Here is a 115,343-nt window from a genome sequence, read left to right on the forward strand (position 1 = left end):
CGGCTCGCAGGCTCACGAAGCGGCTCGATACGCCGATGCACAAATCGTCCCCGCAGGTGCACAGGATGAAGTTCAGCCCGGCCGGCGAGGTCATGGCGCTGATGCCCTCCACGTAGGGCGCCACGGCCGCATCCAGCGCGACGCGCCCCAGGCTGGATACCGTGCAGGTGACCTCGCGGGTGGCGCGCCAAGCGGCGAAGTCGAGGGCTGCGTCCTTCAGAAACAGCGGCACGGCGCGCACGATCGGGTTCTTCTCCAGCTTCACCATGCGCATCATGCGCCGTTTCAGGGAAGCGGGCTCAGTGCCGGTGGCAAGCTGCTCTTGCACCTGGGCGGCGATAGCGGAAAGCGGCTCGTCGGTATCGCCCGGCACGTAGGTGACGTAGGCCAGGCCGAAGAAGTTGCGCAGCGTGGTGGAGCCGAAGAGCGACCGTAGGTCCACGGGCACGTCCATGTGAATGGCGCGTCCGCGCTCGGCGGGCGGCATCTCGCGGCGCAGGGCGCAGATGACCGCGGCGATAAGGTAGCCGGTCACCGTGGCGCCGCAGGTTTTGGCGGCGGCGTGCACGGCGTCGGCCGAGTAGTGCAGCTCCAGGTAGGCCGGGTCCACGTCGGTCTTCCATCCGGCGAGGTGGAAGACCTTCGGCGCCCCGTCGCGCCCGGCCGCCGCGCGGTCGTAGTGCTCCGAGAAGCTGTCCTCGGTCTTCGACGCCTCGTCTCCGGCGTAGGGCGCCGGCGCTGCATCGGCTCCGTAGCGCTCGGCCACGTACAGCGCCAGCAGCGCCTTCAAAAACTCCAGCGTGCCCCGACCGTCGGAGATGATATGGGACACCTCCACGTTAATGCGCCGCTGGTAGTAGGTGATGCGGAAGAGCACGCTTTTGGGGCCCGTGTGCAGATTGAAGCAGACGGGCAGCGTCTCGGGCTCGACGCGGGGCGGCTCCGGCGCGGGCACGAGGTAGTGCCAGAAAAGCCCGCTGCGCAGGCACACGTTGAAGCCGGGGAACAGCGCCACGGCCCCGTCGAGCGCTCGCTGAAGGGAGGCAGGGTCCACCTCGTCGGCCATGGTGGCGGCGATGCGGAAGATGGTCTGCCGGGTTCCGCCGGCTTGGGCGGCGTAGAACTTGCCGACGTTGTCTAGTCGGTACCAAGCAGCGTCAGCCATGGGCGTTCACCGGGTTTCGGGAGCGGGTCGCCGTCGAGGAAGTGCGCGATGAGGCGGTAGGTGTCGCGCACGAGCGAGAGCACGGAGGGGTACAAAAAGTAACCGTGCACGCCGTCGTTCATGCGGAAGCAGGCCACTTCGTTGCCTTCCGCATCTAGGCGAGCAGCGAACGTTTCGCCCTCGTCGCGCAGCGGATCGTACTCGGCGGTGATGACGAGCGTGCGGGGCATATCGGCCAGCGACGTCGCGATGAGCGGTGCGAAGCGGGAGTCGTGGAAATCCGCGGGCGTGCGCAGGTACAGCTCGATGTAGTCGACGATGGCCTGGCGCGTGAGGATGTAGTCCTCGCCGTTGTGGCGCACGGAATCGAACAACGTCGTCTCGGAGTGGTCGTTGTAGACGAGCGGGTACAGAAGAATCTGGGTGCGCGGGCGGAAGTCGCCGCGCTCGCGGGCGAGAAGGCTCACGGCCGCTGTGAGGTTGCCGCCGGCCGAGTCGCCCATGAGCACGATGCGCTCGGGATCGGCATCGCGGATAAGCGTGCCAGCGAACAGCTGCCGCGCCACGGCATAGCAGTCCTCAAGCGCGGTGGGGAAGCGGTGCTCGGGGCTGCGCCGGTAGTCGACGGCGATGACGCGGCGCTCGAGCTTCAGCGCCGTGCGCATGCAGGCGTCGCTGTAGAATTCCACGTCGCCGTTGGCCCAGCCGCCGCCGTGTAAGTACAGGATGGTGCCGCGGTGATCCTCGTTCACGTGCAGGCCCCGCTTCAGGGAGAAGTCGATGTCGAGGGGCGTGAACACGCGCAAGGGAATCTCGTAGCCGTCGTCGGCTGTGGCGGTGATCTCGTCGATGCGGCAGCGCGGGTCGGCAATGGTGAGTTTGCCGGCGGCGTCCTCCACCTTGCGCTGGGAGTTCCAGGAATTGGCCACGTCGGGCTGCAGGCGCGTGATGGCCTTGATGACCGCTTGGACGGCGGGGTTCATGGGCATGAGCGCTCCTTGTCTCGGGGTCGGCGGCGTAGGGTGTCGTGGTCGGCGACGTCGAGCGCCGCAGTCGGCGACGCTTTTGACGCCACGTAAACGCTGAGTTCCATGCTAAGGGAAGTTGTCCCTGCTGGCGTCTGGCTGCTGCCCCTTGGCATCAAACGGTAAACGACTCGCTACAGCCATACCGTCTTAGCATGGGAAGCGAAGTTGCGCGAATTTTGTGGAGGTCGGTGCGGTGGTGACTGGTGCTCAGGCACGGGGCCGCTAGCATAACGTTTCCCCTTGACGTCGGCGCATCTCACGGCTTCGACCTCTCAGGTTTCCCGGACGGGGCCCAGCGAGGGCCGAGCCGTCCGCGTTTCGTGAAACTTGGATGAGGAAGGAGAAGGCCGTGGATGCGGAACACGACGAGTCCCTGCTTTGCTCTGCAGGTGCAGATGCGGGCGCCGCACGGGAACGCTCGCGCTCAAGCGTCAGATCTCCGCCGAGGAAGGGCGCCTGCGCCCGAGGCGGTGGCGGCCCATTATCCGGGCGCGCGGGTGGTGCGGCTCATGACGAGTTACCGTTCGACCTGCGAGATCACCGAGCTGGCTGCCCGGGTGATGCCCGTTGCGGGCCTCGTCGCCGTCCAGCGCCACGGCGAGGCGGTGCGCTTTGCGCGCTGCGGCGACACGGTGGGAGTGCTCGCGGCGGTGGACGAGGCCATCGCGCGGTGGCGTGCCTCGGGGCGGCGCACCTTGGGGATCATTGCGAAATCGGACTTCCTCGCCGCCCGTTACGCCGAGCTCATCGCGCGCGATCACGAGCTTGTGCTGCTCACCGACGAGACGGACGCCTATCCGGGCGGCATTGTCGTCAGCTCCGTGCGCCTGGCCAAGGGCCTCGAGTTCGACGAGGCGGTGTTGCTGGACGTCGATGGCCGCCAGTACGCGACTGAGGCCGATCGCAACCTGCTCTACGTGGCCGTCACCCGTGCCATGCACGCTCTGACCGTCCTCTACCGCGACGAGCCGAGCCCCCTTCTGGGGGAGGAACGGCCGCGTTAGGCCAAGCGCAGGCGACTGGGTGGATCGACTCTATTGCCCCAGCCCCATATCCGCAAGCGTCACGAGGCGGCAGCCGCACGATGCTGCCTCGGCGTGACATGCGTCGGTGAAGCCGCTTTTCGAGAAGAGGAACAGCCGCTGATCGTCGGCGCTCCCGATGAGGGAGACGCGGTGCTGCAAGGTGCGGAGGACTTCAGTATCGGTCTGCTTGGCTTGCCACTTGCATTCGCCGCATAGCATCGAGCCGTCGTCGCAAAGGGCCACGATGTCGATCTCCGCCTGCTCCCTGCGCGCGTTGTCGGTGCCCCACCACCGACCGACATCAAGGACAAGGGGAATCTCGCCGTGCCCCGAGAACGCGACGAGCCACTGGCGGCACACCTCTTCGAACACCGGGCCCGTGAACGTGGAGAGGTGATCTGCGGCAATCAGATGCGCCACTTCCTCGGCGCGTCCTGCTTGAATAGGCGTGAGGTAGCGGGGGACGAAGCGGTACCAAAAACGGAACAGATTGTCGTTCAGAACGTAGCGGGTCTTCTTGCGGTTCGCGTCGACGACCGGCTTCTCCAGGCGCACGATGCCCAGCTCCTCGAGTCCCTTCAGGTAGCCCGCCGCCGCCGTGCGCTCGATGCCGGCTGCGTCGGCGATGTCCGTGAGGCGCCCCTCGCCGTTGGCAATGGCCCGGATGACGGCGTTGTAGCGCGCCGGCTCGCGCACTTCCTGCTGCAGGAAGGAGTCGGGCTCGCCAAAGAGGAAGCAGGCGGGCTGCAGCACGTTGGTCGCCAGGTTCTCAGCGAGAGACAAGGCTGCGTCGAATTGCTCGAGGTACAAGGGGATGCCGCCCGCGATGCCGTACCAGGTGACGATATCTTCCGAGCTGCTGCCTCGCAGCAACAGCGATGCCTGCATGATATCGAAGGGCTGCACCTTGATCTGGGCCGTGCGCCTTCCGTAGAGGGGGCTTTTGTAGCCCAGCACCTGGTGTTCCATGAAGCTCATGGACGAGCCGCACAGGATGAGGAAAAGACGACTATTCTCCTTGTGATGATCGATGAGGTGTTGCAAAACCGAGCTGACCGAGCGGTCGCTTTGGGCGAGATAGGGGAACTCGTCGATGACGAGGACGATGCGCTGCTGTTGCGCTAGCGTGAACACATGGGTAAAAGCCTCTTCGAAGCTTGCGAACACGGGAGCGGCTGTATCGCTGGCGACGGACGTGCCGTCAAGCCGCAAGTCCTCAATAGCTTGGCTGAGCGCAACGAGGTTCTCCTTCGCCGTCGATTCGCGAGCGGAAAAGAATATCACGGGTTTGCCTTTGACGAATTCGGCAATGAGCGACGTCTTCCCTACGCGCCGCCGCCCGTATACGACGGGCATTTGGAATGCGTCGCTTCGGTAGAGCCGCTCCAACGTTGTCAGCTCCTGCTTTCGTCCTACGAACATTGGGCGCCCTTTCTCATTTTGTATAGTTACGATTATAATAAACGCATCTATACAAAACAAGCACCGAGGCAGTCTCTTCTGGTTCGTGCGCAGCTATCCCTTGCGGCCTTCGCGGTAGCGGGCGAGAGCGGCGTCGAAGCTGCCGGCGGTGCGACGGTAGTAGATAGTGTAGCCGGCGGTGATGGCGGCCAGGGTGACCAGGTAGATGGCAACGAAGCTGACCCAGGCGCCGATGTTGTCCAGGGGGAACCAACCGCCGAGCGCGGCGCACAGGACGAGCGCCGGAAGGCCCGTCAGGCCGAACCCGGCGATGCGTGCGGGGTAGCTCAATCGCCCGATGACCGCCTCGGTAAACCAGAATGCCTGCAGGGCGCACAGGGCCAAGGCGGCGGCGAGCAGCGAGAGCGTGATGACGATGCCCTCGACGGGCCCGGCGAAGATGAGGCCGGCTGTGCACCAGAGGGCCATGGCGACGGTGAAGGTGATGCAGGCGCGGACAAAGGCGCTCTTGACGATGTTTCTCATGGCGAATCCTTTCTACAGCCCGATCTTCTGCTTGATGGCCGGGGCGTACTGGCGCGAGGCGATGACGGATTCGCCGTTATCGAGTACCAGCTCCAGCCGGGCGTTCAGGTAGGGGCGAAGCGCCCGCACGTGGTCGAAGTTCACGATGAGAGATTTCGAGGCCCGCACGAACTCGGTGCCGGCGAGGGCCTCTTCCAGCTCGTAGAGGCGCAGCGGGCTCTCCAGCACGCGGTCGCGGCCGTAGAGGAAGGTGCGGCCGTCGACGGTTTCCGCGTACAGCACTTCCGACGGTTCCACGATGAACGTGCCTGTGCCGTCGGTGCCGAGAAGCCGGCAATCCACTGCGTTCGCGGTCGCCATGATGGCCCGCACCCGCCGGTCGATGGCCGGGCAGCGGATGGTGACCTCCGCCTCTTCTAAGTCGGGCCGCTCTTCCACGGTCAGCTTCACGGGCGCTCCTTTCCGTCTCCTGTCCGTAGCGCTAGTGTGCCTCGACGAGGCAGCGACGGCAAGGGGGCGCCGCTTCACTTGCACGAGAAGAGCCCTGTGTTGCAGGGAGAGGGGAGCGAGTGGGGCGTGAATGCGAAAAGGGTCGTGAATGCGAAAGAACCGTGAATGCGAAAAGGCCGGCCTCGGCGTCGCCAGCGAATGGCGAGGCGCCGGGGCCGGCCCCAATCAGGCATTGGCGTTGCGCTCGGGGGCGCAACGGCGCGCTCTCAGTGGTCGTTCATGTTGAAGGCGTTCTTCATCGTGACCGTGCGTTGGTCGAGCACGGTGCCGAGCAGAGCGCGGGTCTGCGTTTGCACGCTATCGACGAGCGCCTGATTCGCGCGCTCGAGCTCGGCGATCACCGTCGGGTCGTCCATATCGTCCAGGTTCGCCTTGCCCTCGGCGGCGAGCTTCTCAAGCGCGGCGTCGGTCTCGTGCAGCGACTGGTAGCCCTGGGCCATGGTGTTCAGCCGATAGCCCTGGATGGCCTCGTAGCTCTCGAAGAATTGCGGATCGGAAAGACCGGCCACCAGGCGGTTGTTCCAGTAGAGGCTGTCGGTGGTCACTTCCGTGGGGGTGTCCAGGTAGGCGGGGAGCTCCTTCACGTTCGCGTACAGGGCCACGGCGGTGTTGAAGGGGCCCGACGCCGGGGCGAACCAGTGCACGCCGCGCAGCGCCTTGGGTGCGTTCGGGCGAATGCACAGGATGGAGCACTCGGAGGTGCGGTCGATGCCGATGTAGCGGTACTGGTGGCGCGTCTCTGGCGTGCCCTTGGTGCCGTAGGGGTCGTACTCGGTGCCGTCGTAGGTGGTGGCGAGCAGATCCTTCACATCCGACGCCGACAGCTTCTTATCGGGCCGCATGGCCCAGGGGATGTCGAGGCTCTCGGGGCCGAAGGCGGGCGCCGGGCCGGCGAAGCGGGCATCGGAGGGCGTCAGGCGACGGCACAGGTACCACTTGCGCGGGGCATTGTACAGCTGGTCGAGCCAGGTGTAGGTGGAAAACGCGATGCGGGCGTTGAAGTAGCGCGGCAGCCCCTCGACGGTCTCGCCGGCATCCTCCTCGTGGGCGGGCATATCCATGAGCAGGTCGTTCTCGCGGATCCACTGGGCCAGATCGGCGCTGCACATGTAGTCGTGCTGATCGCCCAGCGCGTCGGCCAGGTCGAAGTGGTCGATGCCCTGGCGGTTGGGCTGCACCACGTAGCAGTCGTCGGGCACGCGCCGCGCGATCCAGTGGTGGCCGCCGATGTTCTCCCAGTACCAGACCTCGTCCGCGTCGCTGAAGGCCACGCCGTTGGTCTCGTAGGTGCCGTACTTCTCCACGAGCATGCCGAGGCGACGAACGCCCTCGCGGGCGCTTTTGATGTAGGGCAGCGTGATGGTGGGCAGGTTCTCCTCGCCGATGCCGCCCGGCACCTCGGGCTTGTAGTTGGCGTCGCCGGGCTTTCCAACGGCGGGCTGGTAGGTGACGAGCGGGTCGGCGCCGAGCACGCGGGCGTTGGCCGAGATGGTCTCGGTGGCCGACATGGACACGTTCGCCGCATTGATGCCGGTTTCGGCCCACACGCCGTTGGTCGGGTCGGCGTTGGGCGTGCAGGTGTAGCGCAGGGGGTTGTCGGGCAGCTCGATGGTCAGGTGGCTGGCCACGCCGGTATAGGAGCGCGGCTGGTCTTCCGGCATGACCACGATCATCTTCTTCGGGTCGAACGAGAAGTCCTCGCCGTCCTCGTTGCGGGCGACGATGGTGGAGCCGTCGTTGGTGGCGCGGCGGCCCACGAGAAGCGTTGTGCAAGCCATGGTGTCTCCTTGGTTGGGGAATGATTCCGGCTCCATGGTGTGCCTGCGGGGCGCCCGCCTTCCGGCTCGCGGGCAACTTGTTCGAAGACCGTTGCCAGATGGCTGCGCCGCTGAAAGCCAGATAGTCGTACTGCTGGCTTTCGGACGTCGCGCGGTGCTAGACGCGCTCGGCATTGGGAACGAAGGGAATGGGGTCGGGATGGCTCTCCTTGTCGTCCAGGTACTTCAGGCTGTGGGTGTTGAGGGCCCACACGGTGATGAGCATCCAGCAGCCAGCGAGGGCCAGGGCGGCCACGGACACCCCGGCGCCCTCCACGACGAGCGAGGTGGCGAAGACGGCCACGGGCGCGGCGGCCAGGGTGAGCGAATTCTGCGTCCCCAGGGCGCTCCCGCGGTTTTCGGCGGGAATGCGGTCGAAGATGAAGAAGCCGAGCAGGGCTGAGATGGGGCCGGCCGAAAGGCCCAGCATGAGCGCGCTCGCGATGAGCAGCGGGAACGGGGGCAAAAGGCCCAAGCCCAGAATGCCCAAGGCCATGCCGGTGAGCGACAGGATGTACCAGGTGCGGCGGCGCAGCTTGTGGGCGAGCGCCGCATAGCCGAGCGAGCTTGCGAGCATGCCGGCGGACATGGCCGACAGCACGTAGCCGAGCAGCTCCGGGCTGTTCGCGGCCGTGAAATGCACCGGCAGCACGAGGCCCTGGAGCGAGCCCATCACCATGACGATGCCGAAGCTGATGAGCATGGACGAGCGCAAGAGCGTATCGCTCGCGAACAGCACATGCGCGCCGTCGCGCAGGGCCTGCCACGCGTCGGGCAGAAGGCCGCGTCGGGATTCGTCTTTGGTGGAGCTGACAGCTCTGGCAGCCGGGACGCCGGTCGGGCTGGCGGCGGGGGTTGTCGCGCCGCAGACGGCGCCGAGGGAGCGGGGCAGCGTGAGAGTGAGAAGAGCTGCGGAAAGCGACATGGCGGCCGTGAACCACAGGGCGTTCACGCTTCCTGCTGCGCCCATGAGGAAGGCGGCCAGCGCGGGACCTGCGATGACCACGAGGGAGTCCAGCGATTGCGTGAGGCCCATGAACTTTTGCAGGCTGCGCCCGTCGCGCTCGCAGACGGTGGGCACGAGGGAGTCGCGGGCCGTCATGCCGGGGATGTCGCCGACGGCGCCGAGGAGTCCCAGTGCCACGAACCAGCCGAAGGAGAGTCCCCAGATCATATCAACGATGGGCAGCAAAGCCACGCTGGCCGCCGACAGGATGTCGGAGACGACAGAGACGTTGCGTCGGTTGAAGCGGTCGGTGAGCGCCCCGCCGACAAGGCCGATGACGAACTGGGGTGCGGCACAGATGAGCGCGAGGGTGCCAGCGGCCAGGGCGTCGCCGGTGGTGGCGAGGAGCACAAGCGGTAAGACGACGCTGGCCACGGAATTGCCCAGCAGCGAGCAGGCGCAGGAGAGCAGGTAGCGGGGAGCGGTCTTGCGCGGCCGGTACGGCTTGCGCGGTCGGCGGAATTTCGGGGACGCGAGGGTCATGGCGGGGCCTTTCTCGAACGGCGGGTCAGGGGTTCGAGGGGCCAGTAAAAACTATGACGTTGCGTCGGAGTCAAACGGCTCGTGGACGACTTGTGGAGAGGCCGCAGTCGCATTCTCCCGTTGCGCCCGCTCGGTCATGATCTCCTCGATGCCGCGCTCGATGCGGTCGTACACGTCCTGCTGGGCCTCGTTGTAGCCCGCGAAGGCTATTTCGTCCAGGAATCGCTCGCGGTCGGTGGCGGGGCGCAGCCAGTTGGCGGCATCGAAGCAGGCGATGACGGGGACAAGCGTCTCGAGGGACTCGGCGGCGAGTGTGGCGCGCTCTTGCTCGGGGGCATCGGGCGCGAGGGCGCAGAGCGTCTCGTCGAGCCGTTCCATGGCCTCCACGAGCCTCTCGCTTGCGATGGTATCCACGACGCGCTCCAGCTCGCCGAGCTCCTTCTCGTCGTAGAGGTGCGCGGCGACGATGAGGGCGGTGCGGTCGTCGGGGGAGGTTTCGGCGAGGCTGTCCACGCCGGCGAGCTTGCGCAGGATGCGGGCGAAGCGCACGGGAAGGTCGGGATCGAGGTGCTCGGCGCGCAGTTCGGCGATGGTGCGTCGCTGTTCCTGCAGCCTTGCGATCTCGAGGGCCAGCTCGCGGTCGAGCTCGTCTAAGGCGCTCGCGGATGTCGCGTGCCCCTCGGCATCCATCTCTTCCAGAACGTCCCCGATGCGCGAGAGGGGAAAGCCCAGGGCGGCCAGGCGCTTGATGCGCAGCACGCGGGCCACGTCGGCAGGGGAGTAGTCGCGGTACCCGTTGGCGCGCCGCGGCGGTTCGGACAGAAGCCCCAGCTGGTGATAGTGCCGCAGCGTGCGCACGGTCACGCCGGCCAATTTTGCCACCTCGTTGCTGCGCACGATTTCCCTCCCTTGCGGTTGCTCGCGTCCCGTCAGCTGCCTCCATTGTAATGGCTTTTCGAGCGTTTGACCCCGGAAAGGAAAAGCGGCGCCCTGGGAGAGGGCGCCATCAAAAAGGGAGGGCTCGGAGATTCTCTTGCCGCAAAACGCCCGAGGGGACGGAAGGTGCCCCTACAAGTTCGCCACCTGGCGGCCGCAGAGCATGCCGAAGGTGACGCAGCGACCCGCGTTCAGGCCGGCGGCCAGGTTCGGGTAGGTGCCGTTGTAGTAATTGCCCGAGTCGTTGCCGATGACGTAGAGTCCCTCGATGGGGGCGTTGTTCTCGTCGAGCGCCTGGAACTTCGTGTTGATCTTGATGCCGTCCAGGGTGGCGAGCGCCATGCCCGACAGCTTGCAGGCATAGAAGGGCGCCGTGCGAATCTCCGACAGGCGGAAGGGCTCCTTGCCGTACTGGGTGTCGTTCTGCGCATCGTAGAAGCCGTTGTACTGCTCCACGGTGGCCAGGAAGGTCTCCTTGTTGATGCCGAAGGCGTCGGCGATCTCTTCCAAGGTGTCGGCCTTCACGATCTTGCCCTCTTCCACCAAAGCGTCGATGATGGCGGCCGTGCCCTCAACGCCCTCGGGGTCCATCTGGTTGGTGCCCTCGCCCTTGATGAGGCCCGAGCAGCCGATGGTATGGAAGCGCTCGATATCGGTGGGCCAGTTGGAATCCCAGATGTCGAACCAGGCGCGCTGGCTGGACTTGCGCGCCAGGGCATGGATGAGGAAGTCGTAGGGCGACGACTCGTTGGTGATGCGCTCGCCTTCGATATCCACCTTCAGGAAGGGCTGCGTGGCCATGTGGAAGTAGCCGAAGTCCATATCGAAGGGGGCGCCGGGCAGCTGGTCGGGACGCATGATGCCGCGGTCGAACACCATGGAGGTGGGGTTCTCGTCCTTCACCGCGCCGGCCCACAGACAGGCCTTGATGCCCTGGCCCTGGGCGTTGAAGTTGCCGAAGGGCACCACGCCGCACAGTCCCTTGGCGTTCTCGGCCTGCAGCGCCATGTACATGTCGGGGTTGTTCGCGTAGCCGCCGGTGGCCACGATGACGCCCTTCGCGGCATTGATGCGCAGGAACGTGGCGCCCTCGTCGGTGGAGGCGTAGGCGCCCACCACCTTATCGCCTTCCTTGATGAGGCATTCCAGGCTCGTCAGGTAGCGCAGCTCGGCGTTGGGCTGGGCCAGGAAATTGGCCTCCACCTGGGCGTAGGTGACGCCCTCTCCGCTGGCCTCGTCCTTGCCGGCCTTGCCGTTGTCCAGCATGGCGCCATGACCCGTGGGCCAGCACTTGTAGCGCGTCTCTTCGGCGGGCATGCTCCACTCCAGGTCGATCTTGCACTGATCCACGCCGTCGGTCAGATCGCAGTACCAGTTCACAGCCTCGGCGGAGTGCGCGGCCCACAGCTGGTACAGATCCATGCTGGCGTTGTTCAGGGAATAGTGCACCAGATCGTTGCAGATCTCCTGCGGGTCGATGTTGACGCCGGCTTCCTGCTGCTTGCGCGAGCCCACGGCGCCGATGGCCGAGCCGCGCAGGCCCGTTCCCTTGTCGAACTTCTCGATGAGCAGGGTCTTGGCTCCCTCCATGGCGGCGAAGTTCGCAGCCACGAGGCCCGAGCAGCCGGCGCCGATGACGAGCACCTCGCAGTCGACGGTCTCGGCGCAGTCGGCGTCGGTGATGGCGGGCGCTTCTCCCAGCCAGGCGGGAACGTCGGAGGCGGGGGTGCTTTCGGCAGGGGCATTGCCCGCGGCGGCGCCTGCCGCCGGCTCGTCGCCGCCCGTTGCGGCCGTGGGCGTTCCCTGCGGCGCGCAGCCGGCAAGCCCCAGGGCCGCGGCGGCGCTCGCGGCGAGCGTGCCGGTGATGAAGTGACGGCGACTGAACGATGTCTCGATGGTCATGATAGGTCCCTTCCTTCTCTTTTTCGCGTTGCTCGGCGCATCCGATTCGGGGGTCGAGCGCGAGTCCAGTGTGCGCCTTACCGGCGTCCTCTGCCATCGTGCTACTCCGTGATTTTTTGTTTTTCCTGTTCAGAAGCATCACCCCTTTCACGTGAGTTGCCATATCGGGCGCGGCAGGTACAATGAATTGTTGGAAGCTCAAGGGGAGGAGAGCCGTGTTCGCGTGGGTGCAATCGCTCGATTCGTTTTTTCGTCAGGCGCGGCTGCGCTACTTGGGCCTGGGCCTTTTAATCGCCTGGGTGTACGGGTCGTGGTTCTCGAACGGCATCTTCGCGCCCGATAGCGCGCGCGGCGTCGATACATTGCGCATCTCGCTCGCGGCGTCGGCGGTCGGGCTTCTCGTGCTCGCCTTTCGTCCCCGGCGGCGAGCACCTTTGGCCCCGGGATTTGTTTTGGCCGCATCGGCGGTGGTGTCCGCGACGACCTTGCTGTTCTTCGTGATGCCCGACGGCCTTCTGCTGCTTTTCACCAGCGCCGTGGGAGGGCTGGCCTCGGCAGTGCTCTGGATAGCATGGGGCGAGTTGTTCTGCCAGGTGGATCTCGAGGTCACCGAGGCGAGCATTCCCTCGTCGCTGGCGGTGTTCGTAGCGGCCGTGCTGCTGATCTATCTGATTCCGGCGCCCGTCTCGGGCATCGTGGCGGCGCTGCTTCCTTTGGCATCGAGCCTCATGCTGCTGCTCTGCAAGAACGACCAACCGGAGGGCTTCGCCTTCCCTGAGCCCATCGAGCCGTTTTCCGGCGTGCTTCCCTCCCTCGTCAAATTGGCATTCTGCTCCATGGTGTGCAGTATTGCCACAGGGTGCGTGGTGACGAGCGCTTCCCCCGAGAGTTTGGTCGCGCTCGGCATGGACGATCGCGGCATCCTCTTCTATATCGCTGGTGGCGTGGTGGCGGGGCTCATCGCCGTGTTCGCCATTGCCCATACCAGCCGTATGAGCTTCTCGTTTCTGTACGAGTGGGCCATTCCGCTCATCGTGTTCTCGCTTTCGCTGCGGGCGTTGGACGACCCGGCGTGCAATGTGCTCGCCTCGGTGCTCGCCTGTGCGGCGGCTCTGTACGTGGAGGTGCTGTTCTTCGCGATCTTCGCGCGCATCACGGCGAAGGGATTCTGTCTTCCCAGCGAGACGTTCGGCATCTTCCGTGCCATGGTTCAGCTGGGATTTCTCGCGGGCGCGATACTGGGGGCATCGGTATCGCCGCGCTTTGGCCTGCCGCTGTACTTGGCGCTCGTGTGCCTGTGCGTGGTGATGCTGCCGCTGTTTCTGCACCTGCAGAAACGCTTTGAGTCGCCGGGGATGCTGGGAGTTGCCGGGGCTTTGGGCCCGGTTGCAGCGGAAATCGGCGCTGGGGTGCGGTTGGGGTCGGAGGTGACGTCGAGAGAGGGGCTTGCCGGAAGTGTCGTGGCGCAAGAGGCTGGGAAGGGAACCTGCGCGGCGCCGATCGCCGAGCCCGTCGACTACGTGGCGGCCATGGCTGAGGCCTTCAAGCTCTCGCCGCGCGAGACCGAGGTGCTGCGCTATCTGGGCCGCGGCCGATCGGTGCCCTACATGCGCGAGGTCATGACCCTTTCCAAGAGCACCATCGAGACGCACATCAAGCACATATACGCCAAGACCGACGTGCATTCCAAGCAAGAGCTCATCGATCTCATCGAGTCCTACCAGGAGGGAACGGGGGAGGCGGCGCCCGTCTCGGTTTCATAGGCAAGTTGGCGAAACTTACTCTTGACAAGAACATCTGTTCCCTTATAATGAACGAAAACAAATGTTCTAAAGGCTGGGTATATCCCTAACTTCTGTGCTCGAAGGACAGCCGTCCGATGTAAAGGAGGCTGTCATGGGCCGTTTTCCCTCACATTTTCTCAGACGGTTTCAGCGAGGCAACGCTTGTTGATGGTTGTTGCCGAGCCGCTCGCCCTGCAGTATAATTTCGTTTAACGAAAGTAGGTAGCTGTACTGCTGATATACCATGCTTTCACGCCGCCTACAAAAAGTGTTCTCCGGGAACTCGGACTTGCAAGGAGGCAGTAATGTCCAAAAAGGATTTTGAGAACATGTCCCCAAAGGAAATCGAAGACTATTTTGGTGTTACCCAGGAACAGATCGAGGAATGGGACGACATGCTTGTGCGGGGGGAGATCCCGGGTGTGTCGGTCGGCGAAGTCGTTGTCGGGCGCCCCCTCAAGTTTGGGGAGCATTTGAGGCTCGTGGGCTTTAAGGAGACCGAGCAGAAGATCGAGCGCATGGATAAGCGGGCGGATAGCTTAGGCATGAAGCGCTCCGACTATTTGCGATGGCTTGTCGACAAAGACCTTGCATCAGTGGACGTGGCTTAAGAGCAGTAGTTGATAGGGGAACTTACCTATGGATGATGCTGAGGCCATGGCCTCGTTCTCGGAACCGGTGCGCCACTGGTTCGCCGATGCCTTCGGGGCGCCCACGGCGGTGCAGGGCGAGGCGTGGAAGGCCATCGCGCGGGGCGAGAACGCGTTCGTGATAGCGCCGACGGGCTCGGGCAAGACGCTGGCGGCGTTCCTGTGGGCGATCGACGCGCTCATGGGCGAGAAGGCTCGGGTCGCTGAAACAGGCGAGAAGTGGGTTCGCGGCGTGCGCGTGCTGTACGTATCGCCCCTGAAGGCTCTCGGCGCCGATGTGGACCGCAACTTGCAGGGGCCGCTTTCGGCCATCTCCGAGCTGGCGGCCGTCGAGAGCGCGCGCCGTGGCGCGAAAGCCCCCGAAATCCGCACGGCCATGCGCACCGGCGACACCCCCGCTGACGAGCGCCGCAAGATCGCCCGCAATCCGCCCGACATTCTCATCACGACGCCCGAGTCGCTGTACCTCATGCTCACCTCGGCGGCCCGAGAGGCGCTGCGCACGGTTGAGACGGTCATCGTGGACGAGGTGCACGCCCTGGCCGGCGACAAGCGCGGGGCGCACCTGTCGCTGTCTTTGGAGCGGCTGGACGATTTGCTGGAGGCTCCGGCCCAGCGCATCGGGCTGTCGGCCACGGTGCGCCCGCGCGAGGAAGTGGCCCGGTTCCTCGGCGGCGTGCGGCCCGTGACGGTGGTAGCCACGGAGGCGCTTCCGAGCCTCGATCTTTCGGTGCGCGTGCCCGTGCGCGACATGACGGCCGTCCCCGCCTTCGGGGGATTTGCCGGTGCCGGGGACGGCACGCGGCAGCGGGGCGCCGGTCCGCGCCGGGCACCCGTCGAGGATGCATGGAAATCCGATCGGGCGCTGCGGGCTGTCATGGCCGAGGGCGCGTCGCCCGCGCCGCATCCTGACAGCCGCCTGGGCAGCTCCTCCATCTGGCCCCATATCGAGGCGGCCATTCTGGACGAGGTGCTGGCCCACAAATCCACGATTGTCTTCGTGAACTCGCGCGGTTTGTGCGAAAAGCTGACGGCACGCTTGAACGAGCTGTACGCGAAGCGCCTCGGCTTGGACGCGCCCCATTCCGAGGTGGCCGGCTTCTGGGCAGCTGCGGGTAGCGGCGATGCGACGGCTTTCGGCGACGATGCGGTGCGCGGCGTGCCCACGGGCGCCGATGCCATGCGGGGTGCGCCGGGGACGGCCTTCCGCTCCGACATCGGCTCCACCACCAAATTGGTGACCGAGCCCGCGGTGGTCATCGCGAAGGCCCATCACGGATCGGTCTCCAAGGAGAAGCGGCTGCAGGTGGAACGGGAGCTGAAGGCGGGGGAGCTGCCCTGCGTGGTGGCCACTTCCAGCTTGGAATTGGGCATCGATATGGGTTCCATCGATTTGGTGCTGCAGGTGGCCGCGCCGCCCTCGGTGGCCAGCGGGCTGCAGCGCGTGGGGCGGGCGAACCACCAGGTGGGCGGCCGCTCCCAGGGCATCATCTTCCCGCGTACCCGGGTGGAGGTCATCGATGCCGCCGTCATGGCCGAGGGCATGGAGGCCGGCGCCATCGAGAGCACGCGGCTCGTGCGCAATGCGCTCGATGTGCTGGCCCAGCAGACCGTGGCCGCTGTGGCCATGGCGCCGGACGGCCTTCCAGCCGACGAGTGGCTCGCCTGCGTGCGGCGGTCGGCCTGCTATGCCGATTTGGGCCGACGCTCCTTCGAGGGAGTGCTCGACATGCTCGCCGGGCGCTACGGCTCGGGCGAGGTGGCCGAGTTCGCGCCGCGCATCCTGTGGGATCGCGAGACGGGGCTGCTCACGCCGCGCCCCGGTTCCCAGCGCCTGGCCGTAACGGCGGCGGGTACCATTCCCGATCGCGGCATGTTCTCGGTGGTGCTGCCCGAGGGCGACGCCCGTCAGGGGCGCCGGCGTGTGGGCGAGCTGGACGAGGAGATGGTGATGGAGTCGCGTGTGGGCGACATCATCGCCCTGGGTACGAGCACCTGGCGCATCAAGGAGATCGGTGCCGACCGGGTTATCGTGGAAGCGGCCCCGGGACGCGCCGCGCGATTGCCTTTCTGGCACGGCGAGGCCATTGGTCGCCCCTACGAGACGGGCCGCGCCCGGGGGGCTCTTGTGCGGGCGCTCGACGGCGGTATTGCGCGCGCTGCCGAACGGGACGAAGCGCCGGAGGCTCGTTCGGGGAAGAATGCCATGACTCCGGCGCTGCGCGATCGCCTGATGGCCGACGGGCTGGACGAGGACGCCCGGCGCAACTTGGCGGCTCTCATAGAGGCGCAGCGCGCCTGTACCGGGGCGGTGCCCACGGATCGGCGGCTCGTGGTGGAGGCATGCCCCGATGAAACGGGCGATATGCGCGTCATTCTGCATTCTCCCTTCGGGCGCCGCGTGCACGAGCCCTGGGCGCTGGCCGTGGCCCATCGCATTACCTCCACGCTGGGCTTCGACCCGCAGGCGGTGGCCTCCGACGACGGCATCGTGCTGCGCGTGCCCGCCACCGAGGACGCCCTACCGGGAAGCGATCTGTTCCGCTTCAATCCCGACGAGTTGGAATCCATCGTGCGCGAGCGCGTGGGGTTCACGGCCCTGTTCGCCGCCCGTTTCCGCGAATGCGCGGCCCGGGCTCTGCTCATGGCGCCGACGGCCCCGGGCAAGCGGGCGCCTTTATGGCAGCAGCGTCTCAAGGGCGGACAGCTTTTGGAGGCGGCCCGGCGCGAGGAGGATTTCCCCATCGTTCTGGAAGCTCTGCGCGAGTGTCTGCAGGACGTGTTCGACCTGCCAGCCCTGCGCGAGGTGATGGACGGTCTTGACTCGGGCTCCATCAAGATGAGCGAAGTTCGCACGGCCGCGCCGTCGCCCTTCGCGGCGCCGCTCGTGTTCGGGTATCTGGGCGAGCACCTCTACGAGGGCGATCTACCCCATGCCGAGCGCCAGGCGTCGCTCCTGTCTGTGGATCCGGCGCTTCTGGGCGAGCTTCTGGGCACCGGTGCTGTGGAAGATATGCTGGATGCGGAGGTGGTGGCGCGCACCGTGGCCGAGCTGCAGCGGACGGTCGCGGGCTGGAAGGCGCGGGGCGCGGAAGGCGTGGCCGACCTTCTGCGGGAGTTGGGGCCGCTCACGGTGGAGGAGGTCGCTGCGCGCACTGAGAACGGCGAGGCGGGCGCTCTTTCCGCGGGCGCTGATGCGGCTGCTCTTCTTGCTAATTTGGAAGCGGACCGGCGGGCTTTCCCCGCCGTCATCGGCGGAGCGGAAAGATGGGTCGCCGCCGATGACGGCCCGCGTTTGAGCGCGGTGCTCGGCATTGCGGTTCCCTCCTGGGCTCAGAGGGAGGGAAAGCTGTCCCGTCCCCTGGATGGCCTCGCGGCCCGCTTCGCCCGCACCCACGGGCCTTTCGACAGCGAAGAGGCCGCTTTTAGCCTGGGGGTCGGCGTGGCGCTTGCGGCGGAGTCATTGGAGCGGTTGGCCGCCGAGGGGAGGCTCGTGCGCCTCGGGCCCGACCGCTGGGCGGACGGCACCGTGCTCGCCCGCTTGCGCAGCCGGTCCCTCGCCCGGGCCCGCGAGGCGGTGCGCCCCGTTCCCGCCGACGCCTATGTGCGCTTCCTGCTGGATCGCCAGGACGTCGCGCGCACCGGTGAGCCGACGCTTGCGGGCATTGACGGCGTAGCCCAGGTCATCGCGCAGTTCGAGGGCGCGGCCCTCCCCATGGAGCAGTGGGAGAGAGACGTGATGCCGGTCCGCGTGCCCGACTATCGGCCTGCCATGCTGGACGAGCTCATCGCCGCAGGCGAAGTGCTGTGGACGGCGTCGATAGCGGGGGAGGCGCACCTCGTCTCGTTCTTCCCGACGGACTCGCCCCTGGCGCCAGTGTCCCAGGACACCCAGGCGGGCGTGGCGGAAGTCGCTGTAGCCGAGCCGGGCCAAGATGACGCAGGCGCCCTGGAAGACCCTCCGCTGGATGTCATCGTGCGCCACGTGCTGGCAGCCCAAGGGCCGCTTCCATTTCGCGCCTTGGCGGATGGCGCCGCGCGGCTCACCGAGCCCGTGGCGCCGACGGATCGCGAGGTGGCCGAGGCGCTGCAGCGGCTCGTGTGGCAGGGGAAGGCGACCGGCGACGGTCTGGGCTTTCCCCGCGCCGGAGGGCTGGCCGCAGCGGCATCGGCGTCCGCGGCCAGCGGCCAGACGCCCTCGCCCTCGCGGCGGCGGGCGAGCAGCCGGCGGGGCCGGTCTCTTCGCAGCGAGGCCCGCATGGCGGCCCGTGCGGCCGTGGTGGGCCGCCAGGTTGCGGCGACCGCCTTCGACGCCGCCCTCGCCGGGCGCTGGTCGGCCCTGGCGCCGAGCGGCCAGAGTTCCACGGCGCAAGCGGTGTCTCTGGTGGAATCGCTGCTCGACCGCTACGGGGTTGTGACGCGCGACATCGCGCTGGCGGCAGGTGTGCCCGGCGGGCTTACGACGCTGTACCCGGTGCTCAAGGCCATGGAGGACGCGGGCGATCTGGCGCGCGGCATGTTCGTGGAGGACATGGGGCCGGCCCAGTTTGCCCAGCGCGAGACCGTGGAGACCCTGCGCGCCTTCGCCCAGCCTGCGGATGCGTCAGCGCCCGTCTCCCTCGTCGCGCTTCCCGCCGACGACCCCGCGTGCCTCTTCGGCGCCGGCATTTCCTGGCCCGACGTGGCGTGGGGTGTGGCGGGCGACGCCCCTGCGGTCGATTCCGCCGTCGTGGCCGCGCGGCCGTCCCGCCGCGAGGGGGCGATGGTGGTCATCGCCGACGGTGTGCCGGTGCTCTGGGCCGCGCCGCGTCTGAAATCGCTGCTGGCGTTTTCAGACGACGAAAAACTGCTGGAGGCGGCCGTCGCCGCCCTGGTCGCCTCGGTGCGCGCCGCCCTCAAGCGCGAGGGCGCCTCTGCCGCGCGACGCAAGATCGTCGTCGAGCACTTCAACGGCCGCGATGTTCTGGCCACTCCGGCCGCTTCGTGGCTCCAGGATGCCGGTCTCGTGCGCCTCCCCGACGGCCTGCGCCTCTATACGAGCCCGTTCTAGAGCGGCCTCGCCGAAAAAAGAAGGGCCGCTGCGTCTCTCTCCGACGCGACGGCCCTGCGATTCCGGCCGCGGTCCCCCTGATGATACGCGGCCGTTCCGAGTTAGCACAAGGTAAAGAAAGCGGGCGGCGGCCAGAAAGGAGAACCGCCGCCCCTCGAGTTCCCGGCGCGCTGCGCCAGGTTCCCGCATAGCCCTTGGTGAAGGCGGAGCGGCCTGGCCTCAATGGCCCCAGAAGACCAAGCCGTGGGAGTCCGCCTCCAAGAGGAACGACGTCCACTATAGGGAGCGCGGCCGTCGGGCGCCATCGCCGCTTATGGGTAAGGGCATCGCACTTTTTGGGTATTGTGGAAAACGCAGTCGGAAACAGATGCGTCCGGCTGCATTATCACAGGTCGGCCACGAGTTCCCGGATCGACGGGCGCTATCCCGCGGCGATGCTAGAATCGGCGTTTGGAAGGGAGCGCGCCGGCTCGGTGCGCTGTGTCGCGCGATCGCCCGGCGATGTGCGGACATCTCGTCTAGGTACCGGAGCGAAGAAAGGAGGCGGAAAGGCCATGGAGGGTTTCGCGTTGCGCGATGCCGGCGACGATGGACACGCCGCGCTCGCCCTGCGCCCTATTCATCTCGCTCTCGTTGCTTTTGTGGCCACGCTGCTCGCCCATGCACCGACTATCGGGGCGTTCGCCGAGGCCCCTCAGTTCGAGGCAATCGCCGACACGTTTCTGTTCGCGCTGCTTCTCGCCGCCGTCACCTCGTCGGTCGTGGTGCTCCTGCGCGGCTTGCAGCGCCCGCGCAAAGTGTTCGCACGCGCCCGGGTCACTGCCATCGCGGCCGCAGCCTACCTGCTCGGCACGATGGGCGCCGTGGGCCTTCTGTTCGCCCCGATGCCGCTGCCGGCGGCGGCCGTAGGCGCGGGGCTTTTGGCGGGGGCTGCGCTGCCCCCGCTGGTGGCGGAATGGGCCCGAGCCGTGGCCGTCCCCATCGACCAGGCCCTCGTCCTGTGCGCTTTCGTCGTGCTGACGGCCTCCTTTGTCGGCTGGATTCTCGCGCTGCTGCCGCCCTCGGCGCTCGTCCCCGTGTTCTGCCTGCTGCTCGTGGCGGGAGTCGTCGTGCCGCCGGTGGCCGCCCGCATGGGCGACCCTGCGCTTCCTCTCGCCCGTCCCGCCGACACGATGCGCCGCCTCGTGTCGGTGACCTGGCTGCCCCTTCTGGGGTTCGCCGTGTACGCGTTCATGACCGACGTGATGGCCCATAGCGCTTTCGGCGTCGTGCAGGCGTCGTTTCTCGGGGGAGCGGTTGCGGCGCTCGTGATGTTCGGCGTCTGCTTTTTGTGGGGGCGCACGCCCCTGCTGCCCTGGTCCTACCGCATCCTCGTGCCCCTTATGGCGGCGGCGTTCGTAGTGCTGGGCGCGTTTCCCGCAGGCACGTTCCCGCGGGATGCCTCGGTGGTGGCCCTCTACGTGTTCTACATCGTCCTCGCCCTGCTGGGGTGCGCGGTGCTGCTCGCCGTGGTGCGCAACCGCGAATTGCCGGCGAACGTGGCGTCGGGCTTCGCCTGCGGCGTGGCCGCAGCTGCGGCGCTTTTGGGGCAGATCCTCTCCCAGGTGCTTACGGTGACCGACGACTTCGCCCCGTGGCTCGCGGTGCTCACCGGCGCGTTCGTGGCGGTGCTCCTGGTGTTTCTCGGCCGCACGTCGTGGAACGAGCTGGTGGCGCCCCACGAGTCGGCCGCCGCGGAGGAGCCGGCCCTGGCCGCAAGATCGGGCACCGGCGACGCCCCTGGCGGGGGTGCCGTCGGCGCGGCGCACGGAGAAGAGTTCGAAGGCGCAGGCGCCCCCGACGGTTCCGAGCCCCCCGTCCGTCCGAACGCGTCCGGCGATGCTTTCGAGCTGGCCGAGCCGAGCATGCAGAACACCCTGGAGGCCCGCTGCGCCGAGGTGGCCGCGGCCCGCGGCCTCTCTCCCCGCGAGGCCGAGGTGCTCGTGTTTCTGGCCCGCGGCTTCACGCCGGCCTATATCGCGAAGTCCCTGGTGCTCTCCATCTCAACGGTGCGCACCCACGTCCGCAACATCTACCGCAAGCTCGGCGTGAACAAGCGCGAGGAGCTCATCCACCTCATCGACGGCGAATAGCCCAGCGAAGAACTCCTCCGTGGGCACCGTCCGTCCGCGCGCCGCCGTGGGTGCCGTCCGACTTGATGCCGCCGCGGGTTCTGCCTGATCTTGCGTCGGCGCCCGCTCCCCATTGCCTCGCTGCGCCCGCCTTCGCATCTGCCTGCGTTACTCCGGTTCGCTTCCGCATGGGCAGGTTCGCCACGACCATGGCGGATATGATGAGGCCGAGGCCGACGAAGGTGGCGGGGCCGGCCGGCTCGCCGAGGAGCGTGATGCCGAGCAGGCTGGCCACGAGCGGCGTGGTGGCGCAGAACAGGCTCGCGCGCTCGGCGGACAGGTGGCGCTGGGCCACCGGCTGCAGGGTGAAGCCGAACCCGGTGCACACCACGACGAGCACGGCCAGCGCCTCCCATTGCAACGGGCCGGCGGGCAGCGTCGGCTGCTCGAACAGGAAGGCGGCCGCCAGTCCGAGCGCCCCCATGACGCCGATCTGGACGATGCCGAGGGCCAGCGCGTCCCCTTCGCGGGAGAACCGCGCCGTGACGAGGATGGCGGCGCTGTAGCAGAGGGCGGCCAGCAGCGCGAGTCCCTCGCCGGGCCCGAAGGGCGCCGTGCCTGCGAGGTTGTTCCCCACAGTGAGGCAGGCCACGCCTCCCACGGCGAGGGTGGCGGCCACGGCCACGGTCGACCGGGGCGCGCGACGCAGCAGCAGCGCCTCGGCGAGGGGCACGATGACGATAGCCAGGTTCTCCAGCAGCGACACGGTGGAGGAGGGCGCGCGGGTGAGGGCGTGCAGCTCGAAGGCCATGGTGGCGAAGAAGGCCGCGCCCATGAGGCAGCCGTGAAGCACGGCGCGGCGCGATAGGCCGCGCAGGTGCCACCAGAACAGCAGCACCAGCACGGCGAAGGCGAGGGTGAAGCGCACGCCCAGCAGGGTAAGCGGCCCCATATCCGCCAAGAGGATCGTGCTGAACAGAAACGAGGTGGCCCGGGCGGCGATCACCGCCGCGAGGAGCCATGCCGCATGTCGTGCCGTCATCGCCGGTTCCCTTCTCTGCCGGGTAGTGCCCTGTTGCGGTCATCTTAGCGATGGCGTATCATTGCGAAAAGCGACACTGTGGCATATCATCATTGTGAAATTCGCAAAGAAGGGGGGGCTTGCCATGGATACCGCGAAGTGCGCCGCCGTGCTGAAGACCGTGGAGCTCGGCAATCTGACCGCTGCCGCCGAGGCGCTGGGCTACACCGCGTCGGGTATGAGCCGCGCCGTGGCCTCTCTGGAGGCCGAGCTGGGATTCCCCCTATTCACGCGCAGTAAGGCCGGGGTGACGCTCACGCCCGACGGCCGGGCGATGCTGCCGGCGCTCAGCGAGCTCGTCGCCGCCCAGCGGGCCTGCGATGAGCAGGCGGCGGCCATCCGGGGCGCGGTGTGCGGCAGCATCACCGTGGGCAGCGCCTACCGCCAGTTCTACCGCCAGCTGGCCGGCATCATCGCCGCCTTCCACGACGAGCACCCCGGCATCGCGGTGAACCTCGTGGAGGCGAACAGCTCCATTCTCCTCGCCAGCCTCGAGCGCCGCGAGCTGGATTTCGCCATCATGAGCCGCCGCGAGGGCGATCACCGTTGGACGCCGCTTCTGCGCGATCCCATGGTGGCCGTGCTGCCGGCCGACCATCCCTGGGCCGGCCGCAAGACGTTCCCCATCGAGCGCTACGCCGAGGAGCCCTTCATCGAGGTGTACCCCGGCGAGGACTGCGACAACGCGCGCACCCTGGCGGCCTGCGGCGTGAAGCCCCGCCCGCGCTACACGGTGCGCGACACCCACGCCGCCTTCGCCCTGGTGGAAGCCGGCCTCGGCATCACGCTCATGAACGACATCTACGCCCGCGACACCCGCTCGGCCATCGCGTTCATGCCCCTGGCCCCCCGCACCGACATCGAAATCGGCGTCGCCACGCCGGCCAGCGCCCTCTCCCCGGCCCTGGCCGCCTTCGAAGACTTCGCCCTCCCGCGCCTCTCCGCCCAAAGCCAGGCTCTGGCAGGGAAGTGAGGGTGTGGAACACTGACGGGAAGCGGCGGCCATTCCCGATATGCCGCGTATTGGTTGTCGTCCGTGTTGGATCGTTGCGCTATCATGTCGGCCATGGAAAAGTCAGCTTCCCATAGCTTTGAGATCGGGTTCGTGGCCGCGCTTGTCGTGGGACTCGCCTGCATGGACATGTGGCCCGATATGCTCGGGCACGCCGCGGGGCTGGTGGGTGTGAACGACTTGTTCGCGGCGCTCGGTCTCAACGGACGGTTCTTCTGGTCGCTCGGATTGGCGGTCGGCGCCTTCCTCATCGCGGCCTTCCCCGCCTTCACGCGAAAGTTGGATCGGCCGTTGGCCGTGGTGGTTCCCGTGACAGGCCTGCTCGCCACGATTCTGTACGTGAACAGCGAGGCTTCGGGGCTCGGCTTTGCCGGCGCGGCCCTGTGCGCGGTGCTTACGGCCGCCGGCTACGGCTGGCTCGAAGTGCGGCTCATTGCCATGGTCGGTCGCATCCCTCAGTTCTCCACTATCGTGCTCGTGCTGGCGGCGAGCCGCATACTGAAGATGGTTTTCGTGACGGTGACCGGTGTGCTTCCCGAGAGCTTCCAGGTGGTGGGCACCTGTCTTTCGCCCGTGCTGACGGGCGCATCGGTGATCGTCGCCTCGGCCCTGGCTGACCGGGCAGCCCGGGTCACGTTGCTGCGCGGCATGGCCGGGCTTCCCTTCGCGCGTTGGTCGGCGCTTTCCGACACGCGAACTGCCTACGTGTTCCTCGTTGCCGCGGCGGTGCTCTCGGCCGTGGCCCGCTCGGTGAGCGACCTGGGGTTCTGGGGCCGCGAGAACGTGATTGGGGCCCAGTACGTGACGCTGGTACTACCCGTGGGTATAGCCTTGGCCATCGCCGTGTACGTGGCGTTCTTCCGGTTGCGCGAATCGGCGATGCTGTCGCAGTTGGTGGTGCTGTTCCTCATTGTGCTGGGAGGTTTGTTCCTGCAGGACGGCGCCTTGGTGAACGCCCTCGGCCTGCCGTCGGTGGTGGCCGCCCAGGCCTCCATCGCCACCGAGTTGTTCTCCCAGTTCTTGTTCTGGGTGGCCATGATAGCCGCCATGCGCCTGGGCGGTGTGAGTCCCTACCGGGCCGTCGGCGTGGCTGAGGGCTGCATGAGCGCGGCGGCGCTCCTTCTGGGTGTGGCGCTGTTCGGGCGCGGGCCCCAGCAGGGGGTGGTGGCTGCTGCGGCTACCTACGGGACGCTCTTCGTCGTGTGGTACCTGCTGCGGCGCACGCAGTCCATCAGTGAGGCCTGCGCCCCGGCGTTGCCGGGGGAGGATCCCCTTAAGGGCACCTGCGAAGTCGTGGCCGCCCAGCGCGGCCTGTCCCCGCGCGAGACGGAGGTGCTGTACCTTCTGGCCCAGGGCCGCTCGCGCACGTTCATCCAAAGCGAACTGTACCTTTCCGACGGCACCGTGAAGACCCATATTCGCCATATCTACCAGAAGCTCGACGTGCATTCCAAGCAGGAGCTCATCTCGCTTATTCAGAATTCGTAAGTCTCTCATCAGGTAAAACTTCGAAATAATGTCTTTTGGGCGATGGCTTTCATCCCCTTTGGAAGATGGCGGCAGGCCCGTGGCGCCGTAGAGTCCCCCTCGTCTGGCGCCGCCGCGGCGCCGGGCGCAATGTCATCATCTCTGGAAGGGGAACGATCATGGAGAACAACGGAATCGAGACGACGCGACGCGGGTTTCTGAAGGGCGCGGCTTTGGCCGTGGCTGGCGCCGGGGTGGCGGGTCTGGCAGGGTGCGCGCCCCAGGGCTCGGACGCCGGCGCCGGCGCCAGCGCCGGCGGGGCGGCTCCCGCCGATGCGGCCAACATCGCCTGGGACGAGGAGTTCGACGTCGTCATCATCGGCGCCGGCGCTGCGGGCATGACCGCCGCCATCACCGTGGCCCGCGAAGGCAACGGCAAGACCTGCCTTCTGGCCGAGAAGGAACCGCAGCCCAACGGCAACTCGCCCTTCTGCGCCGGCGACTTCAGTTGGACCACGGTGCCCGACGACTACTACACCTACTTGAAGGAGCTGGCCGGCGAGCACACCACTACCCCCGACGAGGTGCTGCGCGTGTTCGCCAACGGCCTCGGCCAGGTGAAGGACTGGGTGGTGGAGCTGGGCGCCCGCGAGGAGGAGATGCAGATTCTGCCCAACGGCACGGCCGAGGATCCCTATCTCAACATCGATGTGGTGTGGCCCGAGCTGGAATGCTCCTACGCCCACGCCATGTGCACCATCGGCGGCATCGTGCGCGACGACCCGGAGTACGACCTGAAGGGCGAGCCCCACATCTTCACCTTCCTCACCAACCGAGTGAACGAGCACACCGATGTGGTGGACTACCGCACGAACTTCGCCATGGAGGAGCTGATTCAGGATGCCGCGGGCCGCATAGTGGGTGCCGTGATCGACGGCAAGAACATCAAGGCCCGCGACGGCGTCATCATGTGCTGCGGCGGTTTCGAGAACGATCCGGCCCTGAAGGAGAACACCTTCGGCGTGTCCACCATCGTGCCGGCCGCGGGCCAGGGCAACACCGGCGACGGGCACCGCGCCTGCATGAAGGTGGGGGCCGACTTCTGGCATATGAGCGGGCTGGCGGGCATGTGGCTGCAGCCGCGCAACCTGGACAACACCGCCTTCACATCGGTGGTCGTCGGCGGCCCGCGCGTGAAGAAGTACGGCATCACCGTGGGTTCCAATGGGCACCGCTTCTACATGGATTACGACGCGCTGACCTCGTGGCCCGATCCGAAACCGGGCTATCTGGCCGACCTGCGCACCGATGTGGGCATGCGCTACGGTCACACCAACTTCGGGGGCGCGTGGCCCTGGCAGGCCATGCCCGCTGACGGCGGCTGGTTTATCTTCGACGCCGATGGCTTGGCGGCCGGTGCCATTCCCGCCGAGACGTCCGCCGACCCTGTGGCCGACAAGCTAGCCCTGACCGCCGACACCCTGGCCGATCTGGCTGCCCAGATCAACGTGCCGGCCGAGGAACTGGAACGCACGGTGGCCGAGTGGAACAAGTTCTGCGCCGAGGGCGAGGATGCCGCCTTCCATCGGCCGCCCGAGACGCTCACCCCGGTGGCCAAGGCACCTTTCTACGCCCAGTTCTGCGCTCCCACGCTGCTGAACACCGACGGCGGCCCGGTGCGCAGCCACCTGGGTGAGATTCTGGATCCCTATGGCAAGCCCATCCCCGGCCTGTTCTCGGCCGGCGAGTTCGGCAGCCTCTGGGGCCACTTCTACCAGGGTTCCGGTAACATCGCCGAATGCCTCATCTACGGCCGCATCGCCGCCGAGAGCGCCATGGGGTGCGAGGTGGCCTATCAGTAGAGAGCGCGTCTTCTTTCAAGCAAGCCAGCCGCCCTCCCTCCCCGCGGCTGGCTTTGCCTTTCGGTTTCCGGCGAGAAGTACGGTAGAATGGAGGCGTGAAGAGCATGGCGAACATACCGGCGATGACCGAGGCAGCTGAGGAGGCGGCCGCATCGGGGACGACGGCGGGCACCCGTCTTGACCGCGACTCCCTGCTGACCGCGGGTATGGCCGTGATGGGGTTCGCGTTGTTCCTGTCGGCAGTGTGGACGGCTCGCAACGAGGCGGCGCTCGTGCCCGACGGAGCGCTCTACACCGCACGCTTCGTGAAGGCCGTCGCCTGCTTCGCCATCGCTTTCACCCTGCGCAGCCACATTCCCTCGGTGGGGAAGTTCTTCGCGTTGGGCGCGGGGTTCGTGGGTATGCACCTTGTCGCATACGGTCTCGGCGCGCTTATGCCCGCGGGCGTAGCCGAATATTTGGCCGCCTCCGTCATTTCCGGGGCCTTCAGCGGCATCGGCGAGGCCTGCGTCATTGTGTTGTTCGCGCATCTGTTCTCCACCTATGCGCCGAGGGTGAGTGCCGTGGCCATTCCGGTGGCCTACCTGCTGAACGAGGCGCTATACTTCTCCACGCTGTACCTGCCCACGGAGGCCATCATGGCGCTGCGTCCGGCGGGGAAGCTGCTCGGCGTAGTGCTTTTGGGGCTGTGCCTGCGCCGCAAGGAGCGGCTGCCCCTGGCCGACAACGAGTACCCGCTCCAGTACGGCATTTCCATCAAGAGCGCCGGCGAGCGCGCCATCACGCTGTTCGCCACCCATCGCAGTTGGGCGCTCATCATCGCCGGCTCCACGCTGTTCCCGCTCATTTTCGGTTTCGTGGCCCAGGCGTGCTCGCGGCTTTCCACCAACTCGGGGCTCTACGACGGGTTCAACGAGATTGTCGCCTTGGGCACCATCGCCCTGCTGGTCTTCTACGGCGTCTGGCGCGCCGGACGCCTCACCTTCGACGAGTTGCTGTACTTCTCGGTGCCCCTGTTCGCCACGGGGTGCCTGCTGCTACCGGCCTTCTGGCTGGCGGACGCCCCCTATGCCGGCATGCTCGTGAAGTGCGGCTACACGGTGAACCAAGTGCTGTTCTGGGTGCTTCTGGCCCAGGAGAGCTATCGCGACCTGCGCCATACCTACCTGTTCTTTGGCCTGTTCTACGGCATCTACGAGCTGACGACCGCCGCGGCGCGACTCACCACCTCGGCCCTGTACGCCGAAGGCGGCATCGATTTCACCTTCATGGTATACGTGGCTTTGGTGGCGCTGTGGCTCATCGCCTGCTATGGCGTGCTGTTCTTCGCGCTGGCGAAACGCGTGGCGCGGGGGCGCCAAGGAGGTGGCCGCTCTGCGGACGCGCCGGTTCCGGACGTCGAGGGACCCGCAGGCGGAGGCGGCGCGAGCGAGGCGGCCGTGGGTGGGGAGGAGGTTCCCGTGCGGCTGGTGCCCGAGGCGCGGCGGACCCTCGTGTTTCCCGACAAGCTGGCGCTCGTGTGCGAGCGTTACGGGCTCACGCCGCGGGAGGTCGAGGTGCTCACCGAGACCATCCACGGCTACAGCATGGAGAACATCGGCAAGAAGCTGTTCGTGTCCCGCGAGACGGTGAAGACGCACCTGCGCCGGGTGTACGCGAAGGTGGGCGTGGGCGGCAAGCAGGAGCTCATTGCGTTCATCGATCGCTACGAGGGCTAAGGCAACTCATAGTTTTCCCAGTTCATGCAGGGGTACCCCATAAATGGGGACGGGCAGGCGCGCCAGAAATGTCTGCTTGGGGGGATGGCGGGAATGCCGCCGGGGTCTAGGATGCGGGGCGTCTCAACGGAGACAGACCAATCCGGAGAAGGAGGACCCCATGACTCAGCAGACTACGAACATCTCCCGCCGCGGCTTTCTCACCCTGGGCGGCCTGACCGCGCTCGGCGGCGCGGCGGCGCTGGCCGGTTGCGCGCCTCAGACGGCCGCCGATAAGAAGCTCTCGGGCACGGGAACGGGAACGAGCGCCGCCGATGTGGACTTCGAGGAGGAGTACGACGTAGTGGTCGTCGGCGCGGGCATTGCGGGCATCACCTCGGCCATCACCGTGAGCCGCGAGGGCGCCGGCGCTTCCTGCCTCGTCATCGAGAAGGAGGCTGCGGCTGCCGGTTGCTCGCCGGTGTGCGCCGGCGACTTCCTCGGCCGCGACGACGAGTACGAGTACCCGGTGCAGTACCTGAAGGACATGGCCACCACCGCCTCGGGCCAGACCATTCCCGACGACGTGCTGGAGGCCTTCGCTGCCGGCATCAACGAGAACCTGGAATGGGTGCTCTCGCTCGGCGCCACCATGGACATGCTGGACACCAAGCGCACGCTCATGGAGGACTTGGACAAAGCCGAGTACCGCGAGTTCGCCAGCGCCGTGGCTCCCGAGTACAGCTTCGACGACAACGCCCAGCCGCCCTTCAACCACCTGCACAACTTCCTTACCCACATCTGCGTCGACGAGTGCACCGAGGCGGTGGAGCTGCGCTTCAACACCCCGCTGGAAGACTTGGTGCGCGATGGGGACGGCCGCGTCGTGGGCGTCATCGCCGACGGCCATGCGATCAAGGCGAACAAGGGCGTCATCATGTGCTGTGGCGGCTACGAGCACAACGAGGAGTTCCTCGAGGGCTTCTGCGGGGTGGGGAACGCGATATCCTTCGCCATGGAGGGCAACACCGGCGACGGCCACAAGATCTGCGCCCGTCACGGTGCCGACTTCTGGCATATGCACAACGCCGCCGGTTTCTGGATGGCTGGGCGCAACCTGGACAACACCGCGTTCTCCAACGGGGCCCTCGCCAGCCACAAGTACAAGTGCTATGGCATCACCGTGGGCAAGAACGGCCGCCGCTTCTACATGGATTGGGACGGGCATAAGTCCCTGGACGTATCCAACGATGCGGCGGACATTCCTCGTGACGACCTGAGCCGCCATGTGGGCAGCCGCCACGGCGTCATGCAGTTCGGCGGCGAGTGGAACCATCTGCCCATGCCCTCCGTTGGCTGGTTCGTGTTCGACAGCGACAACTACGAGCGCGCCTTCGATTTCGAGGCCACCAAGACCACGGATCCCGTGGCCGATGGCTGGCTGTACAAGGCTGACACCTTGGAGGACTTGGCCGCCCAGATGGAGGTGCCCCCCGAGGAGCTGACTGCCACGGTGGCCCAGTGGAACGAGTTCTGCGAGCGCGGCGCTGATATGGCCTTCTATCGGCCGGCCGACACGCTCACGCCCATCAAGACCGCTCCCTTCTACGCCCAGCGCTGCAATCCAGCTATGCTGAACACCGATGGCGGCCCGAAGCGCGCGGCCGACGGTGCCATCCTCGATTGCAACGGGGAGAAAATTCCGGGTCTTTATGCCGCCGGCGAGTTCGGTAGCGTGTGGGGCTACCTCTACCAGGGCAACGGCAACGTGGGTGAGGCCATGGCCTTCGGCCGCATCAGCGCCCGCAGCTGCCTGGCGTAAGGCGTCCCCCGACCATCTCGCAACCGCGCAATACCCCTAGCTCAAAGCCAGCCGCTTTCCCTCCCTGCGGCTGGCTTTTGTGCTGTGCTGAGAATATGGACCGAGCTCTGGGCCTTCCAGTCTGGTTACCCCAGTCTTTCCCGAAGATAGTCTTTGAACATGGGCAGGGCGATGCGCACCGTTCCTTGGCCGTTGTCGACAAGGAGGCCTTGCTCCATGAGACGCCTTTTGTATTGCGAGGCGTAGTTGCTCTTCTTTTCCATGCGTCTCGCGATATCGGCAAGCGCACTTGGACCCTCGTCGTCGAGCATAGCGGCGAGAAAGCGCACATCCCCTTTCGAGAGCTCGCAGAACGTGGTGTCGAAGACCTTTCGCTGCAGGTCGTTACGGGCGTAAAGTCCTCCGCTGTCCACGTCCTCGAGGGTAACATCGTCTCGTTCAGGCGATTCGTTCCAGGCGCGGTAGCCTACGAGCTGCATCATGTAGGGGAAGCCCGCCGTCAGCTGCACGGCCCGCGAAAGCGCCTCCGGGGACACGCCGCGGCCTCCGTCCTCGATAGTCTTTCGCATGGCCTGCTCGATATCGAAGTCGCTTACAACTCCCAGTTCATGGAAGTTGGCCCTTCTCAGAAACGATACGGACTTGTTTTGCAAAAGCCCGTTTACGTGAGTCGGAAGGCCTGCCATGAAGAGAGCGACGCGGCGACGATCGCGGACGAAATGTTGGAAAACGGATGCAAGCTGGACCATTTCATCGAGGTCTTCGCGTACCTCATCGACGGTAATGAGAAGCCCCGCATCCGCTTCGGCCAGTTGACCCAAGGCCTCTTCCATGCGTATGCGCCAGGTGGGATGGTCGTTGTCGGCACTTTGGAACTGGATCTCAGCGAGATCGGCCACCTTGATGCCCGACAGTTTGAAAGCGCCCTTTCTTTCAATAAGATGAGAGGAGTTCCTGAGCGTTTGCTGAAGGATTTCGTCGAGCATGCCGGGAAGCGCCGACACGTTGACTGCGACCCAGCCCCGGGAGGAGGCCTCATCGGCCAGATACGAGAGGAGTGCGGTCTTTCCCGTGCCGCGAGCGCCCGTCAGGATGGTCGTGAGGCCCGGGTCGCCCGGGCCGGCCTCCAGAGCGCGGATGAGTTCCGAAATGATATGTTCGCGCCCCGCCATGTGAGCGGGAATGACGCCGAACGTCGGGGTGAAGGGATTGGTCATTTCAGAGGCCTCCTTGACAATTTTTGCATCTTTTGCAATTTTTGCATCTTTTGCAACTTTTGCCAAGCGGTAGAAGAGATGGCTTTGGCTGGCACTGAGGCCGGCGCCCCCGCTGCGCCCCCAGTGCCGCCGTCGGGTCGCAGGGAGCGGCTTCGGCTGCCCCTCCGCAATCGCGTAGGCCGATGCGGCCGCCCATCCGGAGAGGACGGCTTCGGCCGTCTATCCGCGATCGGTGTTCACTTTCGCGGGTGTAGCCTTATGCCTCTTCCGCGATCTTCTCGTAGTGGGCGTACAGGTCGGGGAAGGTGCGGCGCAGGCTTGTCGGCTTGAAAGTGTCGCGCTCCACCACGCAGACGGTGACGAGCGCGTCCACGAGCGGGGTGGCGCCCTCGCGCAGAAGCGGCTCGCCCGCGGCACCGGTGCCCGCAGCATCGTCGCCATGGTAGACCTGCTGGCGGTACACAGTGCGCATGGGCAGGTTTTTCGCCACCGAGGTGCGCACGAAGCCGGCCTCGCCGTAGCGCAGCGGGGCCTTGTAGTGCACTTCCAAATCGTAGATGGGACTCATGTAGCCGGCCGCTTCAAGGCGCTCGTTGTAGGAGAAGCCGAGCGCGTTCAAGAAGTCCACCCGGGCGTCTTCGAAATACAGCAGGTAGTTCGCGTGGTAGACCACCCCCATCATGTCCGTCTCGCCGTACCGCACGGTTATGGGGGTGTGCCTGTGCATCTCTTCGCTCGCTTTCGCCGTTTCGCTTAGGTTCCAGCACTCATTATAGTGAAGGTCGCCCTCTTTTGGCCAAAACGACGCGGTTCTCGTACCTCTTAGCGGGTCGCGCCGAAAAGCGACAATGCGCGACTTGGGAAAACGGCACCGAAACGGCTTCGAGGCTGCTTCGGAGTGGCGCGCGAGCTACGAGAACCGCCCTCTTTTGGCCATTTCCCGCGACAGGCTAGTCCAAATGGAAGAGCACGGGCAAGTCCATCGAGACCGGCGAGTTGTCCTCGTTGGTCTCCATGATGTCGGCCATGAAGTCCCACCACTTCCGGTTGATGGCCGTATCGGCGCCGGCGGCCCACCGCTCGGGGTCGTCGATCTCGATGTAGCCGAACAGCGTCAGCGTGTCCGGGTCCAGCGCGATGGTGTAGTTGCGGCCGCCGTGGGCGTGGATCATGTCGATCATCTCGGGCCACAGCTCGTTGTGCCGCCGCTCGTACTCCTCTTCCATGCCGGGGTACAGCTTCATCTTGAACGTCTTGATCATCGGGTGCTCCTTGGGCGAAGGGGGTTGGGCCCGCATGCAGCGGGCGCTTTCTGGGGGCTATGCTAGCGCGTTGCTCCGGGAAAAAGCGCGTCCCCATGGCACTTGCGACGAAACTGACAAAGTGCAGATCGTGCGCATGGGGGCGATTGCGTGGAGTCGGAAAGCCGGCTCAGAGCGCTTCCGTGTCGTGGCTGGCCTGGAAGAAGACCACCACGCCGATGATGCGCACTCGGCGCTTGTCTAGGATGAGGTCGGGCGAGGGTGCATCGTAGGACCATGAGGAAAGCACGACGGTGTTGTTGCCCGCCGTGTAACGGCGCACGACGATAGTGGCGTTGTCCACCAGAGCCACGACGGTGCACCCGTTGTAGGGCCGGGCCCGCTGGTCGACGAGTAGGAGACTGCCGACGGGGTAGAGGCGCGTCATCTCTCGATAGTCCATGCGCACGAAGATGCTGGCCACGTGACGGGCCGCCACGTCGGACGGCGCGCAGGCGTAGCCGGTATGGCGCAGCGTCGTGCCGTTGCCCGAGCGATCCGTCTTGTACACGGGAAGGATCGCATCTCCCGCCCCCTCAGCGGCACCCGTGCCGTCGTTTCGCGTCTCCGGGCCCGGCCAGTTGTCTGCGGGCTGGGCACTCGGCGCCGTGCCCAGCCCGCGCTCCTCGCTCATGATGTCGTCAGCGCAGACGGCGAAGTCGGCGATCATCTTGTCCAGATGGGTGCGCCGGGGGAAGGTGCGGCCGCTTTCCCAACGGCCCACCGTCTCCTTGGTGACGCCGAGCCTGCCTGCGAAGGCGGTCTGCGACAGTCCCTCCCGCTCGCGCAGGCGCCGTATGTTCTCGCCGATGCTCACAACGCTAGAGATCCTCGCGCACGAGGGGCAAACACAGGCTGTTGGGACCGCCGAACCCGACCGTCATCTCCTGGATAGATACTGGGTGCACGGTCATGCCCGCATCGACGAGCGCCTCGTTGGCGGCGAGATTCTCCGCGCACACGCAGAGGTTGCCGGGCGCAAGGGGCAGGATGCCCGCTGCTCCGTTGCCGTACTCGAAGGCCATAGGGCCGCCGCCGTCGCCGAAGTCGATGAGCCGCACCGGGCCGCCTCTCGTGGCCGCCCCCAGGATACGAGCGAGGCCCTCGCTACAGGGCTCGATGCGCACGCCGCCCCGCCGCCGGGCCCGCCGCAGGCGGTAGACGCGGGGCTCGCGGGCCAGGAGGGGATCCACCACAAAGGTGTCCCCGTCGATGGGAGAGAGGTAGGCGTCCAGATGCAGGCGGTTGCCGCTCTGGGGCACTTCGATCACGTACACATCGGTGACAGACGACCCGTCGCCCCACAGCAGCCCCTGACTCAGACGGTCGATGGCCAGGCTCTCCGTGCGACTCGAGAGCCCGATGGCCACGGCGTGCCCGCTCAAGTTGACGATATCTCCGCCTTCCAGGTGGAAAGAGCTGTCGTGGCCGAACCATTGGGGCGTGTCCGCGAAGCACGGGTGATGCTCCGCGACGGTCTGGAGCAGGTCTACCTCGCGGTTGCGGTCGTGCCAGTACATATGGTTGAGACTGATGCCGCCGCCGATCACGCTTAAGGGGTCGCGCGTGAAAAACGCCGTGTTCAGCGGGCTCGAGAGGAAGGTATCGGGATCGAAAGCGCTGTCGGTGAGGGCGGCTAGCGGAAAGCGATCGGAGGCGTCGAGGTCGGTGTCGCCGTAGCGTATGCCGTTGAAGAGGCGGGTGACGAACTGCTCGGCGTCAGCGGCCTCGGACATGTACCGGGTCGCCGCCTCGGTCAGCTCGGAGCCCTCGATGCGGCAGTTGGCCAGGAAGCGATCGAGCAGCTCGTCTTTGGCCTCGGGCGCGAAGGCGAGGGTCTCCCCGACCAGCTCAGTCAGCTCGACAACCTCGGCGCCTTCGGCGCGAAGGATCGCCGTGAGGGCATCGTGCTCGTCCTGGGCCCGTGCCAGATCGAAGTCGCTGCTCGTGGGCCGCAAGGGGAAGGCCAGAGCAAATTCCCCGTGAGGGAAGCGTCGCGTCTCTGGGCCCGGCCGGTGGACGAGCACTCGCTTGAGGCGGCCCACTTCGTTGTTCACTCGCACGGTATCCATGGCTGTTTCGCTCCGTTTCTTCTCTCGTTGTCCTTCCAAAGCATAGGGAATTTTCGAGCCTGAGAAAAGGCACTGAGGAAAAAAAGTGACTTTTAACGTCACCTTCTACTGCTCAGGCGACGGGAAAGGTCACTGCGGATGCCGCTTCTCCGAGCTGCGTTCCCGCTTGCGATGCGACGGCCGGACGGGAGGTGTCGCCCCGCGATGATGGCCTCGCGAATCCCGCACGCAGCGAGTGAGAAAGGAGAGGTGCAATGAGGGAAAAGGCAAAGCGCACGTTCCAGGTGCCGCATACCTACACGATCATCTTTATCTTGATGATCATCGTGGCGGTCATGACGTGGGTCGTTCCGTCGGGAACGTTCGCGACGACGGAGATCGACGGGCGCGAGGTGACGGTGGCGGGTACCTACGAGCAGATGGACAAGACGTTCGTCGATGGCGAGACGGGCAAGCAGGTCGATCTGCGCCAGGGTCCCGGAGCGGTGCTGGAGGCGCCCATCGCGGGCATCATGGCCGCGGCCGAGGTGGTGGCCTTCGTGTTCATCGTCGGTGGCGCGTTCCAGATCATCACGGCTACCGGCGCCATCGACGCCGGCATGCGCCGGGTAGTGAGGAGGTTCAAGAGCAAGGACATTCTGGTTATCCCCATCGCCATGCTCCTGTTCGCCCTCGGCGGCTCCACCTTCGGCATGGCCGAGGAGACCCTGCCGTTCTTCGCCATATTCCTGCCCATCATGATCGCCATGGGCTTCGATTCGCTCACGGCGTTCATGATCGTGTTCATCGGCGCGAAGGCAGGCTACATCGCCTCGACGGTAAACCCCTTCAGCGTGCTCATCGCTCAGGGCGTTATCGGCATCACGGGCAATCCTCAGCTTTGGCTGCGCGCTATCATGTTCGTGGTGATCGTGGGGCTTTCCATCGGCTGGGTTGTTCTCTATGCGCGCAAGATTCGCAAGAATCCCGAGCTGTCGCTCACCTACAAAGACGACAAGCAAAAGCGCCTGGAGATGGGAACCGTAGATGACGACGCGCCGTTCACGATGGCTCAGAAGTGGGTTCTCGTGGTGTTCCTTGCTGGCATGGCGCTTATCGTGTGGGGGCTTGTCACGCAGGGTTGGTACATGACCGAACTGTCTGCGGTGTTTCTTGCTATGGGCCTCATCTCGGGCATTGTGGCGCGATTCTCTCAGCAGAAAATCGCCCAGGAGTTCGTCGTCGGCCTGAAGGACTTCGCGTTCTCGGCCATCGTGATCGGCCTTGCCCGCGGCGTGCTCGTTATTGCCGATAACGGCATGATCATCGATACGATCCTGAATGCCATGGCTACAGGTTTGTCCGATGTGGCGCCGGCGGTATACACCACCATCCTTTACGTGGTGGAGAACCTGCTGACCATCTTGGTGCCGAGCTCTTCCAGCTTGGCGGCGCTGACCATGCCGATTTTCGGGCCGCTGACGGAGCTGGTGGGCCTTAACCCCGAAGGAGCCGTCACGGCGCTTTGCCTGGCCGAGCCGATGATGACCATCATAGCTCCCACCAGCGCCATTCTTGTTGCGGGTCTTGCCGTATGCAAAATCAGCCTCGAGCAGTGGTGGAAGACTTGTTGGAAATGGTGGCTGCTCATGAGCGTGGTGTGCATCGGTTTCACGACGGTGTCGGCCATGCTGCCTGTGGCGTAGGCCGCGGTGCAGCGACCTTTTTCGCGAGGCCGTCGAATGTTGGATGCGGTGGCCCCGCGATCTGGAAAAGTAGTATGTTGCCCTAGGGCAGTGAAAGGAGCGAGAGATGGCGAACAAGCCCATTCACGTTACGAGCGAAATTGGAAACCTGCAGCGCGTCGTGCTGCACCGACCGGGACGCGAGCTTGCCAATATGAAGGCAGCCGAGTTTGAAAAATGCTGGATTCACGATGCCTTCTATTTGGAATACGCCCAAAAGGAGCATGACGTCTTCGCGGGCATTTTGCGCGATGCCGGTGCCGAGGTGCTCTATATGGAGGAGCTGCTGGCTGAGGCGATGGATGTAAACCCGGCGGCGCGCGCGGCGTTTCTGGATGAATATATGGTCCAGGCTCCCATTCCCGATCCGGCATTGGTGCCCCTTGTTCGCGAGAAGCTCGATGCTATTGAGAACAATCGCGAGTTGGTGGACAAGGCGCTTGCCGGCATGCGTGTGAACGAGCTTGATCTGGCGACCGGCCCGCTCACGTTGTCCCGTTTGGAGGGAGACGGCCTCGCATTCGACGACTTCGTGGTGTTCTCGATGCCGTCGAGCTATTTCTCCCGCGATCCCATTGCCTCCATCGGCACGGGAGTGGCGCTGCATCGCATGTACCACAATCAGCGCAATCGCGAGGTGCCCTTCTATAAGACCTTCCTTACCTATCATCCCGATTTTGCGGGAACGCCGTTCTGGTACGACAACCATAGCGAGGCCCATATCGAGGGCGGTGATGTGCTGAACATCAACGAGACTACCTTGGCTGTCGGTATTTCGGAGCGTACTGAGGCTGCGGCGATCGATGCGTTGGCTCAGAACTTGTTCTGGGGCGAGGAGCCTTCCGCCATCGAGACGGTGTACGCCATTAAGATCCCCTTCGGCTATGAGACCATGCACTTGGATACGGTGTGCACGCAGATCGACTACGACAAGTTCACGGTATACCCGGGTATGTACGACGAGTTGCATGCGTATCGTCTGCGCAAGGGCGACAATGCGGGCGAGGTGGCTGTGGACGAGCTGGACGGCTCCCTGAAAGACATCCTGCAAATGGCCACGGGCGTCGATGACATCATGCTGATCGAGTGCGGCGGGGGAGATCCGGTCGAGGCTTCGCGCGAGCAATGGAACGACGGATCCAACACGTTGGCTATCGCTCCGGGCAAGGTGTGCGTCTACGAGCGCAATGTCGTGACCAACGACGAGCTGTACAAGGCGGGCATCGAGCTGTGCGTGGTGCCCTCCGAGGAGCTTTCCCGTGGACGCGGCGGCCCTCGCTGCATGTCCATGCCTTTCGCCCGCGCCGATATCTAGCGCGTGCGGATGAAGCGGGGGCGCAATCGGGCGATCGTTGTGCCGGCGCTGCGCCGAGTGTGCCCCCGACCATTTCGGCTTATCGCCGTTCGACAATTCGACTTTCGCTATTGAAGAATCTGAAAGGGTGATTCACTATGCCGCTCAATCTCTCTGGGAAGAATTTTCTCACGTTGCTCGATTTCACTCCCGAGCAAATCAATTACCTGCTCGACCTTTCTCGCGACTTCAAGAACGTGAAGCGCGCCGGCACCCCGCACCGCTACCTCGAGGGCAAGAACATTGTGCTGCTGTTCGAGAAGACCTCCACGCGCACCCGCTGCGCCTTCGAGGTGGGCGCCATGGATCTCGGCATGGGCGTGACCTACCTGGATCCCGGTTCCTCCCAAATGGGCAAGAAGGAGTCCATCGAGGACACCGCCCGCGTGCTCGGCCGCATGTACGACGGCATCGAGTATCGCGGCTTTGAGCAGTCGGTCGTGGAGGATTTAGCGGCGAATGCCGGCGTTCCCGTGTGGAACGGACTTACCGCCCAGTTTCACCCCACCCAGGCTCTGGCCGATATTTTGACCATGCGGGAGGAGTTCGGGGACGATCTGCGCGGCCGCAAGCTGGCCTTCTTCGGCCAGGTGGGCAATACCGCCTCGTCTCTCTTGGTTATTTGCGCCAAGCTCGGCATCGATTTTGTGCAGGTAGGGCCCCAGGCCGACGTTCCGGGCAATCGCACGTACCGTCCCGAGCTGTGGAAAGCTTGCCAGGAATTGGCAGCGGTAAGCGGGGCGACCCTCACCATGACTGACGATATCGACGAGGGCATTCAGGGCGTGGATGCCGTTTACACCGATGTGTGGGTCGGCATGGGTCAGTCGGCCGATTTGTGGTGCGATCGCATTGCGCTTTTGGAGCCCTACCGCGTAACTGAGGAGGTTATGGCGAAGGCGAATCCCGGGGCAATTTTCATGCACTGCCTCCCCTCGTTCCATGACACGAACACGACGATCGGCGCTGAGATTGCCGAGCAGTTTGGCGTGACGGAGATGGAAGTGGAGGACGCGGTGTTCGAATCCGAGCAGTCCCGTGTTTTCCAAGAAGCGGAAAATCGCATGCACACCATTAAGGCCGTCATGTACGCTACGTTGCGCTAGAGGCATACTGCCAATACGAAAGGGGCCGTTCTCCCTCGTGGGGGAGCGGCCCCGCGCTGCAATCAGGCCTCTTCCACGATGTCCTCGTACTTGGCGTAGAGGTCGGGGAAGGTGCGGCGCAGACTCACGGGCTTGAAGGTGTCGCGCTCGACGACGCACACGGTGACGAGCGCGTCCACGAGCGGGGTCGCGCCCTCGCGCAGGTGGGGCTCGTGGCAGGAAGCTGCCGCAGTGCCCTCCGTGCCCGGATCGCCCTCGATCCCGTCAGCCGCCTCGCCTTCCGAAACATCTTCCGCCCGGTACACCTGCTGGCGGTAGACCGTGCGCATGGGCAGGTTCTTCGCGACCGACGTGCGCACGACGCCCGCCTCGCCGTAGCGCAGCGGCGCCTTGTAGTGGATCTCGATGTCGTGGATGGGGCTCATGTAGCCGGCCCCCTCGATGCGCTCCGCATAGGAGAAGCCCAGCGCGTCCAGGAAGTCGATGCGGGCGTCCTCGAAGTACAGCAGGTAGTTCGCATGGTAGACCACCCCCATCATGTCCGTCTCGCCGTACCTCACTTTGATGGGGGTGTGCCTGTGCATGCTCGCGCTCGCTCTCTCGTCAAATGCGCTCGTGGGTTTCACTAGATTATAGCGAAAGCGCATCGCCTCCTTTTGTTTACCAAAATACCTTCAATTTTTTGTAAAAATCCAGGTCAAATCCTATAAGTAAAAAACTTGTTTCCTAGAATTTCGCGCCCTTCGCTCCTATACTTTTGCGCGGTTCCAAAACCTGTTTGAAAGCGAGAGCAAGGAGGAGAGATGACCGAGTCTTCAAGCACGCGCGGACGGCTGACGCGTCGCGGTTTCCTGAAGACCGCCGGCGCTGCGGCCGGCGTTGCGGGGCTCGCCGGCGTGGCGAGCATGGCGACTGCCGACGGTTGGCTGGCGCCCGCTTCGGCCGAGGCCGCGCCCGAGGAGCATGTGGCGCGCACCTACCATCAGAGCCATTGCGGGGGCATGTGCTCGCTGGCGTGCACGGTGCGCGACGGGCGCATGGTGAAGGTCCAGCCCAACGGCGTGGGCAACCCCGACTTCCAGACCATCTGCCTGAAGGGCATCTCGGAGGTCGCGCACATCTACGGAAAGGGCCGCGTGCAGACGCCGCTCAAGCGCGTCGGCGAGCGCGGAAGCGGACAGTTCGAGCCGATCAGCTGGGATGAGGCGCTCGACGAGGTCGCCGAGCTCATCAAGACCACGCAGGACGCCTACGGCCGCGACTCCATCATGGTGCTGGCCACCGCCGAGGCCGACTTCGGTTTCCTTGCCCCCATGCTGGGCGCGCAGACCGGCGGTTTCGACGGCATCGATGTTGGCACCGGCAACGGGCTCGACCCGGCCATGGGCTTCGGCGCGGGATACGCGATGTGCGCCCCCGAGGCGCGCGACTGGCAGCGCTCGAAGCTCGTGCTCACCGTGGGGTCGAACTACTGCGAGTCGAGCCTGCCCAACGTGTTCACGTTCTTCGACGCCAAGGAAGCCGGCGCGCACATGGTGACGGTCGATCCGCACTACTCCACGACGGCCTCGAAGTCCGACGAGTGGATTCCCATCGAGCCCGGCACCGATGCGGCGCTGTTTTTGGGCATGATCTCGCACATCATCGACAACGATCTTGCCGACGAGGACTTCATGGCGCAGCACTCGACGATGCCGTTCCTCGTCGATGCCGAGACGGGTCTGCTCATCCGCGATCACGAGGAGATCGCGCCGGTCGATGAGGCGGCGGAAGCTGAGCCGGAGACGCCCGAGCAGAACCCCTACTTCGTCATCGATCCGGTCACCGGCAACCCCGTCCACCACACCCAGTGCGACACGCCGGCGATCTCCGGCACGACTCAGGTGCGCGGTCGCAACGCGGTCACGGTGTGGGATGTGCTCGTGGAGGGCCAGAAGCCCTACACGGTCGATTGGGCGGCCGAGATCACGGGCATTCCCGCCGAGCGCATCGCCAGCTTGGCCGAGGAGTACGCCGAGGGCCCCTCGTCGCTGGCGCTCGGGTGGGGCGGCAACGACAAGATGACCAACGCCGATATCGCCGGGCATGCCGCCGCCGTGCTCGTGGCCATTACGGGCAACGTGGGCAAGCCGGGCGCGGGCGTGGGCGTCTACGTGGGCCAGTCCTACAACAGCTACGCTCCGGCGCTCGGCGCGTGGGCGCTGCCGGAGGACTGGGCCGCCGCGGCGTCCGAGGTGAGCATCTACGACATGCCCTACCGGGAGAACAACTGCCATGCGGCCATCTTCTGCGGCGACATCGTGGCGCAGCATCTGGCCAACATGAATGTGACGTGCGACTGGGCCGATACGCTCGACTTCATCGTGACCATGGACCCCTACTTCACCGAGGGCGCGAAATGGTCCGACTACATCTTGCCGTGCACGTCGCGCTTCGAGTACGACGAGCCGTTCGGCAATGTGAAGGCGGGCTACAGCCAGATCGTCATCCAGGAGAAGATCATCGACCCGCTCTTCGAGGCGCGCACCGACCTGTGGATCCAGCGCGAGTTGGCGAGCCGCCTCGGTCTTAAGGCCGGCATCCCCGAAAGCTCGGTCGATCGCTGCAACGCGATTCTGTCCACCTCGACTGAGCCGTGGGTGTCGGAGCTTACGGTGGAGAAGATCTCGGAGAACGGCGCCGTGTGGCCCGTGCCCGATCGCGAGGTCATCCGCGAGGTTGTGCCCGATCAGGTGTTCCCGACGCCGACGGGCCGCATGGAGCTGTACTACGACGGCATGGTCCCCTTCGATCAGCAGCTGCCCCAGTGGGAGCCCTGCACCGAGATCGCCGACGAGTCTTTGCGCGCGCAGTTCCCGCTACAGCTCACCAACACGCGCACGCGCTTCCGCATCCACAACCAGTTCTACGATTCAGACTGGCTCCAGCTGATGTATGAGCCCCTCGTCATGCTGAACCCGGCCGATATGGCCAGCCGCGGCCTTGAGACGGGCGATGTGGTGCGCGTGTTCAACGATCGCGGCGAATTTAAGGTGCACGCGGCCGCGAACAACGCCATTCGTCCCGGCTCGGTGCGCATCTACGAGGCGGCCACGGCCGATTACACCGTCGCGGGCAACCTGCAGAATGTTACGAACAACACGATGATCGAGCGCGGCTACGACCTCATGTGCGGTCCGGTGATCCCGTTCTCCGACACGCTCGTCGAGATCGAGAAAGCGTAGGAGGGACATCATGACCAGACTAGCCATTGCTATCAATCTCGACCGCTGCGTCGGTTGCCACACCTGCGCCCTGTCGTGCAAGATGCAGAACAACGTGCCCGAGGGGATGCTCTGGAACCGCGTGCTCACCGAGGACTGCGACGTTATGGACGGCGCGCTCGGCACCTATCCCAACGTGACGCGCACGTTTCTGCCCGTGGCCTGCCAGCACTGCCAGAACGCGGCGTGCCAGCGCGTGTGCCCCACCGGCGCCACCTACAAGGACGACAAGGGCCGCGTGGAGATCGACTACGACAAGTGCATCGGCTGCCGCATGTGCATGGCCGCCTGCCCCTACAACGCGCGCAACTTCAACTGGCAGACGCCGGTGCGCGTGACGGGCGCCAACTACGGCGATGCCGAGGTGCCGGTGCGTCCCAAGGGCGTGGCCGAGAAGTGCACCTTGTGCAAGGAGCGCACCGACCGCGGCGAGGAGCCCATGTGCGTCGTGTGCTGCCCGGCCCATGCGCGCATCTTCGGCGACTTGGACGATCCGGACAGCGAGATCTCCCAGACCATCCTGAACCGCAAGGCGTGGACGCTCCTGGAAGGCCAGGGCACCCGTCCGTCCGTTCACTACTTCGAATAGGAGGCTCTCATGGAACTGATCAAGCGATACAAAGTCCTGGCGGCCATCCTGGCCGTGGTGGTGGCCGTGGGCGTGGGGTGCTGGGTGTACCAGCTCATCTTCGGCCTGACGGTGACGGGCATGAACAACGGCACCTCGTGGGGCCTCTACATCACCAACTTCATGTTCTTCGTGGGTCTTTCCGCCGGCGGCCTCATCGTGGCCTCCTCGGCGAGCGTATTCCACATCACGAAGTTCAAGGCGGTGGCGCTTCCCGCCATCATCCTCTCCACGGTGTGCATCTGCGCGGCGGGCATGTTCGTGCTCATCGATTTGGGCGGCATCCAGCGCGTGTGGCGCATCCTGACCGGCCCCAATCCGACCTCCCCGCTTCTGTGGGACGTGTGCGTCATCACCTGCTACCTCATCATCAACGTGCTCTACCTCGTGTTCATGACGCGCGGCAACCAGCACGCCGTGTCCATCGTGTCGCGCTTCGCGCTTCCCTGCGCCATCCTGGTGCACTCGGTAACGGCGTGGATCTTCGGCCTCGAGGCTGCCAAGGAGGGCTGGTATACGGCCATCATGGCCCCCATCTTCGTGGCAAGCGCCATGGACTCGGGTCTTGCGCTTCTGCTCGTCGTGCTCGGCGTTCTGAAGAAGGCCGGCATCTACGACACCTCTCGCGAGCTTATGGCCATGCTCGCCGGCCTTCTGTGCACGTGCGTGGCGGTGGACGCGTTCTTCATCTTCTGCGAAGTGCTCACTATGGCCTATCCCGGAGCGGCTGGAGCGGAGACCTTGGCGCTTTTGACGACCGGGCCCACCGCTCCCTTCTTCTGGTTCGAGATCATCTGCGGTCTGGTGATTCCGTTCTGCATCCTCGTGTTCGCGAAGAACCGCCAGAGCGCCGTGCTGATCAACGTGGCCTGCGTGCTCATCGTGGTGGGTGTGTTCTGCAAGCGCGTGTGGCTCTTGTTCACTGCCTTCATCGTTCCCAACGTGATGGGAGCGCCGGGCATCATCTCCGGCTCGAGCGAGGCGGCGCACGCGACGGGCACGGCGTCGTTCGCGGTGCTGAGCTCGTATGCCCCCACGCCGATCGAGATCCTCGTGGCCGCCGGCGTGATCTCGCTGGTGATCCTGGCGTTCATGGTGCTCGCGAGCAAGCTGATCGTGGAGCGTCGCGAGAAGTAGGATCGAGGAGAAGGAAGGGAATGCGTCATGGAGTGCACTTTGGAGCGTGAAAAGGCCGCGCAACATGCGGAGGCCGCCGCCGATGAGCTGGCACGTGCCCTGGCCTTTGTGGGAAATTCGTTTCTCGCCCCGATGAGCCAGACGTCCGATGCGGCGCTCGACCGGGCCTTCTGGGCGGCCTTCCCCGATTTCGGGAGCGAGGAGGCGGCGTGTGCCCTCGATGGGCTGTTCGCCTGGGCGGCCGAGGGCGAGAACGTGCCGCGCGCCGAGCGCGTGCGCGCTGTCTCGGTGGAGTACGCGCGCCTGTTCATCGGGCCGCCGGAGCCGGCGGTGGCGCCGTGGGAGTCCTTCTACGTGCAGGAGGGCGTGACGAACGGGTTCGGCGAGCCGACGTTTCGCATGCGGGAGCGCCTTCGCCAGGCGGCCCTCGAGGTGTCGAACGAGAACAACCAGTACGCCGATCATGTCGGTATCGAGCTTCTCTACTGCAGCGAGCTTGCGCGGCGGGCGGCCTCGGGCGGCCCTGCGGGGACGGAAGAGGCGGCTTTGCTGGAATCGTTCGTGGAGGCCGACCTGCTCCCCTGGCTCGGGCGGTTTACGACGGCACTCTATGAGGAGGGGGCGACCTACTACGGTCTGCTGGCCGATCTCGCCGAGGGTCTGCTTGGCGTTGTGCGGGCCTTCTCGCCGAGCGCATCAACCTGTGCAGCCTAAAGAAGAGCGCTTTCTCGCCGAGCGCCTGTGCCTGCGTGCGCTATAATGCCGCAGACGCAGGCGCTTTCTTTGCGCCGATCGGACACGAAGGCGGAAGGGGGCGGCACGGGTGGACTACGCGAAGGCCCATAGCGTCACCTTGTGGTGCGCCGTGCTCGCCAAGGCGAACCGGGGCGTGGCCAAACTCCTTCCCAAGCAGATGACCCAACTTCAATTTCGCCTTCTGGAGCAGCTGACGCTGCCCGAGTCCGAGCATGTGCGCCCGGTGCGCGTCGCGCGGCTCTTGGTACTGAAGCCTTCCGATATCGATGAGGCAGTGGCCGTTCTTGCCGATCAGGGGCTCGTCAGGCCCTGCGAGGACGGCTGCATCGAATTGACGCGGGCCGGCCGTGAGAGAACGATGGAGCTGACCAAGCGCTTGAATGTGTTCTTCGCGCTGTGCGTGGGCGGACTGGCCGATGAGGAGCGCGCCGTTTTGGCTGACTTGCTCCGGAGGGCGTTCTCCCTCCCGGGGAGTTACTACGCGAGCGGTTCTCGTGCGGGCGAGTCCGTCGGGGTGTTCGACGCCCGGCGCGGGCTGGCGGCGACGGCCATGCTCCACGGCGCCGTGCTGGTCGCGATCAAGAAGGCGACGTCGCTGTCGTTCACCGATTTCCGTTTCCTGTTGGAGCTCTACCCGAAGCGCCGCACGGCGACGAGGATGCTGCGCGCCCGCGATGTGGTGGCCTTCCTGCGGACGGGCCGGGCCTATGTGACCACCGCCTCGGTTCGCCTGGAGGAGCAGGGCTACCTCGTGCGCGTTCCCGACGACCGCGATGCGCGCGGCATCCTGTTCAAGCTCACGCCGCAGGGGATGCTCTGCGTGCAGGATGTGGCCGACGACTTGTACGCCGTGCTCGTGTCGATGTTCGGCGAGGCAGTGGAAGAGCGGGCGGTGCAGCGTGCCCTCAAGCACCTGCTCGAGCTGGAGGACGCGGCCCTCGACGAGCTGGGGGAGCTTTCATGGTGAGGCGCGAGGGTTGGTCGTCTGGGCGGGACGGGTCGCGCGAGGTGTGGCAGACCTGCGCGGTGAACTGCGGATCCCGCTGCGCGCTGCGCCTTCGGGCGCGCGAGGGCGAGATCCTCTGGACGGAAACCGACTGCGGCGACGAGGAGCCCGGCAATCTGCAGATGCGCGCGTGCCTGCGTGGTCGGGCCCTGCGCTATTGGCTGGGCAGCCCCGATCGCCTGAATGAGCCGCTGCGCCGGGTGGGGCCGAGAGGGTCGGGCCAGTTCGAGCCTATCAGTTGGGATGAGGCCCTCGATGAGATTGCGGAGCGCATCCGCGACACGGTGGCGCAGTGGGGCAACGAGGCGGTGCTCCTTCCCTATGCGACGGCGATATGGTCGGGCTCCGGCTCGCCGTTCGAACGGCTGATGAACTGTTACGGCGGACACTTGGGCATCTATGGCGACTACAGCTGCATGCAGCTGCAGACGGCGTGCATGTCGCTGTACGGCGATGACGGCTACTACACCGGCTCGCTGCTTTCCGAAGCGTCCCATGCCGATCTGGTGGTGTTTTTCGGCGCCAACCCGGCGCTCACGCGCATGGGCGGGGCGAGCGGAGCGCATCGTCTCGCGCAGGCGCGCGAGGAGGCCGCGAGGGAGGGGCGCCCTTTCAGGGTAATCGCGATCGATCCGTGCCAGAGCGATGCGGCGACAGGCGAGAGCGATGCGTGGATCCCCGTCCGCCCCGGCACCGATGCGGCCTTCGTGGCCGGCGTGGCCTGGGTGCTCATCACCGAGGGCCTTGCCGATGAGGAATTCCTTCATCGGTACTGTATCGGCTACGACGGCGCGACGATGCCCGCGGGCGCACCCGCCTCGGAGAGCTACCGCGCTTACGTGCTGGGGGAGGGCCCGGACGGAGTGGCGAAAACGCCGCAGTGGGCCGCGCGCATCACCGGGTGCCCCTCGGCGCGCATCGCCTCTTTCGCGCGCGAGCTGGCCGGCGCAAGGCGGGCGTTCATCATGCAGGGATGGGGCCCGCAGCGCACGGCCCTCGGCGAGCAATCGGCCCGAGCGATCTGCCTGCTTTCCCTGCTTACGGGCAACTTCGGTCTTCCCGGCACGAACAGCGGCGCCCGCGAGCGGCTTTTCCGGCCTGTCCTTCCCGATGATCCAGTGGGGGAGAACCCGGTTGATGTGGCCATCCCCGCGTTTCTCTGGTCGCGCGCGGTCGAGCGGGGGCGCGCTCTTACGGCTTCCGACGGCGTGCGTGGCGCCGCGCGTCTGCCCTCGCCGGTGAAGTTGATCATCAACCATGCGGGAAACGCGCTCACCAACCAGCACGCCGACGTCAATCGGACTCACGAGATCCTCGCCGACGAGAGCCTGTGCGAGTTCATCGTGGGCATCGACGTGATGATGACCGATTCCATGAGATATGCCGACATCGTACTGCCCGATGTGGCTCAGGCCGAGCGCGACGTGCTCGTGTCGTCGGGGAACTCCGACGGCGTGCGCGGCGTCATCGTGGCCGCATCATGGGGCGGCAATGCGTTCGATCGCCGGTGCGCGTGGGACGTGGCTCGCGATCTTGCGCGGCGGCTTGGGGTGGAAGAGGCCTTTTGCGAAGGTGCCTCCACGTTGGGCGAGATGGATGGGCTGCGGTTGCGCGAGAGCCGCTTCGCCCATGATGACGAGGCATTGCGCGAGCTGGCCGAACGGGGAATCGTGCGGCGTCCCTACGAGGGCGAGACGGTGGCCTATGCCGCTTTCCGACGCGATCCGGAGGGGTGCCCCTTGCCCACGCCCTCGGGGAAGATCGAGATATACGACCAAAAGATCGCGGAGCTCTTGGCGGCCGACCCGGGTCTTCCCGTAAGCTCGATTCCGGCGTATATCGCCGCGCCCGAGGGCGCCGAGGCGGCGCTTGTCGGCCCCTATCCCTTCCAGATGATCAGCTGCCACGGGCGCCAGAGCGCACACTCGTCGTTCGCCAACGTACCTGAGCTTGCGGTCGTGGCGCCCCGGCGCCTGTCGGTGAATCCCGTCGATGCCGAACGACTTCAGCTTGTCTCGGGCGGCTTGGTGGTCGTCGAAAACGATCGGGGCGCCCTCGTATGCCGAGTGCGGGTGACGCCGCGCATCATGCCGGGCGTGGTAGCGCTGCCGGAGGGCGCGTGGCACGATGCGGACATGTGGGGGGATCGTCTCGACTGGGGCGGCTGCGCCAACACGGTCTCCTCCGACGAGCCGACGGCGTGGTCGCACGGCAACCCCCACAACTCGTGCTTGGTCCGTCTGCGCCCCTTGACCGATGCCGAGCGGGCGGAAGCGGCGCGGCGTGAGGCAGCGGGACGAGGGGAGGTGGCGCGATGACGCGCGCGAAGATGCCGATCGTATCTGGCGCGGGTTCCTCGGGCGACCCGCATCATCAGTTCGGCTTCTCGTTCGACCAGCGGCGCTGCACGGGCTGCAAGACCTGCGAGATGGCCTGCCGGGACTACCATGATCTGGGCACAGGTCCGGCTTTCCGCACTGTGCACGAGTATGCGGGGGGAACCTGGATCCAAAACGACGAGGGCGCGTGGGAGCACGACGTGTTCGCCTTCTACGTCTCCATGTCCTGCAACCATTGCACGAATCCCGTCTGCCTGCGCTTTTGCGCCTCCGATGCCATTGCCAAGGACGATTTCGGGTTCGTGAGGGTCGATGCCGCGCGTTGCACGGGATGTCAGGTGTGCGCCCTGTCGTGCCCCTATCACGCCCCGCGTTTCAGCGAGGCGAGTGCGCACATCGAGAAGTGCGACGGGTGCTTCGATCGCGTCGCCGCCGGCCTCGGGCCGATTTGCGTGGAGGCGTGCCCCCAGCGGGCCTTGGACTTCGGCATCTACGACGACATCGCCGATCATCCGCTCATGGTCGAGCGTGTGGCCACGATGCCCGATCCGGTCATAACGCAGCCGAACTACGCGATCGAGCCGTGTGAGGCGGCGTTGCGCGCTGCAGATGCGGTTGCTTTGCAGAATTTGGGAGAAATCTAGGCGGTTGGATGGCCCGGGCGGAGCGCCTGCTCGCACATGCGCTCTCTGCGCCTAGTCCAAGTGGAACAACACGGGCAGGTCGATGGAAACGGGCGAGTTGTCCTCGTTGGTCTCCATGATGTCGGCCATGAAGTCCCACCACTTCCGGTTGATGGCCGTATCGGCGCCGGCGGCCCACCGCTCGGGGTCGTCGATCTCGATGTAGCCGAACAGCGTCAGCGTGTCCGGGTCCAGCGCGATGGTGTAGTTGCGGCCGCCGTGGGCGTGGATCATGTCGATCATCTCGGGCCACAGCTCGTTGTGCCGCCGCTCGTACTCCTCTTCCATGCCGGGGTACAGCTTCATCTTGAACGTCTTGATCATCGTTTGCTCCTTGGGCGAAGGGGGTTGGGCCCGCATGCAGCGGGCGCTTTCTGGGGGCTATGCTAGCGCGTTGCTCCGGGAAAACCGAGGGCGAGCGTGCCTTGCGATGAAACTGACAAAGTGGATATGGCCAATATGGCAAAAATGCAAAGTTGAAAAGAGGCGAAATGGCAAAAATGCAAAGTTCTGAAGCTGCAATGGGCGCAGCACCTAGGTCGCCTTCCGTCAGGGAAGCTCCACGACGAAGGAATCGGGAAGGGCGTCGGGTTTGAGGAAAGCGAGCATATACCAGGGCATGTAGGCGATGGCGCATTGGATGTCGCGCCCCTCGGGAATTTCCACTTCCACCGTCGTGTTCTCACGGCAGAAGACGTAGGCGAAATCGAGCCCCCACTCCTTGACACGCAGGACGTTGTCGAGGGCGACGTGGGCGCGGAATATCCGGCCGGATTTCGCCTCGATGGGCACCACCTTACCGCTCTTCTGCACGACGAAATCGATCTCTCCGTGCTTGGCCTTCTCGTAGTAGAGCGCGTCGAATCCGTTGGCTGTGAGCATTTGGGCGAAGGCGTTCTCCAATATGGCGCCCCAGTTGATGTCAAGCTCTCCCTGGAGTACCTTGAACGGCACGCCGTCGCCGAGCATGGCGACGAGGAGTCCCGTGTCGCACAAAAACAGCTTGAAGACGCTGTGCTGGCGGTTGAGGCGCAGCGGTGCCACGAGCTCGGTCACGTTGTAACAGGGGATCGCCACGCCGGCGTCGGCCAGCCAGATGAAGTCGCTCTCGTAGCGCTCGCTGCGTGCCGACTTTGCGAGGTCGGAGAGCTTGAAGCGCTTGTTCTTCTTGCTGAGCTCAGCAGGGATAGCGTCGAAGATAGCGCCGACGTGGGCCTTGTTGCGGGCGTACTTCACGATGTCGGCCCGGTACAGCTTTAAGATGTCCTTCTGGACGCTCTGCACTTGGGCGATGTCGCGGGTCTGGGCGAATCGGGCCACGGCGGCCGGCATGCCGCCCACTATCAAGTAGTACTTGAGCAGCTCCATGAGCTTCTGGTGGATGACGGCGGGCACGGCGGCTTCTTCCTTGAAACACGCGCGCGCCATCTCGAGGGCTGTCTCGTTTTCTCCGAGGGCCCAGCAGAATTCCTCGAAGGAAAGGGGATAAAGCGTCAGCTCGCTCTCGTAGCCGACGGGGAGGGAGGGTACGTTTTCGTAGGTGACGCCGAGGAGAGAGCCGGACTCGATGTAATCGAAACGGCCGTCCTCCACGAGGAACTTGATGGCCGTGCGCGCCCGCGGGCACTCCTGGATCTCGTCGAGGAAAATGAGCGTGTCTCCCGGCGTGAGGGCGGTGCCGCTGAATGCGGAGAGCTGGGGGATGAGGGTATCGGCATCGAGGTTCCCCGCGAAGATGGCTTTCGCTTCGGGGGACTCAACGAAGTTGATCTCAATGGTGGTGCCGTAGTGCCTCTGGGCGAAGGCGCGGACGAGGTAGGTCTTTCCCACCTGTCGCGCGCCGTCCACAAGCAGAGCGCGGTGGTGGGGATCTTTCTTCCAACTTACAAGTCGCTCGTAGGCAGCTCGCTTCAGCATGATGCCTCCTTCGCCGCTGATTATAGCTTATCGTTAGTATGCGACGAAAATGAGAAAGTGTCCAGGGTACTTTGCGACGAAAATGAAAAAGTGACAGTTTGAGGTTGATAAAGAGAAAGGGCCAGCGCTAACTGGCCCTTCTAATTCAACTGCACCTGCGCCGCCCGTGCTACCTGAGTTTTGGATGACGAAGGAAGCGGGCTTTGCTGGTATGCCTCTATTATAGTTGCACGGCTAGTCTTTTGGAACTACCTACCGGGAAATAGTCGGCAACAAAATCACGCACCCCGGTTAGGCGATTTTCCGTTCTCGATTCGTGGTGCATTTTGACGCGAGGGAAGCGCAGATCATGGTTTTCGAGCCGCTAGTTCTTCAGCGAGTTCAAGGGGGCGGGCATGCGGCCGCCGCGGTGGGCGAAGACGGTGCCGGCGTAGGGGTTCACGGGCATGACCGGGGCGTAGCCGAGAAGGCCGCCGAAGTCCAGCTGGTCGCCGACTTGGCAGCCGATGGCGGGGATGAGGCGCACGGCCGTGGTCTTGCTGTTGATCATGCCGATGGCGCACTCGTCGGCGATGATGCCAAAGATGGCCTCCTGGGTGGTGTCGCCCGGCACGGCGATCATGTCGAGGCCCACGGAGCACACGCAGGTCATGGCCTCCAGCTTCTCGATGGAAAGCGCCCCGTCCTCAGCGGCGCGGATCATGCCGGCGTCCTCAGACACGGGGATGAAGGCGCCGGACAGGCCGCCCACCGAAGACGACGCCATGACGCCGCCCTTCTTCACGGCGTCGTTCAGCATGGCGAGCGCCGCCGTGGTGCCGGGGCCTCCGCACTGACCCACGCCGATGGCCTCCAGAATCTCGGCCACGGAGTCCCCCTCGGCCGGGGTGGGGGCGAGCGACAGATCCAGGATGCCCTGCTGCACACCGAGGCGGCGCGAGGCCTCGCGGGCCATGAGCTCGCCGGCGCGGGTGATCTTGAAGGCCGTGGCCTTAATGGCCTCGGCCACAGTGGTGAGGTCCGCTTCCTTCGGCAGGTCGGCGAGCACGGCGCGCACGACGCCGGGGCCGGACACGCCCACGTTCACCACTTCGTCGGCCTCGCCGGAGCCGTGGAAGGCGCCGGCCATAAAGGGGTTGTCCTCCACGGCGTTGCAGAACACGACGAGCTTGCCGGCTCCGATGCACTGCCGGTCGGCGGTGAGCTCGGCGGCGCGCTTGATGACGCCGGCCATCTTGAAGGCGGCGTCCATGTTGATGCCGGCACGCGTGCTGCCCACGTTCACGGAGGCGCAGACGCGGTCGGTAGCGGCGAGCGCGGTGGGGATGGAGTCCATGAGCTTGTGATCGGCCCGGGTGGCGCCCTTGTGCACGAGCGCCGAGAAGCCACCGACGAAATCGACGCCCACCTCCTTGCCGGCGCGGTCCATGGCCACGGCCACGGGCGTGAGGTCGTCGGCGGTCACCGCGGCGCAGATCTCCGCGATGGGGGTGACCGAGATGCGCTTATTCACGATGGGGATGCCGAACTCGCGCTCGAGCTGCTCGGCGGTGGGTACGAGCTTCTCGGCGGCCGAGGTCATGCGGTCGTAAACCTTCGAGGCCAGCGCATTGACGTCGGCGTCCACGCAGCCACGCAGGTTGATGCCCAACGTGATGGTGCGGATGTCCAAGTTCTGCTTGGACACCATGGCTAGGGTCTCGGCAACTTCGGCAGGGGTGATCTGCATGGCGGCTCCTCGCTCGCGACGGTCGGCAGGGCGCGCACTTCGCGCCCTGGTAATTGTTCCGGCTCAGTCTACCAAATCACGCCCGTTCCCGTCGCCGTACGGGCGTGGACGGGTCAGATTGTCTGTGACCATTCGCAATGTCAGGTTCGAAGAGGTCAGTCGTTGGTTTTTTGCCGCCGGAGCGTCTCTATTACACTGATCCGCACCAAGGGCAACCTATAAGTGCGCAATAGTTGCTGGTGCTCTGCCGCCTGCGTGCTAGGATGAATTCATCAAGGTGATTCCCTATATCCTTTTCGCCGTTCTGGTTGCGCTTGTTGTGAGATTACGGAAGACGCTCTGGGAGCGACCCTTTCGAAGCTGCGAGATATCGAGGTGTTCGCGCGGGCGCAGATTGATCGGCTGGGCATAAAAGGCGCGTAACTAGGGCGAATCTCTCAAGACTCCTTTTCACTCTGTTCCGCCTCCGCTTGCTCGGCTTCTGCGGCTTCGATGACCTCTTCTTGGGCGGCGAGCTTTTCCAGTTCGGCGAGGAACTGGTCGGCCTCGGGGGCGTAGCTCAAATGCTCGGGGCGGGGAAGCGACCCGGCGGCGAAATCGCCCAGAGGGCCGCCGAAGCAGTCGTCCCAGTAGGCCTCGCCGAGCAGGTCGGCGGGAACGTCGGGCTCCAGCTCGATGAACGAGCACACCCAGCCCGGCACCGGCGTGAGGTTGAGCAGCAGCACAAGCGCCACGAGGGCGGCGAAGGTGGCGAGGATCTGCAGGTTCTGGCGACGGTGCACCAGGGTGGCCAGAGAGGCGGCGGAGCTTACGTCGGCAGTGTCGGTTGAAGGCGTATCGGTGCTCATGGGGCGCTCCTAGCGGCGGAAGAGGGAGAAGATGAAGTACAGGACGACGATGAAGATGCCGATGGTGCCTGCGAACAGGACGAGGAAGGGGATGACGCAGGCGATGGTCAGAAGCGTCAGCGTGACCATGGTGGGATGCTCGCGCCGCGCGACGGCGATGACGGCGAAGGAGAGGGCGGCCAGGCCGCAGTAGGCGATACCCCAGATGAGCTGGTCCTGCAGGAAGTACCAACCGGTCTCGCTGGCCAGGTCGGCCCAGGCGCCATAGCCCAGTCCCGAGGCGGTGACGATGGTGACGCCGGCCGCCGCGATGAGCGCCCCGCCCCAGAAAAACCCTTTGGAAAGGGCCGTGGCGGTGGCCTCGGGGTGCCGGCGCGCCCGGGTCTTCGCGATGAACGCGCTCGTGTCTCGGGCCACCGGGACGGGCCCTTCCTCGTTGCCGGTGATCCAGCAGGCGGCCTCGCCGCCGCCTTCCGCAATGCGGGCCGCCTCCTTGCGCAGGGCCGTGGCGCGCCGGCGCGTCTGCCCGCGGGTGCGCACGCCGCGGATGGCGAAGGCGGCGCTGGCGAACTTGGGGGCGAGCACGGTGGCGGCCGCCGCCAGAAAACCGAGGAGCGCCGCTCCGGTGAAGGTGGCCGTGGGCACGGCCGAGATGTCCCAGAGCGCGTCCGGGTACACCGAGTTTTCTCCCATGCCGGTGGGGGAGATGAGCACCGTGGCCGCCGTGGCGAGCGGCTCGCCGGCGTTCACGACGCCGTTCTTCCAGCTTCCGAAGGTGAAGCGGGGCGTGACGAAGCACACCAAAAGGACGAAGGCGACCGCGAGGACGAGCCGTCCGAAAAAGGCGGGTTTGGAAAGGCCGTCCACAGGAGCGTGCTTTCCCTCGGCGTCGGCCAGCGCATCTATCTGGGAAGCGGCCTCCTCCAGGGCCGCGACGGCGTCCTCGGCAAGGGTGTCGCTGCGGGCACCGCGCAGGTGCTTGCGGGCCCAGGCCACGGCGCCCTTATCGGTAGCGGAGACCTCCATGAGCTCGGTGACGAAGCCTCGGGGCACGGGGCGGCCGAACAGCTCCGCGGTGAAGTAGCCGGCAGCCGTGGCGGGCACCACCGCCTCGCTTGCGCGGACGATGCCGAAGTGGTGGATGTGCGGGCTCGCCTCGGTGTGGGCGGCCATGTCGTCGGCGCGCTGAACCAGGCGGGCGCGGGCCTCGGCGGTGGCGGCAAGAGGGGCGGAGTCGTCCACGGCCGTGGAGCCCACGGCCCGGATGAGCCTGTCTCCGGCGCCGGTGCGCCCGTGGTAGGCCTTCAAGTTCCGCTGCACCCACGCCGCCCAGCCGTCGCTTCCGTAGCGGACGGCGAAGGCGCGCACGGCTTGCTTGTCGGCCGCCGTGGCCTCGAGCACCGCCAGTACGCGGTCCACCTTCTCGCCCAAATTCGCGTCCTCGTGCTCGCGCAGCCACTTAAGTCCGGCGCGGGCCGGGCCCGAAAAGCCGGCCACGGCCACGATGCCCAGAAGGTCGCGCACCGCTTCCTCGTCGGCGATAAGGCGGTAGAAGCCGAGCGGCGTGGCCGAGGCTCGCGCAAACAGGGCATCTACGGCGGAGGCCCCGGGCACGACGGCCTCGCCCTTCCAGAAGACAGCGCCGCGCGCCGGGTCGATGAGCGTAAGCGCCCGGGAAAGCCCCAGATCCTCGTCGCCGTTCTCGTCCTCGGGCAGCGTGTCCGGATCGCGGTCGGTGATGTCGTTCAGGGCCACGGCCAGATCTGTCTCGCCGAGTTTGCGGAAGTAGTCTTCCAACCCGTGGGTGTACAGGTGGCGCTTGGCTTTCTCCCAATTATTCGCCAGCGCCGTGACCAGGGTGGCACGACTCTCGTAGACCTTGCCTTCGAACTGATAGCCCGCTGGCCCCGCCATGGCGGCGGCGTCCAGCGGGTCGCGGTAGCGAAACGCGTCCGGGTCGGCCAGCCAGCGCTGGATGTCCTCGTAACCGAGGCGCCCCTGGGGATGGGCGTAGGTGAGCCCGTAGATGAGCTGGCCCAGCGTCTCATGCTCGGGCGCGCGGGCCTCGAAGGCTACGGGACGTCCGCCGGCGAGCACCGCCGACAGGTCGTCGCCGTCGATGAGCGTCTGGTGCGGGTGACGGCCGCCGTTGTACAGCGTCCAGATGGTGTAGCCGAGCGCGTACCAGTCGTTCTCGCGCTGCACCACCGAGGAATGGGGCGAGTAGCCCGGCGTGCGGCGGTCCACCTTGGTGGCGCCGGTATCGCGGCCCTCTTCCAGCACCGAGGAGATGCCGAAGTCGCCGAGCACCACCTCGCCTTCTAGAAGATAGAGGTTCTTCGGCTTCACGTCTCGGTGCACAATGCCCTCGTCGTGCAGGTGCGCAAGCGCGCTGGCGGCCTGTGGAATGATCCTGTCGCGCAGCTCTTCGAAGGAGGCGCCGTCGCGGGTGAAGGCGTCGTCGCACAGGGGCATGACGACCACATCGTAGGTGGACTCGCCGAGCCCCGGCACCTCGTCGCTGATCTGGCCCGTGGCGTACAGGGGCATGAGGTGCGTCTCGCGGAAGTGCTCCTCACCGAGGGGGTGTTCGGCCATGAGGCGCCGCAGGTAGCCGAGCACGGCCCGGCGTGCGAGGCGGTCGCGCACGGCGTGGGGCTGGTAGGCGATCTTAGCGACGAAGGTGCGGCCCTCCTCATCGGTGGCGGCGACGACCGTGCCCTGGCCGCCGGCTCCGATGACGTCGGCGGTGTGCAGGGTGAAGGTGCGGTCTCCGTCGCCTTGGAAGGGAAGGTCGGCACCGGAGAGGACGGGGGCGGTGGAGTCGATGTCCACGAGCGTGGGAGCGGCGTCCACGATGGTGGGTGCCACGTCCCGCCGCGGCTCCCGCGAGATGTTCGGGCTAGCAGCCATCAGTGGCTCCGGCCCCCCCATCGGCCCTGCGGAACGTGACAGCGCCGGCGCTGGCGACGGCTTCTACGGCTTCGCCAGCTTCCACGTTTTCGTCGAAGATGAAGGTGGACAGCGGGTTCAGGTACGCATCCTCCACCAGGTTGCCGATGCCGCGGCCGCCGTTCTCGCGCACCTCGGGGGCTAGCGCGCGCTCGGCCAGAAGGTCGAGTGTGGCCTGGGCGGCGGCCACGGTGATGCCGCAGCGGTTCCGCACGTTTCCGTTGATCTTCCGGATCTGCGATTCCAGGATGAGGCGCGAGGCCTCAGGCGAGATGTAGTCGAACACGACGATGTTGTCGCCGATGCGGTTCAAGACCTCGGGCTTGAAGTGCGTGGCCATGGCCTGCTGGACCCGGGCGCAGATGACGTCGTAGGGCTCGCCGGGCTGCACGATGTTGCGGCGGCCGATGGTGCGCCCGTGCTCGTCGAGGAGCTCTTCGGAGATGCCGACGTTGCTCGTGAAGAAGATGAGGGTCTCGCCGAAGTACACCGTCTGGCCCTGGCCGTCGGTCATGCGGCCGTCCTCCAGGATTTGAAGGAACTTGTCCATGATGGAGGGATGGGCCTTCTCCACCTCGTCGAACAGGAGCACCGAGAAGGGGTTGGCGCGCACGGCGTTGGTGAGCTGGCCGCCGGCCTCGTAGCCCACGTAGCCCGGCGGGGCTCCGAAGAGCTTCTGGTCGGAGGCGTCGGCGGCGTACTCGGACATGTCGAAGCGCAGGTAGCTGCGCTCGTCGCCGAACAGAAGCTCGGTGACCGCCTTCACGGTCTCCGTCTTGCCCGTGCCCGTGGGGCCGGCGAGGAAGAGCACGCCTTTGGGCTTGGTGCCCGATGAGTGCTGCATGCCGGAGAAGCCCAGCACCGAGCGCTTGAGCACCGAGACGATCTTGGCGATGGCAGGCTCTTGGCCCTTCACGCGGCGGCGCAGGGCGGCCGCGGGGTCGTCGCGCAGCTTGTCCATCATGGCGCTCCAGCGGTTCTCGCGGATGCCGTACTTGTAGAGGTCCACGAGCTCGGTGACATGCTCCGGCGCCGTGCCGCCGCGGGCGTACAGACGCCGCAGCTCGTCCAGCTCGGTGAGCAGCATGCGGTCGGTGGTGTCGACGAGTTTCTCGCGAGGGCGGTCGAGCTCGGGCGCGGCAAGGTCGGGGAAGGCGATGTCGAGATAAGCCTCGCGGGCCGGGCGATCGGGGCTGGGCAGTGCGATGACGCGCACGTCGGGGTTGCCGCGCACAAGCCAGGAGGGCAGGTCGGTGGCCTTGTTGGCGACAAGGACGAGGGTGTTCACGTGCTCGCCGTCCCCGCGAATGGCGTCTTTCGCGCCGAGGAGCAGGTTCATGAACACGGCGTTCTCCTCGGGAGTGAGGTCCTCCGGCGAGGAGGCGAGCCGGCTCGCGAAGTCGAACACGCAGGCGACGGAGCGGGGTTCTTCCTCTCCGAGCCGCCGCGAGAGGGCCGCGCGCACGAGCAGGGAGTCGTGGATGAGGCGGTTGGCGGCAAAGGGCTGCTGGCGGCTCGCCGGGTCGGCGCCGGGGTTCAAGGCGTCGGCCTCGGCGGTGAGGCGCTCCGCCTCGCGCTGGGCCGCCTGGGCGAGCGCGCGCACCTCGCCGGTGCCGAGGGGGTCGTGCACGCCCCGCAGCGGATCCACGTAGAGGAACCGGTAGGGACGTGTGCCGTCCGGTGCGGCGAACAGCTCCGGCAGGATGTGGGCGAGGGGAAGGAATTGGGTCTGCCCTTCGCAGTCCCACGGGTAGAGGTCGGACACGTTGCCCTCCAGCACGAAGAGCGGCTTGATGCCGATGAAGTTCTCCAGCTCGCGCTGCCAGGTAGGCATGTTCACGGGGCTACTCCTTCTCGCGGGTCGTTTGGGGCCGGCCGTGGATGCCGATGGATATCGCCCGGCCGTCGAACACCGCGTTCTGCACCGAGCGCGGTTTCTGCATCTCCTCATGATACAGGGTTTCCAGTGCCGGATTGAGCACGATGACCCGTTGGTTGGTGGAACCGCGCAGCGCGCAGACGCCGTCGTTTTCCGCCTCGACATAGGGCCCGTCGATGAGCACGTCGATGAGCGGCGCATCCTCCGGGTGCGCGCTGGGGGCGGCCCCGGCGCTTCCTTCGTTGGGAAGGCCGCCGCTGCTTGGTTGCGGGGAGGAGGGGAGGGGAAGCAGGCCTTTCGGTAATTTGGGCATGGCGGTGAGCTCCCCGAAGGTGTAGCCGGTGTAGATGAGGATGTCGTCGAAGGTGGAGCGGATAGCCGCGAGCACGGAGGCGAGGGCCGGCGCCTGTTCCAGCGGATCGCCGCCGGTGAAGGTGATGCGATGGGCACCGGTGCGCCCGGCAAGGTCGTTCAGAACGGCAGCGAGGCGCGCGGGCTCGATGGCGGCCTCGGGGCGCGTCTCCCACAGCTCGGGATTGGCGCAGCCGGGGCATCGCTTCGTGCAGCCACAGGTCCACACGACGACGCGCTCGCCGGGACCTAAGGTGGTGACGGGGAAGTAGATGCGGTCGACGAACATGGCGGCCTACCGGCCGGACATGGCCCGCGCCGCGACGCGCGCGATCTGCCGGGCATCCAGCGGATCCTTGCAGAACGCGCAGGCGGCAACGCGACCTTCGGGGCCTTCCACGGCATATTCGGTCCCGCACACGGGACATCGCACGGACCAGGCAGTTTCGGCGGGAGCGTCCTGCACGTCCGATTCCACGGCGGCCCCGTCCGCCACGGCCGCCTGGGTGCCCACCTGCACGCGGAACACCATGTCGGCCAGCTTCAGCATCTCGCCGCCGAACAGCGGTTGGGGCGCGCCGCAGCGCAGATCCGACCAGACGCCACCACGCTCCACGGCCGACGCGTTGCGGCCCGTGTGCTCGATGGTCCAGCGCCCTTCGCTGTCGACGGCCACCACGGCATGGGCGCCGGACACCCTCGGCGAGAAGAGGTCGGGCGAGAAGTCGCCGGCGCGCCCAAGGATGCCGCCTGGGGCCGGTATGCGGACGACCTCCCCGCTCCGCACGTCTTCCAAAAGCAGAGTATCACCTGCGCTTTCGTGCGACAAAGCGCCTCCGCAAGCGGCGCAGCGCATCGCATCGTCGGGGTTGGCGAAGCCGCAGGAGCACAGGCGCATGCTATCTCATCTCCCTTGTCGCGTTGCCGCTGCGCCTGCGCTTCCGCGCTTCGCGCCTCGCCGCCGCATCTTCTCCGTAGGGGCTGACCTCGGTCAGCCCTGGCCCGCGAGATTCGTTGGAGGCGCGGATTCCGTCGCGCTCCGCCATTCCCGCCCGCGCCTCGACGTCTGCGACGGCTCGCATCTCGCGGCAGAAGGCGGTATCGGGTGCGGCCTTGTAGCGCACAGTGTTGGTGATGCCGAAGGCGGCCAGATCCTCCGCGATCTCGTCGTAGACGGCGCAGAAGTCGTGCTGGTCGGCGAGGAGTCGCTCGGTGCGCGCCCCGCCAGGAGCCGCCTCCATGGTCACGACCTCGCCGTCTTCCACTGCCTCGATGCCGCCAGGCAGCCCTGCCACCTGCAGCATGAGGTCGCCCGCATCCGACACGAAGGCGTGCAGCCCCTCGGTGGCGTCTTCTCGGCCGAAGAGCCGATGGGTGCCCATGAGGTCGCGCCCCATAGTGACCGAGCGGGCGATGGTGTAGCCGTGGCGTGCCATAACGGCGTCGATGCAGGCCTTCAGGTAGGCGTTGCGATCGACTTGAAGCTGGAGGGCCCGCAGCGTCTCCAGGCGGCCGACGGCCTCCTCCAAGGTAGCAAAGGTGCCGAACGCTTCCGCGAAGGGGACGCTCTGGGCGCGCAGGTCGGCCTCGGCGTCCTCGATGAGGGCGATAAGATCGGCCATGGCTGCGGCGTTCGATTCCATGGTGGGGAGCAGAAGCGCCAGCTGCGCGGCGGCCTGCGGGCCCAGCTCGCGCGTCGTTTCCAGGAGCAGGGCGCGATCGGCAGGCAGGGTGCAGGGGGAGGCGATGAGCGCGAGCGCCCGACGGGCGACCTCTTGCACATGGTTGCGGGCGATCAATGTCCCGCTTTCGTCCACAGCAGCGGGCGAGGGGCGACCGAGGTTGCCCCCTACGGGCTCAACCTGCATGGCCGTCCCCTCTGCAGCAGCCTTCTCCATAGGGGCGGATCTTGATCCGCCCTGGGCTTCGACGGCCGATGATTCCGACGGCAGACAATGCTCATCGGCCATGAAAGAGCGGGCGGCCTCCACAGCGGCCGCTGTGGCGCTCTCTTTGGCGGCCTTGGCCAGCACGGCGGTGAAGTCGCGTGCTTCGGACGCGGCTGCGGCTTGGGCGCGGGCTCGCTGGATGCGTTCGGCCAGGGGGTGCGCCTCGCGCTCGAAGGCATCAGCGATGGCTACGGCTCGCGACGAGCAGCGCTCGGTCCGGGCGACGGATTCCGCCATGGCCGTTGCCGGCGTAAAAGCGCATTCCGCTGTCAGCTGCGCGAGGGCCGCCTCGGCGAGCTGCCGCAGGGAGGCAGCGGCCTCCTCGGCTTCGGCACAACCTTCGGCCTCGTCCAGAAGCTCGTTCAGGAGCGCCGCGATGCGTCGCCGCGCCCGGGCCCGACTGTGATCCACGTCGGAGAGCAGCGCCTCAAGCTGCGCCCGGATCATCCGCTCGATTTCCAATTGACTCGTCTTCGGCCCGCTCATGGATGTGCCCCTTTGCCCAAATTCTCTCTTCGGGCCATTATAGAGCCATCAGAAAGAATCGCGCGGGAAGATGGGAGACGGTATGAGCGAGGATGAAGCTGTGAAATTGACGACGGCGGGCTATACCGCTGACGACTACGACGGGGATGCCCATGTGCCAGCCGAGGAGGCGCTGCGGCGGCTTGTGGAGGGCAACCGCATCTACGTGGAGGCGCTCGACCATGAGCGCGATCTGTCCCAGGAGCGCATTGCCGACCTGTTCGAGAACGGTCAGCGCCCCTTCGCCTGCGTCATCACGTGCGCCGACTCGCGGGTGGTGCCCGAGCACGTCTTCATGACCGGGTTGGGCGAGCTGTTCGTCATCCGCGTGGCGGGCAATGTGGTGGGGCCCATCGAACTGGCCAGCGCCGTGTATGCCTGCGAACACTTGCACACCCGTCTTCTGCTGGTGCTGGGGCACACCCACTGCGGCGCCATCAAGGCGGCCCTCGATGGGGAAGCGGGGCCGGTGGCCGCCATCACCGAGCGCATCGTCGCGGCCCTGGGCGACGTGCGCGACCCCTACGAGGCCAGCGTGGCGAACGCCCGGGCCGCGGCAGCCGAGCTGGCCGCCTCGCCGGAGCTGGCGCGCCTTGCCGCCGAGCACGACCTGGACATCCGCGTCGCCATCTACCACACCCACTGCGGCGTCGTGGACTTTCTGTAGCGCGGCTCTGAGATCCTGACGTTTGACGGGGAGATTCCGCTCTTGAAATGATTATCGTAATAACTTGCGATAAAGTGATTGAGGGGATACACTTGCACGTGATGATTCGCGAAATGTAGGGGCGGCGTTGGAAGGCAGGGGAGAATGTTGTTCAGCGAACTTGCCGTAGCCTACTTGTTTTTCGGGGGAGCGGGGGCGGGCACCTGTGCTGTTATGGGCGTATTGGAATGCGCCAATTTAGGACGCTACGGTACGAGAGCGACCTATCGCACTACAAAGAAATCGCAGCCCCGTTTGATTCGGTGGGTGCGAAGAAACTTGCGAGTGCCCCATGAGCTGTTATCCCGCGGCTGGGTGCTCTGCCTGGTGCTGCTGGCGGTGGGATCGCTTTGCCTCATGGCCGATGCCGGCCGTCCCGAGCGGGTGCTCTCTCTGTGGCTGGCCCCTCGCTTCACGGTCGTGACGGTGGGTGCGTGGGCGCTTCTGGCCTCGGGCGCTTTGGCGACTTTCTTCGCTCTTGCCTCGAATGGTATTGGCGCGCGATTGCCTCTCTTCGTAGTGCTCGTCGCCTCCGTTGCCGCTGTGATCGCAGGAGTTATCACAGCGGTCTACACGGGAGTGCTCCTCATGCAGCTGCCCTCGGTTGTCGCCTTTGGGTCGTGGCTTGTGCCGGCACTCTTTTGTCTCTCGTCGCTGTCGTGCGGGGTGGCCGTGGCCTTCGGCGTTGCATCTTTCGTTGATTCTCGCGTGCCGTTCGGTTCAGCGCTGCGATGCTTAAGTCACATGGACCGTGCGATAATCATCGCAGAGGCAGTGGCTCTGGCCCTCTTTGCGACGTTTTTGCTGACTGATATCCGAACAGAGGCGGGGGGCCGCGCCCTTCTGACGGGTGATGAGGCGATTATGTTTTGGGTGGTGCTCGTGCTAGCCGGTTTGGTCGCGCCCTTTATCTTGGAGTGTCGTTACCCTGGAGGAGATCGGCGCACAAAGGGCCTCTGGATTGCCGTCTGTGTGCTCCTTGGCGGGGCGGCCCTGAGGGTCTGCGTGACAGGGCTCGCCTCTTTCGACGTTTCCCAGAACCCCGAGCTCGCGATGCGTATGGCGTTCGCGGTAGCTGGAGGCTGAGCTGTGCCCTCGCAGCGGGAACGCTGGAATACGATGAACAATAAGGCAACTTGCTAAGCAAGATGAGAGGAAGGATCGACCGATGACGAAAAGCGCAAGGGGTCGCAAAGCGCGCCGCACTGAATGGGAAGCTGCGCCGGGCCCGTGGAGCGACAGCGAAGCGGAAATGCTGGCGGCAACCTCCTATGTGCCCAAGAAATCGTCGCGCAACGGCGCTCTCGTATTCAGCGTCGCCGTGTTCATGGCCGCGGCCGCTGCGGCGCTTGTCTGCGATCTTCTTTTGGAGGGGCGCATCTCGCTCGTGGGCATTCTTGCGGCTCTGCTCGCGGCACTTGCGGCCTCTTCTTCGTTGCATATTGCTCTGGGGTGGGAAAAGGTGGTCGTGCTGCGGCTCGGCAAGTTGAACCGCGTGGTGGGACCTGGTTTCTATGCCACCATTCCCATTTTGGAGCATGGGACCATTCGCGTCGATCAGCGCATTATCGCCACCCCCTTCCGTGCTGAGCGTACGTTGACGGCCGATCTTGTGCCTGTGAACATCGACGCGGTGCTGTTCTGGGTGGTGTGGGATGCGGAAAAGGCCTGCGTGGAAGTGGAGGACTATTACGCGGCCATATCGTATCTTGCTCAGACGTCGCTGCGCGAGGCAGTGGGGCGCTCAACGGTAGGGGAGGTGGCCTTGCGTCGCGATCAGCTGGATGAGGAGATCAAGGCCGATATCGAGAAAGAGGCCTCGGGGTGGGGCGTTGACATCATCTCCGTAAAGGTCCGCGACATCGTGATCCCGGCGGAGTTGCAAAACGTCATGTCCTTGGAGGCTCAGGCCGACCGCGAACGCAATGCTCGCATGACGGTGGCGAGTGTCGAAGCCGATTTGGCGGAGATGCTTTCTGAGGCTGCCCGCATCTACGGGGATGAGGACGCGGCCCTGAAGCTGCGTACCATGCTCATGCAATACGAGACGGTGAAGGGATCCGGTAGCGCTGTTGTCACGGTGCCCACGGCCGTAAGCGATGGTTTTGCTGAAGGCGTCCAACGCGAGGGGCGAGGGCTCTGATAGGATATAAGTACCGTTTCGCGAGAAAGAAGCATCATGGGCGTCCTTGAATCTTTCGCTATAGACCACAACTCCGGCCTTCCGGTGTGGATACAGATTAAGAACCGCATTGCCTATCTTATTGGCTCGGGAGCCTTTGTCCCCGGCGATAGGCTTCCTACGGTGCGCGCCTTGGCGGTGGATCTGGATATCAGCTACAACACGGTGAATCGCGCCTATATGGATTTGGAACGCGAGGGCTACATTTCTACTCGCAAGGGGCGGGGCACTTTCGTGGCCGAGCGCCACGATTTGGGTGCTCATACGGCTTCAGATTCTCCCATCGAGCTAGTAATCGACGACATGATCCGCGTATGTTCGAACGCAGGGCTCGCCGATGACGACATTGTCGCCATGGTACAGGCTCGCCTTGCTCACCGGGATTTCATGCGATAGGCCCCATTTGCCTTCAGGGGCCAGGGCGCGGAACGGCGCGTCAACGTGCGCAGGAAACATGCCTGGGCAAAGAGGGACAAGTCAAGTCTTTATTGTCGCAAGATATTGTGATAATGTGACACTGTGACGTTAAGACGACTACATCGAGCTTTCGTATCGATGCTATCCAGGGGGAAAGATGGCGGTCGGGAAGGAAACCGAAAAGGGAGCGGGCGACGAGGGGCGCCGTTCGGCCCTCGCTCTGTACGAGGACATCGAGGCCGAGCACATGGCCGCCCTGGAGGCGACTGGCATAGCGTTCGCCCCGTACGATAGCGAACGACTTGAACGCGAGGGACTGCTTCGCCAGTTGCGCGAGCGGGGGGCTCGCATCCGCAATGGAGGAGCGAGTGTGGCCATCGGCCCCATGAGCGTTGCCTGCGAGGCGTGCACCGGCTCCTGCGTGAGCCGCAGTTTTGCCTTGACGAACAACTGCCATCGCGACTGTTTCTTCTGCTTCAATCCCAATCAGGAGGATTTTGCCTACTGGTGCGAGCGACCTTTTCCATGGCGTCGCCAGCTGGACGATTTGGCTGCAGAGCCCGGCTCCCCGGCCTGCATTGCGCTTACTGGCGGTGAGCCTCTTTTGATGGCAGACGAGGCTGTGGCTTTCTTCTCCCGTGCCTCCGAGCTGTTTCCCGCGGCTCATCTGCGCCTGTACACGTCCGGGGACCTGCTGAGCCGCGAGCTGATCGATCGTCTCGTGCGGGCGGGCCTTCATGAGATTCGATTCTCTGTCAAGCAGGATGACAAGCCGGAGCTTTTGGAAAAGGTGCTGGAACGTATGGCTTGGGCGCGCGAGCAAGTGCCCACGGTCATGGTGGAGATGCCCGTCATTCCGGGAACCGACTCGTTCATGAAAGAGCTTTTGGCGAAGCTCGATGCCCTAGGCGTTGACGGCGTTAATTTGCTGGAGTTTGCCTATGCCATGTGGAACTGGCCCGTGTTTGAGTCCTTGGGCCTTACGCTGCGCAACCCTCCCCAGCAGGTGATGTTCGACTACACCTATGCGGGTGCTTTGGCGGTGCAGGATAGCGAGGAGGACTGCTTGCGTCTGATGCTGTGGGCGCGCGAGCAAGGCTTGGGACTGGCGCTGCATTATTGCTCATTGGAGAACAAGCATCGAGCTCAAGTGCGAAACATGAACGAGCCCTTCGCCGACATTCACGCCTGCTATGCCTTCGACTACGACGACTTCTTCCTAAAGACCGCGCTGGCTTTCGACGGCGATCGCGATCTGGTGAGACGAGCCCTAGAGAGGGAGGGCTGCCGCCAGGTTCTCGAAGACGCCGAAGGGGGGTCGTTGGCCTTTCATCCTCGCTGGCTCTCCGTTGCTCGTCGTGCTGTGCCGGAACCCGGGCGGCTGTGCGTGTCTTTCAACGTCGCGGTGGACGAGGGGCGTTCCCTGCGGGAGCTGAAAGTGGTACCCGCAGGCGAACTTTCTGTGCAGCTTACCGACAGTACAGGATCTGCCGATGCGTGTGAGCCTTGCCTCCAGGGGTTTGAAAAGAGCTGGAATCGCTAAACAGAGAAAATAGGCTCAAATTTATTGTCACAATGTATTGCGACAAAGTAACAAAGGGTTTATACTGCGCACTGAGAGCGGGGAGGGGCCGACCCCGCGCGAGGGCGGGCGCTTATGCATGGCGCCCGAATGGAGAGCGGAGAGATTCCGCTGCATTTGGAGATAGGAGGAGAAATGTCGGAACTGAACGTACCGGTCAAAGGCATTTCGCGCCGAAGCTTTCTCAAAACTACAGCTGCTGTAGCCGGAGCCGCTGCAGTGAGCGGAGCCACGATGACGGCTCTTGCTGCAACCGATGAGGAGACTGCGGGCGACGAGGAGCATGAGGTCGTTTGCGTCTGCGGTTGCAACTGCCAAGGCAATTGTTCGATGGTTGCCACGGTTCGCGAAGGCAAAATGGTAAACATACGATCTAATGAGGATCTTCCGTATCCCGCTTACGAGCGAATCTGTATGCGTGGTTTTAGCCATGCGAACCGCATGTACGACTTCAACCGCGTGCTGTATCCCATGAAGCGGAAGACGTGGAGCTTGGAAGAGCCCCATGTCGAGAACCGCGGCACCGACGAGTGGGAGCGCCTGTCGTGGGACGAGGCTACCCAGCTTGTCGCCGATACGCTCACCTACAACACGGAGAACTACGGCGTGCGCTCGAACTGCGTGCTTGTGTCTGCCGGCAACTCTTTCGCCGCCTACGGCGGCTTGATCGCCGGTCTTGGTTTCGCGAATGCCTTTGGGTTCCAGGGGCTTGACGTGTGCCTGGACTACGGCGATCTGGTCGGCATCGGAGAGGTGACCGGCAGCGGTTGGGACTTCAACCAGCGTAACATGGCTGGCGACTACCGTTTTGCCAAAACGCTTTTGATCTGGGATACGAACCCGCCCAACTCCCAGCCCCATAGCTGGCACTTCTGCATGGAGGCCAAGGACGCTGGCGCCAATCTGGTCGTCATCGACCCTACCTACACCATCGCGGCCCAACAGGCCACAAAATGGGTGCCCATCAAACCCGGTACCGATCCGGCGCTCGGCATGGCTATGCTCAACGCTATCATCGCCAACGAATGGTACGACCTGGACTTCATGCGCGAGAAGACCTGCGCTCCCCTGCTCGTGCGCGAGGACAACGGCCATTTCCTCCGCGCGACGGATTTCGGCGAGGAGGGCCCGGCACAGCTGCCCGAGTACCCGTTCTTCGGCACACTGCTACTCCAGGGCGTGAAGGCCGGCAAGGTGCCCACGTTGGAGGAGTCGGCCCACTATGTGGTATGGGACGCCGACAAGGACGCCTGGGGCCTCATCAATGACGTGGCCAACCCCGCACTCGAGGGCAGCTTCGAGGTAAACGGCGTGAAAGTTACCACGGCCTGGTCGCTGTTCAAGGAGCATATGGCCGAGTGCACGCCAGAGTGGGCTGAGGGCATCACCGAGGTGTCGGCGGATACCATCGTGGAGCTTGCCCGCATGTACTCCCAGGACACGCCCTCGACCATCTATGCGGGCTACCACCTGTACGATAACTGCGAGGAGATGGGCATGACCTGGGCCTGCCTCGCCGCCCTTACGGGCAATATCGGCAAGCGCGGCGCCTCTATCGGGCATTTGGGGAAGAGCAAGCCGACGATCAACATGGCCGGCCTCGCCTTCCCGGCGGGACTCAAGGGCCTTCACGACGAGCTGCCGTGGCTTCATCTGCCCGAGGTCTTGGAAACGGGCAAGCTGAAGGGCGAGGATTTCCCCGTGCGCCTTCTCTACAACATAGGGGCGAACCCGGTCGGCAGCTATGCGGCCCAGCGCAAGACCATCGAGGAGATCTTGCCGAAGATCCCCTGCATCGTGACGAACGACATGGAGTTCTCCGAAACCTGCGAGTACAGCGACATTGTGCTGCCCTGCGCCCACTACTTCGAGTACGACTGGATTCAGGCCAGCTCGCACACTCCCTTCCTGTACATGGCGAACAAGGTGGCCGACCCCATCGGTGAGGCGAAGGAGGACGTGGAGATCTTCCGGGCCATTGCCGAGCGCATGGACAACGAGGCGGCCAAGGCGTTCTACGCCAAGTCCAACGAGGAAATGATGCGCATGGTGGTCGATACCGAGAAGGGCGAGCCGGTGGGCATTACCTTCGACAACCTCAAGGAGAAGGGCGTGCTGGCCGACCGAGACGAGAACTGGATTCACTGGGAAGAACAGCGCTGGCCTACGCTTTCCGGCCGTCTGGAATTCTACGTGGAGAATCCCGGCGCTCGCATCGACATCGGCAAGCCCATCGACAAGGACTTTTACCATATGCCCACCTACCATACGCCCTTCGAGGCCTACGATGAGAGCGAGCAGCACGAAAAATATCCCCTGTACCATTATTGCGAGCGCACAAGATGGCACTTGCATACCCAGTACAACCATGCTCCTGTGCTGCGCGAGCTTGATCCGGAGCCCTATTTGCGCATGAACCCCGTTGATGCCGAAGCGCGCGGCATCGCCGAGGGCGACTACGTCGAGGCCTACAACGATCGGGGCCACTGCGTGTGCAAGGCGAAATTCGATATGGGCGTCAGGCCGGGCATGGTCTCCTCGCCCAAGGGATGGCACCGGGGAGCCTATGTGGCGGGCAGCTATCAAGAGCTGACCTGCGACCATTTGAATCTGCTTCATATGAACACGTCGTTCGACGACACGCTCGTCGAAGTGCGCAAGTACGAGGGAGAGGTGAGATAAATGACCCGTTATGGAATGGTGATCGACACTAAGAAGTGCATTGGCTGCCACGTATGTGCCATGGCGTGCAAAACGGAGAACAACTTGCCCAACGATGTATGGTGGAACCGCATCTTCACCGATAACGGTGGCGAGATGGGGTTCGACATGGTGGGCGGCTCGTATCCTGACAATTTGCAGTTCGGCTATATCCCCGTCGCCTGCCAGCATTGCGAGAACCCCGCCTGCGTGAAGGTATGCCCGGTGGGAGCGACCTACAAGGATCCCGAAACGGGAGTGGTGCGCCAGGATTACGACAAGTGCATCGGCTGCCGCATGTGCATGAGTGCTTGCCCTTACAACGGTGTGCGTTCTTTCAACTGGGAAGAGCCCGTATTCCACATGGACTATGCCATGGGCAGCAAGGATGCGCCCGAACATCAGCAGCACGTCGTGGAGAAGTGCACGTTCTGCTACCACCGCACGTCTCAAGGCATTGAGCCGGCTTGCATGCACCTTTGCGTGGGTCGAGCACGTTTTTGGGGCGACTTAGATGACCCGACTTCTGAGGTAAGCCGTCTTCTTGCGGAACGGTCGCACAAGCGGCTCTTGGAAGATCGTGGCACGGAGCCTTCAACTTACTATCTCGTCTAGCAGAGGGGAGTGACATTATGTCCGAGTATATGCAGGGTGGAGCCCTTGCCAGCGATGACCTCGATTTCTCAGCGTCCAGCGATCGAGGGCGTGCTAGTGAGCACGCGTCGACGGCCGTCAAGAGTCCTGCTCTCAATGTTGCCATCGGCGTGAGCGCCGTGGTGATGGTGGTCGGCTTGGTGCTGTGGTTTATGCAGCTGTCGGGCGGCATGGTGCAGACCGCCATGCGCAACCTCGACAGCTGGGGCCTCTACATCACGGGCTTCATGTTTTTCGTGGGCCTGTCGGCCGGCGGTCTTATCATCTCGTCGGTGCCCAAGGCCCTCGGCATCCGCGGCTTCGGCGGTATCTCGAAAGTGGCGGTGTTCTCATCCATCGCCTGCACGGTGGTCGCCATCGGTCTTGTAGTGGTGGATATGGGCCAGCCCTTCCGCGTGTGGGAGCTGTTCGTTTACTCCAATCTGGGCAGCCCGCTTATGTGGGATATCATTGTCCTTTCCACCTACCTCATCCTGTCGTGCGTATACCTGTGGGCCCAGATTCAGGCCGAGCGCGGCAAGGTCAGCGCTGTGGCCTTGCGCGTCATCTCGGTGATCGCTCTCGTTACCGCCGTGCTCGTCCATTCGGTAACTGCCTGGATCTTCAGTCTTCAGCAGGGGCACGAGATGTGGCATACAGCCCTTCTGGCTCCTTGGTTCGTGTCCTCCGCTCTGGTGTGTGGTACGGCGCTCGTGATGGCTGTTGTCATTGGATTGCGCCGTGCCGGTTACCTCAACGTGGAGCAAGACAACATCGTGCGTCTCGCCAAGCTGCTCGGAGCCTTTGTGCTGGTGGATTTGTACTTCTTTGGCTGTGATCTGCTTACCGAAGGGTTCCCGGGTGGCGCAGGGGCAGAGGTAGTGGCCATGCTGACCCAAGGTCCTCTGGCCCCCTACTTCTGGTTCGAGATCATCGGCTGTGTCGCGTGCGCCGTCATCTGCCTGACTCCTGCCCTGCGTCGCAACGGTCTTCTGGTGACGGCTTCGTTGCTGGCCATCGCCGGCATCTTCTGCAAGCGCGTTCAGCTGCTGGTGGGCGGATTCCAAATCACTAACCTGGCCGACATGGCACCTGCAGTGAATTCCATGAGCATCACCTACGCCGATGGCACGCTTGCCGATGCCTATGCGAACCTCGTCTACTGGCCGACGCCGCTGGAGGCGGGCGTGACGCTGGGCGTCGTGGCCCTTGGGTTCCTCGTGTTCTTCTTGGGGCTCAAGTTTCTCCCGTTGCGTCCCTCCGAGAAGTAGTCAGTTGCGCGGACGCGAGCCGAGCCCTCCAATCAGCCCTGCGTCTTTCTGACATGCGGGCCGCCTGCCGCAGGGCGGGCGGCCCTTCTCTTTCGGAGGAGGAAGGAGTCCTATGAAAAAGATCGCCGTGACGGCGGCGGTGTTTCTGCTGGCCGCAGTCTGTTCGGTCGGTGCTGTGATGCTTGTTCAGCCTGAGGCGTTGAGTGTGCGACCCATTACGGAGACTTCGCCCTGTCCTGTGGTGGGATGCGCTTCAGGAAGCTGCCACGGTTTCGACGACGTGCCCGAGCCGGATGGCGTGCACGAGATGACGTGCCCGGAAGCTTCCTGCGCATCGGTGGAGTGCCATGGTTGGGAAACCCTCGGCTCACGCTACCACCAGGCATCGGATGCGAGCTTGAACCTGTGGATACTTATGCCGGTGGCCCTTGTGGTGGCGCTTGTTGGCATCGTGCGGAAGGTGGGACGCTCATGAGAGTGCTCGTTGTTGATGCGCTGGCGCTGGTTTTGTATATCGTGGTGTCGCTGCCTGCGATGACGGGCGTTGGCGCGCACGAGTGGCTGGGGCTTGGTATCGGGTTGGTCCTGCTTGTGCACGGGGCCCAGCATGTTGATTTTGCCGGCCGCCTTTTGACGAGTCGGGGCGCCTGGCGAGCAAAGGGACGAATTTTGCTCGATGCTGCGCTGGTGCTTTCCGTTGCAGTTGCTGTCCTGTCGGGTCTCATGGAATCGGGAACAGTTCTGCCTGCCTTTGGCTTTTATGCCGAGGGCTATTACTTTTGGGGGCCGCTGCATGCTGCTTCCGCCAAGGTGCTCCTCGCGCTTCTTGTTGTGCATGGGGCGCTCAATCTCGGCTCGGCGTGGCGTCTGGCCCAACGCGCCCGTGCGAAGGAAGATGAATGAACTTTCGGCAGCTATGTGACGGTTGCCTTTGATCTTGCAAAAAAAGAGCGGCCCGGGCGAGTGCCCGGGCCGCTCGGTGTTTCTGGTGCGGATAGTCGCCTACTCCACGTCCACGACGTCGTCGGTGGTGAGGGCGTCGGCCATGAGGTCGCGGTACTCGGCGGGGGAGGCGGCGTTGGTGGCGGCGCCCAGTTCGGTATCGCTTGCCTGGGGCTCGGGGATTTCCGCGGAGGTGTCGGTTGGATCAAGCCCTGCGTCTACCCGGCGCATCATGTCCTGCCACTCGGCGTACTGGGTGCCCACGTAGCTGATGCCGTCCTGGTTCAGGGTGTAGCTGGGGCAGGCGGCTGAGTACATGGTGAGTCCCTTGTCCTTGAAGGTGAGCGCGAGGGACACCAGATCGGTCACGGAGTAGTCGGTGGTCACGCAGCGGGCGAGGGATTCCACGGTACCGGGGATCTCGGTGATGGACTTCGAGAGCACCTTCTCCACGATGGCCTCGATGATCATGCGCTGGGCCTGGGCGCGGGAGAAGTCACCGGCGCGGGTGGCGTGGCGCTCGCGGGCGAAGGCGAGGGCCTGGTCGCCGTCGAGGGTCTGCTCGCCGGCCTCAAGGGAGATGCCGCTCGTGTCGGAATAGAAGCTCTCGGGCACGTTCACCTGAATACCGCCGAGTTCGTTCACAACGTCCTTCAGCTCCTCGAAGTGCACCTCCACGTAGTGGGTGATGGGCACGCCGGCGAAGGTGGAGAGCGTTTTCACGGCCTCGGACGGGCCGCCGAAGGCATAGGCGGCGTTGATCTTCTGGGTGCCGTGACCCTCGATATTGATCATGGTGTCGCGGGGCACCGAGATGAGATCGACCACGCCCTTGTCGGGATCGATGCGGGCGAGCATGGTCACGTCCGAGCGGCTGGCTGTCTCGCCCTTGCGGGCGTCGCTGCCGAAGATGCCCACGTAATAGGAGCCGTCGGCCTTGGCCGGGGCCAGCTGCTCGCCGAGCTCCTTGAACTCGGCGTCATCGAGGCCGCCCTGGATGGTGGCGTTGATGCCGTTCAGGTAGAGCGCGAGCGCCGTGCCGGCACCGGCGAGGATGACGACGAGGGCCGCGGCGATGCCGAGAGCGATCTTCTTACCGCGCGACTTCTTGCGAGCCGCTTTGGCGCGGGCAAGGCTGTCCGTGGCAGCGAAGCTTTGGGAGCCGCCCGCGGCGGAAACGGGGCTTGCGGTCGGCGCGAAGCCGGTGCCCTCGAAGGAGGAGCGGGCGCGGGAGGCGCGAGGCGTCCGCGAGGCGTCCGCCTGGGCGCTGCGAGAACGGGCGGCCTGGGCGCTCCGGGTGCTGCGGCCGGCGCTCGTTACGGGGGCGGAGTGGGAACCGCGGCGTCCCTGCGTGGAGCCGAGCGGCGCCGAGTGGGCGCCCCGGCGCGAGGTGCCGGAGTTGAGCGGAGCGGAATGCTTGCCAGGTCTGTTTGCCATAGGGTTCGGCGCGCAGGCGCCTGCCTCCTCGATAAACGCGGTGGTACGAATGCGAAACCCCAAGATACCAGGAAAAGAGCAACTGCGGGCCGCCTTCGACAAGAAAACAGGCTTTTGGAAGGGTGGTGGAAGGGGAAGGAAGGGGTTGCCGAAAAGGGCGGCGCTCTCTATAATGCGAGCTATTGAACAGAGTGTCCATTTTTGGCCGTTCTGTCGAAATCCGACCGCTGTATCGCAACCGAACGAAGGAGACCGTCATAGCCACGGCAACCTGCGCGCCGGCCGCCCCCTGCGAGGATCGGCGCATCGCGAAATCGAGGCGCGCCCTGCGCGGCGCCCTTGTCGAGCTCATGGAGGAGCGCGGCTACGATGCGCTCACCGTGAACGACTTATGCGAGCGGGCCGATACGTCCCGCGGCACTTTCTACAACCACTTCCGCGACAAGGACGGGCTGCTCGCCGTGCTGGAGGACGAGGTCATGGCCGACCTCGATGCCCTGCAGGAGCGCATGCAGTCCATTACCCTGGCGGACATGCTGGCCTTCCGCGCGACGGGCCGCCCGCTGCCGTTCCTCGTGGAGCTGTTCGACTACCTGCGCGAGCAGAGCGACTTTCTGCACGCGGTGCTTGGCCCCGGGGGCGATGTGCGCTTCGGGCCGCGGCTGCGTGAGGCGGTCTGCGAGAACCTGGTGCAGAACATCCTGCATGAGAAATACCGCGACAACCCTACGGTTTTCGTGGAGTACTACGTGGCCTTCTACGCCGCCGCCTACTTAGGGGTCATCGCCCACTGGATCGAGCGCGGCTGCCCCGAATCCTCTGAGACCATGGCGCGCATCGCCATGCGCCTTCTGTTTATCAAGCCCGGCGAGTCCATCGAGCTGTAAGTTGGGAGTAAGCCAATGAAGAAGAATGCCAAGAACAGCAAGTACACCGAGATCATCACCGAGGCCTCAACCTCGGCAAAAGAGCTGGCATCTGCGGCGTGCGCCTCTTGCGCGCCGCGGGTGACCACGGTGGAGACGGCCCAGACTTCCGCCGAGGCCAGCGCCGCTGCGGAGGCGTGCCCCTTCCATATCGGCATCGACGTGGGATCGACCACGGTGAAGCTGGCGGTGCTGAACAACGACAACGAAATCCTGTGGGCGGTGTACCGCCGCCATCATGCCGACGTGCGCGCCACCATCGTGGAGGTGCTGCGCGAGGCGGCCTCGGCCTATCCGGACGAGACCATGACCATCGCCATCACCGGATCGGGCGGCCTGCTTCTGTCCCAGTGGCTCGACGTGGCTTTCGTGCAGGAGGTTATCGCGTCGAAGACGGCGGTGGAGACCTTCATCCCCAAAACCGACGTCGCCATCGAGCTGGGCGGCGAGGACGCGAAGATCATCTACTTCGACAACGGCATCGAGCAGCGCATGAACGGCACCTGCGCCGGCGGCACGGGCGCCTTCATCGACCAGATGGCGGCCCTTCTGGACACGGATGCCGGCGGCCTGAACGAGCTGGCGGCCGATCATGAGACCATCTACCCCATCGCGAGCCGCTGCGGCGTGTTCGCCAAGACCGATGTGCAGCCGCTTCTGAACGAGGGCGCGCGCAAGGAGGACATCGCCGCCTCCATCTTCCAGTCGGTGGTGACTCAGACCATCTCCGGTCTCGCCTGCGGCCGGCCCATCCGGGGGCATGTGGCCTTCCTCGGCGGCCCCTTGCAGTACCTGCCCGAACTGCGCAAGCGCTTCTACGAAACCTTGGAATTGACCGACGAGGCCATCATCGTGCCCGAGAACGCGCACCTGTTCGTGGCTGCCGGCTGCGCCATCGCCGGTGTGGCAGAGGGCGCGCGGCCCGAGAAGCTTTTCGATGTGCTGACGCGCCTGGAGGGCCTGGGCGACATGCAGGGCTCGGAGGTGGTACGCCTGGCGCCGCTGTTCGCCGACGAGGCGGAGCTGGCGGAGTTCCACGCTCGCCACGACGCCGAGCGCGTGCGTCGCGCGTCGCTTGAGGACTACCGGGGCGTGGCCTTCCTCGGCATCGACGCCGGCTCCACCACGTTCAAGGCGGCGCTCATCGGCGAGGACGGGGCGCTTCTGTGGTCCACCTACGCCTCGAACAAGGGCGACGTGCTGGGCTGCGCCAAGGCGGCCGTGGCCGAGCTGTACCAGGCGCTGCCCCGCGACCCGGAAACGGATGAGCCGCTCGTGCAGATAGGCCACGCCACGGTGACCGGCTACGGCGAGGGGCTTCTGCTGGAGGCCCTGCGGGTCGACTCCGGCGAGATTGAGACGGTGGCCCATTTGCGCGGCGCCCAGGAGATGCTGCCCGGCGTGGAGTTCATCCTGGACATCGGCGGCCAGGACATGAAGTGCTTGCGCGTGAAGGACGGCGTCATCGACCACATCATGCTGAACGAGGCCTGTTCCTCGGGCTGCGGCAGCTTCATCGAGTCCTTCGCGAGCGGCCTGAACCTGGACGTGGCCGAGTTCGCCGCCACGGCCATCTCCGCCGAGAACCCGGTGGATCTGGGCAGCCGCTGCACCGTGTTCATGAACAGCCGCGTGAAACAGGCCCAGAAGGAGGGCGCCACCGTAGGCGACATCGCCGCGGGTCTGGCGATTTCCGTTATCAAGAACGCCCTGTTCAAGGTCATCAAGATTCGCGACCCGCACGATGTGGGCACGAAGGTCATCGTGCAGGGCGGCACCTTCTTGAACGATGCGGTGCTGCGCGCCTTCGAGCAGCTCTCCGAAGTGAACGCCATCCGTCCCGACATCGCCGGCAACATGGGCGCCTTCGGCGCGGCATTGTTGGCCCGCGACCGCTTCGAGGAGACGCGCCGGCGCACCGAGAACGTGCCGCTGTCGCCGGATCTGGGCCCGAAGGTGCCCCTGAGCGGGCTTTTGTCCCTTGAGGAGATCGAGGCGCTCGCGCCGACGCATCGCACCGTGCGCTGCAAGGGCTGCTCGAACGCCTGCCTGCTCACAGTGAACGATTTCGGCATCGATGCGGCGACGGGCAAGCACCGCCGCTTCATCACCGGCAACCGCTGCGAGAAGGGCGAGAGTTTGGGCACCGGCACCGAGAAGTCGGCCGTGCCGAACCTGTTCGAGTACAAGGCCGAGCGCACCTTCGGCTACGAGCCCCTGGCGCCCGAGGAGGCGCCCCGCGGCACCGTGGGCATCCCGCGCGCGCTCAACATGTACGAGAACTACCCGTTCTGGTTCACCTTCTTCACGAAGCTGGGGTACCGGGTGGTGCTGTCCGACCCGTCCACGAAGAAGACCTACGAGGCCGGCATCGAATCGATGCCCTCCGAGAGCGTGTGCTATCCGGCGAAGCTTTCGCACGGCCACATCATGAACCTGCTCGACAAGCACCCGGACTTCATCTGGATGCCGTGTTCGAAGTGGGAGCGCCAGGAGGACGAGACCGCCGGCAACCACTTCAACTGCCCCATTGTGGCGAGTTACCCCGAGGCGCTGCGCCTGAACATCGACGAGCTGCGCGAGACCGATGTGGCCTTCGTGTCGCCGTGGGTGCCCTACCACGACAAGGACAAGCTGGCCGAGCGCCTGGTGGTGGAGCTGACCGAGAACTTTGCGAAAGAGACGAACGGGTGCGGCCCCGCGCTCACGGCTGACGAGATCCGGGCGGCGGTGGAGGCGGCCTGGGCCGAGGACGAGGCGTTCAAACGCGATATTCGCACGAAGGGTGTGGAAACCCTCGCGTGGATGGAGAAGACCGGCACGCGCGGCATCGTGTTGGCCGGGCGCCCCTATCACCAGGATCCCGAGATCAACCACGCTATCCCCGAGCTGCTCACGAGCTTCGGTTTGGCCGTGCTCACCGAGGACTCCGTGGCGCACTTGGGCCAGCTGGAGCGGCCCATTCGCGTGGTGGATCAGTGGATGTACCATACGCGCCTGTACGCGGCGGCCAAGGTGGTCACCCAGCGTAAGGATCTCGATCTCATTCAGCTGAACTCCTTCGGATGCGGCCTGGATGCCCTCACCACCGATCAGGTGCAGGAGGTGTTGGAAGCGGCCGGCAAGGTGTACACGGTGCTGAAGATCGACGAGGTGTCGAACTTGGGCGCGGCGCGCATTCGCGTGCGCAGTCTTTTGGCGGCCTTGAAGGACCAGGCCGACCGCGAGGCCGAGGCGGAAGCCGACGCCGCCGCCGAGAAGAGGGGCTGTCCGGCTGCGTGCATCGACTTGGACAACCTGGATAAGCTCGTGCCCGCCAGCTTCACCGAGAAGGCCGATGGCGTGGTGGCCGCGGCCGAGATCGAGCAGCGCGAGGGCGCCTCCACCGAGTTCGCGCGCCCCCAGTTCACCGAGCAGATGCGCGATGGGGGCTGGACGATTCTGGCGCCCCAGATGGCCCCCTACCACTTCGAGCTTCTGGTGCCCATCTTCAAGCGCGCCGGCTACAACGTGGCGCTTCTGCCCTCGGTGGACCACGGCGCGGTGGACGCGGGCCTGAAGTACGTGAACAACGACATCTGCTACCCGTCCATCCTGGTCACGGGCCAGATTATGGAAGCGGTGCTGTCGGGCAAGTACGACACCGACAAGCTGGCCGTGCTCATCACCCAGACCGGCGGCGGCTGCCGCGCCACCAACTACATCTCGCTCATCCGCAAGGCGCTGAAGTCCGTGGGGCTCGGGCACATCCCGGTCATCGCCATCTCCTTCAAGGACCTGGGCGAGGAGAACCCTGGCTTCAAGATCACGCCGAAGATGCTCTACCAGGCCATTTACGCGCTGCAGTACGGCGATTTGCTCATGATGTGCTTGTATCGCACGCGCCCCTACGAGGTGGAGCCGGGCAGCGCGAACCGCCTGTTCCAGTACTGGATGGACGCCTGCAAGCACCAGCTCGAGCGCGGCGTGCGCCAGTCGGAGTTCCGCCGCACGGTGCGCCGCATCGTGGAGGACTTCGACGCGCTGCCCCTGGCCGGCGAGGGCACGAAACCCCGCGTGGGCGTGGTGGGCGAGATCCTCGTGAAGTTCCACCCGACGGCCAACAACCAGATCGTGGACGTCATCGAGCGCGAGGGCTGCGAGGCCGTGGTGCCCGGGCTTATCGAGTTCTTCCTGTTCGGCATCGCCGGCGGCATCTTCCAGCAGCCTATCGGCAAGTCGAAGAAGAGCGCGCTCGGGAGCAAGATCGGCCTGGCCGCCATCAAGAAGCTGCGCAAGCCCGTGAACGACGCGCTGGAGAAGTCGAGTCGCTTCCACCCGCCGGCGGACATCTACGAGCTGGCCGACTACGCGAGCGAGATCCTTTCCCTGTGCAACTCCATGGGCGAGGGGTGGCTGCTCACCGCTGAGATGGTGGAGCTCATTCGCTCCGGCTGCCCGAACGTGGTGTGCACCCAGCCCTTCGCCTGTTTGCCGAACCACGTGGTGGGCAAGGCCACCATTAAGGAGCTGCGCCGCCGCTACCCGGAGAGCAACATCGTGGCCGTGGACTACGACCCCGGTGCGAGCGAGGTGAACCAGCTCAACCGCATCAAGCTCATGATCGCCGTGGCCAAGGCGAATTTGGCCGAGAAGGAGGCCGAGGCCCGTGCCGCCCGGGCGGTGGCCCGCGACGGAGCGCCTGAGGAACCCGAGACCGTGGCGGCATCCGTAGAGGTGGAGACCACCGAGGTCGTGGGGTAGTGGAATCCGCCAACGCTTCGGGAAAACTCGTCATCGTGCCGACGCCCATTGGGAATTTGGGCGATATGACGCTGCGCTCGCTGGAGGCGCTGCGCGAGGCCGACGTGGTGTGCGCGGAGGACACCCGGGTAACGGGGAAGCTGCTCGCGCATTTCGGGATCGAGAAGCGGCTCGCGCGGCTGGACGAGGCGATGATCGGCTCGCGGGCTGCGGGCGTGGTGGAGCGCGTGGCAGCCGGCGAGGTGGTGGCCTACTGCTCGGACGCCGGCATGCCCGGCGTGTCCGACCCGGGGCTGCGACTTGTGGCCGCGGCGCGCGAGGCCGGTGTGGCCGTGGAGGTGCTGCCCGGCGCCTCGGCGGCGGCCTGCGCCTACGTGGCCTCGGGAACGGTGTGCCCGCGCTTCTACTTCGGCGGCTTCTTCCCACGCAAGGCGACCGAGCAACGGACGGTGCTCGCAGAGCTTTCCGGGCTGGACGCGGCTCTCGTGTTCTACGAGAGCCCGAACCGGCTGGTGGCGGCGCTTTCGGTCATCGCCGAGGTGCTGCCGTGGCGCGAGGTGGCGGTCTGCCGCGAGCTGACGAAGCTGCACGAGGAGGTGGCCCGGGGGAGTGCCGCCGAGCTGCGCGAGCGGTTCGCGGCCCGTGCCGAGGAGCCCGGCGGCGTTCGCGGCGAGATCGTGCTCGTGATAGACGCCCCGGGCGAGACGGAGGCGGCCGTCGGTGCCGAGGAGGCCGCGGCATCGGCTGCCGAGCGCGCTGTCGAGCTGGTGGCGGAGGGCCTGCGCACCAAGGAGGTCACCAAGCACCTTGTCGCCGAGTTCGGCATTTCCCGCAACGACGCCTACAACCTGGCCATGGAGGCCGCGCGATGACTTCGGTGTCATTCTGAGCGAGCGAAGCGAGTCGAATAATTTCATGGCAGCAGCGAGAAAGCGTCCGGCAAAAATGATGCCTCCCGAGCTCGTCTTCATCGACGGGCTGGAGGTCTGGCTCACCCGCAAGGCCATCAAGAATATGCACCTGCGGGTAAAGCCTCCCGACGGGCGCATCGAGGTGTCGGCGCCCCTGCACTTGCCGCTCGCCACCATCCGGAAGTTCGTGGGGGAGAAGCGCGACTGGATAGAGCGCCAGCAGCAGGAGATCGCGCAATCGCCCCGTGTCGAGGCCGCCGCGGCCACGCCTACGGAAGTGGCCCAGTGGAAAGCGGTCGTTGCGGCCTGCGTGCCGGCGCTCATCGAGGCGTGGGAGCCCGTCATGGGCGTGAAGGCGGGCAAGATCGCCTACCGCAACATGACGAGTCGCTGGGGCAGCTGCCAGCCCTCGACCGGCCGCATCTGCATCAACGTGCGCTTGGCCCTCTACCCGCCGGAGTGCTTGGAATACGTGGTCGTCCACGAGCTGTGCCACCTGCTTGAGCGCGGCCACGGCCCTCGCTTCCACGCGCTTATGGGCACTTTCATGCCTGACTGGAAAGAGCGGCGCGCCAAGCTGCGCTAGCGTCGGGATTCGGCACTGCGAAATTGAAGCGAACTTTTGTACTAAAAGGGCTTTTCATTGGGCTTGTATTACATTACAATGCGAACAAACATTCGGTTTTGAGAGCGAAAGGCCTGGTGAGAGCATGGGAGAGGTTGTTGGACGCAAAAAGAAGGCTGTGGTGACAGGAGCGCTGGCGCTTACCTTGGGCGCCGGCCTGGGGCTTGGCGCGGTAGCTTGGGGAAGTGAGGGGTCCGTGCCTGAGGAAAGTGTGAGAGCCGGGGACGCTTGGGCTCCGTTGGTGGGCCAGAAGTTGGAGGAGAAGGTGGCCGCTGCGGCCCGTTCCCATCGCGCCGAAGTGCGGCAGGCGCTTGCGGCCTATAGGGTAACGGACGCGGCGGCGCGGGAAGCTGCCACGGAAGCAGGGGAGCAAACGCCGGCCGAAGCCGCCGGGGCGCAGGACGCTCATCTTTCTGCCGAGGGTCCAGGTGCCTCATCGGGCGAGGCTGCGGGTGCGTGTTCGGAAGAGGCGGATCGGGCGGACGAACAGCGCGGCGGCCAGGAGGCGTCGAAGGGGTCCGGAAGTGCGGCGGAAGGCGGGGGATTCGCCTCTCAGCCGAGCGCGCCCGGGCCCGAACCTTCGGTGGAAGCATCGGCGGAAGGCGACTCTTCCGCTTCCGAAGAGGTGCCATCTGATGAGGGATCGAACGTCGATGGAACGCTCAAGCCTGGCACGCTGGTGGTAGACGGTACCGCCATTCCCTACCGCGATGTGCGCGGCGGCACGACGCCGAGCTCCGGGGGAGGTCTGTGGTTGGGGTCGGACGCGGTGGATGACGGCAGCTGGGGCTATTTCGTCGGACATAACCCCGGCTCGTTCGCACCGGTGCGTTCGCTGTCCTCGGGCGATGCCGTCGTCGTGTGCGACCGCTCGGGAGGGCAGCGCACTTATACGGTGAGGGATGTGTTCCAGGTGGAGGAGACGGCCACGTGGAAGACCATCGCTTCGCGGGTAACCGGTTACGGCGAGTCGGTGGTGCTGCAAACCTGCGCGGGCGACGGCATGAACGTCATCGTCGTCGCAGCGTAGGGGTGGGCGACTTTGCGGCACGCGCCGGCTTGAAAAGAGAAGAGCCCGGAAGCCCTTGGGCTTCCGGGTCGAACCAGCGGCTTGTCGGAGAGCCAGCGGCTACTCGTCGTCCTCGTCGCCGTGGCCGTGGTCGTGCTCGGAGATGTCGCTCACGGGCTTCTCCAGGCCCTCGATGACGATGCCGTTCTTCTCGGCGTAGTCCCACAGCGCCGCATGGATGGCCTCTTCGGCCAGCAGCGAGCAGTGCACCTTCACCGGGGGCAGCCCGTCTAAGGCCTCCATGACGGCCTTGTTCGTGACCTCCAGCGCCTCCTGCACTGTCTTGCCCTTCACGAGCACGGTGGCCATAGAGCTCGTGGCGATAGCGGCCCCGCAGCCGAAGGTCTTGAACTTCGCGTCGCGGATGACGTTGTTCTCGTCGATGTCGAGGTACACGCGCATGATGTCGCCGCACACCGCGTTGCCCACGGTGCCGCAGCCGCTCGCGTTCTCGATCTCGCCGACGTTCTGGGGGTTGGTGAAGTGCTCCATCACTTTATCGGAGTAGTTCATGGCCATGAGGGATTCTCTCTTTCTATGGGTGGGGAGGACGATGAAGGAGGTGATAGGGTGATGTTAGTTCGCGTAGGGGAAGCCGTCGGCCTTGAAGCGCTCGATGACCGATTCCACCTTGCCCTGCTGGAAGTCCTCGTACAGGGGGCTCATCATGCGCAGGTGCTGCAGCGTGGCCTTAAGCGAGTCCACGGCGAAGTCGATGTCGGCCAGGGTGGTGTCGCGGCCCAGCGTCAAGCGCAGCGAGCCGTGGGCGATCTCGTGGGGAAGGCCGATGGCCAAAAGCACGTGGCTCGGGTCCAGCGAGCCGGAGGTGCAGGCGGAGCCGGAGGACACGCAGATGCCCCGGGCGGCCAGCTGCAGCAGCATGCCTTCGCCCTCGATGAACTCGAAGGAGAAGTTCACGTTGTTGGCCAGGCGGCTCTCCCAGCTGCCGTTGAGCTTCGCCGAGGGGATCTCCTCCAGGATGCGGCGGATGGCGTGGTCGCGCAGGGCCAGCTGACGGTCGTGCTCGGGGGCGATTTCCTCGGCGGCCAATTCGGTCGCGCGGGTGAAGCCGACGATGCCGGGCACGTTCTCCGTGGAGCCGCGCCGCCCGCGTTCCTGCTGGCCGCCGTCGAGGAGGTTCTGGAGCTTCACGCCCTTGCGCACGTACAGGAGGCCGACGCCCTTAGGCCCGTAGATCTTGTGGGAGGAGGCCGACAGCATATCGATGCCCAGCTCGTTCACGTCGATGGGCTCGTGCCCGAAGGCCTGCACCGCGTCGGTGTGGAAAACGACGTTGGCATCATGGGCAGCTGCCGTCAGCTCAGCGATAGGCTCGATGGTGCCGATTTCGTTGTTGGCGAACATAATGGAGGCCAGGATGGTGTCCGGGCGGATGGCCGCCTTGAAGTCCTCAACGCTCACGAGCCCGTGCTCGTCCACGGGCAGGTAGGTCACTTCGAAGCCCTCGCGCTCCAGCGCCTGGCAGGTGTGCAGCACCGCGTGGTGCTCGATGGCGCTCGTGATAAGGTGGCGCCCCTTGGCGGCGTTGGCCCGGGCGAACCCCTTGAGGGCCCAGTTGTCCGATTCGGTGCCGCCGCTCGTGAAGAAGATCTCGCGCGGCGTTGCGCCGATAAGGCCGGCCAGGCTCTCGCGGGCGGCGGCCACGGCATCGGAGGCCTCCTGGCCCAAAGGATAGATGGAGGAGGGGTTGCCGAAATGCTCGGTGAAATAGGGGGTCATGGCCTCCACTACTTCGGGACGGACAGGCGTCGTGGACGCATGGTCAAGGTAGATCTGGCTCATGATGCTCCTGCTTCCGCGTTGGGGATGGGTTCGCCCGGCACGGTTCAGGGCCGTGATCGAGCTTCTCCATCTAAGTCTAGTAATTTGCTAGAGATTAATATAGACGGGTTGCGGAGATTGTCAAGAACCTCCTATGATTGTTACCATATTCCCGACGATTTACCCAGAAAGGCGACCTCCGGTGAAGATTTCGACGAAGACCCGTTACGGCATGCGCTTCATGATCGACCTGGCCCAAAGCCAGGGGGAGGGCCGTGTGGCCTTGAAGGACGTCGCCGATCGCCAGGGGCTTTCCAAGAAGTACCTCGAGCAGGTCGTCGCGCCGCTTGCCAGCGCGGGGCTGCTCGATGTGACCCGCGGCAACCAGGGCGGCTACCGCTTGGCCCGTGAGGCGGCCTCCATCACGCTGGCCGACATTGTCGCCGCCTCCGAGGACGGCCTGGAGCTGCTCGATTGTATGGGGTCGCTCTCCACTTGCGAGCGCGCCGAGGGCTGTCCGTCCCGCCGCGTGTGGGGCGGTCTTCAGGCGGCCATCGGGGACTACCTCTCGGGGCTGACTCTCGCCGACGTCGCCGCTCCCGCCGCTGGTTCCAACTTGTAATCTCTCAGCTGCCCTCTTTCGCGTATCATGTGTAATTACCTGTGCCGCGACGAGAGAGGACGCTGTGGAAGACGAGGGGAAAAAGTACTGGCTCTCCATAGCTGCTTTCGTTCTCGTGTTCATCGCGGTCGTCGTCACGCTGTCCACCTTCATGCAGCAGACGAGCAACCGCATCGTTGCCCAGGCGAACCAGTACGTCTCTGATGCCACGGCCCAATCCTGCGTGCTGGTCTCCACCCTCATGGAGAACACGCAGAAAGACATCGAGACTATCGCCGCCCTTGCCTCGGAGTCGGCGGATGTGACCGACATCGTCACCAGCGAGGAATGGCTCATCAGCGTGGAGGAGACCTCGCCTTTCGACACCATCGACTTCGTTGATGTCGACGGCATGCAGCACTCGCCCCAGCACGAGCCGGTGAACGTGTCGGATCGCTCTTGCTTCAAGCGGGCCATGGCGGGCGAATCTGGCATCGAGGCCGTATTCAACACCCGCATGACCCACGAGAACCTCGTGTACTTCTTCGCACCGGTTCGCGAGGGCGCGGACGGCCCGGTCGTGGGCTTGCTTCTGGCCCACTACAGCGAGAACCGGCTCGCCGATCTTCTGTCAGGCGATTTCTTCGGCTACGCGTCCCAGGTGATGCTGTGCTTGCCCACCGGGGAGGTGGTGGCCGCCACGGATTCCTCCTATGTTGGCAGGAACCTTATCCAAGAGGCGCAGGCCGACCCCTCTGCCACCTCTGGCGCCCGCGATCTGGAGCGCGCTTTTGCCAATCACGAGACGGTCACGTACAGCTACCAGGCTGAGCGCGGCACGGGCTCGGTGTGCCTTCGCGAGGTGCCGGGTCTCGGCTGGATGATGCTGGAGACGTTCCCGGCCGCCGCTACCGAGCAGATGATCAACGAGGCCAATGAAGGCGGTTGGAACGCCCTGTTCGTCATCGTGGTGGTATTCGTCCTCGTCATTGCCGGCATTATCTTCTACAACAACCGCCGCCACCGCTCGCTCACCCGCTCGATGCGCGATCGGGAGGACGTGCAGCGCGGGGTGGCCAAGCTGACCGAGCGGCTGGTGCTCATGGATTTGGATGCCGATCGGTTCCGCTACATGAGCGGCCCGGTCACGCCGAGTGACCCCTACGAGTTGGAAGGCCCCTACACCGCCATGATAGAGCGCCTGCAGGGCCTGGTCGTGGGCGACGAGGCCAAGGCGGAGGTGGCCAAGCTCTACGACAAGCACACGATCATCGATCTCATGCCGCCCGGCTCCGACGAGATCCGCTTCGAGTACCAGATGAATCGCGGGGGAGACGTCAAACGGGAGGACATCAACCTCATCTGCGTGCAGCGCGACGCGGCGGGGATGCCGACGCGGCTTCTCTACACAACCCAGGACGTCACGGCGCTCAAGCAGCGCGAGAAGCAGCTCCAGCTGGCCATGGAGGACTCCTATCGCGCGGCGGTTGCCGCCAACAACGCCAAGAGCGACTTCCTCTCGCGCATGAGCCACGATATCCGCACGCCGATGAACGCCATCATCGGCATGACGGAGCTCGCGCGCATGAACGAGGGGCATCCGGAGAAAGTGGACGACTGCCTGGCGAAGATCACGCTGTCGAGCAACCATTTGCTCGCGCTGATCAACGAGGTTCTCGATCTCTCCATGATCGAGAACGGGCGCCTGGTGCTTACCGTGGGAGAGGTGGATCTGCGAGCGTTGGCTCTCGAGATGGAGACGATGTTCTCGCAGCGCTGCGAAGAATCGGGCATCGCCTTCGTGATTGAATTCGAAGGGCTCGCCCATCCGCTGGTAGAGGGCGACGGGCTTCGCTTGCAACAGGTGTTCATGAACATGCTCGGCAATGCGGTGAAGTTCACGCCGGCGGGCGGCTCGGTGTCGCTGCGGGTTGTCGAGCACGCCTCTCGCGTCGAGGGGACGAGCGACTACGAGTTCGTCTTCGCCGACACCGGCTGCGGCATGGCGCCTGAGTTTCTGGCGCACGTCTTCGAGCCCTTCGCGCGTGAGCACGACTCGCGCACCGAGTCCGTGGAGGGCACGGGGCTGGGGCTTTCCATCGCCCAGTCCGTCGTCTCGCTGATGGGCGGCACGATTGATGTGGAAAGCGAGCCGGGTCGCGGCACGGTGTTCACGGTGCGGGTGAGCATGCGCTATGTGGAAAGGGACGCGAAAGGCTCCCTCGAGGAAAGCGACGACGCCGACGCCCTGTGCGATGTTTCGCAGGGGGATGCGCCCGCGCCGAGGGGCGCCGATTTGAGCGGCGTGCGCGTGCTGCTTGTGGAGGACAACGAGCTTAACAGCGAGATCGCCGTGGCGCTGCTGGAGTCCCTCGGCGCGGCGGCCGAGACGGCGGCCAACGGCCAGGAGGCCCTCGATGCGCTGGACGCGAGCGAGCCGGGCCATTTCGACGTGGTGCTCATGGATATCCAGATGCCCGTCATGAACGGCCTCGAGGCCACGCGCCGCATCCGCGAGAGCGAGCGCGATGATTTGCGCGCGCTGCCCGTCGTGGTGCTCTCGGCCAACGCGTTCACCGAGGATGTGCAGGAATCGAAGCGCGCCGGCGCCGACGACCATCTCTCCAAGCCCATCAGCGTAAAGGATCTTGCGGCAACGTTGGGTGGAATCCTCGGGCGCTCCTGATCCTTGCGGCGCTCGCGTCCCTCGCGACCCTTGCCGCCCTGGTTCCTCACGGCCCCGCGCCATCACGCGCCTACGGCGCAGCGCGGAGTCGAAGGATCGTGCGGCCCTTCCCTGTGTTAAGATAGCCTGCACGCAACAACCCTAAAGGGGAGCGGCGGTGTCATCGGCCGCCTGCGCCCGGAAAAGGAGTCTTACCCGCTATGCCTAAGGGAACCTTCGGCGTCACCACGCCCATCTACTACATCAACGCCGCGCCGCATCTGGGCACCGCCTACACCACGGTGGCCGCCGACACCATCGCGCGCTACGAGCGCATGAACGGCTACGACGTGTCGTTCGTCACCGGCACCGACGAGCACGGCCAGAAGATCGCCGAGACCGCCGAAAAGAACGGCATGACCCCGCAAGCCTGGTGCGACTCACTGGCCCCGGCCTTCACCGATGCGTGGAAGACGCTGGATATCGACTACACCAACTTCGTGCGCACCACCGAGGATCGCCAGACCCGTGCCGTGCAGAAGTTCTGGCAGGGGCTCTACGACGCGGGCTGGCTGTACAAGAGCGCCTACGAGGGCTGGTACTGCGTGCACGAGGAGACCTACTACGCTGAGAGCGACTTGGAGAAGAACGAGGACGGCGAGTTCGTGTGCCCCGACTGCAAGCGCCCGGTGCGCTACGAGTCCTCGGGCGAGGAGAACTGGTTCTTCAAGCTCTCCGAGTTCCAGGACAAACTCCTCGCCTTCTATGACGAGCATCCGGACTTCATCCGGCCGGTCAGCCGTCGCAACGAGATCGTCTCCTTCGTGAAGGGCGGCTTGCAGGATCTGTCCATCTCCCGTTCCAGCTTCGACTGGGGCATCCCCGTGCCGTGGGATGAGGGCCACGTGTTCTACGTGTGGGCCGACGCGCTCATCGCGTACCTCACGGGCATCGGCTACGGCGACCCCGAGCGCGAGGCCGAGTTCGATCGTCGCTGGCCCATTCAGTACCACTTTGTGGGCAAGGACATCACCCGCTTCCACTGCGTCATCTGGCCCGCGATGCTCATGGCCGCTGGCATGCCCATCACCCACACGGTGTTCGGCCACGGCTTTCTGCTCACCAAGGGCGAGAAGATGTCGAAGTCGAAGGGCAACGGGCTTATGCCGGCCGACCTGGTGCGCGTGTTCGGGGTGGACGCCTACCGCTATTACTTCATGAGCGACGTGCAGTTCGGCCACGACGGCTCCATCTCCATGGAGCGCATGGTGCAGGTGTACAACGCCGATCTGGCCAATACCTGGGGCAACCTCGTCTCCCGCGTGACGAACATGACCACGAAGTACTTCGAGGGCCGCGTGCCCGAGGCGCCTGCCGGTTCCGAGGACAACCCCCTGCGCGAGATCGCCGACACCCTGTACGCGGAATACGACGCCTGCATGGCCGAGGTGGACTTCACCGGGGCCGCGGCGGCGGTGCAGAAGCTGGCGAGCCGCGTGAACCTGTACGTGGAGGAGAGCGCCCCCTGGACGCTGGCGAAAGATCCCGCCCGCGCCGATGAGCTGGCCGGCGTCATCTACAACTGTCTGGAGGCCATCCGCATCATCGCCCTGTACATGGCGCCGTTCATGCCGAACACCTCGGCCGAGGTGTTCCGTCGCCTGGGCCTGGGAGAGATCGCCGACACCACCGACATCCAGGAGGCCACGGCCTGGGGCCAGCTGCCCGCCAGCGTCGCCGTGGAGGTGGGCGACCCCCTCTTCCCCCGCCTGGATGTGGATAATCTGCCCGAGCTGTAGGCGATCATGAGAGACCAAGATCCCGTTTTTTATGACGCACTGTTTCGGCAGAAGCGCAAAGGGGGGAAGTGGCGTGTGATGCCCTCGCCGGTGCTGGAAGGCCCGGTGGCCGACACCCATGCGCATCTGCAGATGCTGGCCGATCCGGCCTGCGAGTTGGCCCGCGGCGGTGCTCACGGCGTCGCCTTCGTGGAGACCATCGTCGATCCGGCCGAGGACGGCTTCGCCACCTTCGACGTCCTGCCTCTCTGGCTCATGGAGGCCGCTCGCGATCTGAAGGTCATGGAAGAAGAGGACGATGGCACGGCCGGCATTGTCGCCGCTCCGGCGGTGCCCCACGTGCGCATCGCGGCCGGCGTGCACCCGCACAACGCCAAGGAGTGGGCGCCGGAGCTTAAGGCCGCCCTGCGCGAGCGTTTGCGCGACCGCCGCGTGAGCGCGGTGGGGGAGATCGGGCTCGACTACCACTACGACCTGTCGCCGCGCGATGTGCAGCGCGAGATCTTCCGCGCTCAGATTCGCCTGGCCAAGGAAGCGGGACTGCCCATCGCGCTGCATATGCGCGAGGCTCACGACGACGGCTTCGCCATTCTGGAAGAGGAGGGCTTTCCCGAGGCGGGAACGCTTCTGCACTGCTTCAACCTGGATGCCGCTGAGGTGGCGCGTTGGGTGGAGGCCGGCTGCTACATCGCCTTCGGGGGCCCGCTTACCTTCAAGCGCGCCGACGAGGTGCGCGAGGCCGCCAAGCTGGTACCGGCCGATCGCCTGCTCACCGAGACGGACTCGCCCTACATGACCCCCGAGCCTCTGCGCGGCACCGATTGCGGCCCCGCCCACACCATCTACACCGCCGACGTGCTCTGCGAAGTCCGCGGCGCCACGACGCCCGAGGCCCGTGCCGCCCTGCTCGCCCAGCTCTACGAGAACGCACAGCGCCTCCTCAACCGCAAGCCCACCCCGTGGCAGAAAGGCAGCAGCAATGCATAGAGTGATTTTGCACGGGTCGTGTCGGGCCGATGGGCGCAGTGCCGCGCTGGCCGACGAGCTGTTCAATGCCTGCATCGAGGAGTGCCCGGAGGACGGGGTGTCCATCGTGTCGGTGTCGTCCACCGAGGTGCGGCCGTGTATCGGCTGCGATGAGTGCCGCGCCGTCGCCGAGGAGCCCATCCACGTGTTCGAGGAGGGCGATCCGCTGCTGCCTCAAGAGACGGTGGCGGAATCCGGTGCTCTGTTCCACCATTGCGTCATTGACGATGACATGAACGAGGTGCGCAAGCACCTGGATGCGGCCGATGAGCTCATCGTGGTGTGCCCGGTGTACTTCGCCAGCGTGCCGGCTCAGATGAAGGCGCTGCTCGACCGCCTGCAGCCCTACTACTTCACCGACCTGCGCACGCGGCCCAAGCGCCCTGCGGTCATCCACGTGGTAGGAGTCGGCGGCGATCCCCACGGCTTCGAGCCGCTCATCGGCACGGTGCGCTCGGCGCTGTCCGTGGCCGGCTTTGCCGTAGAGCTCGTGCTCGACTGGGTGGGGAAGATTCGCGCTGACGGCGAGATCACGGCCGACGCCGAGGAGTACCCGCTGCCCCCCGTGGGCGGCTTCGGCGCCCTGGGCCTCGACTTCGATGACGACTATGAGGTTGTGGAAGTGGAGGGCGTGGAAGAAATCGAGGAAGTCGAAGAGGAGGAGGACAACGACGGGACGACCGAAGCTGCCGAGCACCGCCCGAAGGATCGCGCGAAGCTGTCCGTAAGCCAGAAGGCGCCCGCCCCTAAGCAGGATGCCCCGAAGTCGGGCTCCCGCGGCCCGCGCAAGTCCTCCGGCAAGGGCGGCGGCCCGGCCTACGGGAAGAAGAACACCAAGAAGAAGGGCAACGGCCGTGGCGGCCACCGATAGCTATGCCGGCGGCGACGGGCGCCTGTCGCCGCTCTCTACGCCGAGTGCCACCCGCGCGGTGCTCGAGGCCCACGGCATCGGCACCAAGTACACGCTCGGCCAGAACTTTCTCGTGAACGACGACGTGCTGAAGAAGATCATCGCCCTGGCCGAGGTGGACGAGGCCGACCGCGTTTTGGAAGTGGGCCCCGGCATCGGCACGCTCACCATCGCGCTCCTGAAGCACGCCGCCAGCGTCGTCGCCATCGAGCGCGACCCCGACCTGCCCGCCGTCCTCGCCGACACCCTGCACCCCTGGCGCGAGAAGTTCGCTCTCATAGAAAAGGACGCCCTTGACGTAACCGGGGATGACATTGTTGCGGCTATGGCCGAGATCGGCGCAGACACGGGGTGCCTTGACCGAGCGAGTTCCGCAGCGAACGAAACAGCCCAGTGGGCTGTTTCGCAGAGCGAGGACTGTCTGAGCGAATCAAGGTACCGCGTGGCTGTGCCTCAGGAGGAGCTTCAGCCGAGTCTTCCCAGCAAGCTGGTCGCGAACCTTCCCTACGCCGTGGCCGCCACCGTCGTGCTCGACTACTTCGAATCCTTCCTCTTCTTGGACTCCGCCACCATCATGGTGCAGAAGGAGGTGGCCGACCGCATGGCGGCCGCCGTGGGCACGAAGAACTACGGCGCTTACACCGTGAAGCTCGGCTTGCACGCCGAGCCGGCCGGCCGCTTTCCCGTGGGCCCGGGCAACTTTTTCCCGCCGCCCCGGGTCGATTCCGCCGTCATCCGCCTGAACCGTCGCGTGCCGCTCATGGCCGATGGGGCACCTGCCACGCCGGAGGTCATCGCTGCTGCGGCTCTCATAGCCGACGCCGCCTTCGCCAACCGCCGCAAGACCATCGCCAACTCCTGCAAGACCTACTTCTCCGGCCGCGGCTCGCTCTTGCTGGGAGCCTCGGGTTCGTCGGCTGGGCTAAGGGCCGTGGATGGCGCCCTGTCTGGTGGTGTTGGGGGCGCCTTCGTCCTCGACGGAGCCGACATCGTCGATCACCTTCCCGCCATCTTCGATGCCGCCGCCATCGACCCCCGCCGCCGCGGCGAAACCCTGACCCAGCAGGAATTCCTCGCCCTCGGCGCTGCACTGCTGAAAGAGGCGACCGTCTGATCTCTTTCTGTGATATGATGCAAAAATCATATTGAAGGGAGGGGTTATGGACGATCTGGTTGCGGAGCTGCAGGATTTCCGCCACCTGCGCTGGGACGAGCGCACGACAACCTCGGGAACGAGCGGCACCTTCCCGAAGGCGCGGGCCGGCGAGGGGAGGGCGCGCCGCTACTACAAGCTCTCCTGCTACGACAGCTACCGGGGCATTTACGGCCATGAGTGTGTCAATGAGCTTCTGGCCGGCCGCGTGATGGAGCACCTGGGCATTCCCCATGCACGCTATCGGCTCATCCACGGGCTCGTGGTCATCGACGGCGAAGAGCGCGAGACGTGGCTCAACGAGTCGCCGAGCTTCCGCGCGCCCGACGAGCGCAAGATGGCCTTCGATTTATTCTACGACTTGAACCGGCGCCCCGGGGAGTCGCCGTTCGACCTTGCGCGGCGCTACGGTTGGGGCCCGCAGGTGGCGGCCCTCATCATTGCTGATTATCTCATCGCCAATCGGGATCGCCACGGCGCAAACATAGAGGTGATACGCAGCCCCGAAGGCTCGGTGCGCCTCGCGCCGCTGTTCGATAGCGGCTTGTCCTTCGTGTTCTCTTGCTACGGGGATGAGGAGCGCGTGCGCGCCTTCGACCCCTTAAGCGACGTGAACGCCAACAATTACCTGGGGACGCGCTCGTTGGAAGAGAACTTGCGCTTCGTGGGCGAGCTGGTGGAGACGCCCCTGCCAATGCCGCCTCTCGGCGAGGGGCGCATACGGGCCTTGACCGATGGCATCGGCCACGCGGTATCCGATGCCCATGTTGCGAAGATGCGCGAGATGCTTGCACGGCGCTGGGAGCATCTGCTCGCGGGGGGCATCGTCGTCGAGAGCCGGTCGGACGGCCTGTCGAGGGAGGGGTAGTCGTGTTCGCCTTCGACATCATCGACGGCCGCGCCCGCAATGCCGTTCCCTGCGGCCGTCTCTTCTACGACGCCGAACGCGACGAATGGGGCATCCAGATAGCGGAGGGCGCAGGCCCCGAAGAGGTGCCGTTCCTTTTCTCCTCGTTCGTCGAAAGGGGGGAGCGCGCGATAGGGCCTGCGTGGGCGCGTCGCTGGGTGGCCGAGCGCGTGGTGCCTCCGGGACGGCAGAACCTGGGAGAGGTCTTGAGGGCGAATGGCCTCCGGGAATACAGCGAGTTCGCCCTGCTCGCTATTGGGAAGGGGGCCTGTTCGCAGGATTATTTCGTGCTGCGCGGGCCGTTTCCCGTCGATGACGATGGCGAGATACTGGACGACCGGCGCCAGTTGCGCCAGTCCATCGGGCGCGCGGTGGCCGAGGCGCGCCGCGAGCAGGGTATGACGCAGAAACAGCTGGCCGAGAGGGCCCTGGTGGATCAGGCCGTCGTCAGCCGCGTGGAGCGAGGTCGCGCCAACATCACCTCCGATCTTCTGGCGGATGTGGCCTGCGCCTTGGGAATGTGTGTGGAAGTGACGCTGGCGCCGGCGGCGGTGTACAATGGCGAGCCTGACGAAGGACGATCGGGCCTCTAGGTCCTGGAAGTGAGCGGGCCGATAGGCCCTGGAAGCGAGGGTGCCATGGGAAAGACGGCGGGACGGGCAAGGTTCGCGCGCATCGGCATCGCGGTGGCGGTGCTCGTGGCGCTGGCGGGCGTCGGCGTGGCCCTGGCCATGACGGTGGGCGGCTTGGCCCCGGCCGGGGGCTCGAATGCCCTGGTGGTGGAAGAGCCCGCGAGCCGTCCCCAGGACACCTTGGAGGCAGAGCCGGCGGCCCCGGCCGATGCCGCCGCGGGAGAGGCCCCGTCCGAGGAGGCCGCGCCCCCCGCGCCCACCCCTTCCACGACCGGCGCGCTTAAAGTCGTCGGCGCCCAGCTCACCGATGCCTCCGGCGAGCCGGTGCAGCTGCGCGGCGTCTCCACCCACGGTCTGGCCTGGTACCCGCAGTACGTGAACCAGGAGTTCTTCACCGAGCTGCGCGACGTGTGGGGCGCCAACGTTGTGCGCCTGGCCACCTACTCGGCGGAAGAGGGCGGCTACGCCACGGAGACGGGCGACCGCACGGCGCTGAACGACCTGGTGGTGCGCGGCGTCCAGTACGCCCAGGCCGCCGACTTGTACGCGGTGGTCGACTGGCACACCCTGTCGGATGCGAACCCCGCCACGAACCAGTGGGCCGCCGAGGAGTTCTTCCGTTCCGTGTCCGGCGCCCTGGGGGACGCGGACAACGTCATCTACGAGATCTGCAACGAGCCCAACGGCGGCACCACGTGGGCTGATATCAAGGCCTACGCTGAGGCGATCATCCCCATCATTCGCGCCAACGACCCGGACGCGGTCATCGTCGTGGGCACGCCCACCTGGTCCCAGGATCTCGCCGCCGCGGCGGCCGACCCGCTGCCCGACGCCAACGTCATGTACGCGCTGCACTTCTACGCCGCCACTCATGAAGATGACCTGCGCCGTGCGCTTTCCACGGCGGTGGCCGGCGGCCTGCCCGTGTTCGTGACCGAGTTCGGCATTTGCGAGGCAAGCGGTGCCGGCGAGATCGACTACGCTTCGGCGAACCTGTGGGTACGCCTCATGAACGAGCTGGACGTGAGTTACATCTGCTGGAACCTGTCGAATAAGGACGAGACGGCGGCCCTGTTCAAGCCCGGCTGCGCGAAGACCTCCGGCTTCACCCTGGACGACCTCACTGACGAGGGCCTATGGCTCGTCGACACCCTGAAGAGCCCCGGCTTTTCCCGCGAGGAGGTGGCGCTGGCCCGGGCCGAGGTGAAGGACAACAGCGCCGGAGCCCAGATGCTCGTCTCCGCCGACGACACCCTGCAGTGGACCTTCCAGGTGGCCGACCGTTGGGAGGAGGGCGGCCGCACCTTCTTCCGCTACGAGATGGCCGGCTCGAACTACAGCGCCGGCGTGAAGAGCTGGTCGGTCGTGGTGCCCTTCAACGGCGAGGTGACCTTGGAGGACGCGTGGAACTGCAAGGCTTCGGCCTCAGGCACGCGGCTCACTGTCGCCAACGGCGCCCACAACGGGAACGTTCCCGCCGGCGGTTTTGTGCGCGACGTAGGCTTCATCGTGAGCGGCCCGGCGGATCTGGCCGTGGTGGAGTACGAGTAGCGCGCGGCTTCCCCTCCGCTCGCCAGTTCGCCTTTTGACGGCGATGGGTGCGAGCATACAATAGTTGTCACGGCGTCACGCAGGCGATTCAAAGGAGGTTCGGTTGTGCGCACGGTAAGACTGGCGACGGAGGCAGACGCGGCAGGCATTCTGGCCGTGTACGCGCCCTATATCCGCGATACGGCGGTCACGTTCGAAACTGAGACCCCCTCGTTGGACGCCTTCCGCTGTCGCATGGCCTCTATCATCGGCGACTATCCCTATCTGGTGGTGGAAGAGGACGGCTCCATCGTCGGGTTCGCCTACGCGCACCGGCTGGGGGAGTGCGCCGCCTATGCGTGGAACGCCGAGCTGTCCATCTACTTCGCGCCGGGCTGCACCTCCCGAGGATGGGGCAGCGTGCTGTTCTGGGCGCTCATCGACCTTCTGGCCCTGCAGGGCGTGCGCAACGCCTACAGCCTCATCACCGTGCCCAACGAGGCGAGTCTGGCCTTGCATGAGAAGTTGGGCTTTGCGCTCATGGGCATTCAGAAGGAGGCCGGCTACAAGCTGGGCGCCTGGCACGATGTGGCGTGGCTGCGCATGGCCATCGGCGACTTCTCAGCGGCTCCCGAACCCCGCGTGCCGCTTTCCGCCATGGATCCCGATCAGGTGGCCGAGGTGCTCACCGCTGCTGAGGACGCGCTGGCGCGGTTGGGGTAGCGGTGCTGCGTGTCGGCGCGATTCGGCTGAGGCGGACGCAATGGCGACGCCGCAGCGGTCGGTGTGGGAAAGCGCCGGGAACCGATGACGGTTTTGGGACGGCTTTGCCGCGACCACGGCAGAGCCGATACCCGCTATACTGGCTTGCAAAAGACGAGGCGACCGAAGGCGGGGAACGTTCATGGATCAGAAGATGGAGCAGGCACGGGCTGTGCTGGCGAGCCGTTTCGGCTACGACGCGTTCCGCCCGGGGCAGGAGGCAGTGGTCTCGGCGCTCCTTTCCGGTCGCGATGTGCTGGCAGTCATGCCCACCGGTGCCGGCAAGTCGGTGTGCTACCAGGTGCCGGCCGTCGTCATGGAGGGCATGGCGCTCGTCGTGAGCCCGCTCGTGTCGCTCATGGCCGACCAGGTTCGGGCCGTGCAGGAAGCGGGCATCCGCGGGGCGTACCTGAATTCCACGCTGGCGCCCGGACAGCAGGCCGAGGTGCTGCGCCGGGCGGCCGAGGGCGCCTATGACCTCATGTACGTGGCTCCCGAGCGCCTGGCCGATCCGCGCTTCGCCGAGTTCGCCCGTACGGCGCGGCTCGCGCTGATCGCCGTGGACGAGGCCCACTGCGTGTCCCAATGGGGTCAGGACTTCCGCCCCTCGTACCTCTCCATCGGCCAGTTCATCGCTGAGCTGCCCGTCCGCCCTCCCGTGGCGGCGCTCACGGCCACGGCCACCGATCTGGTGCGCCGCGACATCGTGCGCCTTCTGGGTCTGCGCGACGCGGCCTGCACGGTCACGGGCTTCGACCGGCCCAACCTGCGTTTCGCGGTGGAGCGGCGCGAGCCCAAGCAGAAGCTGGCGCGCCTGGATGCCTTCATCGACGAGCGACGGGCCGAGTCGGGCATCGTCTACTGCGCCAAGCGGGCGACGGTGGAGGAGGTGTGCGACCACTTGCGCGAGCGCGGCATCGCGGCCACCCGCTACCACGCGGGGCTCACCGCCGAGGAGCGCGAGCGCAACCAGCGGGCCTTCGTGAACGATACGGCCCCGGTCATGGTGGCCACCAACGCCTTCGGCATGGGCATCGACAAGTCCAACGTCAGCTACGTGGTGCACTACAACATGCCCGGGTCGGTGGAGGCCTACTACCAGGAGGCCGGCCGCGCCGGGCGCGACGGAAGCCCGGCCGAATGCCTACTTCTGTGGTGCGACGGCGACATCGCCACGGGCCGTTTCTTCATCGAGCAGGAATCGACCCACGAGGGGCTCACGGCCGAGGAGGCCGAGGTGGTGCGCGCGAGCCGCCGCCGCATGCTGGAGTCCATGGTCGGCTACTGCTACACCACCGGTTGCCTGCGCGCGTACATTCTCCGCTACTTCGGGGAAGGTGGTCATGACGAGGCACTCCCGTCGCAGGGAGGGGCGACCGAGGTCGCCCCCTACGGTGGGGCGGGTGCCGGCGGCGCAAACCTGCTTGACGGTGCTGCCTGCGCCCCAGACTCCCGCGATGGCCATGCCGCCTGCGACCCCACCCTCCGTAGGGGTGGATCTTGGTCCGCCCTCCCGACCGAGGAAAATTCTGCAAGCTCGTCGGCGAAGCGGTGCTGCTCGAACTGCGACGGGGAATTCGAGGCCGTGGACGTCACCGCCGAGGCTCGCGCCATCATGCGCTGCGTGCAGGCTCTGCGCGGCCGCTTCGGCAAGACGACGGTGGTGGACGTGCTGCGCGGCGCCGACACCGAGAATCTGCGCCAGTGGGGCCTGGTGAACCTGCCGGTCTACGGCACCTCCGAGGCTCGGCGCGCCCTGCTCATGGAAGTGGTGGAGCTCTTGGCTGCCGACGGGTATCTCGCCATCACCGAGGGGAAGTTCCCGCTTGTGGGCTTCGGCCCCCGCTACCGTGAGGCCGCTGAGCCCGATTTTGCGCTGCGCATCAAGCAGACGCCGAAGGTGCGCAAGGGGAGCGCGGCCAAACCGCCGAAGGCTGCCCGTCCTGGCGCCGCCGATCTGGGAGCGGCGGACGCCGAGCTCTTCGAGCGTTTGCGCGCCCTGCGTCTGCTCCTGGCCCAGGAGGCCGCCGTGCCGCCCTACGTCATCTTCCACGACGCCACCCTAGCCGCTATGGCCGCCGCCCGCCCCGCCACGGAAGAGGAGCTGCTAGCCCTCCCCGGCGTAGGCGAGAAAAAGCTCGCCACCTATGGTAAGGCGTTCTTGGAAGAGATCGCGTCTGTCCCCGAAGCAACCGAAGTTGAGTAGGCTCGGAGGGGCCGAGGGGGCCCGCGCGCAGGTTGCGCAGCGACTGGAACAGCCCAGTGGGCTGTTCCGCAAAGCGAGCCATTGCTTGAGCACGGGTTCCCTCGGCCCCTCCGAGCCGGACGGCTCCTTTCTCGCTCGAACTCGGACAGCCCCTGCCCGTTACAACCTTGTTTCTAGGCGAATTGCGGGGCGAGTTGCTCACATTTCGCGGTAGCATGGTCGCAACCGATTTCTGTCGTAAGGAGCACCATGACCAAGATTCAAATGACCACGCCGCTTGTGGAGATGGACGGCGATGAGATGACCCGCATCATCTGGCAGATGATCAAAGACGAGCTGATCTGCCCCTTCGTGGACTTGAAGACCGAGTACTACGATTTGGGCCTGGAGAACCGCAACGCTACCGACGATATGGTCACCATCGAGTCCGCCGAGGCCACCAAGCGTTTGGGCGTGGCCGTGAAGTGCGCCACCATTACGCCGAACGCCGCTCGGGTGGAGGAGTACGACCTGAAGCAGATGTGGAAGAGCCCCAACGGCACCATCCGCGCGATGCTCGACGGCACGGTGTTCCGCACCCCCATCATTGTGAAAGGCATCGAGCCCTGCGTGCGCAACTGGACGCGCCCCATCACCATCGCCCGCCATGCCTACGGCGATGTGTACAAGAACGCCGAGATCCGCGTGCCCGGCCCCGGCAAGGTGGAGCTTGTGTACACCGGCGACGACGGCACGGAGATCCGCGAGCTGGTGCACGAGTACGACGGCGCCGGCGTGGCCCAGGGCATGCACAACCTGGACGCCTCCATCGCGAGTTTCGCCATGAGCTGCTTCGAGTTCGCCCTGGACACCAAGCAGGACCTGTGGTTCGCCACCAAGGACACCATCTCCAAGAAGTACGACCACCGCTTCAAGGACATCTTCCAGGAGATCTACGACGATAAGTACGCGGCCCGCTTCGAGGAGGCCGGCATCGAGTACTTCTACACGCTCATCGACGACGCCGTGGCCCGGGTCATGAAGGCCGAGGGCGGCTTCATCTGGGCCTGCAAGAACTACGACGGCGACGTGATGAGCGACATGGTGTCGAGCGCCTTCGGGTCGCTGGCCATGATGACCTCGGTGCTCGTGAGCCCGGCGGGCGTCTACGAGTACGAGGCGGCTCACGGCACGGTGCAGCGTCACTACTACAAGCATTTGGAAGGCAAGGAGACCTCCACGAACTCCGTAGCCACCATCTTCGCCTGGTCCGGCGCCCTGCGCAAGCGCGGCGAATTGGACGAGCTGCCCGACCTCGTGGCTTTCGCCGACCGCTTGGAAGCGGCTACCCTGGCCACCATTGAGGCCGGCGAGATGACCGGCGACCTCGCCCGCATCACGACGCTGCCGAACCCCGTGACCCTTTCCACGGGCGAGTTCATCCAAGCCATCGCCAAGCGCCTCGCCGCCTAAGCGATTCCGCGTCGCCTCGTCTCTTTTCGGCTTGCCTCGTCCCTTCCGGCCCGACCGCATCCAACCCGCGGTCGGGCCTTTTCGTTCTCGCTAATTTGGAAAATGTGCTTTTCTGGATCGCGGGATTTGGAAAATGTGCTTTTTTGATTTCGCAAAACACCTTGCTTGATCTGCGGAAACTTGAAAAATCCCAGTTCAGAAGGGTGAACAAAAAAGCACATTAATCCTCCTTTGCAGATTGTGGGCTAGGAGGAGGACTCCTCATCGTCTGAACTGGGCGACCTCGCGTAGAAGTCCCTGTATCGGAGCGTTTTCGGGTTGCGCATTGCCCGATCCAACACGAACGCCGCCTTTTCCATCTTGTCGCGGGGAGGGTTCATCATCACCCAGAAGAGGTCGAGGTAGCCGCCGAGCCTGGTGCGGTCGAACCCCGTGTGGGAGTCGAGGAACAGGCGCAGCAGATAGCAGAGCCGGTTGACCGCGGCGAGCGGGTTCTCCGGGTCGGGCAGGCGCTTGATGAGCTTGGAGTTGTGCCGCTCGCTGCGCAGGCCCAGCTCGCGGACCAGGCGGTTGTGGCCGTTCTCCATGTCGTGGACCAGCGTCGAGCCGCGCGCCACATGGCCCCCGAAGGCGGCGAGGGTGCGCGCGCCGCTGGTCTTGCCGAGCCCCTCGTCGGCGAACACCGACGCCCCGCTCCCGTCGCAGCCGATGCCGATGCAGTGCTTCCCCTTGGAGAAGCCGCCCGGGACCTTGGAGCCGTCGGGCATCCTCGGCTGGTCCGCCAGCGGCAGCGGGTACATCATCTCGTCGATCTCCACCCGGCCGGCCAGGGCGGCGCCCTCCTGCACCCCCTCCAGCACCGCGAGCAGCTTGGCGAGCCAGTACGGCGGCGTGGTGGCCGACCTGCGGCCCGACCGGGCCGCGCCCGCCAGGCTGCCGTAGGAGAAGACCTCGAGGAGGAACTCCGTCCAGTCGGCGACGGGCAGCTTGCGGCCGTCGAAGACGGTGCCGGTGGCCGGGTTGAACGCGCGGCCGCAGGACAGGCAGCGCCACCGGCGCACGCCGTTGGCGTCGCGCCCGTTGCCCTCGATCGCCGGCGAGCCGCAGCGCGGGCACGCGTCGCGGTCGTAGCCGTTGAAGAAATCGGCCTCGCCGACCAGGCCGGCGCCCGCGTGGCGGTAGCGGTACATGTCGCGGTGGCAGTCCCTGACGATCCTCTCGGCCGGGGACAGCTCGCCGTCGCCGGCGCCGTCCCACGGCGTGGCCGACGGCGCCGGGCGCCGCCGCTTCTCTTCTCCGCTCATGGTGGAAGTCCTCGCTGCCCGGAGGGACGGCGACGCCGAGGACTTCCACATCGCAAGAGCATCGCCGTCCATCCGGGCGGTCTCGCGGATGGATGTTCTGTTGCCTGCGATTATAGGGCAACGCGCGCGGCGGCGGATGCGCTACCCACATTCTGCAAAGGAGGATTTAAGCACATTTTCCAACTGTGGAACCGCACCTGCGACCGTTGCGGCTGCTTGCGTCCGGCTACTTCGCGAGGGCGCGGGAAAGCGCTTCGGGGTTCACGCAGGCCTCGGGGGTGCGGCCGCACACGACGTCGATGGCGTTTTGGGTGCAGCGACGCCGCAGCTCGACGGCGGACTCCTCGGACCAATAGGCGGCGTGCGAGGTGAGCACGGTGTGGGGCGCGTGCATGATGGGGGCGTCCGGCGAGACCGGCTCGTGCTCGAACACGTCGATGCCGGCGCCCCAGAGCTTGCCCGCGCAAAGAGCGGCGGCCACGGCGTCGTTGTCGATGACCGCGCCACGGGAGGTGTTCACCACGATGGCGTCGTCCTTCATAAGCTTCAGGTTGTCGGCGTTCAGCAGATGATGGGTGGCCGGCACGAGCGCCGTGTGGAAGCTGACCACGTCGGCGGTCTTCAGCAGGTTCTCGAGGGTCACGTAGGGGAAATCCTCCGGCGTGAGGCGGCCGGGGTGGCCCTTGTGATCCCACACCACGACGTCGAACCCGAGTCCGCGCGCCTTCCGGGCCACCGCGCGTCCAATGTTGCCGTAGCCCACGACGCCGAAGGTGCGCCCGTGCGCCTGGCCCAGAGGACGGCGGCGATGGAAGTCCCAGATGCCGGCGCGCATGTCGGCATCGATCTCATTGATGCGTCGCAGGCACGCGAGCGCAAGAGCGATGGCGTGATCGCTCACCACCTCGGTGCCGTAGCCGGGCACATTACACACGGCGCAGCCGTCGGCCGTGGCCGCCGCGACATCGATGTTGTCCACCCCGGTGCCGGTCTTGCTGACCACCTTCAGCTGGGGGAGCGCCGCAAACACCTCGGCGGTGAAGCGCCCGTAGGAGGTGATGGCCCCATCGGCTCCGCGCAAATGCTCGATGATCTCGGCAGGCGTACGGTTGCGGGCATCGTCGAAGCTCTTGAACTGGATGCCCGCGGCCTCCACCATCTTCCGCTCGAAGTCGCAATCGCCGAAATCGAAGTCCGTCATCACGATGAGTGCCATGAAATACCTCCCGAAGCGCTTGTTCTCTGGGCAAGCGCCATTGTAGCGGTGCGACAGGCGGTTGCGCCTTCGAACCTGAGCCTCTTCACTGAACGGTAATCCCGTCGCGGCCTTCTAGGGGGCATTAAATTGCAGACGCAGGCAAGGTCGGTAAGCAAATGGTGCGGTCGCACAGGCTGGGGTCTATTCCTCCGTCACTTGTCTTGCGCACCGACTCAGAGGGTAAGTGCGACGGTGCTCCGCTAAAGGCTGTCGCACTTCCCGCGACCGAAAAAAGTTGCGGGGGTTGACAATCGTGGTATGATATGGGGCTGTACTTGTACCGCCAACATGTGAGGAAGTTAGTCAATGGATTTGGCCAAGCAGGCAAAGATCGTCGATGGCATTCATGATACCTTGAATGATTTCGTCGGTCAACGATTGAAAGTGCGCGCCAACATGGGCCGCTCGAAGATCGTCGAGAGCGAAGGCGTGCTCACCCAGGTTCACCCGCAGCTGTTCATCATGGAAGTCGACCGCAAGCGCGGTCGCACCGCTCGTCAATCCTATCAGTACGTCGACGTGCTCACTGGTATGGTGGAGCTGTCCCAGAACGGCGAGCCGCTGTTCGCGCCGTTCGTGGATGAGTCCATGGAGCTGGTGGACTACTCGCTGGAAGAACGTGTGGTCTCTTAAAGCACGCGGTTGACAACCGCTTCGAAATCGGGCAAACTACTGCCTTGCGCGAAAGCGCACACCTTCGTGGGGATGTAGCTCAGCTGGGAGAGCATCACGTTCGCAACGTGGGGGTCGTGGGTTCGAATCCCATCATCTCCACCACGGAAATGACGCGGGCCTCGGGAGACCGGGGCCCGCTTTGTTTTGCTGCCTCCGTAGGGGGCGACCTCGGTCGCCCCTTGTCGGGAGCGGTAGTGGGTTGCAGTTGGGAGGGCGGCGCAAGCACCGTCCCTACGAGGGGCGAGCGGAAGGGGATGTCGATGGATGCAACAACGGGCAAGGCGCTGATGCGGGCGCAGTTCAAAGCGGTGCGCGAGGGGCTGTCTGTGGGGGAGCGGCGCGCCATCGATGAGGCGATCGCGCGGAATGTGGCGGCGCTGCCGGAGTTCGCGGCGGCCGATGCGGTGTTCACCTATCTGAGCTTCGGCGCGGAAGTGGATACGCGCGAGCTCATCCAGCGCGCGTGGGAAGCGGGGAAAACCGTGTGCCTGCCGCGCGTTGTTCCGGGCACGCGCGAGATGCGCTGGTATGCAGTGGAATCCCTCGACAGGCTCGTGCGCAGCTCCTTCGGCGTGGAAGAACCCCCTGACGACCCCTCTCGTGAAGTGCGCCCCGCCGTCTTCGCCTGTCCCGTGGCCCTCGTGCCCGGCCTCGCCTTCGACCGCGAAGGCTTCCGTCTGGGCTACGGCGGCGGCTTCTACGACACGTTTCTGCCTGCTTTTCCCGGCGCCTCCATCGGCCTCATCCGCGCCTGCCAGCTGGTCGAGCGGCTCGCCGTGCGAGACGTCCATGATGCACCCGTCAACATCGTTGCGTTAGAGCAAGGCAGTGCATACGTTGCGAACCGGTAGAAAGGGCTGTTCTCGGACGTTGGTCGTAGCACGAGGCACCTTTTTGCCGCAATCGTAGAAGAACTCCGACAAAAAGACGCTTCGTGCTACGGCTGATGGGTCCAAATCAGACAAAAATCCGTAGCACGACATGGGTTTTTGCCAAAACGAAGTAGCACGAGGGGACATAATGTCCAAATCGGTGGTGATGCTTGGCAAAAAGGCGTGTCGTGCTACGGGTGACGGCTGAGACCGCAGCAGCTATCGCCGCCTACCCGAACCACGCGCGGGCCAGGGCGGCGATGCCGGGGCGGATGTCTGCCTCGGCGATGGAGGAGAACCCTACGAGCACGACGCCCTTGGTGGCGCAGGCGGGGTTGGCCCAGTACTTCTTGGTGGGATACACCGCCACATCGGCGGCAGCCGCAGCGGCCACGAGTTCGTCCTGGCTGCGCCCGTCGCGCACGCGCACGAGCAGGTGAAGCCCCGTGCCGCATTCCAGCACGTCCACCTTGTCGCCCATGTACTCGCGCAGCGCCGCCGTGAGCGCGTCGTACTTGCGGCGGTTTCTCGTCTGCACGCGACGGAGGTGGCGATCCCACGAGCCGTCGGTCATGAAGCGCGCGAGCACCTGCTGGTTGAGCCAGGGCACCGGCGAGTACGAGCTGGCGAAGGCCTCGCGCCATCGCTTAAGAAGGGGCGTGGGCAGCACGAGGTAGTTCATCCGCAAAGCGGGCGAGAGCGATTTCGAGAACGTGCCCATGTAGATCACGCGCCCTCGCCCGTCCATGGAGGCCAGCGGTGCCAGCGAGCGCTCCCGGTAGCGGAAGTCGCGGCAGTAATCGTCCTCCAGAATGTAGGCGTCGGCGGCCTCGGCCCACGCGAGCACGCGCTCGCGCACGTCGGTCGGCATGATGCGGCAGGTGGGGAACTGGCTCGAGGGGGTGAGGTAGGCCAGGCGCGCCCCCGAGGACTCGAGGTCGGAGAGGAACACGCGGACGTCGTCGGTCACCCGGCAGGGCCTGATGGCGAAGCGCGCCCGTCCAATGACCGAGCGCACGCCGTCGTAGCCGGGGTCTTCCATGGCCACGGTGTCCCGGGCGGCATCGAAGAGGGTCAGCAGGTTCTGGACGCTGGTCTGCGTGCCGCCCTGCACGACGATTTGCTCGGGGGTGCAATCGATGTCGCGCTGCGTGACCAGCCGCCACGCAATGGCCGCGCGCAGGCTCTCCTCCCCGAACGGGTCGTTGTAGGCGTCGCAGCCGGCGGCTTCCACCGACAGCAGGATGTCGTCGGTGATGGCCCGCCAGGCGGTGGCGGGGAAGGTGCCGGGCTCCAGGTTGCCATAGGTGAAGTCGTAGCGGGCTTTCCGCCGGGAACCTCCCAGCAGCACGGCGCAGGAGGGTGCCGAGGCGTCCGGCTGCAGGTAGGCCACATTCTGCACGACGTATCCGCTACCGGGGCGGCTTGCCACGTAGCCTTCCTGCACGAGCAGATGGTAGGCCTGCTCGACGGTGTTGCGCGCGCAGCCCAAATCGGCCGCCAGGCCCCGGATGGAGGGGAGGCGCGAGCCGGTGGGGTAGGTGCCGCTCTCGATGCCTTCCCGCATCTGGGCCTCCAGCTGGCGGTAGAAGGGGGTGTCGCTGTGCTCGTCCAGATGCATGGGGCCTCCCGGTTGTGAATCGCGCTCCCTCTCCGCGTTGCCATGGTTGGGGGAAGACGGTTCTTTATTTCCTGAGTGAGAAGCTTAGCAAATGTGGAAGCCCCATGAAGGTGTCCCCCTCAGGTTTTTCAACCGTCCCCATGAAATAACGGGCAACTGTCCCTTCGCGATGGGGACAGTTGCCGTCTAGACTGTGCGCCGAAACAATCCGGTTCGAGAGAGGCCGCCGCGGGATCGCCGGCGAGACGGCTGCGGAAAGAGCGCCGCAACACGCCGCCCGTGTGCCGACCGCACGAACAAACAGAGGGGGTTTGGCTATGCGTTTGACGGGAATCGCCGCCTTGGCCGCCGCGGGCGTCTTCGCGGCGAGCGCGGTCGCCTCTGCTGCGCCGTCGCCATTGCCCTTGCTGCGGCCGCCCGGCGCCGGCGCGCCCGAGCACTTCGCCGCGCGCTGCGTGCGTTGCGGCCGCTGTCTTGAGGCGTGCCCCTACCAGGCCATTCATGCGGCCCCTCTGAACGCGGGGCGCGAGGCTTCCACGCCCTTTGTGAACGCGCGGTCCCAGGCCTGCCGCCTGTGCGTGGAATTCCCCTGCGCGGCGGCTTGCCCAACGGGCGCTTTGGACGTGCCTGCCGAGCGCCGCGACGCCGGCATGGGCGTGGCCGTCATCAACGAGGACACCTGCCTGTCGTTTCAGGGCATGCGCTGCGAGGTGTGCTACCGCGCCTGCCCGCTCATCGACGAGGCCATCACCATCGACTACCGGCCCCGCGAGGGCGACGACATCCACGCGGTGTTCGCGCCGCAGGTGGTGCCCGATGGGTGCCCGGGTTGCGGCCTGTGCGAGCAGCGCTGCCCGGTGAGCGACCCCGCGCCCGCCATTGTGGTGGTGCCCACCGGCGCCCAAGAGGAAACCTACGTGGCCCGCCGCAACGGCGCGGCCTAGCAGATACGCGAAGGCGGGGCGTCCGGCGCCCTCGACCGAAAGGGAGGAACAAGATGGAACTGACTCGACGCACCTTCGTTAAGAGCACCGCCGTGGCCCTCGCCTCGGCGGCCGCTGCCGGCACCATGGCCGGCTGCTCGTCGCTCGCCGGCACCGGCGGGGACGCGGCAACCTCGGGCGGCGACTCCGCGAAGACCGTGGGCGTGTGCCGTTTCTGCGGCTGCGGCTGCGGCGTCATCGTGGAGGCCAAGGACGGCAAGGTGATCTCGGTCACGGGCGACCCGGAGAACGGCTCGAGCCGTGGCCTGAACTGCGTGAAGGGCTACTACTTGGCCGGCGCGCTGTACGGCGAGGATCGCCTGACCACCCCGCTCATCCGTGACGACAAGTCCACCAAGGGCACGCCCGACGGCCTGCGCGAGGCCACCTGGGACGAGGCGCTCGATCTGGTGGCGGGCAAGCTCCGCGACACGTGGAAGGCCGACAAGAGCCGCCTGGCGTTCTGGGGAAGCGGCCAGCAGCCCATCGTGGAGGGCTACTGCACGGCGAAGTTCTGGAAGGCGGGCCTGCTCTCCAACAACATCGACCCCAACGCGCGTCTGTGCATGGCCTCGGCCGTCGTGGGCTTCATGAACGTCTTCCAGACCGACGAGCCGGCCGGCTGCTACGCCGACATCGACGAGACCGACGTCTTCGTCACCTGGGGCGCCAACATGGCCGAGGCCCATCCCATGCTGTACTCGCGTCTGACGGCCCGCAAGCTCGCCGACGAGGCCGTGCGCCACTACGACGTGACCACCATGACCACTCGCACCTCGGCCTCGGCCGACAAGGTGCTCACCTTCCGCCCGGGCAGCGACATCGCCATCGCCAACGCCATCGCGAACTACCTCATCGTGAACGACAAGTACGACCACGACTTCGTGGCCGACCACGTGCAGTTCAAGCAGGGCACCGAGAACATCGGCAACGCCACCGACGACGGCTACGACAAGAGCGACATCGGCCAGGCCGTCGACAATGTGGAGCCCATCACTTTCGAAGCCTTCGCCGCGCGTCTGGCCCCCTACACCCTGGAGTACGCCTCCGAGCTTTCCGGCGTGCCGGCCGAGGATATCCAGGAGCTGGCCGAGGTGTTCGCCGACAAGAGCCGCAAGGTGCTCTCGCTTTGGACCATGGGCGTGAACCAGCACAACCGCGGCACCTGGATGAACCACTGCATTTACAACATCCACTTGCTCACCGGTCGCTACGCCCGTCCCGGCGACGGCGCCTTCTCGCTGACCGGCCAGCCCACGGCCTGCGGAACGGCCCGCGAGGTGGGCACCTTCTCGCACCGCCTTCCCGCCGACCTGGTGGTGAAGAACCCGGATCACCGCCGCTACACCGAGGCCATCTGGGACTTGCCCAACGGATACCTGGACGCCATCGAGAAACCCGGCTACCACACGGTGAAGATGTTCCGCGAGCTTTCCAAGGGCGGTATCGATTTCCTCTGGAGCGCCCACAACAACTGGGCCGTGTCGATGCCCAACCTCACTCGCTTCCTCGGACGCGGCGACCTCACGGGCATCAACGACGCCTTCATCTGCGTGTCCGAGGTGTACCCGACGCTGTCCTGCCAGTACGCCGACGTGGTGCTGCCGGCGGCCATGTGGGTCGAGCGCGAGGGCGCCTTCGGCAACGGCGAGCGCCGCACGGCCGTGTTCGAGAAGGCCGTGGACGCCCCGGGCGAGGCCAAGTGGGATCTCTGGATGCTCATGGAAGTGGCCAAGCGCGTGCTGGCCGGCGAGCAGATCGGTGGCGAGGACGCCTTCGACCACCTGTTCGGCGCCTGGTACGACGCCGAGGCCGGCGCTTTCAAGGGTACCGACCGCGAGGTGTGCTCGAGCATCTGGGAGGAGTACCGCACCTTCAGCAACCCGAGCCTGAACCCGGACGCCGAGGCCATCAACGCCGAGGCGAAGCTGAAGATGGAGGCCAAGCAGCTGGCCCCCTACGAGGAGTACATCTACAACCATGGCCTCACCTGGCCCGTGCGCGAGGTGGACGGGAAGTGGCTGCCGACGCTGTGGCGCTTCTGCGACGGCCCCCAGGAGGACGGCTTCGATGAGTACGGCGTGGAAACCTACGGCGAGCACGACAAGGCCGGCGGCGTGAGCTTCTACAAATCCGCCGACAAGAAGCCCTCGGCGGTGTTCCGTCCCTACGAGCCGCCGGCGGAGGAACCCAGCGACGAGTATCCGTTCTGGTTCTGCACGGGCCGTCTGCTGGAGCACTGGCACACCGGATCGATGACCCGCCGCGTGCCCGAGCTCAATCGCGCGCTGCCCGAGGCGCTGCTGGACATGAACCCGGCCGACTGCGAGCGCCTCGGCGTGACCGACGGCGATCGCGTGCGCCTCACCTCGCGTTTCGGCACCTGCGACATCACGGTGTCCACGGCCGGCCGCACCCGTCCGCCCGCGGGCATGGTGTTCGCGCCGTTCTTCGCCGAGGAGACGCTGATCAACCTGGTGGTGCAGGACACCTACTGCCCGCTTTCGAAAGAGCCCGATTTCAAGAAGACCTGCGTTTCCATCGAGAAGATTTAAGGAGGGGTACCCATGCGGACCATGAAGAAGTCGAAGATGATCTGCGCCGCCGTGCTGACCGGCGTGCTGGGGGCCGCGGCGCTGGCCGGGTGCGCCCAAGAGATGGCCGACACCGGTGCCACCTACAATCCCGGGGAGCCGCCGCTCATGACGGCGAGCCACGAGGGCCGCTACGAGAGCCTGGGCGCAGCCGGCTGCTTCGGCTGCCACGGCGGCAGCGACGAGGTGGAGGTGTTCCTGGCGGCCGCCACGCCGCTGCCTGCCGACCACTACGTGGGCGGGGATGCGTCCACCCATGAGATCGACGGCCCTCGCGCCGAGTGCATTACCTGCCATCCGGTGGCCCAGGAGTAGGTCATGGAAGACGAGAAGGTGGTCATCTCCTCGCTGGTGGTGGAGGCGCGGCCGGAATCGGTGGATGCGGTGGCGCGGGCCCTGGCGGCTATGGAGGGGGTGGAGGTGCACGAGGTGAACGGGTACAAGATCGTCGTCACCATCGAGGCTTCCTCCACCGGCGCCTCGCACGAGATTTCGAGCCGGTTCATTCAGATTCCAGGGGTGCTGAACGTGAATCTCGTGTACGTCAACTTTGAGGATGAGACACTCGGGTAGAAAGTCGCCCAAAAGCGGAGCTGCGGGGTACCTTGATTCGCTCAGACAGTCCTCGCTCGGCGAAACAGCCCACTGGGCTGTTTCGTTCGCTGCGGAACTCGCTCGGTCAAGGCACCCCGTATCTCCTTTGATCATTGCCTTGGTTGGGAGGAATGACCTGTGACTCGGTCTATGGGAAAGATAACGGTTGTGCGGCGGGTGGTGCAGGGTTGCATGCTGGTGCTGTTCTGCTTGCCGCCGCTGCTGGCCGGATGGGGGCTGGCGGGGCTGTTCGCGGGCGGCGACGGGGAAGTGACGACGCCGGCTGAAGGCGTGTTCTTCGGCAGCCTGTCCTCCTCGAGCGTTGCCGGCGTGCCGTTGTTCGACCCGTTGGGCGCCGTGGAAGCGATGGCGGCGTCGCGCGGCTTGCTGGCGGCATCGGCGCTTACGGGCGCTCTGCTTATCGTTGTGGTCTACGGGCTCGTGCGCGGGCGCGCCTTTTGCGGCTGGGTGTGCCCGGTGAACCTCGTCGGCGAGGGCGTGGATGCGGCTCGTCGACGGCTCGGCATTGAAGTGCCCGAGCGCACGGTGCCGCGGCGCGCGAAGATCGGCGTGGCGGCGGCAGTGGTGCTGCTGTCGGCCCTCGTGGGCTTCCCGATTTTCGAGCTGATTTCGCCCATCGGCGCGGTGAACAAGGGCCTCGTGTTCGGCGGCTTCGCCGGGGCGGGCACGCTTTTGGCCATCATTATCGCTGAGCTGCTCGTCAGCCGCCGTCTGTGGTGCCGGGCGCTGTGCCCCTTGGGCGGCACCTTCCAAGTGCTCGGGCGCGCGGGGCAGGTGAACGTCGCCATTGATCACGACGCCTGCATCCACTGCGACAAGTGCACCCACGTTTGCCTCGCCGATCCCGAGATCCTCGCGCCGGCGCTGGTGGGGGAGGATACGATCGTGCGCGCCGGCGACTGCATGGCCTGTGGCGCCTGCGTTGACGTGTGTCCTACTTCCGCCCTGCGCTTCCGCTTTGGGCGCCCCCGCCGTTCCCAAAAGGGTACCGAAAGCGGATCGGCGGGAAGTCGCAAAGACGTTGATGTCGCAGTGACGGTTGCAGCCGGGGGAATCGGCTCGCCGGACGTCCCTTCCCGAGAAGAAATGTAAGCAAGGTGTAACCGTCCCCTTCCTCTGCTGTTGCTGTCCCCATGAATATGAGCGAAACTGTCCCTTTTCGGTGGCGGGATTCACGGCGTAAGCTTGGGCTATCGTTGCGGCCGTCCAGGGCGCGGCCGCCCGTGAGACAAGCGATCAAAAGGAGGGACCATGAAACGATCGACGTTCAAGACGGCGGCCGTCGCGGCAGGTACCGTGGCGCTCGTCGCGGCGCTGGCCGCCTGCGCGCCGGCCGCCCAGGAACCGGCGGCGGCACCGTCCGGGGGAGAAAGCGATGCCCCCGCGGCCGCGGCTCCCGCCGAGACCCCCGAGCCCGATTCCTTCGGCGTCGTGGTGGCGGAATCTTGGAAGGACATCTACCCCAACGAGTACCAAACCTATATGGCCAACGAGTCCAACAGCCCCCAGGGCAAGCAGGACTACCTGACCGAGTACCCGGAGTTGGTGACCATGTACGCCGGCTACGGCTTCGCCAAGGGCTACGACGAGGCGGCGGGGCATCCCTACAGCCTGCAGTCCGTGGCCGAGACGCCCCGCGTGAACGAGAACACGCTGGCCAACTGCATCACCTGCAAGACGCCCCAGTACACCGCCATGGTGAACTCCGAGGGCGATTCGGCCTACCAGAAGCCCTTCGCCGAGGTGCTCATGCAGATGACCGAGCCCATCAGCTGCTACAACTGCCATGAGAACGACCCGACGAAGACCACGGTCACCCAGAAGTTCTTCGTGAATTCCATGGGTTCCGATGTGGATAAGGTCTCCACCGATTCCCAGGTGTGCGGCCAGTGCCACAACGAGTACTACTTCGCCCCCGAGACCAAGGCCACCACGAATCCCTACACGGGGCTCGAGGGCATGACCGCCGAGGCCATCCTCGCCTACTACGACGAGATGGGCTTCAAGGATTGGGAGCACACCGAGACTGGCGCGCCCATGCTCAAGGCCCAGCATCCCGAGTTCGAGACCATCTACGGAGGCGCGCAGTCCTCCATGGCCAAGCAGGGCTACACCTGCGCCGACTGCCACATGGCCCCCGCCAAGGCCGAGGATGGCACCGAGTACAGCTCTCACAACCTGGTGAACCCCACCGAGGATCCGGCCATCATGGAGAAGTGCGAGGGCTGCCACGCCGACCTGCCCGGGCAGATCGTCCAGTGGCAGAAGGAGACCACCGACCGCGAGCACGAGCTGGCGGCCAAGCTGGACGCCTACATCAAGACCCTGGCCGAGCAGAAGGACTCCCTGGATGAGGCCACCCTGGAGCAGGCCCGCCAGATTCACCGCCATGCGCAGTTCTACTGGGACTACGTGATGGTGGAGAACTCCGAGGGCGCCCACAACCCGGGCCTTGCCCAGGAGAACCTCGACAAGTGCGAGGACGAGCTGAAGGCCGGCTACGCCCTGCTGAACATGACCTACTAGAAGGCGCGTCGCGCTCCCTCGCCCCTGCGGCGACGGGGCGCACCGCTCGATAATCGTGCCGGACCGCCCTGCCGGCACCCTCCCCGAAGGCGCGCACCCACCCGCGGTGCGCGCCTTCGTCTACGCCGGTCTTTTCTAAGCAAACTCCTTCTTATTGCGAAACTATGGCGATTGCGCTGATCTGCTGGTTTCGGTGGAATTTGAGGCGCGGTTCTGCGTGGCTTGGGCGATACTGGCCGTTGGTAATTTTTCGGGCCTTCGGGGAGGCAGGTCCACACCGCTTTGGTACCTTAGAAACAGGAGGACTATGAACGCGAAGATGAAGAAGAGGATGATCGCCGTCTCCGGCGTCATCGTCATCGTGCTTATCTTGGTGCTCGCATTCGTGGGGGGCAACACCGCCGCCACGACCATGAGCATCGCCGAGGCCGCCGAGAATCCCCAGGCGGGCCAGAAGGTGCAGGTGTCGGGCAACGTGGTGCAGGATTCCTTCTCCACGAGCAATGACGTGCTCACCTTCAAGATTTACGACCCGGAGGGCGACCCCGCCACGCAGCTGGAGGTGCGCTACGACGGCGCTGCCTCGTCCACGTTCGGCAACGACGTGACCGCTATTTGCACGGGCAAGATCAACGATGCGGGCGTGCTGGAGTGCTCCGAGCTGGTGACGAAGTGCCCGTCGAAGTACGAGAACGCCGACAGCGCCCTTACCGTGGAGCAGCTGCTGGGCTATGGCGAGAGCGTCTACGGCAAGGTTGTGAAGGTGGCCGGCTCCGTGGGGGCCGGGTCGCTGAAGGCCGCGGGCCAGGGCGACCGCTTCATTTTGGTGGACACCGAGGCGGGCGATTCGGTGCCAGTCGTGTTCGAGGGCGCCCTGTCCGACGAGGTGGCCGAGGGCTCTACGGTGGTGCTCACCGGCTCGCTCGGCGATGACGGCAAGTTCGCCGCCACCGATGTCGCGCTGGAGGGTTAGCCCATGTCGATGATCGGACTTCTCGGCCTGCTGGTGGCCTTTGCCGGCTGCGTCATCTCGGTGCTTTGCCTGGGCGTGGCCCACATCCTTTACAAGAAGCGCTCCTTCGAACGCTCGGAGACCTTCGCCTGGGGCGGAAGAGTGGCCGCGGTTCTCGTGGCCGCGGCGCTCACGGTGTGCTGTGCTGTGCTCGTGTGGTGCTTCTTCTCGGGCGACAACACCATCCAATACGTGCTGGACAACCGCTCCACCTCGACGGCTCCTGAGGCGTGGCTGTACAAGCTCGCCGGCCTTTGGGCGGGGCGTCAGGGCTCGCTTCTGTTCTGGGCGTGGCTCATCGCCGTGTTCAACGCCGTGCTCGTGTTCGCCACGCGCAAGAACATCCGCCCGCTCGACAACGGCGCGCTTGCCATTTCCTCGCTCGTGCTGACGGCCTTCGTGTCGGTGCTCCTGTTCTCCGAGGGCAACATGCCCTTCATCGCGACCGACGCGCGCTATTTCACCGGCGACGGCACGCTGTCGGCCATGGCGTCGGCCCGCTCCATGAACGCGCTTCTGGAGCATTGGGCCATGGCGATTCATCCGCCGACGCTGTTCATCGGCTACGCGGGCCTCACCATTCCGTTCGCCTACGCCATCTCGGCGCTCATCGTCAACGACGATTCCACGGAATGGGTGAACCGCTCGACGCCCTACCTCATGTTCTCGTGGCTGCTTTTGGGCGTAGGCATTGGGCTGGGCGCCGTGTGGGCCTACGTGGTGCTCGGCTGGGGCGGCTACTGGGGCTGGGATCCGGTGGAGAACGCCAGTTTGCTCCCGTGGCTCGTGGGCGTGGCGCTCATCCACTCGTTCACGGTGTACCGCCAGCGCGGCGCCTTCAAGCGCTGGAGCGTGTTCTGCGCCTGCCTGACGTTCTGCTTCGTGGTGCTGGGCACCTTCATCACCCGTTCGGGCCTGGTGCAGTCGGTGCACGCCTTCGAGGGCGACCCGGTTTCGCTCGTCATGTTCGGCGCGCTCATCATCTGCTCGCTTCTGGCCGGTATCGTGGGCCTTATCGTGCGCCGCAAGAGCTTCGGCGCGACGGATGCGGCCGATGACGACATCGAGTCGATGATGTCGAAGGAAGCGGCCTACTACGTGAATAACCTTATCATGATCGTGTTTGCGGTGCTTCTGGCCTATATGACGGTGTCCTCGGCCCTGCCGAGCTGGCTGCCCTTCGGCGGCCAGTCGCTGTCGGCCGGCACCTACAATGCCATCGCCCGGCCCTTGGGCATCGCCTATCTGGCCGTGCTCGCCATCTGCCCGCTTCTGGGCTGGCGCCGCACCGACAAGAAGGCGTTCTGGCGGAGTGCCCGCGTGCCGGCGCTGTGCGCGCTTGTGCTGTTCGTCGTGCTCATGATCTATTTCGCCACGTACCTTCTGCCCAGCTACCAGGCCATGATCGACATGGGCGGCACCCAGGCCTCGGGCCTGCTCGAGCAGGGCAACCCCATCTACTACAACGGTCTGGCCGTGGTGGGCTTCGCCGTGGCGAGCCTTCTGTTCTTCAACACGCTGTTCATGGCCGTCCGCTCGCTCAAACGGGTCGATGGCGCCAAGCTGCGCCGCCGCCTGGCCCTGTTCGGCGGCTCGGTGGCCCACGCTGCCATGGGCATCATTTTGGTGGGCCTTATCGGCTCGTCCATGTACGTGACCGAGATCACGGGGTATCTGCCTTACGACGAGGAGAGCGATTCGGTTTCCGAGACTTTCGACATCCAGGACTTCCAGCTCACCTACACGGGCAACTCCATCGATGAGCTCGGCAACGGCAACGTGCGCTACGCGCTCACCTTCGACGTGACGAAGGACGGCCAGTTCGTGGGCACGGTGAACCCGGCCGTGCAGCTGGTGAGCGCCACCCAACAGCAGAAGCTGGAGGCGAGCGTCATTGGGTTCCCGCTGGAGGATCTGTTCGTGGTGTACCGCGGCGTGAACGACGAGGGCGATTTCTCCATGGACGTGCGCGTGAATCCGCTCATCTCGTTCGTGTGGGTGGGCTTCGCTCTGCTCATGGTGGGCTGCCTCATCCCGCTGTTCGCCAAGCGCGCGGAGCGCCGTCGCGGCGGCCCAGCCGTGGGCGATGTGCCCGCTGCTGAGCTGGCCGAGGCCGAGCCGAAAGAGCGCGATAAGGCCTCGCGCGACGTTGCGGCTTGCAAGGGCATCGTCGAGGAGACGGTGGACGCGGAGGTGTCGCTTGTGGAAGATGCCGAGGGCGACGCGGCGGCCGATGCGGACGCGGCGGCAGAGGCCGAGGCCGAGACTGATGCCGAGGCTGACGCGAAGGCGGGGGAGTAGTCCCGTGGAAACGGCGCTTACCGTCGATCACCTGACGAAGTCGTTCGGCGGCCGCAAGGCCGTCGACGACGTGTCGTTCGCGCTGCCTGAGGGCGCGTTCCTCTCGGTGTTCGGGCCCAACGGCGCGGGCAAGACCACGCTTCTGCGCATGCTCGCCACGCTGTCGCGGCCCACGGAGGGAACGGTGACGCTCGCGGGCATCGACGTGAAGGAGGAGCCCGAGCGCGTGCGCGAGGCCATCGGGCTCATCTCGCACAACCCGATGCTCTACCCCGACCTCACCGCCGAGGAGAACTTGCTTCTGTACGCGAAGCTCTACGGCGTGGCCGACCCGCAGAAGCGCGTGATAGAGCTTCTGGACGCCGTGGGGCTCAAGCACCGTCGGCTCGATCGGGTGCGCACGTTCTCGCGCGGCATGACCCAGCGCGTCTCCATCGCCCGGGCGCTCGTGAACGACCCGTCGGTAGTGCTGCTCGACGAGCCCTACTCGGGGCTCGACCCCCATGCCATGCACATTTTCGACGAGCTGATCGCCTCGGTGCGCGAGGGTCGCACGTTCGTCATGGTGAGCCACGACTTGGACAAGGGCCTGGCGCTTGCGAGCCACGTGCTCGTGCTCGCTCGCGGCCGCGTGGTTCATTTCGGAGAGAAGGACCAGATGAGCCCCGACGAGTTCGCCGACCTGTACCGCACGACGGTGGGAATGGGGGTGAGCTAGATGGAACGCGAATCGGAATACCGCGCGGCTGATCGCGGAGGGATGAGTGGCTCCTGCTGCAAAGCTCCCAGCACCTGGACGCAGTACAAGACGTTGCTCGCGAAGGACTTGAAGGCGGAGTTCCGCACCAAGGACATGATCGTGTCCATGGGCATCTACGCCTTCCTCGTCATCGTGGTGTTTGGCGTGGCGCTCTCCTTCGCC

At 65.5% G+C, this 115,343-nt stretch carries 90 protein-coding genes, 1 tRNA gene and 1 pseudogene (2 of these 92 cut by a window edge); 61 read left to right on the forward strand and 31 right to left on the reverse strand.

Annotated elements, in window-relative coordinates; all coding sequences use genetic code 11:
• Together ACYVRU_RS03825 and ACYVRU_RS03830 are read right to left on the reverse strand one after the other, a co-directional pair.
• A protein-coding gene (locus ACYVRU_RS03825; RefSeq protein WP_461185740.1) for a phthiocerol/phthiodiolone dimycocerosyl transferase family protein crosses the window boundary here: on the reverse strand, positions 1-1,165 show its 5' portion. 215 nt of this gene lie to the left of the window's left edge; only the first 1,165 of its 1,380 coding nucleotides appear in the window; the start codon lies at positions 1,163-1,165; the stop codon falls past the left edge of the window.
• A complete protein-coding gene (locus ACYVRU_RS03830; protein ID WP_461185741.1) occupies positions 1,138-2,154 on the reverse strand; it encodes an alpha/beta hydrolase in 1,017 nt (338 codons plus the stop codon). Before ACYVRU_RS03830 ends, ACYVRU_RS03825 begins: the two co-directional genes overlap by 28 nt.
• A 392-nt stretch (positions 2,155-2,546) precedes the next feature.
• On the opposite strand from ACYVRU_RS03830, the gene ACYVRU_RS03835 reads away from it, so the two are divergent.
• Positions 2,547-3,197 (forward strand): ATP-binding domain-containing protein, encoded by a 651-nt coding sequence (locus ACYVRU_RS03835; protein ID WP_461185742.1) that lies wholly within the window; start codon positions 2,547-2,549, stop codon positions 3,195-3,197.
• Between the two features lie 30 nt (positions 3,198-3,227).
• On the opposite strand, the gene ACYVRU_RS03840 is transcribed toward ACYVRU_RS03835, so the two are convergent.
• From ACYVRU_RS03840 to ACYVRU_RS03870, 7 genes are all read right to left on the reverse strand, one after another.
• Complete coding sequence (locus tag ACYVRU_RS03840) at positions 3,228-4,640, reverse strand: ATP-binding protein (protein ID WP_461185743.1); 1,413 nt, start codon at positions 4,638-4,640, stop codon at positions 3,228-3,230.
• A gap of 93 nt (positions 4,641-4,733) precedes the next feature.
• Entirely contained in the window at positions 4,734-5,165 is a 432-nt protein-coding gene (locus tag ACYVRU_RS03845; protein WP_114539251.1) for a hypothetical protein, read from the reverse strand.
• A gap of 12 nt (positions 5,166-5,177) precedes the next feature.
• Complete coding sequence (locus tag ACYVRU_RS03850; RefSeq protein WP_114539250.1) at positions 5,178-5,615, reverse strand: LytTR family DNA-binding domain-containing protein; 438 nt, start codon at positions 5,613-5,615, stop codon at positions 5,178-5,180.
• 266 nt (positions 5,616-5,881) lie between these two features.
• Complete coding sequence (locus ACYVRU_RS03855; protein WP_418133525.1) at positions 5,882-7,453, reverse strand: C69 family dipeptidase; 1,572 nt, start codon at positions 7,451-7,453, stop codon at positions 5,882-5,884.
• A 157-nt stretch (positions 7,454-7,610) separates the two neighbouring features.
• Positions 7,611-8,981 carry an MFS transporter gene (locus ACYVRU_RS03860; protein WP_114549140.1) on the reverse strand — a complete coding sequence of 457 codons (1,371 nt, stop codon included), beginning with the start codon at positions 8,979-8,981 and terminating at the stop codon, positions 7,611-7,613.
• Between the two features lie 51 nt (positions 8,982-9,032).
• On the reverse strand, positions 9,033-9,878 hold the full coding sequence (locus ACYVRU_RS03865; protein WP_114549139.1) for a MerR family transcriptional regulator: 846 nt from the start codon (positions 9,876-9,878) through the stop codon (positions 9,033-9,035).
• A 171-nt stretch (positions 9,879-10,049) separates the two neighbouring features.
• A complete protein-coding gene (locus ACYVRU_RS03870; protein WP_114549138.1) occupies positions 10,050-11,819 on the reverse strand; it encodes an FAD-dependent oxidoreductase in 1,770 nt (589 codons plus the stop codon).
• Between the two features lie 215 nt (positions 11,820-12,034).
• Here ACYVRU_RS03870 and ACYVRU_RS03875 point away from each other — a divergent pair, with 215 nt between their 5' ends.
• From ACYVRU_RS03875 to ACYVRU_RS03890, 4 genes are all read left to right on the forward strand, one after another.
• Complete coding sequence (locus tag ACYVRU_RS03875) at positions 12,035-13,582, forward strand: LuxR family transcriptional regulator (protein ID WP_173114049.1); 1,548 nt, start codon at positions 12,035-12,037, stop codon at positions 13,580-13,582.
• Between the two features lie 326 nt (positions 13,583-13,908).
• The gene (locus ACYVRU_RS03880) at positions 13,909-14,214 is read left to right on the forward strand and encodes a hypothetical protein (RefSeq protein ID WP_114539244.1); all 306 of its coding nucleotides are present in this window, start codon (positions 13,909-13,911) and stop codon (positions 14,212-14,214) included.
• 28 nt (positions 14,215-14,242) lie between these two features.
• Positions 14,243-19,303: a DEAD/DEAH box helicase gene (locus tag ACYVRU_RS03885; protein WP_461185744.1), complete on the forward strand. Its 5,061-nt coding sequence runs from the start codon at positions 14,243-14,245 to the stop codon at positions 19,301-19,303.
• A 554-nt stretch (positions 19,304-19,857) separates the two neighbouring features.
• Positions 19,858-21,435 carry a response regulator transcription factor gene (locus ACYVRU_RS03890; protein ID WP_461185745.1) on the forward strand — a complete coding sequence of 526 codons (1,578 nt, stop codon included), beginning with the start codon at positions 19,858-19,860 and terminating at the stop codon, positions 21,433-21,435.
• Here ACYVRU_RS03890 and ACYVRU_RS03895 read toward each other — a convergent pair.
• Positions 21,419-22,456 carry a DMT family transporter gene (locus ACYVRU_RS03895; RefSeq protein ID WP_157012575.1) on the reverse strand — a complete coding sequence of 346 codons (1,038 nt, stop codon included), beginning with the start codon at positions 22,454-22,456 and terminating at the stop codon, positions 21,419-21,421. The two genes, ACYVRU_RS03890 and ACYVRU_RS03895, sit on opposite strands and share 17 nt — an antisense overlap.
• Positions 22,457-22,580: 124 nt before the next feature.
• Between ACYVRU_RS03895 and ACYVRU_RS03900 the strand changes: the two genes are divergently transcribed.
• From ACYVRU_RS03900 to ACYVRU_RS03920, 5 genes are all read left to right on the forward strand, one after another.
• Complete coding sequence (locus tag ACYVRU_RS03900; protein WP_157012574.1) at positions 22,581-23,468, forward strand: LysR family transcriptional regulator; 888 nt, start codon at positions 22,581-22,583, stop codon at positions 23,466-23,468.
• A gap of 93 nt (positions 23,469-23,561) precedes the next feature.
• The gene (locus ACYVRU_RS03905; protein WP_451917876.1) at positions 23,562-24,995 is read left to right on the forward strand and encodes a response regulator transcription factor; all 1,434 of its coding nucleotides are present in this window, start codon (positions 23,562-23,564) and stop codon (positions 24,993-24,995) included.
• 158 nt (positions 24,996-25,153) lie between these two features.
• Positions 25,154-26,836: an FAD-binding protein gene (locus ACYVRU_RS03910; RefSeq protein WP_157012572.1), complete on the forward strand. Its 1,683-nt coding sequence runs from the start codon at positions 25,154-25,156 to the stop codon at positions 26,834-26,836.
• A 104-nt stretch (positions 26,837-26,940) separates the two neighbouring features.
• Positions 26,941-28,554 (forward strand): helix-turn-helix transcriptional regulator, encoded by a 1,614-nt coding sequence (locus ACYVRU_RS03915; protein WP_157012571.1) that lies wholly within the window; start codon positions 26,941-26,943, stop codon positions 28,552-28,554.
• A gap of 160 nt (positions 28,555-28,714) precedes the next feature.
• Positions 28,715-30,355, forward strand: a complete 1,641-nt coding sequence (locus ACYVRU_RS03920; protein WP_157012570.1) for an FAD-dependent oxidoreductase — start codon at positions 28,715-28,717, stop codon at positions 30,353-30,355.
• A gap of 125 nt (positions 30,356-30,480) precedes the next feature.
• On the opposite strand, the gene ACYVRU_RS03925 is transcribed toward ACYVRU_RS03920, so the two are convergent.
• The 5 genes from ACYVRU_RS03925 to ACYVRU_RS03945 all read right to left on the reverse strand — a co-directional run bounded on the left by ACYVRU_RS03925 (position 30,481) and on the right by ACYVRU_RS03945 (position 34,945).
• Positions 30,481-31,572, reverse strand: coding sequence for an ATP-binding protein (locus ACYVRU_RS03925; RefSeq protein ID WP_157012569.1), 1,092 nt, complete (start codon positions 31,570-31,572; stop codon positions 30,481-30,483).
• A gap of 256 nt (positions 31,573-31,828) precedes the next feature.
• Positions 31,829-32,299, reverse strand: a complete 471-nt coding sequence (locus ACYVRU_RS03930) for an acyl-CoA thioesterase (protein ID WP_157012568.1) — start codon at positions 32,297-32,299, stop codon at positions 31,829-31,831.
• Between the two features lie 223 nt (positions 32,300-32,522).
• Positions 32,523-32,834, reverse strand: coding sequence for an L-rhamnose mutarotase (gene rhaM / locus ACYVRU_RS03935; RefSeq protein ID WP_157012567.1), 312 nt, complete (start codon positions 32,832-32,834; stop codon positions 32,523-32,525).
• A gap of 169 nt (positions 32,835-33,003) precedes the next feature.
• A complete protein-coding gene (locus ACYVRU_RS03940; protein WP_197745945.1) occupies positions 33,004-33,690 on the reverse strand; it encodes a LexA family transcriptional regulator in 687 nt (228 codons plus the stop codon).
• A 4-nt stretch (positions 33,691-33,694) separates the two neighbouring features.
• Complete coding sequence (locus ACYVRU_RS03945; protein WP_157012566.1) at positions 33,695-34,945, reverse strand: arginine deiminase; 1,251 nt, start codon at positions 34,943-34,945, stop codon at positions 33,695-33,697.
• 254 nt (positions 34,946-35,199) lie between these two features.
• Here ACYVRU_RS03945 and ACYVRU_RS03950 point away from each other — a divergent pair, with 254 nt between their 5' ends.
• The 3 genes from ACYVRU_RS03950 (at position 35,200) to argF (ending at position 39,129) form a co-directional block, all read left to right on the forward strand.
• On the forward strand, positions 35,200-36,630 hold the full coding sequence (locus tag ACYVRU_RS03950) for a YfcC family protein (protein WP_157012565.1): 1,431 nt from the start codon (positions 35,200-35,202) through the stop codon (positions 36,628-36,630).
• A gap of 106 nt (positions 36,631-36,736) precedes the next feature.
• A complete protein-coding gene (locus ACYVRU_RS03955) occupies positions 36,737-37,984 on the forward strand; it encodes an arginine deiminase (RefSeq protein WP_157012564.1) in 1,248 nt (415 codons plus the stop codon).
• A gap of 137 nt (positions 37,985-38,121) precedes the next feature.
• Positions 38,122-39,129 (forward strand): ornithine carbamoyltransferase, encoded by a 1,008-nt coding sequence (gene argF / locus ACYVRU_RS03960; protein WP_157012563.1) that lies wholly within the window; start codon positions 38,122-38,124, stop codon positions 39,127-39,129.
• A gap of 62 nt (positions 39,130-39,191) precedes the next feature.
• On the opposite strand, the gene ACYVRU_RS03965 is transcribed toward argF, so the two are convergent.
• On the reverse strand, positions 39,192-39,713 hold the full coding sequence (locus tag ACYVRU_RS03965) for an acyl-CoA thioesterase (protein WP_157012562.1): 522 nt from the start codon (positions 39,711-39,713) through the stop codon (positions 39,192-39,194).
• Between the two features lie 219 nt (positions 39,714-39,932).
• On the opposite strand from ACYVRU_RS03965, the gene ACYVRU_RS03970 reads away from it, so the two are divergent.
• From ACYVRU_RS03970 to ACYVRU_RS04000, 7 genes are all read left to right on the forward strand, one after another.
• Positions 39,933-42,353, forward strand: coding sequence for a molybdopterin-containing oxidoreductase family protein (locus ACYVRU_RS03970; RefSeq protein ID WP_157012561.1), 2,421 nt, complete (start codon positions 39,933-39,935; stop codon positions 42,351-42,353).
• 10 nt (positions 42,354-42,363) lie between these two features.
• Positions 42,364-42,981, forward strand: coding sequence for a 4Fe-4S dicluster domain-containing protein (locus ACYVRU_RS03975; RefSeq protein WP_173114037.1), 618 nt, complete (start codon positions 42,364-42,366; stop codon positions 42,979-42,981).
• Between the two features lie 9 nt (positions 42,982-42,990).
• Positions 42,991-44,157 carry an NrfD/PsrC family molybdoenzyme membrane anchor subunit gene (gene nrfD / locus ACYVRU_RS03980; protein WP_157012560.1) on the forward strand — a complete coding sequence of 389 codons (1,167 nt, stop codon included), beginning with the start codon at positions 42,991-42,993 and terminating at the stop codon, positions 44,155-44,157.
• 27 nt (positions 44,158-44,184) lie between these two features.
• Positions 44,185-44,871: a TorD/DmsD family molecular chaperone gene (locus ACYVRU_RS03985; protein WP_173114034.1), complete on the forward strand. Its 687-nt coding sequence runs from the start codon at positions 44,185-44,187 to the stop codon at positions 44,869-44,871.
• Between the two features lie 109 nt (positions 44,872-44,980).
• Positions 44,981-45,880, forward strand: coding sequence for a hypothetical protein (locus ACYVRU_RS03990; protein WP_173114029.1), 900 nt, complete (start codon positions 44,981-44,983; stop codon positions 45,878-45,880).
• The gene (locus ACYVRU_RS03995; protein WP_157012558.1) at positions 45,874-48,237 is read left to right on the forward strand and encodes a DMSO/selenate family reductase complex A subunit; all 2,364 of its coding nucleotides are present in this window, start codon (positions 45,874-45,876) and stop codon (positions 48,235-48,237) included. The genes ACYVRU_RS03990 and ACYVRU_RS03995 overlap by 7 nt, the downstream gene beginning before the upstream one ends.
• Positions 48,234-48,902, forward strand: a complete 669-nt coding sequence (locus ACYVRU_RS04000; RefSeq protein ID WP_173114026.1) for a 4Fe-4S dicluster domain-containing protein — start codon at positions 48,234-48,236, stop codon at positions 48,900-48,902. Before ACYVRU_RS03995 ends, ACYVRU_RS04000 begins: the two co-directional genes overlap by 4 nt.
• Before the next feature lie 51 nt (positions 48,903-48,953).
• Here ACYVRU_RS04000 and rhaM (ACYVRU_RS04005) read toward each other — a convergent pair whose 3' ends face one another.
• From rhaM (ACYVRU_RS04005) to ACYVRU_RS04045, 9 genes are all read right to left on the reverse strand, one after another.
• Positions 48,954-49,265 (reverse strand): L-rhamnose mutarotase, encoded by a 312-nt coding sequence (gene rhaM, locus ACYVRU_RS04005; protein ID WP_288219797.1) that lies wholly within the window; start codon positions 49,263-49,265, stop codon positions 48,954-48,956.
• A gap of 225 nt (positions 49,266-49,490) precedes the next feature.
• The gene (locus ACYVRU_RS04010) at positions 49,491-50,858 is read right to left on the reverse strand and encodes an ATP-binding protein (protein WP_173114020.1); all 1,368 of its coding nucleotides are present in this window, start codon (positions 50,856-50,858) and stop codon (positions 49,491-49,493) included.
• Between the two features lie 364 nt (positions 50,859-51,222).
• Positions 51,223-52,587 carry a PFL family protein gene (locus ACYVRU_RS04015; RefSeq protein WP_173114017.1) on the reverse strand — a complete coding sequence of 455 codons (1,365 nt, stop codon included), beginning with the start codon at positions 52,585-52,587 and terminating at the stop codon, positions 51,223-51,225.
• Positions 52,588-53,024: 437 nt separating this feature from the next.
• Positions 53,025-53,435 (reverse strand): hypothetical protein, encoded by a 411-nt coding sequence (locus tag ACYVRU_RS04020; protein ID WP_173114014.1) that lies wholly within the window; start codon positions 53,433-53,435, stop codon positions 53,025-53,027.
• A gap of 9 nt (positions 53,436-53,444) precedes the next feature.
• Positions 53,445-56,348 carry a protein kinase domain-containing protein gene (locus tag ACYVRU_RS04025; protein ID WP_451917881.1) on the reverse strand — a complete coding sequence of 968 codons (2,904 nt, stop codon included), beginning with the start codon at positions 56,346-56,348 and terminating at the stop codon, positions 53,445-53,447.
• Positions 56,338-58,221: an AAA family ATPase gene (locus ACYVRU_RS04030; protein ID WP_241521398.1), complete on the reverse strand. Its 1,884-nt coding sequence runs from the start codon at positions 58,219-58,221 to the stop codon at positions 56,338-56,340. Before ACYVRU_RS04030 ends, ACYVRU_RS04025 begins: the two co-directional genes overlap by 11 nt.
• 10 nt (positions 58,222-58,231) lie before the next feature.
• Entirely contained in the window at positions 58,232-58,906 is a 675-nt protein-coding gene (locus tag ACYVRU_RS04035; RefSeq protein WP_114549384.1) for a 4Fe-4S single cluster domain-containing protein, read from the reverse strand.
• 6 nt (positions 58,907-58,912) lie between these two features.
• A complete protein-coding gene (locus tag ACYVRU_RS04040; protein ID WP_415979587.1) occupies positions 58,913-59,515 on the reverse strand; it encodes an FHA domain-containing protein in 603 nt (200 codons plus the stop codon).
• A gap of 1 nt (position 59,516) precedes the next feature.
• Positions 59,517-61,052 (reverse strand): hypothetical protein, encoded by a 1,536-nt coding sequence (locus ACYVRU_RS04045; protein WP_452039451.1) that lies wholly within the window; start codon positions 61,050-61,052, stop codon positions 59,517-59,519.
• A 100-nt stretch (positions 61,053-61,152) separates the two neighbouring features.
• Here ACYVRU_RS04045 and ACYVRU_RS04050 point away from each other — a divergent pair, with 100 nt between their 5' ends.
• The 11 genes and pseudogenes from ACYVRU_RS04050 (at position 61,153) to ACYVRU_RS04100 (ending at position 71,485) form a co-directional block, all read left to right on the forward strand.
• Entirely contained in the window at positions 61,153-61,758 is a 606-nt protein-coding gene (locus ACYVRU_RS04050) for a carbonic anhydrase (protein WP_181869661.1), read from the forward strand.
• 144 nt (positions 61,759-61,902) lie between these two features.
• Entirely contained in the window at positions 61,903-62,883 is a 981-nt protein-coding gene (gene nrfD, locus ACYVRU_RS04055) for an NrfD/PsrC family molybdoenzyme membrane anchor subunit (RefSeq protein ID WP_157012547.1), read from the forward strand.
• Between the two features lie 82 nt (positions 62,884-62,965).
• The gene (locus ACYVRU_RS04060; protein ID WP_157012546.1) at positions 62,966-63,940 is read left to right on the forward strand and encodes a slipin family protein; all 975 of its coding nucleotides are present in this window, start codon (positions 62,966-62,968) and stop codon (positions 63,938-63,940) included.
• A gap of 36 nt (positions 63,941-63,976) precedes the next feature.
• Positions 63,977-64,375: a GntR family transcriptional regulator gene (locus ACYVRU_RS04065; RefSeq protein WP_157012545.1), complete on the forward strand. Its 399-nt coding sequence runs from the start codon at positions 63,977-63,979 to the stop codon at positions 64,373-64,375.
• 268 nt (positions 64,376-64,643) lie between these two features.
• On the forward strand, positions 64,644-65,939 hold the full coding sequence (locus ACYVRU_RS04070) for a radical SAM protein (protein ID WP_173113996.1): 1,296 nt from the start codon (positions 64,644-64,646) through the stop codon (positions 65,937-65,939).
• 174 nt (positions 65,940-66,113) lie between these two features.
• Positions 66,114-66,206: pseudogene (locus ACYVRU_RS04075) on the forward strand (twin-arginine translocation signal domain-containing protein); the annotation flags it as partial.
• A 186-nt stretch (positions 66,207-66,392) separates the two neighbouring features.
• Positions 66,393-68,660, forward strand: coding sequence for a molybdopterin-containing oxidoreductase family protein (locus ACYVRU_RS04080; protein WP_227081070.1), 2,268 nt, complete (start codon positions 66,393-66,395; stop codon positions 68,658-68,660).
• Positions 68,661-69,293 (forward strand): 4Fe-4S dicluster domain-containing protein, encoded by a 633-nt coding sequence (locus ACYVRU_RS04085; protein ID WP_114539213.1) that lies wholly within the window; start codon positions 68,661-68,663, stop codon positions 69,291-69,293.
• A gap of 17 nt (positions 69,294-69,310) precedes the next feature.
• Entirely contained in the window at positions 69,311-70,582 is a 1,272-nt protein-coding gene (gene nrfD, locus ACYVRU_RS04090; RefSeq protein WP_227070122.1) for an NrfD/PsrC family molybdoenzyme membrane anchor subunit, read from the forward strand.
• A gap of 112 nt (positions 70,583-70,694) precedes the next feature.
• Entirely contained in the window at positions 70,695-71,057 is a 363-nt protein-coding gene (locus ACYVRU_RS04095) for a hypothetical protein (protein ID WP_114539212.1), read from the forward strand.
• Positions 71,054-71,485 (forward strand): DUF4405 domain-containing protein, encoded by a 432-nt coding sequence (locus ACYVRU_RS04100; RefSeq protein ID WP_114539211.1) that lies wholly within the window; start codon positions 71,054-71,056, stop codon positions 71,483-71,485. Before ACYVRU_RS04095 ends, ACYVRU_RS04100 begins: the two co-directional genes overlap by 4 nt.
• 99 nt (positions 71,486-71,584) lie before the next feature.
• On the opposite strand, the gene ACYVRU_RS04105 is transcribed toward ACYVRU_RS04100, so the two are convergent.
• Positions 71,585-72,961: an LCP family protein gene (locus ACYVRU_RS04105; protein ID WP_302012039.1), complete on the reverse strand. Its 1,377-nt coding sequence runs from the start codon at positions 72,959-72,961 to the stop codon at positions 71,585-71,587.
• 257 nt (positions 72,962-73,218) lie between these two features.
• Between ACYVRU_RS04105 and ACYVRU_RS04110 the strand changes: the two genes are divergently transcribed.
• The 5 genes from ACYVRU_RS04110 to ACYVRU_RS04130 all read left to right on the forward strand — a co-directional run bounded on the left by ACYVRU_RS04110 (position 73,219) and on the right by ACYVRU_RS04130 (position 81,196).
• Positions 73,219-73,848 (forward strand): TetR/AcrR family transcriptional regulator, encoded by a 630-nt coding sequence (locus ACYVRU_RS04110; RefSeq protein WP_367891187.1) that lies wholly within the window; start codon positions 73,219-73,221, stop codon positions 73,846-73,848.
• A gap of 15 nt (positions 73,849-73,863) precedes the next feature.
• Positions 73,864-78,630, forward strand: a complete 4,767-nt coding sequence (locus ACYVRU_RS04115) for an acyl-CoA dehydratase activase-related protein (protein WP_452039450.1) — start codon at positions 73,864-73,866, stop codon at positions 78,628-78,630.
• Positions 78,630-79,502 carry a 16S rRNA (cytidine(1402)-2'-O)-methyltransferase gene (rsmI, locus tag ACYVRU_RS04120; RefSeq protein ID WP_461185746.1) on the forward strand — a complete coding sequence of 291 codons (873 nt, stop codon included), beginning with the start codon at positions 78,630-78,632 and terminating at the stop codon, positions 79,500-79,502. Before ACYVRU_RS04115 ends, rsmI begins: the two co-directional genes overlap by 1 nt.
• A 73-nt stretch (positions 79,503-79,575) precedes the next feature.
• Positions 79,576-80,127 carry a M48 family metallopeptidase gene (locus ACYVRU_RS04125; RefSeq protein ID WP_157012585.1) on the forward strand — a complete coding sequence of 184 codons (552 nt, stop codon included), beginning with the start codon at positions 79,576-79,578 and terminating at the stop codon, positions 80,125-80,127.
• A 124-nt stretch (positions 80,128-80,251) separates the two neighbouring features.
• Positions 80,252-81,196: a sortase domain-containing protein gene (locus ACYVRU_RS04130; RefSeq protein WP_157012534.1), complete on the forward strand. Its 945-nt coding sequence runs from the start codon at positions 80,252-80,254 to the stop codon at positions 81,194-81,196.
• A gap of 99 nt (positions 81,197-81,295) precedes the next feature.
• Here the strand turns inward: ACYVRU_RS04130 and nifU are convergent, their stop codons facing one another.
• Both nifU and nifS read right to left on the reverse strand, forming a co-directional pair.
• Positions 81,296-81,754: a Fe-S cluster assembly scaffold protein NifU gene (gene nifU / locus ACYVRU_RS04135; RefSeq protein ID WP_321203145.1), complete on the reverse strand. Its 459-nt coding sequence runs from the start codon at positions 81,752-81,754 to the stop codon at positions 81,296-81,298.
• A 57-nt stretch (positions 81,755-81,811) separates the two neighbouring features.
• Entirely contained in the window at positions 81,812-83,038 is a 1,227-nt protein-coding gene (nifS, locus tag ACYVRU_RS04140; RefSeq protein WP_157012533.1) for a cysteine desulfurase NifS, read from the reverse strand.
• Positions 83,039-83,219: 181 nt separating this feature from the next.
• Between nifS and ACYVRU_RS04145 the strand changes: the two genes are divergently transcribed.
• From ACYVRU_RS04145 to ACYVRU_RS04200, 12 genes are all read left to right on the forward strand, one after another.
• Entirely contained in the window at positions 83,220-83,639 is a 420-nt protein-coding gene (locus ACYVRU_RS04145; protein ID WP_302223924.1) for an RrF2 family transcriptional regulator, read from the forward strand.
• A gap of 64 nt (positions 83,640-83,703) precedes the next feature.
• The gene (locus ACYVRU_RS04150) at positions 83,704-86,304 is read left to right on the forward strand and encodes an ATP-binding protein (protein ID WP_452039449.1); all 2,601 of its coding nucleotides are present in this window, start codon (positions 83,704-83,706) and stop codon (positions 86,302-86,304) included.
• A gap of 200 nt (positions 86,305-86,504) precedes the next feature.
• Entirely contained in the window at positions 86,505-88,082 is a 1,578-nt protein-coding gene (metG, locus tag ACYVRU_RS04155; protein WP_302223921.1) for a methionine--tRNA ligase, read from the forward strand.
• 78 nt (positions 88,083-88,160) lie between these two features.
• On the forward strand, positions 88,161-89,069 hold the full coding sequence (locus ACYVRU_RS04160; RefSeq protein WP_302223931.1) for a TatD family hydrolase: 909 nt from the start codon (positions 88,161-88,163) through the stop codon (positions 89,067-89,069).
• Positions 89,062-89,979: a flavodoxin family protein gene (locus tag ACYVRU_RS04165; RefSeq protein WP_451917886.1), complete on the forward strand. Its 918-nt coding sequence runs from the start codon at positions 89,062-89,064 to the stop codon at positions 89,977-89,979. Before ACYVRU_RS04160 ends, ACYVRU_RS04165 begins: the two co-directional genes overlap by 8 nt.
• Positions 89,963-91,132, forward strand: coding sequence for a ribosomal RNA small subunit methyltransferase A (locus ACYVRU_RS04170; RefSeq protein ID WP_241520657.1), 1,170 nt, complete (start codon positions 89,963-89,965; stop codon positions 91,130-91,132). The genes ACYVRU_RS04165 and ACYVRU_RS04170 overlap by 17 nt, the downstream gene beginning before the upstream one ends.
• Before the next feature lie 46 nt (positions 91,133-91,178).
• The gene (locus ACYVRU_RS04175; RefSeq protein WP_147272677.1) at positions 91,179-92,039 is read left to right on the forward strand and encodes a hypothetical protein; all 861 of its coding nucleotides are present in this window, start codon (positions 91,179-91,181) and stop codon (positions 92,037-92,039) included.
• A 2-nt stretch (positions 92,040-92,041) separates the two neighbouring features.
• Positions 92,042-92,671 carry a helix-turn-helix domain-containing protein gene (locus ACYVRU_RS04180; protein ID WP_302233558.1) on the forward strand — a complete coding sequence of 210 codons (630 nt, stop codon included), beginning with the start codon at positions 92,042-92,044 and terminating at the stop codon, positions 92,669-92,671.
• Positions 92,672-92,716: 45 nt separating this feature from the next.
• Positions 92,717-94,261, forward strand: a complete 1,545-nt coding sequence (locus ACYVRU_RS04185) for a cellulase family glycosylhydrolase (protein ID WP_417177453.1) — start codon at positions 92,717-92,719, stop codon at positions 94,259-94,261.
• 105 nt (positions 94,262-94,366) lie between these two features.
• Entirely contained in the window at positions 94,367-94,963 is a 597-nt protein-coding gene (locus ACYVRU_RS04190) for a GNAT family N-acetyltransferase (RefSeq protein ID WP_417177452.1), read from the forward strand.
• A 181-nt stretch (positions 94,964-95,144) separates the two neighbouring features.
• Positions 95,145-97,208 (forward strand): RecQ family ATP-dependent DNA helicase, encoded by a 2,064-nt coding sequence (locus ACYVRU_RS04195; RefSeq protein WP_231699505.1) that lies wholly within the window; start codon positions 95,145-95,147, stop codon positions 97,206-97,208.
• A gap of 249 nt (positions 97,209-97,457) precedes the next feature.
• Entirely contained in the window at positions 97,458-98,660 is a 1,203-nt protein-coding gene (locus ACYVRU_RS04200; protein WP_173113954.1) for an NADP-dependent isocitrate dehydrogenase, read from the forward strand.
• A gap of 245 nt (positions 98,661-98,905) precedes the next feature.
• Here the strand turns inward: ACYVRU_RS04200 and ACYVRU_RS04205 are convergent, their stop codons facing one another.
• Together ACYVRU_RS04205 and ACYVRU_RS04210 are read right to left on the reverse strand one after the other, a co-directional pair.
• Positions 98,906-99,964, reverse strand: coding sequence for an IS1/IS1595 family N-terminal zinc-binding domain-containing protein (locus ACYVRU_RS04205; RefSeq protein WP_173111974.1), 1,059 nt, complete (start codon positions 99,962-99,964; stop codon positions 98,906-98,908).
• Positions 99,965-100,190: 226 nt separating this feature from the next.
• On the reverse strand, positions 100,191-101,180 hold the full coding sequence (locus tag ACYVRU_RS04210; RefSeq protein ID WP_173113951.1) for a C-terminal binding protein: 990 nt from the start codon (positions 101,178-101,180) through the stop codon (positions 100,191-100,193).
• 348 nt (positions 101,181-101,528) lie between these two features.
• On the opposite strand from ACYVRU_RS04210, the gene ACYVRU_RS04215 reads away from it, so the two are divergent.
• From ACYVRU_RS04215 to ACYVRU_RS04225, 3 genes are all read left to right on the forward strand, one after another.
• A complete protein-coding gene (locus ACYVRU_RS04215) occupies positions 101,529-101,855 on the forward strand; it encodes a Veg family protein (protein WP_173113948.1) in 327 nt (108 codons plus the stop codon).
• A gap of 68 nt (positions 101,856-101,923) precedes the next feature.
• Positions 101,924-101,999: transfer RNA gene (locus tag ACYVRU_RS04220), tRNA-Ala, on the forward strand.
• Between the two features lie 158 nt (positions 102,000-102,157).
• The gene (locus ACYVRU_RS04225) at positions 102,158-102,748 is read left to right on the forward strand and encodes a 5-formyltetrahydrofolate cyclo-ligase (RefSeq protein ID WP_173113945.1); all 591 of its coding nucleotides are present in this window, start codon (positions 102,158-102,160) and stop codon (positions 102,746-102,748) included.
• Between the two features lie 250 nt (positions 102,749-102,998).
• Here ACYVRU_RS04225 and pdxR read toward each other — a convergent pair whose 3' ends face one another.
• Positions 102,999-104,390 (reverse strand): MocR-like pyridoxine biosynthesis transcription factor PdxR, encoded by a 1,392-nt coding sequence (gene pdxR, locus ACYVRU_RS04230; RefSeq protein WP_114549197.1) that lies wholly within the window; start codon positions 104,388-104,390, stop codon positions 102,999-103,001.
• A 317-nt stretch (positions 104,391-104,707) separates the two neighbouring features.
• Between pdxR and ACYVRU_RS04235 the strand changes: the two genes are divergently transcribed.
• The 10 genes from ACYVRU_RS04235 to ACYVRU_RS04280 all read left to right on the forward strand — a co-directional run.
• A complete protein-coding gene (locus ACYVRU_RS04235) occupies positions 104,708-105,334 on the forward strand; it encodes a 4Fe-4S dicluster domain-containing protein (RefSeq protein ID WP_114549198.1) in 627 nt (208 codons plus the stop codon).
• Positions 105,335-105,387: 53 nt separating this feature from the next.
• Positions 105,388-107,928, forward strand: a complete 2,541-nt coding sequence (locus ACYVRU_RS04240) for a molybdopterin-dependent oxidoreductase (protein ID WP_173113942.1) — start codon at positions 105,388-105,390, stop codon at positions 107,926-107,928.
• A gap of 12 nt (positions 107,929-107,940) precedes the next feature.
• Positions 107,941-108,282 carry a hypothetical protein gene (locus tag ACYVRU_RS04245; RefSeq protein WP_114540294.1) on the forward strand — a complete coding sequence of 114 codons (342 nt, stop codon included), beginning with the start codon at positions 107,941-107,943 and terminating at the stop codon, positions 108,280-108,282.
• Positions 108,283-108,285: 3 nt separating this feature from the next.
• Positions 108,286-108,540: a chaperone NapD gene (locus ACYVRU_RS04250; protein ID WP_202427822.1), complete on the forward strand. Its 255-nt coding sequence runs from the start codon at positions 108,286-108,288 to the stop codon at positions 108,538-108,540.
• Positions 108,541-108,699: 159 nt separating this feature from the next.
• Positions 108,700-109,674 carry a NapH/MauN family ferredoxin-type protein gene (locus ACYVRU_RS04255; RefSeq protein ID WP_231699504.1) on the forward strand — a complete coding sequence of 325 codons (975 nt, stop codon included), beginning with the start codon at positions 108,700-108,702 and terminating at the stop codon, positions 109,672-109,674.
• 159 nt (positions 109,675-109,833) lie between these two features.
• Positions 109,834-111,108 (forward strand): ammonia-forming cytochrome c nitrite reductase subunit c552, encoded by a 1,275-nt coding sequence (locus tag ACYVRU_RS04260; protein ID WP_114540295.1) that lies wholly within the window; start codon positions 109,834-109,836, stop codon positions 111,106-111,108.
• A 307-nt stretch (positions 111,109-111,415) separates the two neighbouring features.
• Positions 111,416-112,081, forward strand: a complete 666-nt coding sequence (locus tag ACYVRU_RS04265) for a cytochrome c maturation protein CcmE domain-containing protein (protein WP_173113939.1) — start codon at positions 111,416-111,418, stop codon at positions 112,079-112,081.
• A gap of 3 nt (positions 112,082-112,084) precedes the next feature.
• Entirely contained in the window at positions 112,085-114,421 is a 2,337-nt protein-coding gene (locus ACYVRU_RS04270) for a heme lyase CcmF/NrfE family subunit (protein ID WP_197745942.1), read from the forward strand.
• Complete coding sequence (locus tag ACYVRU_RS04275) at positions 114,390-115,139, forward strand: ABC transporter ATP-binding protein (RefSeq protein ID WP_461185747.1); 750 nt, start codon at positions 114,390-114,392, stop codon at positions 115,137-115,139. Before ACYVRU_RS04270 ends, ACYVRU_RS04275 begins: the two co-directional genes overlap by 32 nt.
• Positions 115,140-115,343 carry the beginning of a heme exporter protein CcmB gene (locus tag ACYVRU_RS04280; protein ID WP_256156718.1) on the forward strand. It continues 555 nt past the right edge of the window, so 204 of the gene's 759 nt are visible here — the first part of the coding sequence; the start codon lies at positions 115,140-115,142; the stop codon falls past the right edge of the window. It abuts the gene before it with no gap.

It is taken from the genome of Adlercreutzia sp. CNCM I-6216 (genome assembly GCF_977113345.1).

What these genes read in the sequence shown, in the direction of transcription:
- ACYVRU_RS03830 (WP_461185741.1), bottom strand. Translation starts at nt 2,154, where the DNA reads ATGCCCATGAACCCCGCCGTCCAAGCGGTCATCAAGGCCATCACGCGC.
- ACYVRU_RS03835 (WP_461185742.1), top strand. Translation starts at nt 2,547, where the DNA reads ATGCGGAACACGACGAGTCCCTGCTTTGCTCTGCAGGTGCAGATGCGG.
- ACYVRU_RS03840 (WP_461185743.1), bottom strand. Translation starts at nt 4,640, where the DNA reads ATGTTCGTAGGACGAAAGCAGGAGCTGACAACGTTGGAGCGGCTCTAC.
- ACYVRU_RS03845 (WP_114539251.1), bottom strand. Translation starts at nt 5,165, where the DNA reads ATGAGAAACATCGTCAAGAGCGCCTTTGTCCGCGCCTGCATCACCTTC.
- ACYVRU_RS03855 (WP_418133525.1), bottom strand. Translation starts at nt 7,453, where the DNA reads ATGGCTTGCACAACGCTTCTCGTGGGCCGCCGCGCCACCAACGACGGC.
- ACYVRU_RS03860 (WP_114549140.1), bottom strand. Translation starts at nt 8,981, where the DNA reads ATGACCCTCGCGTCCCCGAAATTCCGCCGACCGCGCAAGCCGTACCGG.
- ACYVRU_RS03870 (WP_114549138.1), bottom strand. Translation starts at nt 11,819, where the DNA reads ATGACCATCGAGACATCGTTCAGTCGCCGTCACTTCATCACCGGCACG.
- ACYVRU_RS03880 (WP_114539244.1), top strand. Translation starts at nt 13,909, where the DNA reads ATGTCCAAAAAGGATTTTGAGAACATGTCCCCAAAGGAAATCGAAGAC.
- ACYVRU_RS03885 (WP_461185744.1), top strand. Translation starts at nt 14,243, where the DNA reads ATGGATGATGCTGAGGCCATGGCCTCGTTCTCGGAACCGGTGCGCCAC.
- ACYVRU_RS03890 (WP_461185745.1), top strand. Translation starts at nt 19,858, where the DNA reads ATGGAGGGTTTCGCGTTGCGCGATGCCGGCGACGATGGACACGCCGCG.
- ACYVRU_RS03895 (WP_157012575.1), bottom strand. Translation starts at nt 22,456, where the DNA reads ATGACGGCACGACATGCGGCATGGCTCCTCGCGGCGGTGATCGCCGCC.
- ACYVRU_RS03900 (WP_157012574.1), top strand. Translation starts at nt 22,581, where the DNA reads ATGGATACCGCGAAGTGCGCCGCCGTGCTGAAGACCGTGGAGCTCGGC.
- ACYVRU_RS03905 (WP_451917876.1), top strand. Translation starts at nt 23,562, where the DNA reads ATGGAAAAGTCAGCTTCCCATAGCTTTGAGATCGGGTTCGTGGCCGCG.
- ACYVRU_RS03910 (WP_157012572.1), top strand. Translation starts at nt 25,154, where the DNA reads ATGGAGAACAACGGAATCGAGACGACGCGACGCGGGTTTCTGAAGGGC.
- ACYVRU_RS03915 (WP_157012571.1), top strand. Translation starts at nt 26,941, where the DNA reads ATGGCGAACATACCGGCGATGACCGAGGCAGCTGAGGAGGCGGCCGCA.
- ACYVRU_RS03920 (WP_157012570.1), top strand. Translation starts at nt 28,715, where the DNA reads ATGACTCAGCAGACTACGAACATCTCCCGCCGCGGCTTTCTCACCCTG.
- ACYVRU_RS03925 (WP_157012569.1), bottom strand. Translation starts at nt 31,572, where the DNA reads ATGACCAATCCCTTCACCCCGACGTTCGGCGTCATTCCCGCTCACATG.
- ACYVRU_RS03930 (WP_157012568.1), bottom strand. Translation starts at nt 32,299, where the DNA reads ATGCACAGGCACACCCCCATAACCGTGCGGTACGGCGAGACGGACATG.
- rhaM (WP_157012567.1), bottom strand. Translation starts at nt 32,834, where the DNA reads ATGATCAAGACGTTCAAGATGAAGCTGTACCCCGGCATGGAAGAGGAG.
- ACYVRU_RS03945 (WP_157012566.1), bottom strand. Translation starts at nt 34,945, where the DNA reads ATGGATACCGTGCGAGTGAACAACGAAGTGGGCCGCCTCAAGCGAGTG.
- ACYVRU_RS03950 (WP_157012565.1), top strand. Translation starts at nt 35,200, where the DNA reads ATGAGGGAAAAGGCAAAGCGCACGTTCCAGGTGCCGCATACCTACACG.
- ACYVRU_RS03955 (WP_157012564.1), top strand. Translation starts at nt 36,737, where the DNA reads ATGGCGAACAAGCCCATTCACGTTACGAGCGAAATTGGAAACCTGCAG.
- argF (WP_157012563.1), top strand. Translation starts at nt 38,122, where the DNA reads ATGCCGCTCAATCTCTCTGGGAAGAATTTTCTCACGTTGCTCGATTTC.
- ACYVRU_RS03965 (WP_157012562.1), bottom strand. Translation starts at nt 39,713, where the DNA reads ATGCACAGGCACACCCCCATCAAAGTGAGGTACGGCGAGACGGACATG.
- ACYVRU_RS03970 (WP_157012561.1), top strand. Translation starts at nt 39,933, where the DNA reads ATGACCGAGTCTTCAAGCACGCGCGGACGGCTGACGCGTCGCGGTTTC.
- ACYVRU_RS03975 (WP_173114037.1), top strand. Translation starts at nt 42,364, where the DNA reads ATGACCAGACTAGCCATTGCTATCAATCTCGACCGCTGCGTCGGTTGC.
- nrfD (WP_157012560.1), top strand. Translation starts at nt 42,991, where the DNA reads ATGGAACTGATCAAGCGATACAAAGTCCTGGCGGCCATCCTGGCCGTG.
- ACYVRU_RS03985 (WP_173114034.1), top strand. Translation starts at nt 44,185, where the DNA reads ATGGAGTGCACTTTGGAGCGTGAAAAGGCCGCGCAACATGCGGAGGCC.
- ACYVRU_RS03995 (WP_157012558.1), top strand. Translation starts at nt 45,874, where the DNA reads ATGGTGAGGCGCGAGGGTTGGTCGTCTGGGCGGGACGGGTCGCGCGAG.
- ACYVRU_RS04000 (WP_173114026.1), top strand. Translation starts at nt 48,234, where the DNA reads ATGACGCGCGCGAAGATGCCGATCGTATCTGGCGCGGGTTCCTCGGGC.
- rhaM (WP_288219797.1), bottom strand. Translation starts at nt 49,265, where the DNA reads ATGATCAAGACGTTCAAGATGAAGCTGTACCCCGGCATGGAAGAGGAG.
- ACYVRU_RS04010 (WP_173114020.1), bottom strand. Translation starts at nt 50,858, where the DNA reads ATGCTGAAGCGAGCTGCCTACGAGCGACTTGTAAGTTGGAAGAAAGAT.
- ACYVRU_RS04015 (WP_173114017.1), bottom strand. Translation starts at nt 52,587, where the DNA reads ATGCAGATCACCCCTGCCGAAGTTGCCGAGACCCTAGCCATGGTGTCC.
- ACYVRU_RS04020 (WP_173114014.1), bottom strand. Translation starts at nt 53,435, where the DNA reads ATGAGCACCGATACGCCTTCAACCGACACTGCCGACGTAAGCTCCGCC.
- ACYVRU_RS04025 (WP_451917881.1), bottom strand. Translation starts at nt 56,348, where the DNA reads ATGGCTGCTAGCCCGAACATCTCGCGGGAGCCGCGGCGGGACGTGGCA.
- ACYVRU_RS04030 (WP_241521398.1), bottom strand. Translation starts at nt 58,221, where the DNA reads ATGCCTACCTGGCAGCGCGAGCTGGAGAACTTCATCGGCATCAAGCCG.
- ACYVRU_RS04035 (WP_114549384.1), bottom strand. Translation starts at nt 58,906, where the DNA reads ATGTTCGTCGACCGCATCTACTTCCCCGTCACCACCTTAGGTCCCGGC.
- ACYVRU_RS04040 (WP_415979587.1), bottom strand. Translation starts at nt 59,515, where the DNA reads ATGCGCCTGTGCTCCTGCGGCTTCGCCAACCCCGACGATGCGATGCGC.
- ACYVRU_RS04045 (WP_452039451.1), bottom strand. Translation starts at nt 61,052, where the DNA reads ATGAGCGGGCCGAAGACGAGTCAATTGGAAATCGAGCGGATGATCCGG.
- nrfD (WP_157012547.1), top strand. Translation starts at nt 61,903, where the DNA reads ATGTTGTTCAGCGAACTTGCCGTAGCCTACTTGTTTTTCGGGGGAGCG.
- ACYVRU_RS04060 (WP_157012546.1), top strand. Translation starts at nt 62,966, where the DNA reads ATGACGAAAAGCGCAAGGGGTCGCAAAGCGCGCCGCACTGAATGGGAA.
- ACYVRU_RS04065 (WP_157012545.1), top strand. Translation starts at nt 63,977, where the DNA reads ATGGGCGTCCTTGAATCTTTCGCTATAGACCACAACTCCGGCCTTCCG.
- ACYVRU_RS04070 (WP_173113996.1), top strand. Translation starts at nt 64,644, where the DNA reads ATGGCCGCCCTGGAGGCGACTGGCATAGCGTTCGCCCCGTACGATAGC.
- ACYVRU_RS04080 (WP_227081070.1), top strand. Translation starts at nt 66,393, where the DNA reads ATGCGTGGTTTTAGCCATGCGAACCGCATGTACGACTTCAACCGCGTG.
- ACYVRU_RS04085 (WP_114539213.1), top strand. Translation starts at nt 68,661, where the DNA reads ATGACCCGTTATGGAATGGTGATCGACACTAAGAAGTGCATTGGCTGC.
- nrfD (WP_227070122.1), top strand. Translation starts at nt 69,311, where the DNA reads ATGTCCGAGTATATGCAGGGTGGAGCCCTTGCCAGCGATGACCTCGAT.
- ACYVRU_RS04095 (WP_114539212.1), top strand. Translation starts at nt 70,695, where the DNA reads ATGAAAAAGATCGCCGTGACGGCGGCGGTGTTTCTGCTGGCCGCAGTC.
- ACYVRU_RS04100 (WP_114539211.1), top strand. Translation starts at nt 71,054, where the DNA reads ATGAGAGTGCTCGTTGTTGATGCGCTGGCGCTGGTTTTGTATATCGTG.
- ACYVRU_RS04105 (WP_302012039.1), bottom strand. Translation starts at nt 72,961, where the DNA reads ATGGCAAACAGACCTGGCAAGCATTCCGCTCCGCTCAACTCCGGCACC.
- ACYVRU_RS04115 (WP_452039450.1), top strand. Translation starts at nt 73,864, where the DNA reads ATGAAGAAGAATGCCAAGAACAGCAAGTACACCGAGATCATCACCGAG.
- ACYVRU_RS04125 (WP_157012585.1), top strand. Translation starts at nt 79,576, where the DNA reads ATGATGCCTCCCGAGCTCGTCTTCATCGACGGGCTGGAGGTCTGGCTC.
- ACYVRU_RS04130 (WP_157012534.1), top strand. Translation starts at nt 80,252, where the DNA reads ATGGGAGAGGTTGTTGGACGCAAAAAGAAGGCTGTGGTGACAGGAGCG.
- nifU (WP_321203145.1), bottom strand. Translation starts at nt 81,754, where the DNA reads ATGGCCATGAACTACTCCGATAAAGTGATGGAGCACTTCACCAACCCC.
- nifS (WP_157012533.1), bottom strand. Translation starts at nt 83,038, where the DNA reads ATGAGCCAGATCTACCTTGACCATGCGTCCACGACGCCTGTCCGTCCC.
- metG (WP_302223921.1), top strand. Translation starts at nt 86,505, where the DNA reads ATGCCTAAGGGAACCTTCGGCGTCACCACGCCCATCTACTACATCAAC.
- ACYVRU_RS04160 (WP_302223931.1), top strand. Translation starts at nt 88,161, where the DNA reads ATGCCCTCGCCGGTGCTGGAAGGCCCGGTGGCCGACACCCATGCGCAT.
- ACYVRU_RS04165 (WP_451917886.1), top strand. Translation starts at nt 89,062, where the DNA reads ATGCATAGAGTGATTTTGCACGGGTCGTGTCGGGCCGATGGGCGCAGT.
- ACYVRU_RS04175 (WP_147272677.1), top strand. Translation starts at nt 91,179, where the DNA reads ATGGACGATCTGGTTGCGGAGCTGCAGGATTTCCGCCACCTGCGCTGG.
- ACYVRU_RS04185 (WP_417177453.1), top strand. Translation starts at nt 92,717, where the DNA reads ATGGGAAAGACGGCGGGACGGGCAAGGTTCGCGCGCATCGGCATCGCG.
- ACYVRU_RS04195 (WP_231699505.1), top strand. Translation starts at nt 95,145, where the DNA reads ATGGATCAGAAGATGGAGCAGGCACGGGCTGTGCTGGCGAGCCGTTTC.
- ACYVRU_RS04200 (WP_173113954.1), top strand. Translation starts at nt 97,458, where the DNA reads ATGACCAAGATTCAAATGACCACGCCGCTTGTGGAGATGGACGGCGAT.
- ACYVRU_RS04205 (WP_173111974.1), bottom strand. Translation starts at nt 99,964, where the DNA reads ATGAGCGGAGAAGAGAAGCGGCGGCGCCCGGCGCCGTCGGCCACGCCG.
- ACYVRU_RS04210 (WP_173113951.1), bottom strand. Translation starts at nt 101,180, where the DNA reads ATGGCACTCATCGTGATGACGGACTTCGATTTCGGCGATTGCGACTTC.
- ACYVRU_RS04215 (WP_173113948.1), top strand. Translation starts at nt 101,529, where the DNA reads ATGGATTTGGCCAAGCAGGCAAAGATCGTCGATGGCATTCATGATACC.
- ACYVRU_RS04225 (WP_173113945.1), top strand. Translation starts at nt 102,158, where the DNA reads ATGGATGCAACAACGGGCAAGGCGCTGATGCGGGCGCAGTTCAAAGCG.
- pdxR (WP_114549197.1), bottom strand. Translation starts at nt 104,390, where the DNA reads ATGCATCTGGACGAGCACAGCGACACCCCCTTCTACCGCCAGCTGGAG.
- ACYVRU_RS04235 (WP_114549198.1), top strand. Translation starts at nt 104,708, where the DNA reads ATGCGTTTGACGGGAATCGCCGCCTTGGCCGCCGCGGGCGTCTTCGCG.
- ACYVRU_RS04240 (WP_173113942.1), top strand. Translation starts at nt 105,388, where the DNA reads ATGGAACTGACTCGACGCACCTTCGTTAAGAGCACCGCCGTGGCCCTC.
- ACYVRU_RS04245 (WP_114540294.1), top strand. Translation starts at nt 107,941, where the DNA reads ATGCGGACCATGAAGAAGTCGAAGATGATCTGCGCCGCCGTGCTGACC.
- ACYVRU_RS04250 (WP_202427822.1), top strand. Translation starts at nt 108,286, where the DNA reads ATGGAAGACGAGAAGGTGGTCATCTCCTCGCTGGTGGTGGAGGCGCGG.
- ACYVRU_RS04260 (WP_114540295.1), top strand. Translation starts at nt 109,834, where the DNA reads ATGAAACGATCGACGTTCAAGACGGCGGCCGTCGCGGCAGGTACCGTG.
- ACYVRU_RS04265 (WP_173113939.1), top strand. Translation starts at nt 111,416, where the DNA reads ATGAACGCGAAGATGAAGAAGAGGATGATCGCCGTCTCCGGCGTCATC.
- ACYVRU_RS04270 (WP_197745942.1), top strand. Translation starts at nt 112,085, where the DNA reads ATGTCGATGATCGGACTTCTCGGCCTGCTGGTGGCCTTTGCCGGCTGC.
- ACYVRU_RS04275 (WP_461185747.1), top strand. Translation starts at nt 114,390, where the DNA reads ATGCCGAGGCTGACGCGAAGGCGGGGGAGTAGTCCCGTGGAAACGGCG.